Raw genomic sequence first — 115343 nt, 5'->3', positions numbered from 1 at the left:
TGAATTAGATGGTGCTGCTGTTCATAATGTAAAAGCATTAAAACAAATTGTACAAGCGATGTCGCAGTATGGAGTAGGATACGGATCAATCAATCATCCTGTGGACCGTTGTAAGTGCTGTGGTTATCGTGGTGTAATTGAAAATGAGTGTCCAAGTTGTGGGAACGAAAATGAACATGAAATCGAAAGAATTCGTCGTATTACTGGGTATTTAGTAGGAGATATGTCGAAGTGGAATAGCGCAAAGCGTAGGGAAGAAGCGGATCGGGTGAAGCATAAATGAGAGTAATGAACATGATTCATGATAGTGTAGTAGATGGAGAAGGATTGCGGACAGTCGTGTTTTTTGCGGGCTGTCCGCATCGTTGTGTTGGTTGTCATAATCCTCAGTCTTGGAATATTTGTAATGGGACAGAAATGACCGCAGAAGAAATTATAAAAGAGATTGTCAAAAATCCGCTTACTGATGTAACATTTTCAGGTGGAGATCCATTCCTTCAAGCTGCAGAAGTAAAAAAAGTAGCAAAAGGGGTAAAGGATTTAGGGAAAAATTTATGGATTTACACAGGTTATACATTAGAAGAGATACAGAACTCTCAAAATAATGATATGATAGAATTGTTACAGTATGGGGATGTTCTGGTCGATGGGAGGTTTCAACTCGATAAAAGAGATTTAACACTTCCATTTCGCGGAAGCTCCAATCAACGTATTATTCGATTGAAAGAGTAAAAAGGCGGGATAAGTCAGATGAATAAAACGGTATTACTTGTTGAAGATGAAAGAAGACTACGCGAAATTGTGAGCGATTATTTCCGTAATGAAGGCTTTGAAGTAATCGAAGCAGAGGACGGGAAACAAGCGTTAGAATTATTTGCTGAACATACAATTGATTTAATTATGTTAGACATTATGTTGCCAGAAATTGATGGATGGTCCGTTTGTCGTCGTATTCGTAAAGAATCAGCGGTACCGATTATTATGCTAACAGCGCGCTCTGATGAAGATGATACATTGCTAGGATTTGAGTTAGGTGCAGATGAGTATGTAACAAAACCATTCAGTCCGAAAGTGTTAGTAGCGCGTGCAAAAACATTATTAAAACGAGCAGATGGAGCGGTAGGTGTTGCCGAAGATAATGTGCTATCTGCAGCTGGAATTGATGTCAATCGACTTTCGAGAACAGTATTTGTAGATGGAAAGGAAATTATATTAACGCATAAGGAATTTGAACTTCTTGTGTATTTAATGGAAAACAAAGGAATTGTATTATCACGTCAACATTTATTAGATCAGCTGTGGGGATACGATTATTATGGTGATGATCGAACAGTAGATACGCATATTAAAAAATTACGTAATAAACTAGGTGATAAAGCAAAGCATATTGGAACCGTTATCCGAGTTGGGTATAAATTTGAAGAGTAATCTTTTTAACCTATGTAACTTAGCTTGAAAATATAACAAAATGACACTTTCTTTTGCAAATGAATGTACAAATTCTCATTTTTTTGTCTAGAATAATGAATAAGGACATTTTTGAATTGGATTTCACGATGAGTTCACAAGAAGGACACAAAATGTGATTATACTGAAAATACGAATTCAGCAGAGAGGGGAAGTTAACATGGGATATTATGACGGACCAAATATGAACGGAGAATATGACGAAACAAAAGAAATAAGAAAAAACGGTAGTAAAAAAGGGTATTTCTTTACCGGTTTAGTTGGAGCTGTGGTCGGAGCAGTTTCTATTAGTTTTGCAGCACCTTATATGCCATGGGCAAAAAATAACGATGTAGCTGTTTCATCTGTATCTTCTAATTCAAACGTAGAAGGTACGGTTGTACCAGTTGTGAATAAATCGAAAAATGAAACAGATTTACCTGGCATGATTGAAGGGGCAAAAGAAGTTGTTGTCGGTGTTATCAATATGCAAAAAACAATCGATCCATTTGCTATGCAGCCGATTGGTCAAGAGCAAGAAGCTGGCTTAGGATCGGGCGTTATTTATAAAAAAGCTGGGAATAAAGCATATGTTGTTACAAATAATCACGTAGTGGATGGAGCCAATAAACTTGCTGTTAAATTAAGCAATGGTAAAGAGGTTGATGCAAAATTAGTTGGGAAAGATCCTTGGCTAGATTTAGCTGTTGTCGAAATCGATGGTTCCAATATTAATAAAGTTGCTACGCTAGGGGATTCTAGCAAAATTCGTGCAGGCGAACCAGCCATCGCAATCGGGAATCCGCTAGGCTTTGATGGCAGTGTAACAGAAGGAATTATCAGTAGTAAAGAACGTGAAATTCCAGTTGATATCGATGGTGATAAACGTCCCGATTGGAATGCACAAGTGATTCAAACAGATGCAGCGATTAACCCAGGAAATAGCGGCGGTGCTTTATTTAACCAAAATGGCGAAGTAATTGGGATTAACTCTAGCAAAATTGCACAGCAAGAAGTAGAAGGAATCGGGTTCGCCATTCCGATTAATATTGCAAAACCTGTGATTGAATCACTTGAAAAAGATGGAACAGTGAAACGACCAGCTCTTGGCGTTGGAGTTGTTTCATTAGAAGATGTGCAAAGATACGCTTCACAATTGAAATTACCAAAAGATATAACAAGTGGAGTTGTGTTAGGGAAAGTTTATCCAATTTCACCAGCAGAAAAAGCTGGACTAGAGCAATATGACGTTGTTGTTGCATTAGATAACCAAAAAGTGGAGAATGCATTGCAATTCCGTAAATATTTATACGAAAAGAAAAAAGTAGGAGATAAAATTGATGTGACATTTTATCGCAATGGTGAAAAAATGACGAAAACTGCTACTTTAACGGATAACGCTTCGGCTAAGAATTAATAAAGAAAGTCTCTTTCGTATTGAAAGAGGCTTTCTTTATCGGCTATACTAAAAGAATAGGAGGGATTTAATATGACAATTAAAAATCCAACTCGTTCGGAAATTGGTGAAGTGTTAAAAAAAAGTAAAACAATCGCGGTTGTCGGTTTATCTGATAAACCTGAGCGTACATCATATATGGTTTCAAAAGCGATGCAAGACGCTGGATATCGCATTATTCCAGTTAACCCAGCGATTACAGAAGTGTTAGGAGAAAAAGCAGTTTCTTCTTTAAAAGAGATAAAAGAACATATTGATATTGTGAACGTATTTCGTCGCTCCGAATTTTTAATGGATGTTGCCAAAGAATTTGTCGAGGTTGATGCGGATGTTTTTTGGGCACAATTAGGAGTACAAGATGAAGATACTTATCAGTTTCTAACAGAAAAGGGCCATACGGTCATTATGGATCGCTGTATTAAAGTAGAACATGCAATGACAAAGTAGCATTGGCCCTCAAAATGAAAGAGAGGCTTTCACTTTTGTTCTCTGCTTAGAGACTGAGTAGATGGACGAGGTGTTCATCATGAGATTTTTTAAAGGCTGTTTTTGGGGATTGGTACTCGTTATCCCGTTTTGGATCTTTATCATTTGGATAATGATAAAATGGTGGAATGTGTAGTTTTGGAATACATATCCATTTCTCGTTGACAAACGATTATTTTTCTGAAATAGTAGCCTAGAGGAATCCTTGTACAAAAACAAGGATTTTTCTTTTGAAAATGGTATATAAAAGGATAACATACCTTGCCAAACACATGGTTAAGGCGTTATTCTATAATAGAAACATATGTTCTGATTTTGACTAGGAAAGGGGCAAGGAGTTTGGCAAAGCATCAATTTCAATATAATGAAGATGCAATTCAAGTGTTAGAAGGCCTTGAAGCCGTTCGAAAACGCCCGGGTATGTATATCGGGAGCACGGACAGCCGTGGATTGCATCATTTAGTATACGAAATAGTAGATAACTCTGTTGATGAAGCATTAGCAGGGTTTGGCGATGAAATTTCTGTCATCATACATAAAGATAATAGTATTAGTGTTATTGATAAAGGGCGAGGAATGCCGACGGGAATGCATAAACTTGGGAAACCAACACCTGAAGTTATTTTAACTATACTTCATGCAGGTGGTAAGTTTGGACAAGGTGGCTATAAAACAAGCGGTGGTTTACACGGTGTTGGAGCATCGGTTGTAAATGCACTATCAGAATGGCTAGTCGTAACAATTAAGCGCGATGGAAACATTTATGAGCAACGCTTTGAAAATGGCGGTATTCCTGTAACAACGTTAGAGAAAATTGGAAAAACGAAAGAATCTGGTACAACGATGCATTTTAAACCGGATTCATCTATTTTTAGTACAACAAATTATAATTATGAGACGTTATGTGAAAGATTACGTGAATCGGCATTCTTATTAAAAGGGATGAAAATTTCAATCAAAGATGAGCGAAATGATTTAGAAGATGTTTTCCATTATGAAACAGGTATTGAGGCTTTTGTTTCATATTTAAATGAGGAGAAAGATGCGATTCATCCCGTTGTTTATTTCTCCGGAGAACAAAATGGAATTGAAGCAGAGTTAGCATTTCAGTTTAACGATGGCTATTCAGAGAACATTCTTTCATTTGTAAATAATGTACGTACGAAAGATGGCGGGACGCATGAAGCTGGATTTAAAACAGCAATGACTCGTGTCTTCAATGAATATGCTCGCAAAGTTTCTTTATTAAAAGAAAAAGATAAGAATTTAGAAGGTACAGATATTCGTGAAGGGTTAGCAGCGGTTGTTTCTGTTCGTGTACCAGAAGAGTTACTTCAATTTGAAGGACAAACGAAAGGAAAACTCGGCACAAGTGAGGCTCGTTCTTCTATTGATGCGATTGTATCGGAGCACTTAGCTTACTTTTTAGAAGAAACTCCTGATGTAGCTACACTTCTTGTGAAAAAAGCGATTAAAGCAGCACAGGCACGAGAAGCTGCTCGTAAAGCGAGAGAAGAAGCGCGTACTGGCAAGAAGAAAAAGCGTTCAGAAGGGACTTTAAGCGGAAAGTTAACACCTGCACAATCACGTAACCCACAGAAAAATGAATTGTATTTAGTAGAGGGTGATTCTGCTGGTGGATCTGCGAAACAAGGACGTGATCGTCGTTTTCAAGCAGTATTACCTCTTCGTGGTAAAGTAATCAATACGGAAAAGGCAAAACTTGCTGATATTTTCAAAAATGAAGAGATTAATACAATCATTTATGCAATCGGTGGCGGTGTTGGCAATGAGTTTTCTATTGAAGATATCAACTATGATAAAGTGGTGATCATGACCGATGCCGATACAGATGGAGCTCATATTCAAGTGCTGTTACTTACATTTTTCTATCGCTATATGAAGTCGTTAATTGAAGCTGGAAAAGTATTTATTGCCCTTCCACCTTTATATAAAGTAAGTAAAGGAAAAGGAAAAAACGAAGTGATTGAATATGCATGGTCAGATGAAGAGTTGGCTAGCGTAACGAAAAAAGTTGGGAAAGGTTATATCTTACAGCGTTATAAAGGACTTGGTGAAATGAACGCCGATCAATTATGGGAAACAACGATGAATCCAGAGACGCGTACATTAATTCGTGTGAAAATTGATGATGCGGCAAGAGCAGAACGTCGCGTTACAACGTTGATGGGAGATAAAGTAGAACCTCGTCGTAAATGGATTGAGCGCAATGTACAGTTCGGTATGCAAGAAGAAGGCAATATTTTAGAAAATGAAATGATTATGGAGACGGAGGTGGAATAACATGCAAGCAGAGAAGTTTCATGACCTCCCGCTTGAAGATGTGTTAGGTGATCGCTTTGCACGTTACAGTAAATATATTATTCAAGATCGTGCGCTTCCAGATGCGCGTGACGGTTTAAAACCAGTACAAAGACGTATTTTATATTCCATGTATGTAGAAGGAAATGTGAATGATAAGCCATTTCGTAAATCAGCTAAAACAGTTGGTAATGTTATCGGTAACTATCATCCGCATGGTGATTCTTCTGTATATGAAGCCATGGTTCGTTTAAGTCAAGATTGGAAAGTTCGAAATGTTTTAGTTGAAATGCATGGGAATAATGGTAGTGTAGATGGCGACCCAGCAGCGGCTATGCGTTATACAGAAGCGCGCTTATCGCCAATCGCTTCTGAACTTCTCCGTGATATTGATAAAGAAACGGTGGAGTTTGTTCCAAACTTTGATGATACAAGTGAAGAACCGGTTGTCTTACCTGCGATGTTTCCAAACTTATTAGTAAATGGATCAACGGGGATTTCGGCTGGATATGCAACAGAAATTCCTCCGCATCATCTTGGTGAAGTAATCGATGCGACAATGATGCGCATTGATAAGCCGAATTGTACGGTAGATGATTTACTAGCAATTATAAAAGGACCGGATTTTCCAACGGGCGGTATCATTCAAGGAATTGATGGAATAAAAAAAGCATATGAAACTGGAAAAGGAAAAATAATTATTCGCGGAAAAGCAGAGGTAGAAACGATTCGTGGTGGAAAACAACAAATCGTTATTACAGAAATCCCTTACGAAGTAAACAAGGCGAATCTCGTAAAAAAAATGGATGAACTACGTCTTGATAAAAAGTTAGATGGAATTGCAGAAGTTCGTGATGAAACGGATCGTACAGGTCTTCGTATCGTTATAGAGTTGAAAAAAGAAGCAAATGCGGAAGGGATTTTAAATTACTTATATAAAAACACAGATTTACAAATCACATACAACTTTAATATGGTAGCGATTAATAATCGACGTCCAACGCTTATGACATTGCCAAATATTTTAGATGCCTATATCGGACATCAAAAGGAAGTTGTGACAAGGCGTTCGCAGTATGAATTAAGAAAAGCAGAAAATCGTCAACATATTGTAGAAGGCTTAATGAAAGCTTTATCAATTTTAGATCAAGTAATTGAAACCATTCGAGCATCTAAAGATAAACGAAATGCGAAAGATAATTTAATTGCAAAATTTAGCTTTACAGAAGCGCAGGCAGAAGCAATTGTTTCCTTACAGTTATATCGTTTAACAAATACAGATATTACAGCACTAGAGAATGAAGCGGAAGAATTGAATCAAAAAATCACAACGTTACAAGCTATTTTAAACAGTGAAAAGAAACTTCTTCAAGTCATTAAAGCGGATTTAAAACGAGTGAAGAAAACATATAGTGACGAACGCCGTTCTGTAATTGAAGAAGAAATTGAAGAAATTAAAATTGATGTAGAAGTGATGATTCCGCAAGAAGATGTTATCGTTACAGTAACGAAAGAAGGGTATGTGAAGCGAACGGGCTGGCGTTCGCATAATGCATCAAATGGGAAAGACTTCGGTATGAAAGAGGGCGACGTCTTACTCGAACGATTTGATACAAATACGACAGAAACGGTTCTCTTGTTTACGAATAAAGGAAATTACATTTATTTACCTGTATATGAAATGCCGGATATTCGTTGGAAAGATTTAGGACAGCACGTTGCAAATATCGTTTCACTGGATCGCGATGAGACGTTAATATGGGCTACGGTTGTACCGAATTTTGAGGAAGAAAAGCGATTTGTCGTATTTGTTACACGAAATGGTATGATTAAGAAAACAGAACTGAACCAATATAAAGTCCAGCGTTACTCTCGAGCATTTGTGGCGATAAATTTGAAAAAAGATGATGAAGTTGTCGATATCTTTGCGACAGATGGAACAAGTGATATTGTTCTTGCGACACACGGTGCATATGCACTTATTTTTGATGAGGAAGAAGTGAGTCCGGTTGGCGTAAGGGCAGCTGGTGTTAAGGCAATTAATTTAAAAGAAGATGATTATGTTGCTGCTGGTAAACCGTTAAATAGTGAAAAAGATCAATTCATGCTTGTTACACAGCGCGGTGCAGTGAAACGATTAAAAGCTTCTGAAATTGAAAAATCAACAAGGGCGAAACGAGGCCTTGTCATTTTTAAAGAATTAAAACGGAATCCGTACCGTATTGTTGGCATTGAGGTTATTCGAGATGACGAATTAGTATATATGAAAACAGAAAAACAAATTGTAGAAGAAATTGATCCAAAAACTTTCCGGAATAAAGACCGCTACAGTAATGGAAGTCTCGTACTAGATGTGAATGAGACAGGCGAAGTGGTTGAAACGTGGACGCAGAAACGAACTGAATAAATAGAAGAAATCCTTGCTAGTTTCCATATAGCAAGGATTTTTTGACCATGAAGCAAAGTATTAGGCAGATAACAATACCCTTGCTATAATGAAAAATGAAATCGTTCTCATAGATGGAGGGACAAAATGAAAAAAATAGGTGTAGGGATTGTAGGATTTGGATTTTCTAGTACAACATTTCATATCCCATTATTACAAACAATTGAAGAATATGATATTCGAGCGATTGTTTCTTCAAAGGAAGAAGTCGTAAAAGAAACGTTACCAAACGTACAAGTAGAAGCTACAATTGGGGGATTAGTTAAACGAGATGATATTGACCTTGTTGTCATTACGTCACCAAATACAACACATTTTCCATTTGTGAAAGAAGCAATACAACATGGAAAACATGTTGTGGTAGAAAAACCTTTTGTTGTGTCAGTAGAAGAAGGAACGGAGCTTATCTCTTTAGCGAAGAAGCATCATGTCATTCTTAGTGTGTATCATAATCGTCGTTTTGATAATGACTTTTTAACGATAAAGAAGTTAATAGAGGAAAAACGCATTGGAAATATATATGCATATGAAGCGCATTTTGATCGTTTTCGTCCAAATGTACGCGATCGCTGGCGAGAAAAAAATTTACCAGGATCGGGCATTTTATATGACTTAGGATCGCATTTAATTGACCAAGCTTTATTATTATTCGGTAAGCCAGATCGTATTTATGCTGATGTCGTTACGCAGCGACCTGGTGCGGAAATTGATGATTATTTCCATCTTGTACTTCACTATGGAGTAAAGCGTATTAGTTTGCATAGCAGCAGTTATGTGAAACATGCTGGGCCGCATTTCATTGTTCATGGTGACAAAGGATCAATTGTGAAATATGGCATGGATTCACAGGAAAAACAATTAAAATCGGGTATGAAACCAGGTGATATTGGATACGGAGAAGATCAAGAAAATCAGTTTGCCATTTTAGAAACAGAAGAGAAGACAGAAAGAATTCAAACAGAAGTTGGGTGCTACGAGCAATATTACAAAGGAATACGAGATAGTATTATGCATGGTGAACATCCACCTGTAACAGCTGAAGAGGGCTTGGAAGTCATTCGAATAATTGAATCTGCAATGGAAAGTAGTAGAACGGGTAGAGTGATTTCATTATAATCATGAAATAAAATTGACGTAAAATGAAAAAGGATGGGTAAGCAGAAACATGATTTGCTTACCTATCTTTTTTGTTCTATCGTAGTAATAATTGTTTAAAAGATTGAGCTTTTAAAAAATAGAATGATAAATAATAAAGCACTACCAATTACAATAAATAAACTAACCATTATAAATCCATATATAAAGCCTTTACCCATTGAGAATAAATCTAAGAAAGCATTTTTCAAAGTATCAAATAGCTTATTCACAGTTATCTCCTTGATTAAAGTTTTAGTATTTGTTATTTTTTACTATAAACATCTACTTAAAATCTCTTCAGGCAACCCTTCCATCTCACAAATTTTCTCTGATGAAAATCCGTGTTTGATTAAAATCTTCCTACTTACTTTTGTTCTTATTACTAACCGTTTTAAATATTTTTTTTATAAATCTCATTTTCAAGAGTAGAAAGCCCGTAGAAAAACATTATGACGATATTTTCAATATGTTTTTCGCAATTTCCTTCAAGACGTTTTGCCCCCGAGCTCATTTCCTAATGTATTAAACATTTGAATGTATAGCAATATTACTTATTTAGACAAGTTTACCATTGTAAACAATTTAAAGAAGAAAGCTCACTGCGTCAAGTGGGCTTGTTAGTTTGCTCTTTTCATTACGTGATTTTTTCGAGTGAAAATGAAAATAAAAATAGTATATCACCAATGTTTGATTAAGATATACTATTTTCAAAAATGATAGAATGGTGTAACATAATAATGGAGTTGAAACGGGGAAATAAGGGGGATTTTATAAAAAAGATTGAGGGGTTCTTTTCTATAAGCAGAGGAAAAATGAGTAAACAGGGGAGTAGAAACAAATGAGAATTGTAAAAAATTTAACATTTCAAGTGATCGTGGCAATTATTTGCGGGATTGCAGTAGGAGCAATTTGGCCTAGTGTTGGGCAACAAATGAAACCGATTGGTGAAACATTTATTAATATGATTAAAATGGTTATTGCACCGATTATCTTTTTAACAATCGTCCTTGGTATTGCAAGTATGGGAAATATGAAAAAAGTGGGACGCGTTGGAGGAAAGGCACTGTTATATTTTGAAATTGTAACGACACTTGCACTTTTAATAGGGATTATTGTTGCAAATGCTGTACGACCTGGTGATGGATTGGATCCCACAAAGTTAAAGGGGGGCGATGTGTCACAATACGTACAAAGTGGTCAAGAAATGAAGTGGCTCGATTTCTTTTTACATATTGTACCATCTAATATGTTTGAAGCCTTTGTAAAAGGGGATATTTTGCAAGTTCTATTCTTTTCTATTTTATTTGGAGCAGGACTAACAATGCTCGGAAAAAATGGACAGCCGGTTATCGATTTTTTTGAACGATTATCGAAGGTCTTTTTCAACATTTTATCGATTGTTATGAAATTGGCGCCTCTTGGAGCTTTTGGTGGAATGGCGTTTACAATTGGAAAGTACGGTTTAAGCACATTAATTCCGCTTAGTAAGTTAATGGTTTGTGTCTATGCGACGATGGCATTATTCGTTTTTATCGTTTTACATTTTATTTGTCGATTGTATAAATTTAGTTTATGGAAATATTTATCGTATATAAAAGAAGAGTTGCTTATCGTCCTTGGGACATCATCTTCAGAGTCCGTATTGCCACGAATGATGACAAAGATGGAACAGTTCGGCTGCTCTAAACCGGTAGTAGGTTTAGTGATTCCAACAGGATATTCATTTAACTTAGATGGAACAACCATTTATTTATCAATGGCAACGATCTTTTTAGCACAAGTTTTTCATGTTGATCTTTCACTAGGGCAACAATTAACAATTATAGCTATTTTGTTAGTAACATCAAAAGGCGCAGCTGCTGTAACTGGTGGGGGTTTTATCGTACTTGCTTCCACTTTATCTGCGATGAATGTGATTCCTTTAGAAGGACTTGCACTTTTACTTGGCGTTGACCGTTTTATGTCAGAAGCGCGTGCGATTGTCAATTTAATTGGTAATGGCATTGCGACTGTCGTTGTTGCAAAAAGTGAAAATGAATTTAGTGAAGAAAAATATAAACAAGTGTTAACTCGTATGTAGAAAGAGGCTATGTCAAAAGTTACTGGTGATTCAGCAACTTTTGAGAGCCTCTTTTATTTTTGTAATAAAAAAATTATCGTTTATGCATTTTTTATAAGTAGCTATTTATTGGTGGAAAATCTATAAATAGAAAAGGTAAGTTGTAATACTTAACGATTGTAGTAAGAGTAAAGGTTTTAATATTTTTATAGGATTTTTATAAATAGTACTGCAATAAAATAATTTTTATAAAATTTTCAATAATATTACTTTACAAAATGCAGAAAAATAGTAGAATAATAGTTAATAGAAATCTTCTGATAAATATAATATAAAGAAAAAAGGAATTTTCAGAAATTTCTCAATCTAGAAACGTACAGGTAATTGAGGAGGGTATAGAAAGTGACAAAGAGAAAAATAAAAAAACTAACAGCGGTTGTAGCACCGGTCTTAGCGATGAGCATGGCATTATCAGCATGTTCTACAGGTGGGGATAAGCAGGCAAGTACAAATTCTAAGGGAGATAGTAAATCAGGTGAGAAGTTAGCGGCAAAGCAAGTATTTAACCGTACAGAAAGACAAGAAATTCCAACGATGGATACTTCAAAATCAACTGATACAGTTGGTTCTCAAGTATTAGGGAATACAATGGAAGGATTATATCGTCTTGATAAAGATAATAAGCCAATTCCAGCAGCAGCAGAATCTAGCACGAAAAGTGAAGATGGCAAAAAATATACATTTAAACTACGTAAAGAGGCAAAATGGTCAAATGGAGATCCAGTAACAGCGAAAGATTTCGTCTTTGCATGGCAACGATTATTAGATCCAAGTACAGCTTCGGAGTATGCATTTATTGCATATCCAATCAAAAATGCAGAAGCGATTAATAAAGGACAAGCAGAGGTATCTACGCTAGGTGTAAAAGCAGTCGATGACTATACACTTGAGGTAGAATTAGAAAGACCTGTGCCGTACTTTTTAAATTTAACAGCATTTCCATCTTATTATCCGTTAAATGAGAAATTTGTAAAAGAAAAAGGAGATAAATTCGGATTAGAAGCTGACACGGTTTTATATAACGGACCATTCGTTATGTCTGAATGGAAGCATGAACAAGGTTGGAAGTTGAAGAAAAATGAAAATTATTGGGATAAAAAAACAGTGAAGCTTGAAGAAATTAACTACAGTGTAGTGAAAGAACCAGCAACTTTAGTTAATTTATATGATAGTGGTCAAGTAGATTTTGCGATATTAAAGGGAGAATTTGTAGATAAATACCGAAACAAAAAAGGTGAATTTGGTGTATATGAACAACCAAATACATTCTTCTTACGATTAAATGAAAAGCGTAATGGTCAAGATACACCGCTTAAAAATAAAAATTTACGTGAAGCAATCGCGCTTTCTGTCGATAAAAAAGATCTAGCAAACGTTCTTTTAAATGATGGTTCAAAAGCAGTCGATAGCCTTGTTCCAAAGGGATTAGCGAAAGGTCCAGATGGAAAAGATTTTACAGAATCATTTAAAAATGGTTTGAAACACAATACGAAAAAGGCAGCAGCTGCATGGGAAAAAGCGAAAAAAGAGCTTGGCAAAGATGAGGTTACAATTGAATTATTAAGCTACGATGACGGGAATGCAAGAAAAGTTGCTGATTATATAAAAGATCAAATTGAGAAAAATTTAAAAGGTGTAAAAATTAATATTAAAATTCAACCATTTAAACAAAAATTAAAATTAGAATCAGCGCAAGATTATGAAATCTCATATGCAGGCTGGAGCCCAGACTATTCTGATCCAATGACATACTTAGATATGTTTGAAACAAACAGCTCTTACAATCAAATGAGTTATTCAAATCCAAAATATGATGAAATCATTAAACAAGGAAAAACAGAGTTAATGGCAGATGCGAAAAAACGTTGGGCAGAATTAGGGAAAGCTGAAAAGCTATTACTTGAAGAAGATGTTGCTCTTGTTCCGCTATACCAACGTGCTGATGCTTATGTAATGAAGCCAAATATAAAAGGTGTTGTTCATCATAACATTAGTCCAGAATTTAGCTTTAAATGGGCTTATGTAACGGAATAAAATGAAGCAATAATATAAAGTTTAAAAGCATTTTGAAAGTAGTATTGCTACTTCCAAAATGCTTTTTTGAATAGACTTTCGTTAAAAATAGTTTTTTATATTCAAATGATTAATAGTTATTAGATTACTATATGAATATGGAAGAAGAACAAAGAAGGTGTGATAGAAATGAAAGAAATAGAAAAGAATAAGAAGGGTAGTAATCACATATAGTAGGTGATGGAATCACGATGTTGTACAGTTTGCAAAATATAACTAGAAAAATACAAATTTTAATTTTCTAAAAATTTTAAAAATAACTTTACAAACAACAAAAAAGAAGTAGAATATTAATTAATAAGAATTTTCTGATAACAAATAGTTACAGAAGATTTATCAAGGTTAGTATTTTACATATAATAGGGGAGGATATAAAAATGAAGAAAAAGAAGATGAAAAAGTTAACGACAGTTGCAGCGCCGGTGTTGGCAGTAAGTATGGCGCTGGCCGCATGTTCTGGATCAGGGGATAAAGAAAAGGCGAATACAACACCGAAAAGTGATGAAAAATCTGGAGGGAAATTAGCGGCAAAGCAAGTGCTTAATTTAACAGAGCCGCAAGAAATTCCTTCAATGGATTCTTCCAAGGCAACAGACCAAGTATCATTTCTTGTTATGAATAACGTAATGGAAGGATTATATCGTTTAGGAAAAGATAATAAAGTAACTCCTGGTGTAGCAGAATCCTATAAGAAAAGCGATGATGGTAAAAAATATACATTTACATTAAATAAAAATGCGAAATGGTCAAACGGAGACCCTGTTACTGCGAAAGATTTCGTATTTGCTTGGAAGCGTGCTCTAGACCCAAATACAGCTGCTGAATATGCATATATTATGTACGACTTAAAGAATGCAAAAGCAATTAATGAAGGAAAAGCACCACTTGATACGTTAGGGGTCAAAGCTGTAGATGATTATACATTAGAAGTAGAACTGGAAAACCCAATTCCATATTTTGTTGAGTTAACATCATTTGGAACATTCTATCCACTTAACGAAAAATTTGTAAAGGAAAAAGGGGATAAATTTGGTTTAGAAGCAGATACAACGCTTTATAATGGCCCATTTACACTGAGTGAATGGCAACATGAAGAAGGGTGGAAGTTAAAGAAAAATGAGCAATATTGGGATAATAAAACGGTGAAATTAGAAGAAATTAACTTCAATGTCGTCAAAGAGACTGGTACTCGTGTAAATTTATATGAAAGTGGCCAAATTGATCGTGCAGAAATTTCATCTGAATTTGTAGATAAATATAAATCAAGCCCAGATTTCTTTACAGAAGAAACACCATCAACATTTTTCCTACGTTTAAATCAAAAACGTGGCGGAAAAGATACAGTGTTTACAAATAAAGATTTACGTTTAGCAATTGCAATGGCATACGATAAAAAAGGATTGACCAATGTGATTTTAAATGATGGTTCCAAGCCAGCAGACTATTTTGTACCAAAAGAATTTGCGAAAGGCCCAGATGGAAAAGACTTCCGTAAAGAGAACGGAAATATTTTGAAAACAGATGTGAAGAAAGCGAAAGAACATTGGGAGAAAGCGAAAAAAGAGCTTGGAAAAGATAAGGTTACAGTAGAATTACTAAATTATGATACGGAATCGTCAAAAAAAATAGGTGAGTATTTAAAAGGGGAATTAGAGAAGAACTTACCAGGCTTAACAGTAAATTTAAAAAACCAGCCGTTTAAACAAAAACTAAAGCTAGAAACAGACCAAGATTATGAGTTATCATTTGCAGGATGGGGCCCTGACTATTTAGATCCAATGACATTTATTGATATGTTTATAACGAACGGAGCACATAACCAATCAGGATATTCCAATCCAGAATATGATAAACTTGTAGAACAAGGAAAAGGAGAGTTACTAACAAAGACAAAAGAACGCTGGAACGGATTACTGAAAGCTGAGAAAATGTTACTTGAAGATGCGGCAATTGCCCCGTTATTTCAACAGGGTAAAGGAATTATCCAAAAACAAAAAGTAAAAGGAATTGTTCGCCATCCAGTTGGTGGAGATTATAGTTATAAGTGGGCATATATTTCTGATGATAAATAAGAATGAGGGGCACGATGATGTGCCCTTTTTTCTATGCACTTTTTTCTTTTGTTCGAATATATAAAATGAAAAAGGAAGAATCCTATGAAGCGAAACACCTATATTGATTTTTTAGCTTATTACGGAATTGGGAGTGCTCACCCAGGTGGATTTACACTTACGAAACAAGTATTAGCACAAATGCCACTTGGAATGCATGCGAACGTACTAGAGGTCGGATGCGGAACAGGACGGACAGCAGCTTATATGAGCCAAGTGTATGGCTATCAGGTGACGGCGGTAGAAAATAATGAAATGATGATTCAAAAAGCGAGGGATAGATGGTTAGCTCAAGGGCTAAGTATAGACTTAATACAAGGAAAAGTTGAACAGTTACCATGTAAGGATGAGACTTTTGAACTTGTTCTTGGGGAATCCATTCTTGCGTTTACGAATAAAGAGCAGTCTATTCCGGAATGCTATCGCGTACTTCAGAACAATGGAAAGCTTGTTGTGATTGAAATGGTTCTAGAATCTCCTCTAGACAAAGAGGCTGAAACAACTATATTACAATTATATGGAATGGAGGAATTGTTAACGGAGACAGAGTGGATTCATTTGTTTCAAAAAGCAAACTTTCAGCGTATTATCGTTGGCGGAGGTGGTACAATTGCAGAAACGGTTGCGAGTCAAATGGAAGAACCAGAATGGAATGTATCACAATTTATTCCAAAAGAACTCTATCATACGTGGGTGCAGCATGAACAGCTATTGCATAAATATCAACACATGTTAGGACATCGAGTTTTCATTTGTGAAAAATAAATATGTAAAAAGAGTGAATCATCAAATGACGGCACTGAAAAAGTGATTGCTTTGAAAAAATAACACGTATTTTAGCAAAATGTTGAGAGTGAAAAGGAGCCTGTCACCTGCTATATACAGGTGACAGGCTCCTTTTTGTTATGAAGTGAACTTTTTCAGCGGCTTCCTATCAAATGGGCAACTCTTGTATAATTAAATGAAAAATAGTGCTGCTAAAGCGATGCCGAAAATGAATCCAAAAGCAAGCTCGTACCCACCGTATCCGTAGCCCCAGCCACCGTAACCAAACCCACAGTAATTACATTTACTTAATCCACCGCAAAAATCGCAGCCTCCGTATGGATACGCATTGTAATATCCGAACCCTGTATCGAAAGATGGACGATGAATAGGGTCAATCCAAACAGAATCTTGTGTCACATCTACGATTCTTCCTAAATGAATGTAGCCATCACGATCTTCAATTCGTACAACTTTTCCAAAGTAACGTTGACATATATTATAGCATTTTTGTCTATGCATGTTCTTTCCTCCTTCCGTATTACAGTAATACGATATGTGAATAGGACAAGTGTGGCTTGTACGAACGCCTTGTATCTCATAATTGTGAAGGAAATGGGGAATATATGTAGGATCAATCGGTAAGGAGTGAATGAAATGAAAGCGACAGATCAATTTCAAATATATGAGGTACCTTGGGAGCGTTTGGTTATTGCTCTCCGAGAAGAAATGAAGAAACAGGTGGGAGCGGATATTATCGATCAAGTTGTTTGTAATTTGAAAGATGGATTTGAAGTGTATACTTATATACAAGGAGATTTAGAATTTGAATATAAAGAAGCGCTTGAAAGAAAATTTGGTAGTGATGCAAAAACGCCAAATGTGTTAACAGTGTTGCTGTTGGCAAGTATGTATCAGACAGGTGAAGAAAATATTCGCTTACATGCAGACGATAAAGAGAACCCCGTTGTAGAAGTGTATGTGAAAAAATAAAAAACGCTATAAATGATGCACACGTTTCGTTAAAAGGGAATCAAACGTTTGTGATGTTTTTTATAGGAAAAGTGGTCAGATCCTGCTTCTTGAAGCAGGATCTTTATGTGGAAATATCTTTTTTGCGCATGGATGAAAGGGAAAAGTCATCTTTTATTTTGGTAATATTGTTTACATAATGATGTTATGGTGATATCTAGCTTAAAAATACAAGTCATATATCTTGTTTCTTTTCATAAATTTAAACATAGGAATTTGTCTACAAAGGTGGCGAAGCATCCATATGAAGATTCGAATCTGTGCCACATTTATTTGTATTCTACTAGTATGTTTCATTCCTTTTTCAACTTGTGCAAAAGGAGAGGGGGCAAAGGAAAGGGTCGTTTCACTTGTATATGATGATTCTGGCAGCATGAGAAATAACGATCGCTGGAAGTATGCCAATTACGCTTTGCAAAGTTTAGTTGCATTATTAGATGAGAAAGATACATTTTCATATGTGCCTATGAGCCGTCCAGAAGAAGCATTTCAACTCGCGCTCACAAATGAAAAGAGACAAACAGAAATAAATCAAATTGGAGCTTGGAAACATTATTTGAATACACCGTTTCGGGCTGTAGAAACCGCGATGCAATCTATAAAAAAAGAAGCCGAAAGAGATGACAAACGTGAATTTTGGCTCATTGTATTAACGGATGGAGCTTTTAATGAATTAGAAAAAGAAAAGAATGGTGGAAAAGAATACGTGACGCAGCAACTGAGGCAATTTAAAAAAGAAATGGAAACGAAAAAAATATCTTTGCATCCGGTTTTAATCACGATGGAAGAAAACTTAGGACCGCAAGAACAGCAACAAATGAATCTATTTAAAGAAATATGGCAGAAAGAAATAAACGGCATCATCATGCCATCAAGTGGTGAAGATGGGGTGATTCAAAGTGTCAATCAAGCTGCGGCTTTAGTTGCGAATCGGGACCCATTTTCTTCGGTCGAATCAATTGTGAAAACAAAAATAAAAGGGAATACAGTGGAGATTGCTACACCATTTCCATTGAAACGAATGACTTTGGTAAAACAATCTTCTCTTGCCTCACAATACCAGGTGAAAAAGCTTGAAAACCCATTAATCTTGCAAAACTCTTTTTCTATTCATGCACCGGGAGAATCTCGTTTATATGGTGAAATTGCACATATTCAAGCGGAAAATCAAACAGTGATTAAACCGGGAACATATCGGATAGAGGTGGACAGAGAAATTGGAAAAGAAGAGCTAAAAGTGCTTGTAGAGCCAGCGCTCGATTATCAGCTTTCTATTTATGAGAAAGAAGATAAAGAAAAGAAAGATACGGAAACAATGTATGAGGGAACGACCGCTATAATTGAAGCAAAGCCTACAGAATTACCTATTCAATCTTCTTATTTTCAAGCAGAAATAGAAATAGATGGTAAGTTGTATCCGATGAAATGGGATGGGAAAAGAAATGTATTTTATTATGAAACAAAAGTCGAAAAACAATTTATTCGTGGAAAAGTTCATATGAATATAAAAGGATTTTATAGACAAACAAAAGAATTTCGTATTCAGCCTGAAACTAGACCGAAGTTGTCATTACAAACTCTTACAAAAGACTACCAAGAAAAGGTAACAAATTTAACGAATAGCAAACCTTTTGTTATGCAGCCGCTGTTAAATGGAAAACCGATGACGGAAGCAGAAGTAAAAAGGGTATTATCGTCTACTCACATCACATCTAATCAATCGATTCACTATGAATTAACACAGCATCGTAATCAAATCTATGTATATCCTCGTCCGTATTACTCCGATACATTTAATTTTACAGATACAGGTAACGTAAAGGCTACTATCACAATACGCGATTCAAAGCTGCAAAAAGTAGAGAAAACCATTTCCTTTTATATTCAAAATGCACCGTTTTGGGAACGGTACGCAGTCATTTTTCAATTTGTAATACCAGTTACTTTATTCCTTTTCATTGTCGGAATTCTTATTTTAGGCTGGGTTGTCCGGCCAAGATTTCATCGGAAAGCAATGCTCTATTACGAATGGGATCAAGAGGTGGCGAAAGATTGGTTCTATCAATCTGAGCCAGAGCTTTTAAGAAATAAATGGTGGAAACATTATTTTGGCATTCCATTTCGTGCAGAGAGAAAAACCATTCAGTCCATTACATTGATTGCGAAAAAAGGATCGAAATCGATATTTGTAGCGAAGGAATCACAAGTAATTGGCATGATTATTGACGGTATGTTTATTACGGAAGAAGAGATTGGATATGAACATAAGACGCTATATCCAAATGAAATTGTCGTAATTGATAGAGGATATGGGAAGGAGATTTATCGATATGAGTGTGAATAGAGGGATTCACAAAAGTGCGGTGAACGATACTTCGCATATTTCTGGCAGACGTGTCACGCTCTGTTAAGGATCTTACTTTTCTTTTTTAGCTCTAGTAGTAATTTGATTGTATCTTTTCATCTTTTGAGCATGTACAAACAGGAAGGTGGTTTACATGACATTACAAGTTCCAACGATTTTAATTGGTTTAGGCGGAATTGGGAGTGCTGTTACACATCAAATATATGAAAAGTTGCCAGAAAATCGTCGGAAAAGAGTCGCGATGCATGTGTTTGATACGGATGTGAATACGTTAAGTAAGTTTGAACATATTCGAAAATTTAAGACACAAACGAGTTCCAGTAAAACACCAAGAGAATATATTGCAGGAGATCCGACGATTCCAGAATGGTTTCCGATGGATCCGACAATTTTAGATAAACCGCTAACAGAAGGTGCGGGGCAAATGCGCGTGATTTCACGTTTAGCTTTACGTGCTGCGATGAAAGAAGATAAATTAACAGCCTTTTGGCAAGAAATCGAAAAGATTTTTCCTGTGACAAGCGATCAAACAGAATATGGCGTTCGCGTTATTATTGTCACATCACTTGCTGGTGGAACCGGATCAGGGATGTTTTTACAAATTGCATTATACTTACGTGAAATGCTTCGGAAGAAATTGCAACATCATAACATTTTAATTCGAGGTGCCTTTTTAATGCCAGATGTGCTTGTGAAAACACGTACGGTCAGTGCGAAAGAATATGAAACGGTGCAAGCAAATGGATATGCTTCTTTAAAAGAACTTCATGCGATTACACTCGGTTCAACTGGCGAGATATCAAAGCGTGGTGGTGTAACAATTGAACTTGAATATCGTCCTGATCAAGTAGATGAGGATGGAAGAACGAATCATACAATTAAGCAACATCATTTACCTTATAATTATTGTTTCTTATATGATTATGAAAATTTGCACGGGCATCATCTACACAATGTAACAGATTATATGGAGCAAATGACAAATACAATTTATTTACAACTATTTAGTCCCATGTCTACTAGTCACTTTGCACAAGAAGACAATCAAATTCAGCAATTAGCCGAGTCAAATGGTAAAGCTCGTTATTGTGGTGCAGGCACGGCTAAGTTAATTTATCCATATGAACACGTATTGAAATATTGTGCTTTAAAATGGGCTGTGCAAGGTTTAGATGAATCATGGCTTCATTTAGATCAATTGTTTCAGGAGAAAAAGCAGCGTTATGAACAAGATGTGCGCCGCGGTATGCAGCGAGAAAAGCCTGAGCGCGGGAAGAGTTATTTAGAGGATTTAGAGCATTTGGCAACGCGTCCTGAGCAAGCGCATATTTTCTACAGACAAATGTATAATGAAACGCGTGAAGGAGCAGAAGGTGGAAAAGTTGGTGTTGCTAAGTCGAAATTGTTTTTAGAAGCGGTGGAAAGTTATGTGCAGCGTACAGTGCAAAAGGATGAAGAACTCAATCGATTGCAACATGAATGCAAAATTTCAGCAGCGAAGCTGAAAATTCCAGAGCAAATGAAAGGAGAAGTAGCGAGGGTAGATCATGCTGTTCGATTGTATGCATATGCAATACCAAGCCGCGTACATGAACATGTAACAACCCTGCTTTATGAAATAGTTGAATCAGATCGCTATGCACCTAGTGGCTCAGAAGGACAGTCGTATCAATTAAACACATGGTTTTTAAAGAAAACAGAGGCAGTTCATCCTGTGGCTGCTCGTTTTATGTTATATGAAATTCGAAAACAATTAATCGAAAAAATAAATCGCTTACATGAGAATAATGAACAAAAACGAAATTTAATTCAAAATTACGATAAGAAGTTTAATGTGAGCAATATTGATGGGACAGTTACAGCGGTGCGCCGCGTTGAACTTGCACAGCAGCAAAATTGGTTTGGAAAAATGTTTTACAATCAACAGCGTATGTTTCGAAAAGAATTTGAAGATATCGTAACGCAATATGTGCATAAACTAAATGAATATCGCAAGGAAATGTTGCTAGAACTCGTATATCAATCGCTCTACCAAACGATTTATAAGATGATTCAACATTGGGAGCGCTTCTTTGACAACTTACAAGAGACGCGTGAAAATTTATTATTTGAAATTCAAAAGCGGAGTAAAGAATTTGAAGGAAAAACAAACCCGACAAATGTGTATGTATTAGCAGATGAACAGTTACAAGAGAAAATATGGAAAGATATGCAGCAACATTTAAATTTAGGCGTATTACCAAAAGATATATCCGCGGAAATATATATGAGTTTATATGGGGAATATTGTCGCGATATACAAGCCGAGGAAAGTCAATCGCAAAAGGTCGAGGATTTTTATAGAGAGCATATATTAACGTATTGTTATAAGGAACTTCAAGTACGATATCGCGACAAATTAGAACTCAATATTATTGAAGCGCTTCGCAAAGAGGCTGACTTTAAAAAACGAGATCGGAATGAATATGTAAGAGCGAAAATTGAAGATTTGTTCCATTTAGCAAGTCCGTTTATTCCAAAGGTAGCTCATCATCGAGAATTGCAATATTGGGGTGTTCATCCTTCCTTAAAGAAAGAATTACAAGAGGAGCTTTTGCAAGAATTGTTTCAAGAAAAAGATACAGTGAACGAAGCTTTCTCTCCGTTTGAAGTAATCTGTTACAGAGCACATTATGGGTTGTCATTGCAAGATTTTCCAAAGTTATCGTCCGGTCATATCGCGAACGGTCTTCTATATGATAAAGGAGATTACTTTCAATCGTATTACCGACGTGTCAATAAGTTGAATAGTAAAAAATCGAATTTGACACCGCATTTAGATAAATATTGGCACTTACCAGCCTTTATGCCCGACTTAAATGCGACGCAAACGAAGCTAGATTATGATAAATGTAATCGTGCTTTACTGTATGCGTATATATACCGGTGGATTAGCTTAGTTGCTGTGGACGGCCAATTTGTTTATCAATATAACGGTGTAGGGAGAAGTTTTTTAATACAGTCTATGGGGAAAAACATTCCAAGTGAAATTTATAAATTGCATCGCGCTCTGCTTCATAATCCGTTTATTTATGAAAATATTTTATCTCGTTTTGAAGAAGAGCAAGAAAAAGCGATGGTGCAAGGAGGGCACTTGTATACGCAAACATTTGTATTAGGTGCTCAAGATGTTAGATGGCTTCGTAAAGAGCATGTGCATAATATTTTAGATGTAATTTTAATGTATGATCGTGAGGCGAAATATGATCCAACGTTAGAAGAAACATCAGATGAATTATTGCGTTTACTTCTAGATGAAGTACTTTTATATTTTGAGAATTATTATGGAGCAGGAGCAGAAACTATTGCGAAAAAAGAAGCAGAATTATTTATGAAGCAGTTATGGGATCGCTCATATGCGAAAGGGTATGTAGATCCCAATAGTGCCCCTTATAAAAAATGGCAGCATATATTATGTGTGTTAGATGAGGAAGAAGAAACAAAAACGAATGCGTAGAAGGAAGATAGGGAACCCTTAATCATGCCGAGATTATTTTGAAAAGAGGGGTTTAGGTGCCATTTTTAGGAAGTGTGTATCAAATATTTGGGTTATATCCAGAGATTTATTATGGGATGATTTCATCGGATATAAAAGAAGAAGTACAGAAAGATGGCGAACAAGAAGAACAAGAACAGACGTATGAATGACCATGCAGGCTCGCTTGCATGGTTTTTTCATGATACAATAAAGCGAATTTTGAGAAGGAGAAAAAGGAATGAAGTGGATTTATTTTATCGTTATTAATGTGATTGCATTTAGTATGATGGGATTGGATAAACGAAAGGCCAGAAAGAAAAAATGGCGCACGCCAGAAAGGACATTATTTTTAGTAGCAGCGGCTGGAGGGGCACTTGGAGCATGGTTTGGTATGTATGTTTTTCATCATAAAACACATAAGAATCAATTTGTACTTGGGATTCCTCTGCTTGTTTTCATTACAATTGGCCTGTTTTTTGTTGTATAAAAAATGAGAATACAAAGTGTGTCGAAAAAAATGCAGTTTCAATATTGGAAAAATTCATGTAAGGCAACGTATAATGGAGAGAAAAAGAGAAGAGGGGAAAAGGGAAGATGGAGAGTCAAAAAGCACTACAAAGAAAAGGAATTATATATGCGGCTGGTGCTTATACGATGTGGGGGATCCTACCAGTTTATTGGAAATGGGTAGAAGAAGTTCCTGCTGAGGAAATATTGGCACATCGCATCGTTTGGGCTTTTGTTTTTATGTTAATTGTTCTTGGTGTATCAAAGCGATTTGGTCAATTTATGAGTGAACTGATGAAACTTTTTACACAACCTAAATTGTTCATCTCGTTAACAATTGCGTCTATTTTAATTACTGGAAACTGGTTTGTGTACATATGGGCGGTTAATCATGGTCATATTATTGAAGCCAGTCTTGGTTATTATATTAACCCACTAGTAAGTATTGTCCTTGGGACGGTTGTTTTAAAAGAGAAGCTAAATTTTTGGCAATACGTTGCTGTTGGGCTAGCTGGAGTAGGGGTAGTGATTTTAACGGTTCGATACGGCGAAATTCCATGGATTGCTCTTTCGCTTGCATGTACATTTGGTTTATATGGTTTAACGAAAAAATTATTGAATTATGATGCAATGAATGGGTTGACCTTGGAAACAATGATCGTTACACCGGTTGCTGCTATCTATTTATTTATGGTTGGAGCGCATGGATTCGGTTCGTTTGGATCGATTTCTATAGCGGAAACATTACTTTTAATGGGAGCTGGAGCTGTTACAGCGTTGCCACTTTTTTACTTTGCTAAGGGAGCACAAAGGATTCCGCTATATATGATAGGATTTTTGCAATATATTGCACCAACAATCAATCTTATTTTAGGTATTTTTATTTTCCATGAGCATTTTACGTCTGCTCATAGTATGGCATTTTTATTTATTTGGATTGCATTGTTTATATTTTCTATCGCAAAAACAAAGTTTTTACTAAAAAAACAGCCTAAGTTTTTAAAAAATAAATCAGCAAAGTATTATAATGCGTAGTATTTTCTGCGCATTTTTTCTTTATACTTATAGTATAGAGTTTCCATTACAATAAGTGGGGAGATGGAAATGTGGAAACAATTCTACATAATGAACCGTTTATGGCCGCAGTATTATCGTGGTTTTTAGCACAATTTACGAAAGTGATTTTTAAACTCGCTAAGACAAGAGAATTTGATTTTGCTCAATTCTTTGCTTCTGGTGGTATGCCGAGTTCGCATTCTTCAACAGTTACTGCCTTAGCAACAGGTGTTGGAATTGTGGAAGGGATATCGAGTGCCGTGTTTGCTGTGGCAGTGATTTTCGCCATTATTGTTATGTATGACGCTTCTGGAGTCAGGCTTGCCGTAAGTAAACAGGCGAAGATTTTAAATGACTTTTTTCATGGGAGACAAACGAATTATAAAAAATTAAATGAACTTGTCGGTCATACTCCTTATCAAGTTGTTGTCGGAGCTATTTTAGGAGTTGTTGTCGGAATTTGGTACTGTATGTAAGCAGAATGTGTATGTTACATGTTCTGCTTTTTTGTTTTATACATAATTGTTATAAATTGTGAATATCGTGTATGGATTTCGAAAAGGTAGGTGAAGAGGGTGGTATTATACGGAAGAGTGTGTGCAGAAATAGAGCGGACAATCACTGCACTTCATACAATGCAACAGCAAGATGGTGCATGGCGCTTTTGTTTTGAAGGATCGCCATTAACAGATTGTCATATGATTTTTTTACTTCGATTATTAGAAAAGGAAGAAGAAATAGAGCCGTTTGTAGCAAGGTTAACGTCCATACAAACAAATGAAGGAACTTGGAAGCTATACGAAGATGAACGTGCTGGCAACGTATCTACTACGATTCAAGCATATGCGGCGTTACTTGCATCTGGCATGTATACGAAAGAGGATGTCAATATGAAGCGTGCGGAAGCTTTTATTCAAGAAAGAGGAGGAATTGCACGTTCTCATTTTATGACGAAGTTTTTATTAGCACTGCATGGAGGATATGAATATCCTAGAATGTTTTATTTTCCAACTCCTATTTTATTCTTGCCTGAAGATTCTCCACTTAGCATATTTGAACTTAGTAGTTCTGCGCGTATTCATCTTATTCCAATGATGATTTGTATGAACAAAAGATTTACTGTATCAAAAACTATACTTCCGAATTTAGATCATATTTCAGGAAGCAGTAAGTCCGAATGGTTTCGTGAGGACCGCTCCTCATTATTTGAAACGATTCTTGGAGAAGTGAAAAAGTTTGTAACGTATCCTTTATCTCTTCATCATAAAGGGGACAAAGAAGCAGAGCGCTTTATGATAGAGAGGATTGACAGAAATGGTACATTATATAGCTATGCGAGCGCTACATTTTATATGATTTATGCACTTCTGGCGCTAGGGCATCATATTCAATCACCTCTTATTCAACAAGCAGTCGCAGGGCTCCGAACATACAAATGGCATATGGAAGCGGGCATTCATTTACAAAACTCTCCATCTACCGTATGGGATACGGCTTTACTCAGCTATGCATTACAAGAAGCGAATGTAAATGAGAGCACACCTATGATTCAAACAGCAACAGAATATATATGGCAAAGACAACATCATGAAAAGAAAGACTGGAGCTTGCATGCACCTACACTTTCTCCTGGAGGATGGGGGTTCTCAGATGTGAATACAACAATTCCAGACGTTGATGATACAACTGCTGCTTTAAGAGCGTTAGCACGAAGCAGAAAAAGGAATAGAAGAATAGAGGAGGCTTGGAAAAAAGGGGTGAACTGGGTGAAAGGATTACAAAATAAAGACGGAGGATGGGCTGCTTTTGAAAAGGGGGTAACAAATCGGTTTCTGACACATTTACCATTAGAAAATTCTGGTGATATGATGACGGATCCTTCTACTGCAGATATTACAGGACGGGTTTTGGAGTTTTTTGGGACGTATGCTCCTAATGAATTACAAGATCATCAAAAGAATCGCGCGATTACATGGCTAATGGATGTTCAAGAGAACAATGGATCATGGTACGGAAAATGGGGGGTCAGTTATATATATGGTACGTGGGCTGCTCTTACAGGATTGCGAGCTGTTGGAGTTGCGAATACACATCCAGCTTTAAAAAAGGCAGTTATGTGGTTAGAACGTATACAACATCGCGATGGAGGCTGGGGAGAATCTTGCCGAAGTAGTATAGAAAAAAGATTTGTTCCGCTATCCTTTAGTACTCCTTCCCAAACTGCATGGGCGATTGATGCTCTTATTTCTTATTATGATGAAGAAACACCAGTCATTCGAAAAGGAATTTCTTATTTATTAGAGCACGCTGCGAGTCATCAAGAATATCCTACAGGAACAGGATTACCAAATGGATTTTATATTCGTTATCATAGTTATTCTTATATGTATCCATTACTTACATTTGCACATTATATAAACAAATACCGAAAATAAACCGAGAGCATTTCTCGGTTTATTTTTCGTGGGTAGTAGGTCCCAATTGAAAAGAGTGAAAGATAGGATTTATTTTTTTTTCGATTGGCGTTTTTGGCGTGCATCGGCGGCTGCTGCACGCGCGTTTGCTTCTAGGTCATCATGGTCAGCTAGTTCACGAGAGAACTCAACATCAATACCATCAGAAACTGGTTTTTTATTTTCGTTTTGTTTGTTCATTTGACACAATCTCCTTGTGCATTATGCTATGTTTCGAGTTTAGTTTGACACAAACAGACTTTTTTATACAAATATAATTTGGGGTTATTTGTAATGTTATTTTCCCAGGATTTGTAGATACGGATATAACGAAAACTATACTAGATAAAGTGATGCACGGAATTTCAGTTGGTCGGATTGGAACCTTTCAAGATATTATAAATACAGCTGCATATTTAGCGTCAAATTAGGTTCTCTATATTAAATGGGGAATTTTACATGTCATCGGTAGCTTGTATGTGTGAAGTAACTTTTATGTTTCCATAACATGAAAGAGCCTAGCCGTATTTGGCTAGGCTCTTTCATTAGTTTAAGTTCACCCAAACGCTTTTTACTTCTGTATAGTTATCTAGTGCATATGATCCCATTTCGCGGCCTAAGCCAGATTGTTTATATCCACCGAATGGAGATGCTGCATCAAAGACATTATAACAGTTTACCCAAACGGTTCCTGCACGAACTTTACTTGCGATATAGTGTGCATTTTTAATGTTTTCTGTCCAAACGCCAGCAGCTAAACCAAAGGATGATTTATTTGCACGTTCAATTACTTCATCGATATCGTTAAACGGTAATGCTGAAATAACAGGACCAAAAATCTCCTCTTTTGCAATGGTCATTTCATCATTTACGTCGGCAAACACAGTTGGGGCCACGAAATAGCCTTTATCGAATGGTTTATTTCCTCCGCAAAGTACCTCAGCACCTTCTTCGATCCCTTTTTCAATGTAGCCCATAACGCGTTGCTGCTGTTCTTCAGAAACGAGAGGGCCGATTGTTGTTTCCGGATCTAATCCTGCACCTTGTGTTAAATTTTTTGAATAAAGGACAAGGTCAGCCATAACATTATCGTACATTTTTTTCGGGATAAATAAGCGCGATCCAGCGCAGCATACTTGTCCTTGGTTAAACATAACACCCGACAGTGCGGCAGGAATTGCACGAGATAAATCAGCATCTGGCAAAATGATGTTTGGTGATTTTCCACCAAGTTCTAATGTTACACGCTTTAATGTTTCAGAGGCTTGTCTCATAATTTGTTTACCAACAGGGGTTGACCCTGTAAATGCAATCTTATCAACGAAAGGGTGATTTACAAGAGCTTGTCCAGCAATTTCCCCAAATCCTGGAACAATATTGACTACACCTTTTGGAAATCCAGCTTCTTCAAATAATTCGGCTAAATATAGAGCGGATAGCGGAGTCTGTTCAGCGGGTTTCAGTACAATTGTACAGCCTGTTGCCAAAGCAGCTCCCATTTTCCACATGGCCATAAGGAGAGGGAAATTCCATGGGATAATTTGCCCAACAACACCCACTGCTTCATGGCGTGTATAGTTAAAGTATTCGCCGGATACTGGGATGGTTTGTCCGACAATTTTTGTAGCCCAACCGGCATAATAACGCATATGCTCAATAGCAAGCGGAATATCTGCCGCTAATGTTTCACGAATGGGCTTACCGTTATCTAATGTTTCAAGCTGAGCTAATTCATTTTTATGTTCTTCCATTAAGTCTGCCAGTTTGTACATCAAGCGACTGCGCTCTGCACCGCTCATACATGACCAAGGTCCTTCATCAAAAGCTTGTCTTGCGGCCATTACAGCTTTATGAATATCTTCACGACCAGCTTCTGATACGATTGCAAGTGTCTCACCAGTTGCTGGGTTCGGTGTTTTAAATGTTTTTCCGGATACACTTTCAACAAACGTTCCGTTCACGTATAACTTTTTTGTTCCCTGAAGAAACTGTTCAACCTTTTCATGAAGATTTACAGCTAATTGACTCATTGCATAACCCCCTTGAAAATATATTGTAAACGCAGTAAGAGACAGCGTTTATCCCTGTAACAAGGTTGTAAAGAACAAGTTGAAAGACCTCTAATTTTAATCATAAATAATAAAAACTGAAAATTCAAATTTCATTTATGTTACAATTGTAAAAAATACGTAATGATGCATGATTTCTACATCATGATACAAATTCTTGTTTGTTTTTACTTTCTAGTAGGAAAAATGGGAAAAAGAATGGTACAATTATACTTTGTGAGAGGAGGGAGACAATGAAATATGATCATGAAGATTCGCGTTTTCGGTTTGCTCATAAGGAAGCGTTAATCGGACTAGGTCTTGCTTGTATAAATTTTGTTATATGGTATGGGTTTGCTTATGGACTAGGTAGTAAAGATCCGAGTGAATACACATATATATTCGGTTTTCCAGCTTGGTTTTTTTATAGCTGTATCGTTGGATTTCTTATCATGGTTGTCTTGCTAAGTTTAGTTGTACGCTTTGTATTTCAAGATATTCCACTCGATGAGGAAGAAAAAAGTGAGGAATGATAGATGAATTGGTATGTAATAATTCCAATGATAATTTCTTTTATCATTGTATTTTTAATTGGTGTATATGCATCACGGCGCGTACAAGCGACAGCGCATCATAAATTTTTGCAAGAATACTTTCTTGGTGGACGTGAACTTGGTGGATTATTATTAGCAATGACAATGATTGCGACATATGGTAGTGCAAGCAGTTTTATTGGAGGGCCAGGTCTTGCTTACAATATGGGACTTGGATGGGTACTACTATCTGCTATTCAAATCGTCACCGGCTATATTGTATTAACGGTTCTTGGTAAAAAATTTGCCATTATTGCACGCAAAATGGAAGCCATTACACTTATCGATTATTTAAAAGGGCGCTATAATCATAAAGGTGTTGTCATTTTATCGGCATTATGCATTATTATCTTTTTATTTTCTGCAACTGTAGCCCAGTGGGTTGGTGGCGGACGGTTAATAGAATCGTTAACGGGGCTTTCCTATACAACATCTTTATTTTTGTTTACATTTTCTGTTCTTGTGTATGTTTTAATCGGTGGATTTCGAGCAGTTGCATTATCTGATACATTACTAGGAATCATTATGTTAGTGGGCACAACAATTATTTTAATTGCAACAGTAATCGCTGGGGGCGGAATTGAAAATATTATGCATGACCTTGTGCAAATCAATCCGAAGCTAATTACACCATTTGGAGCAGACGGCAGTTTAACGAAAACATATGTGACATCATTTTGGATTTTAATAGGGATTGGAGTAGTTGGATTACCGCAAATTAGCGTGCGTGCCATGTCTTATAAAAATTCAAAAGCGATGCATCAAGCATTAATCATTGGTACTGTTGTCGTAGGAACGATTATGATTGGCATGCATTTAACAGGTGTATTTGCTCGTGTTGTACTTCCAGGCATAGATGTGCCTGATAAGGTGATGCCTCTTTTAGCAATGGAAGTATTGCCACCTTGGCTTGCAGGAATTTTTTTAGCAGCACCGATGGCGGCGATTATGTCTACAGTGAATTCGCTCTTATTGCTTGTGAGTTCGTCTATCATGAAAGATATATACGTAAATTACATAAGTGAAAAAGCTACAGATCAAGCAATTAAAACAGGAAGTTTATGGATTACAGGGATCATTGGCTTACTTGTTTATGCAGCAGCGATTAAGCCACCAGACTTCTTAATTTGGTTAAATTTATTTTCTTTTGGTGGTTTAGAAGCAGCGTTTATTTGGCCGATTGTTTTAGGATTATATTGGAGAAAAGGAAATGCGATTGGTGCTTTTACATCTATAATTGTTGGGGTAGGATCTTATATCATCATTCACCTTTGGTTCCCCAATCCATTTCAAATTCATACGGTAGTATTTCCAATTTGTTTTGCGCTAATAGCTTACATACTTGGCAGCATTATGACAACGAAAAAAGAATCATAAAAAAACGCAGTGTTTACAAAAAACACTGCGTTTTCAGAGTGTTGAAAAACAACTCTGTCAATACGATTTTTTAAAAAAACTTTAAAAATGTCTCCTTTTCTAGAAGAATAAAAAGAAAGAAGGCGTTTTTCATGTTTTATAATCAAAAAAATCTTGAGATTACACAAAACCGTAAATTTTATGAAGCTATGTATGATCAAAATCATCATTTGGTTCGTATTGAAAAAGAAATGAATTGGAATATTGTTTATAAATTAGTAAAACCTTTTTATCAATCTCCTGTGGGGCGTCCTTCTGTAGATCCACTCATTATCGTAAAAATTTTGTTGATTCAATATGTTGAAGGGTTTCGCTCTGTCCGTTTCACATGTAAACAAGTCAAACAAAACGCTACATATAGATGGTTTTTAGGTATTTTTCCTCATGCAAACATACCATGTCATTCTACTATTTCTAAATTCCTTACTCACCGGATACAAGGTTCTTCCATTTGGGAAGATCTTTTTGATCATATCTTACATCAAATTCAAAAGGATGGTTTTTTATCCCGTGATATCTGGATTGCGGATGAAACAGAGCTGAAGGCAAATGCAAATAAGCGAAAACGTGAAGTTTGGATACAAGAAGTAGAAGTCAAAGAAGACTTTTACACATTAGAGAAAAGGAACAAGCGAAGAATCGAAAAGGGAAAGAAACCATTCCTTCCTCGGTCGACCAAAATCGAAACAAAACGCATTCTGAAAAGTCCAACTGATCCAGATGCACGTCTCTCTGTGAAACATGATGCCAGGGGACGGTTTGCTTATTTTGAACACCGAATGGTAGATGGCTTACACAATTTTATCATTGATACACACATTACACCGGCAAATGTCCCAGGACATCGTATTTTACGAAAGCGAATCGAATGTACAAAAGAACGATTGGGATATATTCCGAAAGAAATTGCGTTAGATGCGGGCTATTATAACGCTCGACTAGCGGAAGGATTGTTTCAAAACAATTTGTTTTCCTATATTTCTTATCGTCGTTATGCAAGTAAAGAACATCCAGAGTGCAAAAAGAACCAGTTTAAACAAGTACATGAAGATTTATATGCGTGTCCCTGTGGGATTCCGTTTTCCTATAAAACGACTACAAGAAATGGATATCATGAATACAAGCCTGAAAAAGGAAGTTGTACAGGGTGCCCATTTGCGAAAAAAACGGATCGGGTTTTACGTATCTCTGTCCACGAGGAAATCTATCATAAATTGAGGTAGCAGCGCTTGTCCGATAGAGGGGAAATTTTGCGGTTCGTGAGACCTTCGACTGAGGAACTTAGTTTTGCACAAAGTAAAGAACTCCACGGTTTCCGTTTCGCCCGTTACCGTGGAGTTCAAAAAGTAACAATCCAAGCTTTGTTGACAGCCATCATACAAAACTTGATAAAGTGGACCAAGCTACTCTCACTAAAAGAAGTTGGCCTATGTTTAACTTATCAAATTTCAGATGAAATAGAAAGTGAAACTGTCACATTTTAGGTGACAGTTTCCTTGACAAGATCTTTTTTCAACAACGTGAAACAATTTATTCATAAATTGTTTGGTTTAGCTTCATAAGCTAAAAATGTAGAGGAAATTGCTACTCTATATTTCTAACTAACATTTTTGCACCAGAACCAGATTTTGTACAGTTTTTTAACTAATTTATTAATAAATGCGAAATCTAAAATAGAATTAGATTAGGAATGTGTAAAAAATTGTATAGATTTATAGGATAAAAAGAGTTTTTCTTGTGATTTTTAGAGTCCATAATTTTTATTGATGGTATAATCAAAATTATGGAGGGATATTATGTTAATTTTTTATGTAATCCTATTTTTTCTTATATTTGGTATTTCATTTTTTTTATTTATTATATCTGGTTCATCAAAAATTAAGGCTAAAAACCTATCACGAATAATGGTCTGTTTAGGAATAAACCTACTTATAAGTCCAATATCTTTTCTTATAGGTGGGATAGCAGATTATGCAGGTGTTGTAGCTAATTATGGAGCTTATTTTGCAGGTGAGTCGACAATAGAACCTCCTCTAGTTAGTCGTACACTTTATTTTTTGGGGGGATTCTTCTTTATTCAAGTAATACCGCTTGTTATGCTACTTGTGGCTTTTTTGAGGTTTATTCAGAAGAGGAAAAAAGGATAAAGAGAATTTCAAAATAATTTTCATTAACTAGAATTATTTTAATAAGAAAGTCCTCCAGTTAAACAATTTGGAGGACTTTTAATAGTTTTTAAAATATATTTAATTTCAATAAAAGGATATAACATTTCGATTAGTAATACTTTTATTTTAATGTTACTTGTTCGAAGCGAGCTGCATCATGGAAATATTTAAGTGGTAATTCAATAATATCTTGCGTAAGGCTATAAACATGCAATGTTCCTATTTTAGTTCCGAAAGCACTTATTAAATCTTCTTTAATACGGTGATTAATTATAAGGCTATCATATTTATTTTTCTTATGATTTTCAATTTTTTTCATTACTTTCTTTTGAAATTCACTAGGAAATGCAGGATTTTCGATAGAATTAAAACCTGGTGCATTAAATGTTACTGCGAGTAATGCAGATCCAGGTAAGGCCCCATCAATCATCTCACTTTGTACCCATTGTGCTAAGTATCCACCAAGTGAATGACCTGTAAGATACATATTTCTCATATTTTGATAATCAGTACGTACTAATTGTCCAACATAAGCAGAAGCGTCCTCAGCTTGTAATTTATCAAGATTTAGTAATATTTGTTGATAATCTTGTAGTATCCAGTCTTGCCATTGTTGTGAACCTCTAAATGCAACTGTATAATCATATCTATCTTCTACAGTTGTTTTTCCTTTGATAACTAGTTTTCTATATACATATGCATCAAGCTCAGTTCTTTCATTTTTATATTTTTGGTATAATTTCCAATCTCCTAAAGCGGTTGTTTCACCGATTTCTTTTTCTTCATTATACGTAGATCTTGCCATTTCAAGAAGTTGCATTGTAATAGATAATTTGCTACCATCTTTTTCTATTTTAGAAATACCATTATCTCGACCTGACTTAATATCTTTATCAATTGCGATAGAACCATTCCCGCTGCCAATTGTGTATTCTTTAATTTGATCAAAGGCCCAGTTTTTTGGTAATGGGAATCCTAAGTTTCCACTAAAACCAGTAGACATACCAGAGACAAAACTGTATGTTGCGTATTTTTTGTCTGATACTTGAATACATACGTTTCGTGAACCATACACTCCAATATTGTAATAACCACCTCCTAATTTTTTCATTTGTTCGTTAATTGCTTGGAAGTGCGGTAAAATTTTGTCTTTAATATCGTCACCTGTTGCATCAAAATCTACCGCAAAGTAGATAGTTGTACCTTTTGGAAATCCATGATATAAAGCGGCTTTATAAGCTGCAATTGCATCTTCTTCACCTTTTTTAGCATTAAAATAATCTTTGTCTCCACCATTTGTTTGGTAGATAGGGAAAATACTAAGGCCGGCTGCGAAAATGTTATCTATTTCTCCGTCTTGAATTTTTTTATTTCTAGCATCTTTTCCTTTAGCGTTTGTTAAATAACGTCCTACAGTTTCATAACCAGCTGCGACTAATGTTTTTGCTCGTTCAGGAGTAACTTCCGTACTACAATCACAAGCTTTACCTTGACGTTCTGGATCGCCTGTACTTACTAATAGAGAAGCCCATGTTTGAAAATCTGAAACGCCAGTCGCTTTCAATAAAGCGAAGTTTTGGAATTGCTTTAATTGTGTAGTCATAAATGCTGAAAAATTCCCATCAAACGGTACATCGTAACCATTGAAAATAAGGGCCGCTTGAAATAGATACACAAAAGCACCTGTTGAACCTTCTTTTAATACGACTAGTTTGATTTTTTCTTGTGTTGTTGGACCAAAGTACCCATTAGCTGTACCATCTTTTAGTCCTTCTTCATATTGAATCGCAAACATTAAAGCTTTTTGTACATCACGTGAATAATGACCATCACAAGGCATATAGAAAAAGTCAGTGCGATTGATATATTTGTTGTTTAACCATTGTTGGATACTTCTAATTTTTTCACTTCCGTTATTAACTAATACATACGCATCCATTGTTAATAGTGCTTTGAATAATTTAGGAGTTACTACGCCATCAGCTGATGTAGATCCTAAATTTTTTTGCATAGTAGCAATAGCAGCTTGTGTACCAGATCCATATGTTCCTGTAATGCCACCAGGTCCATAACCTTTGCAATATAAAGCGGCTTGAATAATTTTTACGATATTTGCATTTGTATTAGATGTTGTACTAATTGGACATTTTTTTGTAATTTCTGCTAATGTACCAGGTCCAAAGGTTGTAGATGTTGCTGTAATTCCAAGTTCTAATTGTAATGCTTGTGTTAAGGCACCCATTGTAGACCAACCTGTTTTTCCGGTTACTTCAATTTCTTTATAACCAGCTCTACCTTTATAGGTTCTGTTGACCCATTCTTGTGCTTCTTTTACCATTTGATCCATTTTTATGACCCCTTTTTTAATTATTTTTTAAAAGCTTAATTTAATAATGGGGTTAAAAATAAATATTCATATTTTAAATGAAATTTAATTAAATTAGGCTCTTACTCTATTAAGTGAAAGAAAGTGAGAATAAATAAAAAAAACAAAACAAAAAAATATATGCAACTGATCTGGTAAACTTGAACATCATAATAATATACCCGGTTCTGGTGCAAAAAATCTATAAAACTTGGACATACTGATACTATTACTCTAAAAAGGTGTGTGATTGGTATGGAAAAGAAAAATTTGTTCAAAAGGAAGCATAATCTATTTTTTCCTGTTCATAAATTAATAACAACTGTTAGGATGGAGTTGAAGTTTATGAAGAAAGTACTGTTTTTGGGGGATCCAGGAATTGATGATTCGTTAGCGATTATGTATGGGTTGTTGCATCCTGATATTGATATTGTTGGTATTGTGACAGGATATGGGAATGTATCGCAAGAACAAGCGACAAGTAATGCGGCCTACTTATTACAATTAGCTGGGCGGGAAGATATTCCGGTTATTAAAGGAGCAATGATGCCACTGTCAGGAGAATTTACAACGTACTATCCAGAAATTCATGGTGCAGAAGGAATGGGGCCCATTCGTCCACCAAAAAGCATTTCACCGAATGTAAAACCTTTTTGTGAATTTTTTTCTATTTTGGAAAAGTACAAAGGAGAAATTATTATTGTTGATGCTGGGAGATCAACAACATTAGCAACAGCTTTTATTTTAGAAAAAACACTTATGCAATATGTGAAAGAGTACTATATAATGGGCGGAGCCTTCTTAATACCAGGGAATGTTACGCCAGTTGCTGAGGCAAATTTTTATGGAGACGCAATTGCTTCGCAACTTGTTATGCAAAATGCAAAAAACGTAACATTAATACCGCTTAATGTTACCTCGGAAGCGATTATAACGCCAGAGACAGTAAAATATCTTGCAAAGCATTCAAAAACTGCTTTTCATACATTAATTGAACCGATTTTTACGTATTATTATAAGGCATATAAAAAGTTAAATCCGAAAATAACTGGAAGTCCGGTTCATGATGTTGTAACCATGATGGCGACGGCTAATCCCTCTTTTTTAGACTATGTATACCGCCGCGTTGCGGTGGATACAGATGGAATTGCAAAGGGGGAAAGTATTGCGGACTTTCGACCACAGCCTGATGCGAAAGCGCTAAAAAATTGGATGAGAATTGGCTGGTCGTTGCACTATAAAAAATTTCTTAAGGATTTCGTTAGAATTATGACATAGACATAATAGCGACATACAAGTTAAAATAATAGAGACGACTTATTGATTAGTCGTCTCTATTATTTTGACTATGAATATATAAAATCGAGAAAAGACATACAAGTAGGAGAGGAATTTCACTTGAAGAAAGTTATAGTTTGTGCAGGAATTGTAGCTATGTTGATGTTGTTAGTATCAGGTAACTTTCTAGCGAAAAAAGTTTGGAGCTCCAATAATGATGATGCACAGTATATCGCTTCATTTGTTGAAGAACATAAAGATGAAAAAAACAGCGCTTTACTCATAAAGCGAAATGATAAAGTTGTGTACTCTGTAAATCCAGATGTTGTTTTACCAGTGGCAAGTACAATGAAATTAATTGTTGCTCTTGAATTTACAAAACAAGTAACAGAAGGGAAAATTGATCCAAATAGCTACGTCTCCATCCATGATGTGAACCGTTATTATGTACCAAATACAGATGGTGGTGCCCAGGAACGATGGCAAAAATATTTACAAAGAAAAGGAAAAATAGATGAAAATGCTGTTTCTTTAGAAGAAGTAGCAAGAGGGATGATGAAATTTAGCTCCAATGCGAATGCGGAATACTTGATGGAAAAGCTCGGATTGGACAATGTGAATCAAAATTTGAAAAACCTAGCACTTCCATCGCATGAACCGTTATTTCCAATTGTTTCATCCTTGTATATTCCAGGATATCTGCATAAAGAGTTACACGTTCCTAAATATCAAATCGAGAAAAAGTTAAAAGAAATGTCTCAAGAGCAGTATCGTCAATATGCAATGGTGATTCATGAGCGTTTGAAAAACAAGGGTGCGATGCTACAAAAAGAAATTCCGTTATATTTAGAAGAACGATATGATAAGATATGGTCCGATCGTTTGCCAGCTGCTTCAGCAAATGACTATATGATTTTGTTACAAAAGGTAAATCATAAGGCAGGGTTTGCAAAGGCTGAGGCAAAAGAATGGGCTAGTCTTGTAGAAACAGATATGAGTACGAAAAAGTATCGTAAAATATTCAGACATGCTGGACAAAAAAATGGTTATACACCATGGACATTAGCAAAAGCTGTTTATGCTACAGATAAGTTTGGGAACTGTACGGAAATTGTGTTTTTAGCAAATCATTTAAATGAAGATGATAGTGCTGAATTGCGTAAGCATTTACGAAATTTACATTTTCAAATTTTACAAAATGAGAAATATAATGCGACTGTTATTAAATAAACCGGGTGCAATATGCACCTGGTTTATTTTTGTACAAGCACCTTTTTATATTTATTGGGTATGATGGATAGTAATAGTTCTTAACGAGGGGGGAGAGAATGAAGCAAATGAAAGAAGAATTTATAGAGGAAGAAGGCAGTGATTTCCCTGGAAAGACCTATATGAATTGTGTGTTGAAACATGTGTTTGAGTTTCAAAGAGAGCATTTGTTATATGATATGTTTATGGTTCACAGAGCTCATATCATTATGTTAATAGAAGAAAAAATAATAAGTTTACAAGAGGGAAAAGAGATTTTAACAGCAGTCGAGAAAGTCGCACAAATTCCGAAAGACGAGCTGCATTATAATTCGAAATATGAAGATCTTTTCTTTTTGATTGAACATTTCATCATAAAAGAAGCAAATGACAATACGATTAGTAATATGCATATTGGCAGAAGCCGGAATGATATGGGAGTGACAATGTATCGGCTGAGTTTGCGTCGTTATCTATTACGTTTTATGGAACATTTTATGTTATTACAGGAAAGTATATTACAAGTTGCTCATAATCATATCGATACAATTATGCCTGCTTACACACATACACAACCAGCTCAACCAACAACATTTGGTCATTACATGGTAGCTGTTTATGATGTAATGGGGCGAGACTTGGAGAGAATTTGGAAAACATATCATTTCTTGAATAATTCACCAATGGGAGCTGCGGCTCTTTCTACAACGAGTTTTCTGATTAATAGGAAAAGAGTAGCTGAATTACTTGGTTTTTCAAGTGTTATTGAAAACTCTTATGATGCAGTTGCAGGTGCTGATTATTTGTTAGAAGTGAGTTCTTTACTCATGGTGACAATGACGAATATGGGGAGATGGATACATGATTTTTTACTGCTTGCAACGAAAGAATATAATGGTATCACGGTTGCGAATCCATATGTGCAAATTAGTAGCATCATGCCGCAAAAACGTAATCCGGTATCGATTGAACACGCTCGTGCCCTCACTAGTAGTGCGATAGGAGAAGCTTTTACTGTCTTTCAAATGATCCACAATACTCCGTTTGGTGATATTGTAGATACAGAGGATGATTTACAACCGTATTTATATGAGGGAATGGAAAAAGCAATTCGTGTATTTTGTACGATGAATGCAGTAGTTCGAACAATGAAAGTAGAAGAGAAAGTTTTAAAAGACCGATCATTTCAGCACGCTATTACCATTACGGATTTGGCAGACACATTAACAAAGAAATATCATATTCCTTTTCGTCTTGCTCATCATGCTGCAAGTGAAGTTGCAAAAATGTCTTTGAAACAAAGCAAAGAATTGCATGAATTAGAGCTAGGAGAAATAAACGTATACTTACAAAAGCAATTTAAAATAAAGCTTTCAAAGGAAGAATGGGAAAATAGTATATTGCCAGAAATGTTTGTAAAGAAACGAATTGTATATGGAGGACCAAGTCACCAAGAGATGGAGCGGATGATTTTAAAAAGAAGAGCAGCATTTGAGCAAGCAGAGAAGAATTTTGAAAGAGAAAAACAGCGCATTTCTAAAGTAGAAAAAGAAACAATGCAACTTGTTACAGGCATGATCAGATTGTAAAATGATATTTTTATATATAGACTTAACAATAAATTAAGGCATTGAATATGAACGAATCATGGAATCGATATGACTATTTTTAGAATTGATTAAGTGAGAATAGTAAGAACTACACGAAGATAGCCTGCTAAGAAACGGATGATTATATTGGTGTTCTGAAACGAAGCAAGTGAAGGAACTCAAATCGCAAACAAAAAAGCTCGTTTATAAGCGAGCTTTTTTGTTATGAACGTGTTATTCATCAATACGAATAACGCCGCCTTGTTTGAAGTTTTCAGTTTCTAATAGATTGACAACCGCCTTAGCAGCATATTCAGGTGAAAGTAATTTTCCTTCTTCTTTTAAGGTGATAAAGCGATCTAAATTTGTAAAATCTTCTTTCTTTGTTTGACGAATTTGTTTTTGCATATTTGTATCAACGACACCAGGTGCAAAGGCGATGATTTTGACGGGAAATTCTTTTTCAGCTTCTTCTGTAGCAACGCACTGTGTAAACATATTGATACCGGCTTTTGTCGTACAATAAGCTCCCCAACCAAAATAAGGATTTTTCCCAGCGCCTGAAGAAATGTTAATCACACGTTTATCAACTTTCCAATTTTTTGTATGCTTCATAAAAGTAGAAGTAAGAATCATAGGAGCAATTAAATTAATTTGCACATTGGCGATTAATTGTTCACTTTCCGATTTTTCAATTGGTTTCATCGGTGCAAGTATACCGGCGTTATTAATCAAATGAATGGATGAAACGTCTTCCAATTCAATAGAGGACAAGATTGCTGCAAAATCTGCTTCTAATTGGTGGACATTTTGAAGATCCATCGGATGAAATGATAAAGAACTTCTTGTTTGATTTGCTATTTCAACAAGTTGTTCATTTGGTCTTCTTGAAATACAAATGAGATTTGTATGTTCCTTTAATAATTGTGTAGCAATGGCTTCACCTAAACCTTGTGAAGTACCTGTTATGATTACGTAGCGCATTTTGTATGGAACTCCTCTCTTATGTATAGAATTTTAGGGACAATGTACATTCTATAGTTTGTCTTCATTTTATAGTATAGAGCATTTTTTATCATCGAGGAAAGGAGAGGATACAGTGCCTTTTATCAATCGTTTTACAACAACAGTTTCTGGTGCAGTTACATTTACAGGGAATACACTTGGTTTAAGTCCACTCTCGCCAGCGCCTAACAATAATTTTGGTACGATAGATGTATTTACAACAGTCGATACAACTTTACAGGTTCCTGGTTTTCCGGCAGGAACAACAGATGATTGGAGAGAAAATTCTTCGAGTGCAATTTTAAACATTCCAATTGGTAGTAATATTTTATATGCAGAACTTATTTGGGCAGGGACATATAGAACCGATACTGAAGATGTTTCCGCATTTTTAGATGATGACATTATCTTTGTGACACCTTTTGAGGAAGTGTTGATTACTCCTGATCCAGTAACGGCTCAGCAAGGTTCAGTAGGAAAGCAATTTTATTATGTTCGCTCAGCAGATGTAACCGAATTTGTTACCGAGGGAGGAACATATACTGCGGGAAGTGTTCCGGCAGCAAGGGTATCCGTTGATGCGACGGTTAGCCGTTCAGTGGGATGGACACTTCAAGTCGTCTATCAAAATAGTACTTTACCACTTCGTAATCTCTCTGTTTATACCGGGCAAGAAATTATTGAAGCTGTATCTCCACCAGTCGATGCTACTATTTCAGGGTTTGCAACGCCTGCAACAGGAACTGTTACAGGAAGGGTGCTTGTTACTGCGCAAGAAGGGGATCCTAATATTATTGGAGACCAGCTACGCTTTGGGCCAGATGTTAATAGTACAGTTACATTGTCGGGGCGAAGAAATCCAGCTAATAATTTTTTTCAATCCCAAATTTGTAATGATAGAGGAGAGTTGGATAGAACCGGTACTTTTGGTGATTTAAATCAGCCGTTAGGAAGAGCGGTAGAAATGAGAAGACAAGGATGGGACATTACAAATGTAGATGCATCCGCATCTTTAGTGAATAATCAAACATCGGCAGTGGTTCGTTTTGTTACGAATGGAGATGGATATGCTACTGCTGGTTTTGGTGTTCAAATAGATGCAACAGGTCCTATTATTAATCCAATTAAATCTGTTGATAAAACAAGTGCTAGAGTAGGAGATCTTCTCACATATACGATTACAGTTTTAAATACCGGTACGGGAGATGCAGAAAATGTTATATTGCAAGATGATATACCGAGTGGAACAACATTTGTTCCTGGTAGTGTAACGGTCGGAGGTATAACACAACCAAATGCTAATCCATCGACTGGTATTCAGCTAGGAGAAATACCAGTTGATGGTACGTCGCGAATTGTGACATTTCAAGTAAGAATTACTAATTTTCCAGATTCGCATACGATTTTGAATCATGCGATGGTATCTTATCAATTTCAACCTTTTGTAGGAAGTCCGTTTATTACAAGTACAGCTTCTTCCAATATAGTAGAGACCACGCAAGGGAATTTTGTTGATTTACAGTTACAAAAGTTTGTCGATATACCAATAGCAACAATCAATGACGTATTAACATATACAGTAAATATTACGAATAACGGAAATGTAGTTGCAAACAATGTAATCTTTGTTGATAGTATACCGAGCGGAACGACATTTGTTGAAAATAGTGTAACGATAAATGGGGTAGCACAGCCAGGAGCTAGTCCTGCTAATAGTGTTAATCTTGGAAGTATCAATCCCTTACAAACGATTGTTGTTGGCTTTCAAGTGAGAGTAACATCCACACCTTTTACAAATCCAATTCCCAATCGAGCGAGTGTAATTTTTAATTTTATCGAAACACCTGGTCAGGAACCTATTTCAGAGCAGGCCACAAGTAACACAGTGTTCACGACAATTATGATAGGTGATATAAGAGCGAGAAAAACGGTAGATAAAAGTTTTGCAACAATTAACGATATTCTTACGTATACAGTTACAATTGAAAATATAGGAAATACGACAGCAACCAATATAATGTTTCAAGACTCAATCCCATCTGGAACAATTTTTATCCAAAATAGTGTAACGATCGATGGAATTTCACAGCCAGGAGTACATCCAGAGATCGGTTTTACGATTGCTAATATTTCTGCTGGAGGGAGTAGGAGAATTACTTTTCAAGTCCAAATTGCATCATCTCCATCCGGTGATACGGTCGTAAATACAGGGAATGTAACGGCTCGTTTTATCATTGACCCGAATCGACCGCCAATTACAATTAATAGACAAACGAATACAGTAATAACACAAATTAATGTTGGAGAATTAAATGTAGTGAAAGAAGTAAACACACAGCAAGCGGGAGTAGGAAATACATTAACATACACGATTACGGTTCAAAATACAGGTAATATTCCATTAACAAATGTGTTCTTTCAAGATACGGTGTCTACAGCGGTTTCGTTTATTGAAAACTCTGTCACGATAAATGGAGTCGCACAAAGTGGACTTAATCCAACTGGTGGATTTCCTCTTCCCGACATTCCAGCAGGTCAATCAGTTGTGATTACATTTCAAGTATTCATTGAACAAAATCCCGAAAATGAAGAGGTTTTAAATCAAGCAAATGTAACGGCTCGTTTTCAAGTTATTCCCAATGAACCACCTGTTACAATTTCAGGTGTGAGTAATATTGTGAATACGACAGTGCAGACAGGAAACTTTGAAGTGATAAAGTCTGTGAATACAGATGTAGCAACAGTAGGAGATATTTTAACGTATACGATTGAAGTGATAAATGCTGGCAGTGTGCCGGCGATGAATGTATTCTTTCAAGATTCGATCCCGCAAGGGACGCTATTTATTGAAAATAGTGTATTTGTTGATGATGTATTACAAGAAGGTGCCGATCCAGAAACAGGAATTTCATTAAGTGATTTCCTAGCTGGGGAGAGTGTGGTCATTACATTTGAAGTGTTAATTGTCGAATCACCATTAGGAAATAATGTTATAAATGAGGCAAATGTTACAGGAGACTTTCTTGTAAATCCAACAGAGCCACCTATTACAGTAACTACACCGAGTAATACAGTTGTGACAGCTATAAATTCAGCGGAATTGAGTGTTAGAAAAAGCGTCAATACAAATGAGTCCGGGGTAGGGGATATATTAACATATACGGTTCGTATCCAAAATAATGGTACCGTATTAGCGACGAATGTTTCTTTTCTTGATCCGATTCCAGCTGAAACAACATTTATACCAAATAGTGTCGTAATCAATGAGGTGCCGCAGCCAGGGCTAGATCCAACCATTGGTTTTTCACTTGAAAGTATTTCTCCGGGATCGATGGTAACGGTAACATTCCAAGTGACTGTTACAAGTGTACCTGTTAGTAAAGTTATACCAAATAACGCAAATGTTACAGCGGACTTTCAAGTCAGTCCTTTGCAACCGCCCATTACAATCGTGACGATTAGTAATATCGTTGTGACGCGGGTAAATATTGGTGCAATTCACGTGATAAAGAGTGTAAATACAAGTGAAGCTGGGATAGGAGATACGTTAACATATACAGTTCTTATCCAAAATACAGGAAATGTTCCAGCAACAAACATTATGTTTCAAGATTTGATTCCAGATGGAGCGCTGTTTGTTGCAAATAGCGTTACAATCAATGGAGTGTTGCAGCCGGGACTAGATCCAGCTGTAGGTTTTGCATTGCCCGATATTCCAGTAAGAGAAACAGCAACTGTTACGTTTCAAGTGACTGTAATGAGTATTCCAAGTGGTAGAAATATAACGAATCAATCAAATGTTACGGCGAGCTTTCTTATCAATCCAGATCAACCTCCTATTACGACGACTACGGATAGTAACTTTGTTGTGACGCAAATCAATTTAGCTCAGCTAGATATACAAAAATCTGCATCAGTCCAACAAGCAGCACTTGGAGAAACGTACACTTATACCGTTGTTATACGAAATAATGGTACAGTTCCAGCGACAAATATTTCTTTCGTCGATACAATTGCTCCAGAGACGACATTTGTTGCAAATAGTATCACGATCAATGGAGATTTGCAACCTGGATTCGATCCGAGTATTGGTTTTCCACTTCCTGATATTGCAGCAGAAACATCATTAACGATAACGTTCCAAGTTACAGTTGCCGCACCGTCTACACGTGGGGGCGTTTTAAATACAGCGACTGCTACAGCAACGTTCGTATTAAACCCTTCACAACTACCGGTTTCCACAACAAGTTCTAGTAATACAACAGTAGTGGATATACCTTTACCTTCTCCCGGGGAAGTAATAGCTACTAAAACAGTGAATATGGATGCTAGGACAGTTGGTGATGTATTAACGTATACAATACTCATTACAAATGTAGGAATTACGCCTGTTACCGATGTGTTATTTCAAGATACCATTCCAGAGGGAACAACATTTGTTCCAGGTAGTGTGACAATCGGTGAAAGCGCACAACCGAATCTAAATCCAGAACAAGGATTTCTAGTTATTTCAGCGTTAGAATCTAGTGAAAGTATTTCTGTTACATTCCAAGTTACGATTACATCAGTCCCAAGCGAGGAGGTTGTATTAAATGAAGCTGATGTAACATTTACTTCGCAACCAAATCCGATGGAACCGCCAATTACGCAAACGATATCAACGAATTTAGTTGCAACATTTATGAATATAGCTGATATTTTTGTATTAAAGGTAGTAGATAAAGAGGCTGCAACTGTTGGGGATATATTAACGTATAATGTGCTCATTTTTAATATTGGAACAGTACCGGCAACGAATGTGCAATTTCTGGACTCTAGTTCGAGTGGGGTAGAATTTGTTACGGGAAGTGTAGTTATAAATGATACCCCAGAACCTGGGTTAAATCCATTTACAGGATTTCCACTTCCAGACATCCCAGTAGCTGATGTGATGCTCGTCACATATCAAGAGAGAGTTACAAGTATACCGGAAGGAAGTACAATTGTTAACGTTGTAGATATTACTGCTTCATTTGACGTAAGTGCAACGAATCCACCTATTACAGAAACCGTCTCTAGTAATGCAACCGTAACAGAAATAAATGAAGCCGGTTTAAATGTTATAAAAGATGTGGGTCAATCAATCATTGCTGAAGGGAACACCATCACATATACAACGGTCGTGCAAAATATCGGTACAGTTCCAGCTATGAATATTCAATATCGTGATATATTACCTTCTTCTTTACGTTTTATTCCAAATAGTGTACAGATAAATGGGGTAGGGCAACTAGGGTTAGACCCAAATAATGGATTTTCGCTTCCGAATATAGACTCAGGCGAAGGAATAGAAGTTACATTTCAAGTAATGGTTGTAGAGGTTCCAGAAAGTGGAACGATTGCAAATACTGCAAATGTAACAGGAGAGTTTGTTTTAGTGCCAGGGGAACCACCAATCACAGTGAATCAGCCCAGTAATACGGTTCTTATAATGGGGAATAGAGGAAGTTTCCAAGTTGCAAAACAAGTGAATGAAGCAGTAGCTCTTGTAGGTGATGTATTAACGTATACAGTGCAAATTATAAATACGGGGACAGTTCTTGCTACCGATGTTCAGTTTATTGATACCATTTCTGCTGAGGCCCCATTCATTCCGGGTAGTGTAACAATTAATGGAGTGCAGCAGGTAGATCTAAATCCTATTAGTGGATTTTCTGTTGGAGATATTCCTGATGGAGAAACAGTGGAAATTACGTTTCAAGTAGTCGTTGCAGCTGCTCCAGAAACAGAGAGCATTACAAATGAAGCGAACGTAACGGGAAGCTTTACTTTAGTTCCAGGAGAGCCACCAGTAGTGGTCGAACAACCAAGTAATATGACAATTACAGAAATAAATATTGGTCAATTTAATGTAATAAAAACAGTAAATAAAGAAGCAACGCGATTAGGAGATACGTTAACATATACAGTGCAAGTAATAAATATAGGGACAGTTCCTGCTACCGACGTCCAGTTTATTGATGTACCATCAGCTGGATTGGTATTTATTCCAAATAGCGTACAGATCAATGGTAATTTGGCACCAGGATTGAATCCATTTGAAGGTTTTTTAGTACCGAATCTCGATGTAGGAGAAAGTGTTTTCATAACATTTGATGTTACTATAAATACAATACCATCGTCTAATAGTATAACGAATATTGCGCATATAACAGGTAATTTTGAACTTGTCCCAGAAGAACTTCCAATAGAGATAACAAATACAAGTAATACAACAATAACACCAGTAAATCGTGGCAGTTTAGATTTATTTAAGGAAGTAAATTATGTAAACGTTGGGATAGGAGATGTTGTCACATATCGTGTTCGAGTATTGAACACAGGAACGGTAGATGCAACGAATGTTCAATTTATAGATCGACTATCTCAAGGTGCAACTTTTGTTCCAAATAGTGTCACGATAAATGGTGTATTACAATCAGATCTGAACCCGATAACAGGGTTTGTCATACCGAATATCCCAGTAGGTGAAACGGCCCTTGTAACATATCAGGCTGAAATTACTAGTTTTCCTGATGGGGGAACAATTGAAAATGTTGCTAATGTATCGGCAGAGTATGTTTTAGTTCCAGGAGAGTCACCTATTATAGTAGAAGATACAAGTAATACAGTAGTCATCACAGTAAATACAGCAATATTGTTTATTGTAAAAGGGGCAAACTTTGAAGTGGCGACGATAGGCGATGTAATTACGTATGCAATTGCCGTTATAAACGATGGAACAGTACCGATCGAAAATGTAATTTTAATAGATCGTATTGATTCAAATACGTTATTTATAAATGGAACTGTAACAGTAAATGATGAGCCGTTACTATTTGCAAATCCAAATATCGGTATTCCGTTAGGGAATTTACAGCCAAATGATGCAGCAATTATTAATTTTCAAGTCGTTGTCATAGGAGGACAAACAAATCCAATCATTACAAATGCTGCTACTGTAAATGGACTTGCAACTATAAGTCCAGGTCAACCGCCCGTAGCCGTTGAAGAAGATAGCAATACAGTAGTTATTCCTTTTATTACGCCAAATGTTTCTACAAATGTTGTAAAAATGGCGGATTTGCAAACAGCAACAATAGGAGATGTCGTCACATATACGACAGTCATTACGAATACTGGAGATATAGCGATACAAAATATTCATTTTCAAGATCTCGTTAGTAATCGTGTTTGATTTATTCCAGGAAGTGTAACAGTAGATAGGGAAGTCTTGCCTAATGTAACTCCAGTATCAGGATTTAGTGTTGGGAGCTTGAATCCTGGTGAACAGAGAATCATTGCATTCCAAGTTGCAATAGAAGGGCCGCCACAAGGTTCTAATCATTATATTAACCAAGCGAACATTCGTTATGAATATCAAGTTGGTGACATTCTTCCACCAGTAACAGAAATAATAGAAAGTAATGTGGTAGATATTTTATTTGAACCTACAATAGCACAAATTTGTGAAACAAACAGACATTGTTTTAAGAACATTTCATTTAGTTGTTTTCCGTGTAATAAGAAATATATGGATAAATAAGAAGTGCGGTCTCCTAAAGCGAGGAGACCTTATTTTATATAAATTATAATCATTTTCCTTTAAAAGAATTATTACATATGAACATGAAATCTTATAAAATCGCTCAATACGTTGTTCAACGTGAAGTTTGACAATATAAAATAAAAAAATCTTTACTTTTATACGATCGGTATGATAGTATAAGTTTGAACCATTTTACTTTTAATAATATAGGGATTTAAATGAGCTGTAACTTCAAAGGAGGAAAGCAATGTTAAATCTCCTTTGTGGTTACAGTTTTTTACTGTCTTCGTTATTTTTGTAAAGTGGTTGAAAATCAATATGTACATATAGGTACATTGTAGGAGGATTTTTTCATGCAAAACGGTAAAGTAAAATGGTTTAACGCAGAAAAAGGTTTCGGATTCATCGAAGTTGAAGGCGGAGAAGACGTATTCGTTCATTTCTCAGCAATCCAAGGCGAAGGATTCAAAACATTAGAAGAAGGTCAAGAAGTTACTTTCGAAGTTGAACAAGGTAACCGCGGACCACAAGCTACTAACGTAGTTAAGAAGTAATTGAACTAAAAAGAGAAGGGATTCCCCTTCTCTTTTTTTGCATTTGTTAGCTTATTTTCTCATTTATAACAGAGAAAAGTACGATACTTTAATTGCGAGCTACAAGTTGAGAAATCTGTTTTTTTAGAATATGCAAAATGTATGTAATATCTCTTAGTTGTAACAATATGTACAACATAAAAAAGAACCTGTATACGGAAACAGGTCTATCGAAAAATATGTCTATCTCATTATCTATATTTTAACAATTATTAGGAAGAAACTCTAGGCTTGCATATTGAGAAAATTTTTTAGGAAGCTTTGTTTTCATTTAATGTATTTCCATATTGTACAGCTTTATTTGCGTTCACTCTTCCGTTTTTCCAATAGGTTCCTGTTCCTGGTACTTTATCAGCTGTAGTTTCCATGATTTGGCGAATTTGTACATTCGTATATCCTTGATTTGCTAGTAATCCTGCAACACCTGCTACATGAGGTGTTGCCATAGATGTACCGCTTAATGAGCGATAAGTACTGCCTTTATAGGTAGAATAAATACTTGACCCAGGTGCCGCTACATCTACCCAACTTCCATAATTGGAGAAATAAGATTTTTGATCATTTTGATCCGTAGATGCTACTGCAATTACTTCAGAGTAATAAGCGGGATAATTTGGTCTTGTGTTTCCATCATTTCCTGCTGCAGCAACAATGACAGCACCTTTGTTCCAAGCATATTGTACAGCTTGTTGTAAGGCAGTTCCTCCATTAGTAGCCCCTAGACTTAAGCTAATCACTTTTGCACCAGCATCAGCAGATTCTCTAATGCCTTTTGCCACAGCATCAAGAGTACCACTTCCTTGATTATCTAGTACGCGTACCGCATATAGGGAGGACTGAGGAGCAACACCTGCAATGCCAATATTATTATTTGTAATCGCACCTGCAATACCGGCGCAATGTGTACCATGCCCATTTCCATCATCCGACTGACTATCATTATCAACGTAATCGTAACCGTATATAACTTTGGATGATAAATCAGGATGGTTCCCTTGTACACCAGTATCAATAATTGCTATTTTTACACCAGGGTCACTTCTTTGTGCATCCCATGCTTGAGGTGCTTGAATTTTTAATAATCCATATTGATTATTAAAGTAGGGATCATTAGGAGTCCAAAACGCATAGAAATAATAATTTGGTTCAGCATATTCCACATTAGGGTTATTTTGGTACATTTTTATTTTATCTTTGACAGTGCCTTTAGTGAATTTGACAACTTCAAAGCCCAATACATCATCTTTTGACACCACTTCCGCTCCGACTGACTTATGGAATTCTTGGGATTTAGAAAGGGAAGTATTATCTTTAAATTTTACAATAATCTGGTTTGGGACGTATTCGTTAGATGAAGGTGCTGCATTGGATGAAGAAGGATGAAAAAAGAAGCAACCAAAGACTAGAGATACAGTAAGCAGTAAAAATTTAATTTTCCTTTTCAATAGCTGTTTCCTCCTTGTTGATTTCTCTTTTCAACTATATAGTCCGGTCCTGCGATTTATGATTAATTATTTATTTTTTTTGAAAGTTCTTTCTAACGGTTCTAGCTATCGCTATAGAGTGAATATGCTAAAACGATAAAACTAAGTAATTTATACAAAATATTCCTTATTGGAGCTGTATGAAATTTTAAGTTGATGGGCATGCGTTAGGACTCCAATTAGTTAAAAGAGAGCTTAGTTTCTCTCTTTTTTTATTTAATTCGACAAAATATGACAAAATTTAAATTGATTGTTTGCTATGATGGGCTTGGAAATCTTACATTTTACATAATTGGAGGAACTGAAATGTACAAGAAATTAGGTACGATTATTCTAACTGGAGCACTTGCTTTTGGTCTAGCTGCATGTGGATCTAATGAACAGACTAGCAATGGAGTAGAAACAAAAGAAAAAGAGCAACCAAAACAAGAAGCAAAAAAAGATAATTTAAAAGAAGGGAAAACTGAATCAGCTAAAGGGAATCGTTCTAATCCTATAGCATTTAATGAAACTGCAACAATAGACGATATTATTTTAAATACTGACGGCGGAGAATTTAAGAAGTTCAAAGCGAAAGTTGAAGTTTCTATTTTAGAGGTTGTACGTGGGGAACAAGCTTTTGAAATTCTAAAAAAAGAAAATGAATTCAACGAACCTGCTCCTGAGGGAAAAGAATGGGTATTAGTTAAAGTAAAAGGAAAGGTAGCAGATGCTGAAACACAAGACTTTGACTATTTACTATCTGATATGAACTTTAAATTAGTATCAAAAGAAGGACAAGTATATAATCACGAACTATCTGCTGTAACTCCTAATGAATTGCACCAAAAGTTATACAAAGGTGCTGAAGGAGAAGGTTATATTTCGCAAGTTGTAAATGTCGGTGATGATTTCATGATTCAATTTGAAACAAATGAAGGAAAAAAAGTATTCTTTAAATCTAAATAATTATATAAGGAGTTAACTATGAAACGAACAACTGAATTTGTATTAGGACTGATTGGTGGTATTTTTGGCGTATTAGGGGCTGTCCTAGCTTTGATGATAGGCGGATTAGGAGCTGCATTTGAAGCTGATGGGGCTAATTCTATTATTGGTTCAGGTTGGGCTGCAGTAGGCTTATCTATCCTAGGAATTGTTGGAGCTGTAGTGGTTAAAAATAAAGCTAAAGCTGGCGGCATCATGATGACAATTGCTGCAATAGGTGGATTTATTTGCATTTTTGTATTTTATATCTTACCAGGTATATTATTATTAATCGGCGGGTTAATGGGGATTTTCCGTAAGGATAAGGCTTCGGTATCTGCATAAAATAGAGGCTGGGACAAAACCCATCTCTAAACTAAAAAGCCGGTGAAATTTTACAATCAGTAAAATTTCACCGGCTTTAAATTTTTTTCATAAAAATAAGGACCATTTCTGATAAAGTGACACTTTAATCAGTGGGGAGTTCTTCATCCTCCACTGATTATGAGCCCTCACCAATCGGGCTGTTACGGGCAGTTAATCTCCGACCTATCTTCCTTGCTTCTCTCTGCATCTTGATATGGAAACATAATTGCTATTTTAAACACTTTAGAAGTCATTTTTTATACAAGAGTTTTATTCAACCCCGCTCGGATCGTAAGAATATTGCTGCTTATTCTCAATCCGCTCAATCACATCTTGCAATTCATCTGGCTTTAGAAACTCAATCGGAGAGAAGCCTTTCTCAAACGTAAGTGTATCAGCCTCAATCATTAATACGTATCGGTCATTTACCTTTGCAATATGTATTTGATCCCCGAAATCAGCAAGCAGAGCTTTCACAGAAATGTGATCGGCTTTAACCTTTAATTCTACTTCAGGAGCATGCTCGACGATTTGAGCGGTAGCTTCCATTATTTCTTCGGTTGAAAACTGTTCCATAATTTCGCGTTTCGGACTAGCGGCCCATACTTCCATCGCTTGGTCGAATTGTTCGCGTTCTTCCGTACCTTCTTCAAATATATCTTCAATTTGGTCGTATACCATGTCCATTACTTGTGTTTTCATAATTTCAGGCATGGAGCGTTCATATTCGACAAATTTTAAGAAGTCTTCAAAGTAGCGGGCATGCGATGCTTGGTGTATTTTTAATTCGCCGACTTCGACCATACCTTCTTCAGGCATGTATGGATATTGAATGGACTTCATATTTTTTGTCGTAATAGCCATTTCGACGTTACGAATTAAAGTAGTTTCATCAGAAATTGATGCGACTTTTGGTTCAAAGTCACATTTCATAACGAAGACAAATGGATCATCAAAGTATTTTCGCAATTTTGCCTGTGCAATTAAAAAGACACCGCCTCGAACGGCGCTTGTATCAATATAAGTATAAACGAGTGGTTGGCTCATATCTTTGAAATCCTCTTTCGTTTTTGCAAATCGAATCCGGTTAAATAAATTATAATGAGGATTTGAATCTAATTCATGTCCAGCCTCGACAATAAATCGACCGATTTTTGTTGGAGCTTGTTCTGTTTTTGCATGGCGTTCCACTTTTCGTTTTGATATTTTTAATAATTCTCCATCAAGAAATTCTTTTAGAGAGCTATTTTCATATTCTTCCGCATCTAATGTTTGGAAGTGCTTATATCGCTTATCCGCTTGTTCTCCTTTTCCTTCTACTTGTATAACATAAAAAGAAAGAAAATTTATTTCGAAATCCATATTTATCACCTTATTTCATTTCGTTAACTCTTATCAGTATAGAGATGGAGAAAACATTCGTCAATTTCACAAAAAGAAACGTTAGTTCGTAGAAAAAGGAAGGGGAGTTCCCTTCCTTTTTCTTTCCCCTTGGTTTGTGGATTAAAAGCCATCTTCAACTGCTGAGAATGGTATGTTCAATCTGTTTTCTACAGTGCGCAAACGTTGGTTTAAGCGATTAAGTCTTCGCGTATGACGTTCTAATATGTTTTGAAGGTGGTTTACTTGCCTATTTAATTGATTAACGCGTTGCTCAAGTTCATTTACTCGTCTTTCTAATTGTCGACCGCCGCTACCAGGAAATGAAATTGGAATTTGGAATTGTCTGTTTGGGTCATATGGATCAATTTCTTCTGTTTGCTCTACATATGGCTGATATTGTAGCTGTGGGTCGTATTGCTGTGGATAAGCATAAGGATTATATGGAGCATATGAATTGTAGGGATACATATAACATCCTCCGTTCTTTCAAATTAGGTTAAATTCACCATAATGTATGTGCAAAAGCGGATGGGTGACACGGCAAACACCTATAAAGGAAAATTTGATATGCAAAATGATTATAAAAAAGGATTTTTCATACGAAAGTCTAAAATATAAAAGACAGATATATTACATTTGTTTTTCACATATTACATGGTATATACTGGTTATAAATGATAAAGGTTACAATCGTAACAAACTTATGTTTTTTATGCAAATATGTGTAGACATTTTGTGAAGAAAAGAGTAATTTTAATAGAGTAGAAATGAAAATGTAATATTTTATAATCATATTGTAAAGTAAGGCAATCATACATACATAAGATAGGAAAAAAGAGCAAGAAAAGTTGTTGGGGAAAAGGAGAGAGTATGTTGTTACGTAAAGCAAAAAGTATTGTAATAGGGGCACTATGCATTGGTGTAGTAAGTGGCTGTGGTACAAAAGTTAGTGATGTAGCGTTAGTTAGCGATATTGGAGGCCATACAGTAGAAGCGAAAACAGACGTTAATGATAGTATTAGTTTAGTAGATGGTCGCACAGGAACAGAAGTGAAGAAACTAGATTTATCCAGCTTAGGATACTTTGAAGATGAAAATAAGTTTAAAAAAGAAGTAACAAAAATTGTAAGTGAAGTTGGGAAAAGCGTTGATAAAAAAATGGTTCCTTCGCGTATGACAAGTGATGGAACATGGCAAGAAGGTAAGCCTTCTTATGAGTTAATGGAAAAGGAATTAGTAGAAAAGTTAATGAATGTCGGCATGTGGGATTCTTCATATCAGTTACCGATTGTTGAGAAAAAACCAGTAGCAACACCATCTGATGCAAGCGGATCTGGTACAGTCATCGGCCGATATGAAACAAATTTAGGTGGCTCGACTGGTGGAAGAATCGAAAATATTCGTATATCTGCTAATCATATTAGCGGAGTTGTATTAGGAAAAGGAGATCGCTTTTCTTTTAATGCATTAATTGGAGATACAACACCTGATAAAGGGTATCAATTAGGAAAAGAAATTGTTGATGGGAAATTAGTAGATGGATATGGAGGCGGAGTGTGTCAAACTTCATCCACTTTATATAACGCGGCAGATCAAGCTGGTTTAAAAATGGTAGAGAGAACAACGCATTCTAAAGCAGTTGGATATGTACCAAAGGGAAGAGATGCGACAATAGCCTATCCGTATTTAGACTTAGTATTTGAAAATACAAAAGATGTACCTGTCAAACTGTATATGGGTGTCGAAGGTGGAAAGCTTGTTGCTGAAGTACGTGCAATGAAGTAAGAATTTGACTTTACTTATTGTAAACTTGGCCATTCTTTTTAGTATGATACTAAAAAGGATGGCTTTTTATCTATTTTCCGAAAGGAGACGCCCGCCTTAAGGAATGAGAAGGGCGATAATCCTATGAGTAGGCGTGAGATATGAATGTCAGTTGGCATTAGCCAACATTTTTGTGCTACAATACATGTAGAACGAATTCAAGCGTGGTTGCTTGCTGCGTAAATAAAGTGAAACTTTAATCAGTGGGGTAGTTCAAATAATGAAAATGGTGCGCGACGACCAACTAGAACTGGTTAAGGGCCTTGCTGTTTTTATGATGATTTTTGATCCACTGGTATGAAAGAAATGACGATAGTGACCTGCTTTTCCGCTATATGAATCGGACTAGAAACTTCTAGTAAAGAAGCCTTTAGTCATACATTTTAGGAGGAAGCATGATAGATTTTATTTTAGAAACTATGGCGTTTGCTGGAATTATATGTATCATTTTAATTTTAAGTGTAAGTAAAACATTAAGAGATGCAAAGAAAAAGAGACAGAATAAAAATGATAAATGAAATCAGTTTAGAAGAAGGCCCTTGCGTATGGAAAGGGTCTTTTTTGCTATCGTTCAATCCCTTCGAACAACATTTCTATTTTCTTTAATAAATCCCTCATCACGAAGGCCACCGTTATGTAAAGCAATTGTAGAAGTGATAAAATCAACATCATTGTAAACAAGCTTCTTTTAGATGTAATATATATAATATTAGCATAATTTTAAAAGAGAGGAGGTGTTAGTTGGCTATAAATAAAAAAGAAAGGAGAAATGCAAAATGATATTAGATCTTGATTTTGTTTTAAGAATAGGTGTTGCTGGATTATTAGGTGCTATGGTTGGGATAGAACGAGAAATTCGTTCGAAAGAAGCAGGATTAAAAACGCATTTTCTTGTGGCAGTAGGAAGTGCACTAATTATGGTTGTTTCCAAATACGCCTTTTCTGATATTATGCTGGAGGAACATATATCACTTGATCCAAGCCGTGTGGCAGCTCAAGTTGTTAGTGGGGTTGGCTTTTTAGGAGCAGGTACAATTATTATTCAAAAACACGCAGTTAAGGGATTAACAACTGCTGCTGGCTTATGGGCAACAGCAGGAATTGGCCTGGCAATTGGAGCGGGGATGTATGCAGTTGGGATAGGAGCGACGATTCTTGTATTAATTGGTTTAGAAATTGTCAGTCGTATTTTTCGAATTCAGTTTCTGTTTCCACAACACATTTCAGTAGAAATATGTGTAAATACACAGGAGGCTATACAAAATATTCTTGAGTTATTGAAAGCCAAAGGAATACAAATGGTAACTTATGAGGTAAATATAATCAAGAAAGAGGAAGAAATGGAGTATAAAGTAAATATACAAACGAAGGCGATTTCATCTGATGATAAAAATAAACTTATTCAAGAATTACAAAAACTTCCTAATATTTCATTTATAAAATTAAAGTCTTAAGACTGTAGATGAAGTGAGGAGAAGTTATTACCATAAAAAGGATGGTGCACAATATGTATGTCACTATCCTTTTGTTATTATACATGATTTTTGTATGATTTCATGTCAAAGAAAGAGATACATAGAAAGTATAATTTTAAATATCTTCTAGGTAATGAGCAGGATTATCATCCATTGATAAATTGCATCTATACGAAGATATTCCATTTTGATCGATAAGTATTTCTTGCATTGAAGTAAGTTAAATATAGAGTCCTGTTTCAAGGATCATCAAACTGAGCTTGATATGAGATTTGTTACATGATATGGAAAATAGAAGAAGAGGATGGGAAGTAAAAACTTGAATTATCTCATTTTTCGGATTATTATTTATGGAATAGTTAACTTACTTTAAAATTAAATAATTAATAAAGGAGAGAGGGAGATGGAAGCTACAACAGAGCACTTAGTAGTGAATTTAAAAGAAATACTTTCTGAGGAGCGAGTCGTAGTTAATATGACAGTAAGAGAACTGCATGGTAAAGACGAATCGTATCATGCAAGTAGTTTACCTGATGTTGTGGTGTTTCCGACAACGACAGAAGAGGTGAGTCAAATTATGAAGTTGGCAAGTCAATACGGAAAGCCTGTTGTGCCGTTTGGCGTGGGATCTAGTCTTGAAGGACACGTGATTCCGTATGAAAAAGGGATTACAATCGATTTCTCTTTTATGAATAAAATACTCGAAGTAAGAGAAAAGGATTTTCTCGTAAAAGTACAACCGGGTGTAACACGCTCACAGCTTAATAAAGTATTAAAAAAATATGGTTTGTTTTTTAGCGTTGATCCAGGTGCAGATGCTACGTTAGGCGGGATGGCTGCAACGAATGCGAGCGGAACGACAGCGGTAAAGTACGGAGTTATGCGAGATCAAGTGCGAGATTTAGAAGTCGTTCTTGCGGATGGAACTGTGATGCATACTGGTAATTTAGCTGTAAAGTCATCATCAGGTTATCATTTAAATGGTATTTTTATAGGTTCTGAGGGAACACTAGGATGTTTTACAGAATTAACGTTAAAAGTATACGGTATACCGGAGCATATGGTAGCAGCAAGAGCATCATTTCCGGCGGTAAATGATGCGGTAGAAACGGTTATTCATATTTTACAAGCTGGTATTCCTATTGCGAGAATGGAACTTGTCGATGAGCTTTCAATGAAACAGGTGAATCGATATAGTGAAATGAACTATAGAGAAGAACCGACATTATTTTTAGAGTTTCATGGCAATAAAGCAGGATTACATCAGGATATTGAATTTACGAAAGAGATTGCTGGCGATCATAAATGTAAGGAATTTGTGTTTGAAGTAGAAACGGCAGCGCGCAATAAATTGTGGGATGCAAGACATAATTTAGCTTATGCATACGTTCATAGTTATCCTGGTAAAAAACTGATGAGTACAGATGTTTGTCTTCCGGTTTCAGAATTAGCAGATGCGATACAGTACGCAAGAGAAACATTACATACAACCGGAGTAGTTGGAGGCATTCTCGGACACGTAGGAGATGGGAATTTTCACGTCCTTTTAATGGTGAACCCAAATGATCAAGAAGAAGTGAAAAGTGCAGAAGAAATAAATGAAAAGATTGTTATGTACGCGCTAGAACACGGAGGAACATGTACGGGTGAGCATGGTGTAGGGATTGGGAAGCAAAAATATCAAGAGAAAGAGCATGGACCAGCACTTCTTGTTATGCAAAAAATAAAACAGGTCCTTGATCCGCAAAATATTTTAAACCCAAATAAAATATTCCAAATGAAGCAGTAGGGGATGAGTTGATGAGGGTTTTGGAGTAATGGAAATAATGGGAGAAGAATAAGAACCCCCGAGAATCGTATATGTTCTCCGGAGGTTCTATTTTCTATGCTTAAAGACAACTGTCTCACGTGCCACAAAAAGTACGATAAGGTTGAGTGGAAGGCTCGGGCACTGTAGCGTATTCATATTGTTCAGGTGAATGGGCATAAGGAGAGGAAAGGGCAGCCAGCAGTCGTTCCATTACACGGTAATCCTCTTGTTTTACTGCAGCTTCTAATGCCTCTTCGACACGATGATTACGCGGGATAATCGCAGGGTTGTTATCTCGCATTAGCTGTTGTGAAGATGATTTTGATTCTTCTTGTCTGCTTAACCGTTCTTCCCATTTTTTATGCCAAGATGTAAATGCTTCACTTTTAAAGAAATCAGTATCTTTATTTGTATCGAAAGTTAAAGCAAGGAAAGTATTTGTATAATCTGCACGATATTTTTCCATCGTGTTTAACAGTTCTTCCATTAGCTCTTTATCTGTAGCTTCTTCATTGAATATGCCTAGTTTTGCTCTCATCCCAGCAAGCCAATGCTTCTCGTATAGTGGGCCAAATTTTGAAATGGTGTTTTGAGCAATTTGAGCGGCTTGTTCTATATCTGTATGGAGAAGTGGCAATAGAGATTCAGCTAATCGTGCTAAATTCCATACCCCAATATATGGCTGGTTTCCATACGCATATCGGCCTTGCATGTCAATGGAGCTAAATACGGTTACTGGATTATATGTATCCATAAAGGCACAAGGGCCATAATCAATCGTTTCTCCACTAATGGTCATATTATCAGTATTCATCACACCGTGAATAAAACCAACAAGTTGCCATTTTGCAATTAAGCTAGCCTGTCGCTCTATTACTTCTTGTAGCAGTGCTAGATACGGTGTTTCATGTGCTTCAATATGCGGGAAATGACGTTTTATTGTATAGTCAGCCAAACTTTTTAAGTCTTCAATTGAGCGGGTAGCTGCTGCGTATTGGAATGTACCGACACGTATATGGCTACTAGCTACCCGCGTCAAAATGGCGCCTGGTAATTCTGTTTCGCGAAATATGGATTCGCCCGTTGTCGTCACGGCGAGACTGCGAGTGGTCGGGATCCCAAGTGCATACATTGCTTCGCTAATAATATATTCACGGAGCATTGGCCCGAGTGCAGCGCGTCCATCTCCACGCCGTGAGTATGGTGTTCGTCCAGAACCTTTTAACTGAATATCAAATCGTTGGCCAGAAGGTGTAATTTGTTCACTAATTAGTAGTGCACGTCCATCTCCCAGCATGTTAAAATGCCCGAACTGGTGGCCTGCATATGCCTGTGCAAGAGGAGAAGCACCTTCAGGGACTTTATTACCAGCAAGTACAGCTACGCCTTCTTCACTTTTCAGTGCCTCCGCATCTAATCCTAAAGATGTTGCTAAAGAATCGTTCAGAACCACTAACTTCGGTGCACGTACAGGTGCTGGAAGAAGTTTTGAAAAAAATGATTCCGGCAGACGAGCATAACTATTATCAAAATTCCATCCAGTTTCTTGACGTTTTGTTTTCTTTTCCATTGTATCCCCTTTTCTCATTTTGAATTTGAATTGTTTTTCCAGTTCCTTATAGTTATGTGTAGTATATGTAAAACAATAAGATGAAAAAATGTTTTTTGTTTATCCCGCTATTTTAGGGCAGTAAGGCTCCCATCTCAAGATTCAGAGAGAAGCAAAGAAGATAGATGGGAGATTACCAGCCCGTAACAGTCCGATTGGTGATGGCTTATAATCAGTGGGGATGAAGAAACCCTTACTGATTAAAGTTCCACTTTATGACGCTACCTACGGACAGTGCGACTTCCGCATTAAGATATAGTGAAAAAAGAAGTGAGGTAGGAGCAGATTTGCTTATAAAATCCTTCATTTCATATTGTTCTGATATTTATAGTAACACTTTTAGGCAGGATACTAAAACATAAATTCTTTTTTACTTTTCATTTCTTATAATCCCTGTGACTCTGGTACTTATTCAATTATTTTCTTAAAAATTTCTTTATACTTGTATTCTCTTGTCACTTTTGTGAACTGCTATTTATTCATAACTTACATGAAAATTTACATAATGGATAAAGGAGTATCTTTATACTTGATAATATTTGATCATACACATAATTATATAACTATTTATCTATCTATACAGAAGAAAAACATATGCAATTATTCATATTTGTATGCTTTGTCTAAAAAATAATTGTATATTAAGTTATGCAATTTTATTTTGATATATTACGAATATTGAAAGGAGAAACAAAGATGAAGAAAACGGTTGTTACATTGCTGACTGCTGGTGCAGTTTTAGGTGCACCATTTTCAACTGCTTTTGCAGAAGAACAAGCGTCACAACAAAAAATTATGGATCAAATGGAAGTCGTACAAAAAGATTGGAATGACGAAAAAGGGAACCCGTCTTTCCTAGCGGGAGAATTATCAACTAAAAATGTACAGACTCAAAAGGAAGTCGAGAAATTTTTGGAAGATAATAAAGCTTTATTTAAACTTGACCCAAAAACAGACTTGACACTTAAAGAAGTGAAATCAGATGATTTGGGAATGAAACACTATGTTTACACTCAATCTATCAATAAGGTACCAGTTGATGGTGCAAGATTTATGATTCATACAAATAAAGAGGGTAAAGTAACAACAGTAAATGGAAATATACACCCGGATGCTGCGGAGAATGTAAGAAAGAATACAACTGCTAAAATTTCGAAAGAAGCAGCTCTTTCAAATGCGTGGAAACATATTAATCTTACAAAAAATGACACGTTAGTCGAAGGGAATGGAAATGTATTAGATAAAGTAAAAGACAACTTAGAATCTACAAGTGAAAAAGCTGATTTAGTCGTATATGAAAAAGAAGGAAAATATTATTTAACTTTTAAAGTACAATTGCAATTTGTTAAACCTTATGGAGCTAATTGGCAAATTTATGTTAATGCAGAAGATGGAACAATTGTTGATTCATATAATGCAGTTACAGATGCAGATATTGCTAAAAAAGGCTATGGTTATGGTGTATTAGGTGACCGAAAAGAACTAAACACTACTTATAATAGTACAAAGGGAAAATATTATTTACGTGATATGACAAAGCCTATGAATGGAGGAGTCATTGAAACATTTACAGTCAACCACAGTGATGCAGATTATCCGGTTAACTACTACCTATTAGATGATGATAATGCATGGATCAATAAAAATCAAAGACCTGCGGTTGATGCTCATTATCATGCAGGAAAAGTCTATGATTATTATAAAAATATTCATAACCGAAACAGTATTGATGGAAAAGGTAAAACGATTCGTTCAGCTGTCAATTATGGAACTAATGTCAATAATGCATTTTGGAATGGGCAGCAAATGATTTATGGAGATGGAGACGGTTATGAATTTATTCCACTTTCAGGTTCACTTGATGTTGTTGCCCATGAATTAACACATGCAGTAACTCAATATTCAGCTGATTTGCAATATGTGAATCAATCTGGTGCATTAAATGAATCTTTCTCTGATGTATTTGGATATTTTGTCGATCCAAACAACTGGGATTTAGGGGAAGCTGTATATACACCTAGAGTTGCTGGAGATGCACTTCGTAGTTTATCGGATCCAGAAAAATATGGACAGCCTGCTCATATGAAAGATTATCAATTTTTACCTCCTACTGAAGAAGGAGATAATGGGGGCGTGCATATTAACAGCGGGATTCCAAATAAGGCGGCTTATTTAACAATTAACGCTATTGGTAAAGAAAAAGCGGAAAAAATCTATTACCGTGCTTTAACAACTTATTTAACACCAACAAGTAACTTTAAACAAGCTCGTGCAGCTTTATTACAATCTGCAGCTGATTATGATGGTTATGATAGCGCAACATATAAGGCAGTAGAAAATGCTTGGAATCAAGTTGGTATAAATTAATTTATTATTCTATTCAACTAAGATATTTTATAAAATGCAATAGTAAAAATCAAAAAGGAATCCCTCACGGATTCCTTTTTCTGATTAAGTTTTTAGAAAGGTTTTTCTTTTTAACTTTTTGCACCAAACCCCTTTGGATTCTTTAAGAGTATATTACTTTGTCTCAAGTGGTTTCCATAATGATAAAGCAAATATCCAATTTGGATCTCCATTACCTTGGTAACTTTGAACAGCTTCATATAATTTGCCTTGGTATTCTACTTTATCGCCTTTTGTATATGCTTTGTATGGATCCCATTTTGCAAAAGATGAACTTTGCTCTTTTGTAGTTACAGTCAATTTATTACTTTCCATAGATTCATTTTCGGCTGTATCAATTGCAGTGACTGTATACGTATAGGTTGTATTTGCTTGTAGGTTTTTGTCTATAAAAGATGTAGTGTTGGTTGTCCCAATTTTAATCGGCTTACCTCCAGCTACCTCGCGATAGATTACGTAATGATCAACTTCTACATTATCCTCGGATGCACTCCACATTAAATTTACACTGGAATTTGTTACCTCCATTGCATGAAGGGTAGTTGGTTGCGTCGGTGCTTCTGTATCAGGAACTTCCTCCATGGTCTTTACTGTTATAGGCTGACTTTCTTCGGACATATTTCCAGCTACATCGATTGCTTTTATTGTATATACATATTCTGTATTCGTTTGTAATTTTGTATCTGTAAATGTGGTTCCGAATACGGAACCAATTGATTTTCCGTTACGGAATACTTGATATTCTTTTACGCCTATATTATCTGAGGCAGCATCCCATTTCAGCCCAATACTATGGGGAGTAACTTTTAGCACATGTAATCCTTGTGGTTTAGTTGGCGGTTGTTTATCACTATTGTCATTATTGATTAAATTAACATCGATTACATTATAAAAAGCATTACTAGTGTCCGCTACATCCCAAACCGCTAAAATGACATGATAACCGTTACGATCCGTAGGTACATTAATTGTATGAGATATATTATTTGATGCCGCAGAACCATTATGTTCAACAGTACCAATTGGCTCAAAATCAGCACGAGTTAAAGGTTTATTTGGATTCCATCCTTTTTTAGTAATATAATAGTGCCATTTACTTGTTGCATGTGGCGCTGTATATTTCCATGTAAATGTATTTGGTCCCCCTGTAATCGTGTTTTTAAACCAACGATCTACTGTTTGTTGGTCGAGAATACCGCCAAATAGGCCACCTGCAGAAGCAATTTTACCATCAATTGGTCCGCCTTGAGGAAATCCTTTCGGTGCTTCTAGACTTTGCGGTTCATACATTACGTTTCCACAATTTAAATTGAGTGCATCGTATTTCTGACTGCATAAAGCTGCGCGACTACTAGGTTTTTCAACGAATCCGTGTGCATATACATTTTCGGGAATTGTGAGCATTCCCATAATTCCGGCTACTAATATGGTAGCACTTATTCCTTTTTTTCCTTTACTTAGTTTTTTGAACTTAGATGATAGTTTTGTATTCATTTTTGTAACCTCTTTCCTTTTTTGTGACTAAGAGGGGTTTGATGCAAATAGCTAAGAAGAAAATTCTTAAATTCTTGTAAATGTAATGTAGCATACCACTTTAATGTTGCAAGAATCCTGCATGAACGGGTAGTAAGACTTCCGGCTGATTAAAGTTTCACTTTTTATCGGAAATACAAAGAGAAAGAAAAGTTTTAGAAACCATAGATTTTTATATATCAATTTTATTATATTTCTTTTTGTTTCAAATGAGTTCAATATGTTATGAATTGTAATAAAATGTTCAAATTAAATGTATGATTAGGGGAAAGATATAAACTTAAGTATAGGCTAGCGCCAAAATATATAGATTAATTGTTTCATATTTGTTACATATTGGAATTCAAAAAGGTTTTATGTGTAAGGAAAGATAAATAGCTATGAGGGATAAAATTTTGGCTAAAATTCTCGTTTTAAATATAATGTATAAGGATGTGGGAAGATGAAGAATGTGCAGAAAATTTTCATTCTAGTTGTATTTGTTTTATCTATTTGGAGTTTTTCTAGTATGAATAATGTATTTGCGGACGAAATACAATTTTCAGGTGTGACAGCTCCTATTGGAGTAAATGTACGCGATAATAAAAATTTGGCTGGAAATATAATAGAGCGTCTTCCGGGAAACCAGACTGTTCATTTTAATGGTTGGGAATATGGAGAAGCTGTAAAGGATTATTGGACAGGCAATTTAGATAATCGTTGGTTTTATTTTTATAAAAATGGAAAGAAAGCGTATATTGCTTCAGCCTTTGTGAATGGAAATCCACCTAATTCTGCAGCAAATTATAAATTATATGTTCCTAATATTCGACAACAACAATCAAATTGGTGTTGGGCAGGTACTGCTGTGTCTGTTTTAAACTATTTTGGTCAACCTACCAGCCAACAACAATTTGTTGGGTATGTAAAGGGAGGTTTATATAATGATCCAGCTACTTCTAGAGAAATACAACATGGTCTTGCTTATTTTGGTCTTACTTCAACAATTAGTAGTGGGGCTCTTTCTTATGATTGGTTTAAAAGCCAAATTAATAGTCATAAACCTATGATTACGCTAATTAACTGGAAAAATGGCGGGAATGTTGGACACTTTCTTGTGTTAGATGGTTATTTTAAAGGAGGCGATGGGACCGACTATATTACTTATATGGATCCTTGGTATGGTGATCACTATAATCATAACTTTGAATTATTCAAAAATAATAATAGATTTTGGTGGAATGAAACGGTTCAAAATATTAGTAGAGGGTATTAGATTACAATAAAGGGGAGAATGATTTTATGAAAAAAATATTGAAATTTGTCATTCCGTGTGCGTTGTTAAGTGTTGCAATTCTATGTATAAATAAAGCCTATGCAACAGATCGTCCAAAGGAAGATCCTGAAAAGATGGCATTAAAAGATTATCAACATAGTAAAAATATTTCATCGAAAGATGGAAAGCAACTTTACCAAATGAGTCATTTTACTTCTCATTCATCTGTAGAGACATCTACATTTTTCTTTCGTGTGTATGAACCAAAACAACCACAAGATATGATAAATAGTGCTTCTGAAAAATTGTCAGAACTTTTAATGCCTACAGATGAAAAATTATGGTTTATTCTGAATAGAAATAACCCGGAAGGTTTGATTTTTACAAATGATCAAGCACCTATACGTATGGGGGGAGAGAACCGTAGTAAAGATTTATATAAACTCTATCAGTCTATCCAATCAAATACAGAACAAATGAAAGAAATTGCTTATTTTGAATTTGAAGGACAAGGGTTATTTCTTGTTACGCATGAAAAAGGAGAGGAAGTATATGCTAGTGAGGGGGCTTCCTTTATTTTAGGAGTTCCATCCGGAGAGAAGCTTGCACCTAATGAAGTTATTTTAAAAATGAAAGAAAGAATTCTAGCATTATTAATAAGGTAGCGTATCTCATTGCTAGTGGCGTTACTCAAAATGGTGTAGTCGTGCAAGGGATTGGGGAAGATAAAATGTTTAATATTTTCTATTATGCCAATACAGATGAGTTAAATATGACTTCTAACTTCAAAGAACTAAAGGTAGCCTGTATTCGTGTAGCAACAAACTTATATGGTGAAAATTTAGCAGAAGTACAAGCTGTTCCACAAGCTTTCAAATCGTTCCCTACTAAAAAGGGAGCATATTCATGTAGAAAGATAGACTTTTGTATGGTTGTGCAATTGAAAATAGCTTATCATTTTTTATCCCGCTATTAAGCCCAACACTGATGAAAGTTTCACTGTATTAACAATTGCACAATTTATTTTGTATATTCATATTAACTTGTATTTTAATATTTAAATATAATATAATAGTGAAAAATATGAATAAAAGGGAGTTTTTTCTTGTGGATATTTATTCTAATACAAATGGTAGTACTCAAGTATTAGATCAGTCGCTTGTTTTAGCTGGATTAGAAGCGAATTTAGCGATGATTGAATTTAACCTAGATAAAGAGGTAATTTGGGTAAATGAACATTTTGCACAAGCTTTAGGGTATACAGTTAATGAAATGAAAAATAAAGTTCATCAACAATTTTGTGTTCCTAGTTTTGTAAATAGTAGAGAATATAATCAGCTATGGGATAATTTAAAACAAGGGATTAAGTTTCAAGAAAAAATTCAAAGAGTTACTAAAAAAGGGGAGTTAGTTTGGTTTGAAGCTACATACATTCCAATCTTGAATGAGCAGGGAGCAGTAGAGGCTGTACTAAAAATTGCAACAGATATTACACAACGTGAAAATCAAACAAGAGAAGTTGTTTCTCAGCTGAAAGATTTATCAATAGACTTAGGAAATAGAGTAAATGTTAATTCTAAGGAAAATATGGAAGCGCTCTATTCTTTGAGGGAAAAGGTTACTCTAGTAAGTGATATTGCTCAAATCATTAAAGATATTTCTTCCCAAACAAATATCTTATCTTTAAATGCAGCGATTGAAGCAGCAAGAGTAGGAGAACATGGACGGGGATTTGCAGTAGTAGCGGAGGAAGTAAGAAGATTAGCTAACAATGTTGAGAATGCAATCAAAAAAATCAATTCAAATGTAGAGAGCATTGTAAAGGGAGTAGCTACTGTTAACGATGTGAATAAAAAATTACAAGAAGAAGTGATTGATAATCAAGAGAAAATAAGTAAAACGATGGACGAGTTCGAAAAAATTGTAAATTGATGATTGAAGAATAAACAACATTGTATCAATTAGTAGATGAAAAAGGAGCTTTAATCATAGAATGAGTAGGTAGAATTTTTCTATGAGGATAATGTGCCGAAAACATAAAATAATAAATCACAAGCTAAAATTTTAGTTAAATTAAGTGGAGAACTGTAATTCAATATACTTTTTATCTAAAGAAGCCAGAAACGCTGTTTTCCTCAGCTTTCTGGCTTCTTTTTCTGTCTAATGAGTATTTTCTTATTGATATGGAATAAAGGTGTGATGATAGATAGGAAAAGTTGTGAAATGTTAAATAGGCAACTTTTTATCAATTAATACCAGAATATTTAGAGGATTAATTATTATAAAAAGAAATGTATATTCCGCTGAAAATCTTTCCTTAAGGAAAGATTTTTTCTGTGAAGAAAAATGTAGAAATTAATGAATATACACTTTTTGAAAAAAATGTAGATTGTCGTCTAATTATATTCATTTACAGATAGATAGAAATTGTCTAACAATTGAAGGTGTACAAAATCATTAGAGGAGATGAGAATATGTTTAAAAAAATTGTTATGGGGACTTTATTATTTGGAGGAATGATTGGGATTTATTGTAATCCAGCATCGGCAGCTCCCATACATTCAACATCAGAAGTGAAATCTTTAGATCGCAGCGGTTTATATTCTACTTTTTCACCATGGCAGTATTTAGGTCAAACTTCAAGGGAACTTCACATCAACACCAATGATCCAGAGATCTTAGCTGCTGAATTAGCGAAAGAAGCACCATTTTATGCGGACGAATTGTTTACAGTATGTTCTACCATTTTAAACGCACAAGTGAAAGTTGTATATTGGACAAGTAAGGAATGGGTAAGAATGCAAGATGGGAATTATGTATTCAAACATGAAATTAAATTTTATAGAGATAAAGAACGTACGCAACTCATTACAGAAATGGAGTCTTAGCTTCTTTAATTAATAGAGATTCAAAGAATTGTTATTTTCTATTTTGGAATATAAAAATAAAATGAATTAGCTTAAGGATAAGTTTTGAATCATCGTTTTCAAAACTTACTTTTTTTGTTTGTCATCTATCTCCTTTCTTCTCTCTGAATAATGAGATAGAATCTTACTGATTATAAATAGCAGGATAAACGAAATATAATTATAATACTATAAAAAAGAATGAATGCACATGTTAAGAGAGGAGACCATTATGGAACTTTTCGGAAAAAAAGTATTGCTATCTAAAGTAGCAATTCACGATTTGAATTTTATTTGTAGGATAGAGTGTGATTCGAATTTATGGTATTTTGAAGAATACGTAGAATCAGATGAAAATGTAATATATGAAGAGTATATAAGGAAAATTAAGGATACGGAACAACCAACAAATTATGATTTTATTGTAAGTATAGTTGAGGATAAGCACAAAATTCCAATTGGTTTAGCGCAAATATGGAACAATAGTGAATATAGAAAGAGTTGGGAAATAGGCTTTGCAATACTTCCAAGCTACCAGAGAAAAGGGTATGGAACTGAGGCAATTCAACTTTTATTACAGTTTGCTTTTGAAAAGTTAGATGCACATAAAGTGGTAGGGATGTGCAATGAGCATAATATAAGTTCGGCAATTTTAATGGAGCGTGTTGGTATGAGAAGAGAAGCTATTTTTAAGGAAGAGCTGTTTTGGCAAAAGAAATGGGTTGATCAATATTATTTTTCTATTTTGGAAAGGGAGTATTTTGGTAGAAACTAAAATTCGAAATACATTCAAGTAAACAAACTTGAGGCTTGAGGAAGTAATGTATAAAGCTTTTTTTTTAAGAATAAGGAAATATAGAAAAGCTCTTCACTTATATATAACAAAAAATCTCATGAATTGTTAAAAAATATTCAAAAATTTTCATAGATTTGGTATGATTAAGTATGACAAGTTAATAGAGGCTGGAGATTTTGAGACAAGCCATAAAACAGTTTTTGGGTGCTAGTAGTGTGCTCTAAAGCGTTTTATGGCTTTTTGTTTAGGGAAATAAGCACAATAGGGAATACGATTACGATGAAGAAAGGAGTGACGATAAGAAAATTTTTAGTTACATAGAGTAGTAGATTGAAATGCTTTAGCAAGTGTGCAATGTTAGGATAGGTTTATAAAAACATATATGGGGTATTTCTTCTATTTCGTGTAAATCTCATTAACTTGTTGAAATTTGCAATATGGAAGGAACGAAAACATGAAAAAGATAATAAGTTTTTTAGTTATTTTCTTGTTAATTGGGAGTTTTGTTTACGGAGGAACGGTTGATGCGAACACAAATATGAAAAATAAGGTGCATGCAAATAAATTTTTAAATATTGCTCATCGAGGCGCCAGTGGACATGCTCCTGAACATACTTTTGCTTCATATGATTTAGTCAAAAAAATGAAAGCGGATTATTTAGAGTTAGATATTCAATTAACAAAAGATGGTCAATTGATTGCTATGCATGATACTGCTGTTGATCGTACGACAAATGGAACAGGTGAAGTGAGAGATAAAACATTAAGTGAGATAAAAGGTTTAGATGCGGGTTCTTGGTTTAATGAGGCTTATCCAGAAAAAGCAAAACAAGAATATGTGGGACAAAAAGTGCCTACACTTGAAGAAGTTTTCCAGAAATATGGAAGAAGTATGAAATATTACATTGAAACAAAATCTCCTGATGTGTACCCAGGAATGGAAGAGAAATTATTAGGATTGTTAGAAAAATATAATTTAGTTGGACAAAATATGTCCTCAAGTCGTGTTATGATTCAATCATTTAGTCAAGAAAGTTTAAAAAAGATTCATAATATGAATCAAAACATTCCATTAGTTCAATTGCTTTGGTACTATCCAAATGACAAGAATGAAATTGTTGAAGAGTCAAAAATTACATCTGCTCCACAGCATGTAACAAATAAAGAATTCCAAGAAATTAAAAAATATGCTGTTGGTATTGGACCAAACTTACGTAATGATAATGGAGAGTTAATCATTAATGAACCATATATGAAAATGGCTAGGGAGAATGGACTGCTCATTCATCCTTATACAATTAATGAGAAAGAAGATATGAGACTGTTAATCGGATGGGGAGCAACAGGCATGTTTACAAATTATCCGGATCGATTACATAGTGTTTTAAAAGAAAAATAAAGAGAAACGGAATAAAAGGTATACCATTGATTTAGGTATACCTTTTATTCCATTTTCATTTTTTTAGAACTCTTTAATTCACTACGCCTTTGAATACCTAAGAAAAAATGTCTGACTGTATCTTTCTTTTCGAGAATAAATATGGCGATGAAGAGGGGGACTGTTACTCCTACAATCGTATAAATTATATTCCCATAATCTATAAATTCAAGAAGAATTTTATTAACCCCTATGTGCATATACATAATTGCCATACTTTTGTTATTCATGAAAGAACAAAGTGATAGTACTTTTTTTGATTTTATAAGTTGAAATATTCCGCAATATGCGATCGTCATGATTAGCGGAATTACTATATCTAAACTATAATGATTATATGATACATATTTCATACTTAAATGATAATCCAGCAAATTTAGCTCTTGAATCGTAATCAGTCCCATTATCAATAGGGTGCAGAGTCCTGTAAGAACAGGGGGAATTTGTTTTAAATATGGTTTTATATAATATCCGATACTATAATATACGAGGGCAAGCATAGATACATCTATATTCCAGGGAATCCACACATGTAGAGAAGGCTCTAAGCCGCCCAAGGTGCTAATATACCTTCCTTCAATATGTGATATTATATATAAGAAAGCAATGAATAATAAGCGAGTGTGTGTTCTTTTAAAAATAAGAAATATAATGAGGAATAATACTTGTGTAAAGAACAGACAAGTTATAAACCAAAAGACCCCGTAATAGCTTGAAATAAATCTTCCACCGAATAGTACTTTTCCGATATCCTCTATATACCAATGAAAAGAACTATTTCCTTGCATTAGCTCCTCTGCATAACGAATCATTGTAAAAAGACCTAAATACGTTATATAAGGGATGAGTAGACTATGTGCTCTTTTCTTTAAATAAGGTCCGACTTGTGACCATTGTTTTACTGGTTTAGACACATAACCACTAAACAGAAAAAAGGCGGGCATATGAAACCAATAGATATAAGTTATAAGGTTATTATGATTATAAGCATGCCCAGCAACAACAAGGATTAGCGCAAACCCTTTTGCTGAATCAAGCCACAATTCATGTTTTTTATCTATCATGTTTTCACTCCCTAATGGTATTTACAACATCTATTTTAGAGGGAATGAAAGCGAATTTTCCAACATGTTATTGGAGCTTAAAGCGCTGGTAAGCAAATAGAAATATTAGTAATAAAATAATGATTTTGTAACGAAAGAGAAAGATACATTTACTGTTAGGTAATTTTCTAATGAAATGATACATTTTCATTTATTCTATCAATAAATTTACGTAAAGCATTTGAATAAAAGGTATCTTTGCGAACGATAAACATAGTAGGGACCTTTGAAACACGTTTTGGCAAAAGTGTAAGTTCAAAAGGGTGTTCATTATTTTGAATGAGGGATTTAATCATGATTGCAACTCCCATACCTGATTTGACACAAGCGAGAATTGCCTCAATTGTTCCAAATTCTAATACTCGTTTTGGAATAATTCCCTTTTCATAAGCCCATGTCTCAAATAAATTTCGATAATAACATCCTTGACTAAAAGCGAGTAGATTCATTTGCCCAAGTTCTTTTAGAGAAGATAAAGGCGATTTACTAATGATAACGAGCTCTTCTTCTTGAAAGAAAAAGGAATCAAGGTCAGCATGATGAACTTGACCAGCAATACATGCTCCGTCTAGTTTTCTTTCAAGAACAAGCTGAATTAATTGCTCTGTTGAGTGAGTTTCTAAAATAAGATCAACTTCGGGATACATGTCATAATAGGATGACAATATAGAGGGAAAACGCACTGCCATTGTAGATTCTGTAGCGCCAATTTTTAATGTCCCTGTTGGATGCAATACATTATTTTGGATGGCTTGTATAGATTGATCCATTAAGGAAAGGATTTGCTGTGCGTAAGACAATAAAATTTCCCCATTTGAAGTTAAGGAAACACCTTTCCCGTTACGGTAAAATAGCGGTACCCCAAGTTTTTTTTCTAATTGTTTAATGCGCATCGTTACATTTGACTGTACATAATTTAAGTTTTGAGCAGCGTGAGATATATTTTGTTCTTTTGCAACTTCGTAAAAAATAGTAAGATCTTTTATATCCATGGAAGACCTCCTAAAAGATATCAATTTTTTTGATGATTTTTATCATTAATACTTATTTTACATGATATCTGAACATTCATACAATAAAGTGTGTGGGGGAGGGATGAATTTGTTAAAACAAGAAAAAGTGACGGAGAGTGCTCATTTTTATAAATGGCTTGTATTGATATTAGCAACAGGAGTGCAAGCTAGTGCAACGCTTGTTACATATGGTGTAGGACCGCTATCTTTCTTTTGGAAAAAACTGTACAATCTAAGCGATATGCAGATGGGATTGTTGTTAACTGCTGTTAATATTGGACCGCTTTTTTGTATGCTTGTTGCAGGAAGGTTACTTGATCAATATAATGAGAAATTATTAATGGGAATGGGATCTATCTTGCTTGGCGGATCTTTACTACTTGTTCATCTAGCGGATGGCTTTATGGGACTATTCATTGTTCTTTGTTTTGTAGGAGTGTTCTATAGTACAGCGCAACCTGGAGGGAGTAAGGTCATTTTAAAATGGTTTCCAAAAGAAAATAGAGGGTTCGCTATGGGCATCAGGCAGGCGGGGATACCAATCGGAGGAGCAATTGCAGGGGGTATCATTCCGTTTCTCTCTGTAAAATTTAGTCTATCGCTTGCTATATATGTACTTTCAAGTATATGCATAATTGGAGGGATTTTGTTTTTCCTGTTTTACAAAGAACCTTTTCATTCTTCTAGTGAGCGTGTATGTAATAAGAAAAGCATTTCGTTTTTGCAACAGTTAAAGATGATTGCAAGTAATAAAAAATTATATCCTGTTTTGTTTACTGGAATTTGTATGATTTCGTTACAACTGATTGTAGTGGGACACTTTATGAAATTTTTAACTGCTACCACTTTTATATCACCTATTTTGGCAGGAAAGATATTTTCCATTATGTTATTTTGCGGGATGATTGGCCGCGTTGCTCTAGCGACGATTAGTGATCGTCTTTATGGAGGAAATCGAACTAAGCCGTTAATGATTTCTGTATTTGTTGCATGTTTCTGTGCCATTGCTATATTAAATATAAAGATAATGTCAATTGGATATATATGTATGGTAAGCGGGCTATTAGGCTTCTTTAGTCTCGGGTGGTTTAGTCTTTTTATCGTTGAAGTTACAGAAAATGCTAACGAAAATGAGGTTTCTTTCACTGTTAGTTTTGCTTTAACATTAAATCAAGTCGCAATTCTATTGGCCCCGCCTATCTTTGGTTTTGTAGTAGATAAGTGTGGATATACAGCGGCCTGGATTGGCATCGCTTTATGTATACTAGCATCAGGAATCAGTCTATTGATTCACTTGAAAAAAGAGCATAAATAGAACATTTTTTGCGATATACTACATAATCCGTTTTAGTAGGAAAGGTATATTATTTAATTTATTTTTATGTAATATTCTATTAATATGTACGTTTTTAGTGAGAAGGTTATATGAAAAATTATGAATTATATAGAAAGATAAACAAATAACGGGTACCTATGTATGACAGGCACCCGTTATTTGGATTATAACGTTGAAAATTCTTCAACAAGTTTCTTAAAACGCTCTAATGCACTTTCAATTGGTTTTGGTGTTGTTAAATCGACACCCGTTTTTTGTAAAAGTTGAAGCGGATAATCGGAACTTCCACTTTTTAAAAATGCAATATAGTTTTGCTGGGAAAGAGGGTCGCCACTTAATAATTGCTCGGCAATTTGGATGGCAGAAGCAAATCCTGTTGCATATTTATAAACATAAAATGGACGATAAAAATGCGGGATTCTTGCCCAACCATATTTTACTTCTTCGTCAAATATAACTGCTTCTCCGTTATATTCTCTAAACAATGTTTCGTATACTTCGTTAAAGCTTTGAGCATTAAGTGGTTTTCCTTCTTGTGCCATTTCATGTGTGATTTTCTCAAATTCTGCAAACATAACTTGTGTAAAGAAAGTGCCTTTAAACTTTTCGATAAAGTGATTGATTAAATGGTTGCGCACATCTATATCTTTCGCTTCTTTTAGTAAATGATGAATAAGTAATACTTCATTTACGGTTGAAGCAACTTCTGCAACAAAAATGGAGTAATGGGCAGAAATTCTCGGTTGGAAACTGTGTGAATAATGAGTGTGCATGCCATGTCCACATTCATGCGTCAATGTAAAGAGACTATTTAAGTCATTGTTATGATTTAAGAGAATAAAAGGGTGAACATCGTATAAACCAAAATTATAAGCACCCGAACGTTTACCAGGTAGTTCTCTCACATCAATATAGCGTTTATCTTTAAAACTTCGAAGTGTTTGAATGTATTCTTCGCCGAGTGGAGATAGAGATGCAAGCATGGTTTCAAATGCTTCCTCATAAGAGATGTCTTGTTTCACACCTTCCACTAAATCGACATGTAAATCGTATTGTCGCAATTCATCGAGTTGTAATTTTTCTTTTCGTAAATTGTTATATGTATGAAGCGATGCAATATTTTGTTTCGTTGTCTGAATTAAATTATCATATACTTCCTTTGGAACATTATCATCGAATAAAGACTTTTCTAAGGCTGAAGGATAATTTCTAATTTTTGAAATGGTGATATTATTCTTTATTGCTGCTGATAAAGTGGAAGCAATAGAGTTTTTCAGTTGTATATAAGGTTGATAGTACGCTTTATATGCTTCTTTTCTTTTGTCACGATCTTCATCTTTTATTAATTTCGCATACATACCGCGTGTTAAAGGTACTTTTTTTTCATCATCTGCTGTAACAGTTCCAAATACAATATCTGCATTGTTAAGCATACCGTATGTATGCTGAGGGGAAGAGAGAGCTTCACCCATTTGGGACAAAATTTCTTCTTTATCTTTATTTAACACATGTTTTTTATAACGATATAATTCTAATAAATCTTCTTTATAATATTGTAGACCTTCGTTTTCTTCTATGTAAGAATGTAACGTTTTTTCTTCTATACTAAGTAAAAATGGAGAGAAAAAGGAGCTTGCTGCACTTATTTTCACATGTAATTGCGATGCTTTATCTAGAAGAGACTGTGCCTTTGTATCGCGTGTGTCAAGGTCTGACTGAAGGCGTGCATATGCATAAATGAGACTGAATAAGCGGGATATTTCTTCACGTTTCGTTAAGTAGGAAAGAAGACTATAGCTATCATGAATATTCCCGTTGAATGTTTTTAAGTCGTCTACGAATGTTTCCACCTTTTGATAGTCATTTTGCCAGTCTTGGATTGTTTGATAAATATCCGTTAAATCCCATTTTTCTTGATCGGGTACGTCTACTCTACTTTTGAATGTTGTCATAATCATGTCCTTTCTAATGATATAGTTTATCTACTCTCTATATAACTATGAAATACAACAAATTGCAAAAAAATACCTGCTATATATAAAAAGTCTTGTCAAAAGCGATAAAACTTTTTAAGGATAAACTATAATCGGATGTCAAATATTGCATGTAGTAGGTTTAAATATTGCTGCTTTGTGATCTTTTCTTTTCTCTTTTCGCCTTGTTTCGTTACAGTTAAGCTATCTTTTGTTAAAGAAACATGCCCATCAGAAGTTAGTTTTGTGATAAGAGGTACTTTATTAAAAGGAGAGTCTTTATGTTCGACAATTGTTTTTTTGTGCTTCATTTACGATATTTTCATCCGCTTTTTCTATATAAAATGCATAACCTAAAGTCCACTCTTGAGAGGAAGCAGCATTTAGCAATTCATTATTTATTCTCATTTCTAAAACGTAGTTTCCTTTTGTAGTCGTTTCTTTTCGGATACGATAGTCGCCTGTAACAGAATGGACGATTTCACCAGAGAAAGGAACAGGTGCCAGCGGAAGGTATGAGCCAAAACCGACTTCAATTAAATAGGATTGTTTGTTGTGCTTTAGAACAGTTGCTACATGTCCAGAATCGACAGCCCAAGTAGCCGAAGCAGCATTATAAACGGTCCCAGATACGAGATGAACATCAAACCCGCAATCTTTAAGGAAATAATACATTATCGGGCCCAGTTCATAACATAGACCACCTCGGTTGTTTGCTAAAATTTTTTCTTGAAGATGTTCTTTTGATATTTCTTTCACTTTACCTTGAATAATATCCAAATTTTCAAATGGAACGGTTTGCGCCATCGCGTAAAGAATTTCATTTAAATCTTCAAATGAAATTGATTCTTTTTCTTTTATATGCAGTCTAGAGAAGAATTGTTTTTGGAGATCTGTCATGGGAATCACTCCTTATATTTGTTATATACTCATTGTACTGAAGGTAAGGAAAGAAAGCATCTGTCATGTATGAAGTGAAATATACTTATGGTGAAAGCGTGACAAAATGACACCTTTACATGGATTGGAACATATAGTATGATAGTTGCAATAAATTAGATTTTAATGAGTGGACATAAATGAATGAGAGGTGCTTTTTGTGAGTGTGGTAGGTTCTAAATAGGAACAATTGAATGAAATAAAACTGGTAATAACAAGGGGAATTTTCTATTAAGTATACCCCTTAGTTTGCCATGGATTTATTTCAAAACCCTATGAAGATACCTACTATACTTTATAAAGCGTGTAATGATGATGGGATTGCCGTGTTTTTTTACGGTTTCTTTCATGATATTTTACACATGCCTTGTAAATGTAACGAAAGCTGCGGTATCTCCGCAGCTTTTTTTGTACCCATTTGAATAAACCAAAATATATGACCAGCTCATTAAAATGTAATGAGTAGGTATCTTCGTTTATGATGTAAATCAATCATAGTGAGGAGAAAAGACAGTGAATCAAATGACTTTTGAAAAGTTGCAGTACAATGAATTGAAGGACATTGTTAAATCTTACTGTGTAAGTGGGTTAGGAAAGCGATTATTGGATCAATTAGAGCCAAGTACAAATATAAAGGTAGTACGAAATCGATTGAATGAAACGACGGAAGCGCGAGCGATATTAGATGCAGAAGGACATGTACCTTTTTTAGGTATTTCTAATATTGATAACATCATGCAAAAACTAGAAAAAGGAATGATTCTAGAGCCAAGCGAGTTCGTGAGTGTTTCAGATTTTTTACGGGGCTGTCGCAAGATTAAAAAGTTTATGTTAGATAAGGAATTTTTTGCACCAATGCTCGCAGCGTATGCAAATTCTATGTCCGAGTTTAAAAGCATAGAGGAAGAAATACAATTTTGTATAAAAGGAAACCGTGTTGATTCTGCTGCAAGTAAAGAATTAAAACGAATTCGAAATCAAATGGATTCGGTAGAGGGAAAAATAAAGGAACGGTTAAATAAATTTTTAAACAGTAGTGCAAATAAGAAGTATATACAAGAATTCTTCATTAGTAAAAAGGACGACCGATATACGATTCCGGTGAAAGCGTCTTATAAAAATCAAGTTGCAGGAACAATTGTTGCAGTTTCTTCTAAAGGTTCTACTGTTTTTATAGAACCAAATACTGTTACAACATTAAACGTGGAACTGGCAAGCTTACGAGCGGAAGAAGCGATGGAAGAATATCAAATATTAGCAACTCTCTCAGGAATGATATTAGAAAACATATATCAAATCAAAATAAATATAGAGCTAGTGAGTCAATATGATTTAGTATTTGCCAAAGCAAAATTTAGTAAGCAAATTGGCGGAATAGAACCAAAGTTAAATGATTACGGGTATATAAAGCTCGTTCATTGCAAGCATCCGCTTTTATCAGGAAAAGTGATACCGCTAAATTTTGAAATTGGTCAAAAGTATCGAAGTTTAATTATTACAGGACCAAATGCTGGGGGGAAAACGATTGTTCTGAAAACAATCGGATTATTAACATTAGCGGCAATGTCGGGGTTTCATATTGCAGGAGAGCGAGAAACGGAGATTGCTGTTTTTGAACATATCTTTGTAGATATCGGTGATAATCAAAGTATCGAAAATGCACTAAGTACATTTTCATCTCATATGAAAAATCTTTCAGAAATTATGGAAGTATCAAATAATAATACGCTGTTATTATTTGATGAAATAGGCAGCGGTACGGAACCGAATGAGGGAGCTGCGCTAGCGATTTCTATTTTAGAAGAGTTTTATCACATGGGCTGTATCACTGTCGCGACGACGCATTATGGTGAGATTAAGCGATTCTCAGAAATGCATAGTGACTTTATGAATGCAGCGATGCAATTTCATAGTGAAACATTGGAACCGATGTATCAATTATTAATTGGAAAATCGGGAGAAAGTAATGCACTTTGGATTTCTCGAAAAATGAATGTACGAGAACATGTATTGCAAAGAGCAAAAGAGTACATGGAAAACAAAGAATATCGTTTAGAAAAGCTACATGAAGGAAAAGTAAGAAAGCCTAAAATTGTAAAGCAAGCGGTAGAAGAGGCATATGCATATAAAAAAGGAGATCGCGTGAGATTATTAGATGATGATGAATTTGGAATTATATACCGAGAGAAAGATAACTTCTCCAACGTTGTCGTGTTTTCCAAAGAGCGGTTTATAGAAGTAAATAGTAAACGGATTGCTTTAGAGGTCGAGGCGAAGGAATTATATCCAGAAGGTTACGATTTAGATACGTTGTTTGTAGATTATAAAGAACGAAAAATGCAGCATGATATAGAGCGTGGATCAAAAAAAGCACTGCGTAACATTCAAAAAGAAATAAGAAAGAATAAAGGATAAGAGGTTATGCCAATAATTGTTAGACAAGAACGTGAAGAAGAGCATAAAAAAACAGAAGAAGTTGTACAACAGGCATTTTTACATGAAGAGTTTAGCGATAAGAGAGAGCATGAACTTGTAAGTCGTATTAGAAAATGTGATGCGTTTATTCCAGAATTATCATTAGTGGCGGTGGATCAAGAAATTATTGGTCATATCCTTTTATCTAAAATTCAAATAGTAGATGGTGATAAATGTATAGATTCGCTAGCACTTGCTCCAGTATCTGTTGCACCAGGGTATCAGAAAAAAGGAATTGGAAGTTTGTTGATTTCAAATGTATTAAGAAAAGCAAAAGAGCTTGGATACCATTCTGTCATTGTTTTAGGGCATAAAGAGTATTACACGAAATTTGGTTTTAAACCGACTCACCTATGGGATATACGTGCACCATTTGATGTGCCAGGCGAAGTGTTTATGGCAATGGAGTTAACGGAACATGCTCTTCAAAATGTGCAAGGTGTTGTTCAATATTCGGAAGCTTTTTCTGGATAGTACAAAAAAGGTAGCTAGAGAATTTCTTCTAGCTACCTTTTTGATATGTAAATTGAAATGATTAAGGAATGAATCAAATCTTTCTTGTATTTTTTCGACTTTTTAATAATCGGTGACTTAGCACCAATTTCTAAAGAGAACGTAGTTGGGTTTTAGACATGTCATCAGTAAATGAAGAGGCAGCAGAGTTAAAAGAATTGCACGGTAGTGTGCATCAACTGCAAAGTGAAGTTCAACAGCTTAGACATGAAAGACTGGTTGTAGAAATTAAAAAAGGTGTTCAATGATTGGGGGATTGTGGTAACAAACAAGGTTTGCAGCACATCGCTGCAAACCTTGTTATATTAAATAACGTAAATATATATAAGCATGTGATAATAATAATGCAATGATGGTTAACGGTAAGCCAATTTTTAAGAAATCAAGGTAAGAAAATCTATGTCCTTCACGGTTCGCAATACCTGCTACGACCACGTTTGCGGATGCTCCGATTAAAGTTCCGTTTCCGCCTAGGCAAGCGCCGAGTGATAGTGCCCACCAAAGTACTTCGATTTGTGGCGAATCAACAGATAAGCCAAGCCCTGCTGCCAAGTCTTGAATAAGCGGAATCATCGTTGCGACAAATGGAATGTTATCAATGGTTGCGGATGCAGCTCCTGATACCCATAAAATAAGCATAGCTGCAAAGCCAATATCACCATTTGTTACATCAATTACGTCTTTAGCAAGAGATGAAATGAGCCCAATATCGATTAATCCACCAACAAGAACAAATAATCCGGCGAAGAAGAAAATCGTTACCCATTCAACGTGAGCGAATACATCTTCTAATTTGTGCTGCTTCACGCCAATTAGCATAAGGAGCGTCGCACCAGTCATTGCGATAACCGCTGCATCCACATGAATAATAGAGTGAAGAATAAAGCCGAGAATCGTTAAACCTAATATAGAAAGAGATTTGACGAGTAAGCTTTGATCACGAATATAGTCTTTTTCATTTAAAGCCATAAGTTTTGCAATTTGTTCAGGTGTTGTTTTCAATTTTTTCCTATACATAAAGTAAATAATAGTTAACGTAACGATAGAAATAATAAGAACAATGGGTGCTAAATTAAGTAAGAAAGCATTAAAATCTAGATGCTTATTCGCTGATCCAATCATAATATTTGGTGGGTCACCAATTAATGTCGCTGTACCACCAATATTTGAAAATAATACTTCTGAAATGAAGTAAGGAACAGGTTGTACTTTTAACATGCGTGTAATGGATAACGTAACAGGGACGATTAATAAAACGGTTGTAACGTTATCTAAAAATGCGGAACCGACGGCAGTTAATAGGGATAAAAATAATAAAATGCGAATGGGCTTTCCGCCTGCTGCTTTTGCTGCTTTAATCGCTACATACTCAAATACGCCTGATTGACTTGTAATATGAACAAGAATCATCATGCCGATGAGAAGGGTAATTGTTTCCCATTGAATATGAGATGTAAAAGCAGTATGTAAGTCTACAATGCTAAAAATAATCATAATAGCAGCACCGAACAGTGCAATAACAGCACGGTTCAATTTTTCCGAAATAATAAATCCGTATGTAATTAAAAATACGGCAATTGCAAAATAATATTGCAGGTTTGTTACTTCATGTGCTGAATGTTCCAATATGTCACCTTCTTTAAAATATGTATTCAATTGTCGAATTTATCCCTCCGTATAAAATATATTGTAGCAAATTAAAAAAGGAAAGAAAACGTTTTGCAATTGTAAGCGAAAACAAAATTTCACATACTATAAATTTGTAAAATAAAGTGCAAATTATTAGGAAAAGTAAGCATTCTGCTCTAATATAGAGATAGCAATTTACATTATTTTTGCGTAAAATGTTTTAAAGAGGTGAAATCCGATGGAAATAGTAAAAGATAAAACAGTTGTTCAACATGAAATTGAACGTTTTGTAAATAAAGATGTATATATTCATTTAGAAACAACAAATGGAGCATACGCTTCACATTTTAATGAAAAGATGATGACAGTTGGGGCATTCATTCGTAATGCTATCATTCGTTTTGAACGTGGTAAAATTGTTGGAACGAATCCGTACCGAGTTGGTCTGAAAATGGATCACGGCTGGGTATACGCTGAAGGTATTACACATTGGGAAGTGGACGAGCAAGGTCGTTTGTTACTTTCAGGTCATGATAATAAAGGGCGTCTGGCTGTAGCTCTTGAATTAAGCTTAACACCATTTAAATAAGAAGGAGGGGAAAATATGGAGAAACATGTATTAGTTGTATTTCCACATCCCGATGATGAATCCTATGCAGCAGGAGGAACAATTAGTTTATTAACAAGACAAGGAGTACCTGTAACATATGCGTGCGGAACGCTTGGTCAAATGGGAAGGAATATGGGGAAACATGTATTTGCAAACCGTGAGACAATCTCAAGTATTCGCGAAAAAGAATTAAAAGATGCATGTGAAGCAATGGGGATTACTGATTTAAGATTGCTCGGATTTCATGATAAAACATTAGAATTTGAAGATGTAGATTTTGTAGCTGATAAAATTGAAGCTGTCATTCGTGATGTGCAACCATCAAGAATTATTACATTCTATCCAGAACATGGTGTTCATCCAGACCATGACGCATTCGGACGTGCTACAGTTCGCGCTGTATCTCGCATGCCAAAAGAAACGCGTCCAGTGATACATGCTGTTGCGATTACAAAAAATCGTGAAGAAGTATTAGGAGAGCCGGATATTGTAAATAATATTAGTGAAGTCTTTGATCAAAAACTAGCAGCTTTGCGTGCGCATCGTTCGCAAACAGAAGCAATGCTAGAAGAAACAGAAGTGAAAATTCAAAATAAAGATGCTGCAGCATTAAAATGGTTGCAGATTGAAGAATTTTGGATTTATAAATGGGAATAGACAAGAAAATCGTTTCTTCTCATATTCCTTACGTATGAAAGAGATACCATTATGCGGTATCTCTTTTCTATTAGATAGGCACATTTTAAATGAATAGAACATACACTTACAGAACATCTTGAAAAGAGGGGGCTAAAGTATGTACTATTCATATGAGGATGTATACGGCTATTTTCGAGATGGTTATGAGTTAAGTGGAGAAATCGTTGCATTAGTTGATCCGTACGTTGTACAAACATTACAATCTATTGTAGGAAGAAGAATTACAGTTGAAACGATTCGAGGAAGTGTGAGTGGAACGTTAAGAAGTGTAAAACCAGATCATATTACATTAGAAGAAAAAGAAATACTTACATTTGTTCGCATGCAACAAATTGTATGGTTCACTCCTGAAAAATAAGAATACTCACAAAGAAAGATAAGAACCTACTATCTGTATGTATGGGAATTTACAATATATGTTATCTTAATGTTTATGAAGAGAAATAGTAAAAATGATAGCTTCACTCATACCCTCCTATAGATATTGATATGAGGAAAATGAGGTGCTTATTTTGTTGTTGTATAATCACATTTCTATCATGGTCCCTCCCATTCCGTAGCAAAAGAACGTTTTAATAATCTGAGATTTTCTAAGTTATAGGAGGGGATTAGAAATGAAAAAAGTCTCAGTGCCATCGCTATTGTTAATGATTATTCTTGTAGCATTTCCACAAATTGGTGAAACAATTTACACGCCATTTTTGCAAAGTACCTGAAGATGAAGAATCTTTTTCTTACTCTCTTGATGCAAATTTAATTGTAAAGGAGACAAAAGGGACATGGAGTTATTATGATTTGAATGATGAAGAAGTCAATCATTTATTGTCGGAAGAGCTTTGTTGTGTATTTTGAAAAACTGGAAGCGGTAGTTGCTGCTCAGTTTTTGTATTTCATAAATCAAAAAAAGTGGAGGTTTTCTTCATCCCCCACTGATTATGAGCCCTCACCAATCGGGCTGTTACGGGCAGCCCTACTCCCAGCTATCTTCCTTGCTTCTTTCTGAATCTTGAGGCGGGAGTCTTACTGCCCTAAAATAGCGGGATGAATGAAGTTGGGGAGGAATGAGTATGCAATATGTACATGTCGGAATTCATGTAAAGCATTTGGAGTAATGACTGGGAAGATAAGAATGAATGGGATGTATTCCAAAGAGTACGGAGTGAGATTGGAGAGCGAATTAAAACATTTGCTGAAACAGGAGAATGATTTAACCTAAAAAAGAGGCTTCCTACCTATAGGAGAGCCTCTTTTTTACATTATATTTTGAATGATTTTTTTAATAAAATCATAAACCAAACAAGACTTAGACCAATAAGAGAATGAGAAACTGCTACGATATACGTTAAGCCTTTAAAATCTGCCCCATTTAGTTGAAGGAGTCCTCGTGTTGCCATGGAAGCAAGGGTTAATATTAACCCAATATTATGAACGATAAACCACATATCAAAACCTTTTATTTTATGGAATGCAAATGATTTTGCTAATGCTAGAGTGATTAAAAAGAATAAAAATCCTAGTACGAGCGTATGCGTATGTAAAAGATTTAGTAGAGTAGAGCCGAGAATGCCTTTTGCTTTTGCGTATTCTCTCGCAAATACACCAGCTAATAACCCGATAATCAAATATACAAACGATGCATAATATAATTTTTTCATGATTATGTTCCCCCTTGAAGTAGTCATGTTGTATTTGAAAGTAATAATCGTTACATATTTCTATGTTTTTAAACACTTCCTCTCATTTAACAAAGAGACTGCAATGAAATAGATATTCGGTAGTATCCTTATAATCTCACTTTTTGATTTTCCAAGGAGAAGCGAATAGATACAGCAACTTAACATCATGTCATGCATTAAGTTCTAGACTTGTTCTCTGTTCTAGTAACAAGTGTCAGAGTCTGAGTGATAAAAATGATAAAACTCCCAGATTTCTAGGAGTCATGGTACAACAACGAAAAGTTGCAATCATTGTAATTATAGGATATCTGTCTATACAAAACAATTGAACGTTATGTGAAAACTTATTTTATAGCGAAGAAATCCCCTTGATTTGTAAAAAGAAAATTTATATGATGGAAGAAAACGCATGAACATATGAACATATATTCATGCGTTTTAGGACGAAAAGAGGGATGCACATGTTAGATGTGATTATAGTGGGAGCAGGTCAGGCAGGTTTAGTTATGGGGTATTACTTGCAAAGAGAAAACAATCACTTTGTCTTATTAGATGGAGAAGAGCGAATTGGTGATGTATGGAGAAAGCGATATGACTCTTTGCAGTTGTTTACACCGAGAGCTTATAGTGCATTGCCAGGTATGAGTTTAGCTGGAAAGCAAGATGGGTATCCAACGAAAGACGAAATTGCCAATTATTTAGAAGCATATGCAAAACATTTTTCTATACCAGTAAGGTTACAGATGAATGTTTCAAAGATAAGAAAAAAGGGGGATACATTTGAAGTCTATACTTCAGACAAGGTGCTACAAGCGAAACAAGTGATTGTTGCAGCAGGTGCCTTTCAAAAACCGTTCATTCCCTCTGTTTCCAAAAATCTTTCCAATGATATTTTTCAAATTCATTCTTCTCAATATCAATCACCAAAACAAATTCCTAATGGGCCAGTTCTTGTAGTTGGCGGTGGAAACTCCGGGACACAAATTGCGGTAGAGCTTGCGCAGTATCGCGATATTACGATTGCTGTTAGCCATCCGCTTTCTTTTTTACCATTAAAAATAATGGGAAAGAGCATTTTTGCTTGGCTTGAGAAAATCGGACTACTATATGCCGGAACCGATACGAGACGGGGAAGATGGTTTCAGAAACAGAAAGATCCCATATTTGGTTTTGAATGTAAGAGATTGATTCATAATGGGAAAATAACAGTAAAATCAAAGGTAGTAAGTGCATTGCAAAACAAAGTAATCTTTTCAGATGATAGCACATATGAAGTGCAAAATATAATTTGGTCCACAGGATTTATACCGAATTATCAATGGATTGAAATAGAAGGTGCAGTGAATCAAGCAGGTATGCCAATTCATACAAGAGGAGTTAGTGTAGTGTCAGGATTATACTATATAGGTTTACCTTGGCAACATCAAAGAGGTTCGGCGCTTCTATGTGGTGTAGCGCGAGATGCAGAGTTTATATTGTCAATCATAGAAGGACAAAAAAAGGATCGGTAACAAATCGTACCGATCAACTATATGTACATGAATTAGGAGAGGCCAATCTTTTATTACATTCATTATAAGTCATTTTAAGCAATGCGAAAATAGGAAGGGGAGCTTGAAATGTTGAGAAAGTTTTTTGTGATGAAACATAAAGAGAATGAAGAGTGCTCTATAGGAATAGGAACGGATTAGATGTATTTTTTTGAAATGATTTATGATAGATTGATAGCAAGAAGGGAAATTCTGTAAAAATGTTTTTTGATAAGTAAAGAGAGGGATGTAAGATGAAATTTGATGATCAACGCTTACTTGAAATTCGATTAGGTTCTCTACTAATAACAGAAGAAAATCAGTATTTAGTTATAAAGAAAAAGGATCATTATTCAGTATTAAACATTAAAACATTAGAATGTACACCGCTTGAAGTATCATTAGAACACATAGAAGAGATGCTTCAGGAAGACTTGCAGGAACATATACAAGAAATTATTGCACCAGAGCATTTAAAAATTGTTGCGAAAAATATTCTATAATGTAATAAATACACACTGTTTGTAAGGCTGATGTGATAAGACATCAGCCTTATGATTATGCGCTATATACACCATTTCAAAATAAGTCCCGCATGTACAAGGCCACCGCCAAATCCATATAAAAGTAATGTATTACCAGTAGTGATTTTTCCGTCTTTCAACCCAATATCAAGTGCTAGTGGAATAGAAGCAGCAGAAGTATTTCCGCAATATTGTAGACTCATAAGCGTGTTATCAAGAGAAATACCTGTTCGTTCACAAATGGATTCGATCATTCTTAAATTCACGCTATGTGGAATGAACCAATCAATATCGGTTACATGTAAATGATTTTTCTGTAGTAATTTTTGTACACCTTGAGGAACAGTATTTACAGCCCATTTGTAGACGGCTCTTCCGTTTTGAACGAGATAAGGTGTGTCTTGTAATTGTGCTCCATTCATCGTTTTAGATAAAGCTGTTTGATATAAATGAATTCCCCCAGAACCATTAGATCCCATATAAGTTCCTAAAAAACTAGGATTATGTTCGTCATATTCTACAAGAGCTGCACCAGCGCCGTCCCCGAAAAGGATGCAAGTAGTACGATCGCTATAATCTGTAATTTTTGACAGTGTTTCAGCGCCAATTACGAGTATCTTTTTGTTAGTCCTTGAAGTAATAAGGCCATTGGCAACAATTAATCCATAAACAAAACCTGCGCATGCTGCACTTAAATCAATTGCTCCTGTATGAGGGATGTCAAAATGAGTCTGAACTTGACTTGCGGTATTGGGGAACATGTAATCTGGTGTAGCAGTCGCAACAATAATTAAATCGACATCATCAATTGAAACATGGAATCGATCGATTAAGTTTTGGACAGCTCGAATGCATAAAGTTGTAGAGAATTCATTAGAGGAAGCGATTCTTCGTTCATGCATACCAGTTCGCTGAACAATCCATTCATCTGTCGTTTCTACAAGGTTTGATATATCTTCATTTGACAATACTTTCTCAGGCACATAAGTCCCAACAGCTGTAATTCGCGCTTTTGAATACATAATGACACCTACCTTTATTACTAGGTTATAAAACTTAATATAAATTGTATTATAATTTTTATGTTAATTCAATCATTTGTGAAATTCTAATTATTATTAAAAGAAAAAACAATCTTATTTATCTCCAAAAATATGTAGTAATATTTGAATGTAGAGGTTTTTATTACATGTTATTAACTGTTTAGATAATAAAAAAATAGTGTGGAAATTCAAAACAATAACGCTAAATTTAGAATAATAAAAATTATTTCAAGTATCCTTATTTTTGTATTCAATATATAGCTTTGTTTTTCTTTCATTTACATTAAAGGGGATAGAAATGTCCATTGCATATGCAATTTGGTCAGAAATGGGAAGTGTTACAATTACAATCGTTGATTTCTTTTATTTGGGGGAAAATATCAATTTGATTAAGGGATTGGCGATTTTTTATTAAGGTATGAGCCATTACATTTTTCAAATAATGAAATTGCATTATTTGGCTTTGTTGCAATTAATCACTATTATTTCTTATCTTTATTCGTTTTGCCTATGACAAAAATAAAACTATGCAATAAGGCATAGGATGCTGTTCAATTATAGGGCCCGTTTCTTCAGTAAGCGCAGTTTAACATATACAATTATATATTGAGTGAACAAAAGGGGGAAAAGTAAAGTAATGCAAAATCTAGAAATAAAAGAGAGTAAACTACTTGATGAAGATATTGAAGAGATTTCTGAACTTTTGAAAACTTTAGTAGATGATGGAGCGTCAATAGGTTTTTTACCTCCACTGGAACAAGAAGAAGCGATAAAGTATTGGCAAACTGTTTTAGCACCGGAGGTAATATTGTTTATTGCCAAAATCAACAATAAAGTGGCGGGCAGTGTTCAATTGCATTTAATTACAAAGCCAAATTTAGTTCAATAACATAGCAAAAAGTGATCAAACTTTATTTTAAACCTACATTAAAATGACTCAAAAACTCTTAGCGTGGTTATTTTCCAAAATGCTGACGATACCTTATGTTCATCAACCTAAGATTTTTTCATTCCCCCATAACGAAAATTTTATGCATCGTTGACTACTGATAACGAGAATTATGTAAATGGAGCTGCCCATGTGGACAGCTTATTTACATAATTCTCGTTATAGGAATCATACCCGCGGAACCGCCTAGTTCAAGTGTTCATGAATAAATATTTATTTTATATTTTTAAGACATTAAAAGGGTCTAGCCTCTCGCTTCACTTACCCCAGCCAACCACCAAGTTATGTCGTGAAATTACTGGTAAATGGGCTTACATACTCTTTGACAGGTGTAGAAATCACCTCCTGTTATTTGCATGCAACGCGCAAAACAACTTGGTTCAGATGAATATCACATGATTGCAGGAGAATTTGAGGACATTTCTACCGGTCCTAATGGTTCTGAACCGGGTATTGGTATCGGAATCTCTGGTATAGTTGGACAAGTCTTTATGGTACATTGTTGTTTATAATAGCAAATCGGTCTATTTCCAAAATAAACACAGTCAAGTACTGGAAAACAGTTTATACAGTACATAGTTTTTTCTCTCTCTTTAATTCATATATTAATCTAAGTGTAAATTAAGGTTTTATAAGGTATTTTAAGAGTTTTACATAGTCATTCAAATTATAGATTATGAGTAATTTATCTAATGTGATTGGGTAGTTTTAAGTTTTTACTTGTCTAGGGGGAAAGTACTAAATAGACAAGATATTTATTAGATTTTTTAATTTAGATATTTATTTAAAAAAGTTAAATATTGATTGGTTAATCGCCCATACATAAATTGTAAATGGGCATATGTTTTATAGGAAATGGAGTGTATTGGAGGGATTTTTATGTTTTATGACCAATATAGTTATAATTTAAACTTTCGTGGTCCTGTTAACACTTTTTATGAACATATTAATGGGGCAGGTTCTTCTTTCACAATGAACTCAGGAGAATTTAAAGAAGTTTTGGAAGACTGGTGGAGTGATAGAATTTCTTCTGTGCTTGTTGCACCTCTTACTTTAGTGGTTTTATATCAACATAGAGGTTTCGGGGGGAGAGTTAGGTATCTTGTAAATACAGGGAATTCTCCTCAACTTTTTAATCTTGTAGAAGGTGGTTGGGGGGACAATACTTCATCAATTAAAACATATAGACTTTGTTATTAGGTGGAATATGGACATTTTAACATTTGTATTTTAGTTAGGTATTTTTTTTATTAATCCAAAGCATAGCTTTGGATTAATAAGGCATTCATCCAATTTTATATGGACAATTATCTAAAAACTTTACAGTTAAATATAATGTCATTGACTGCGAAGTTGTATCAATAATTAATATTAAGATGATTAATATAGCCTAGAAAAAGAGTATTGGAGAGATGTTTATGTATTATAATCCAAATAATTACAATCCAAATAACTATGATCCAAGTAATTACAATCCAAGTAATTACAATCCTGATTCTTATGAAAATATAGATGTTAGACAAAGTACAGTCGAATTCTTTGAACATATAAACGCAACTGGTTCGTCATTTAATGTAAATCTAGGAAATGATGTAGAATATGTCGGAGATGTGTGGAATGATAAAATTTCTTCTGTAAGATGCCCACCTAGATCTTTAGTAGCTTTGTATGAGCATAGAGGCTTCAAAGGTAGGATTATTTTACTAATAACTAGAGGTAACAATTCACGTGTGGTTAATCTTCATACGCATTTAGATTTTAATGATCAACTTTCATCGATTCGAACTTTTCGAATTTGCTAAAAGAGCTTCAGATTAACCCTCACTTAAATATGTCAAATAACTAGAATTATTAATTGTGGGATAGCTTAACATTAAAGATGTAATTTAGTTTTCTTTTAATTGTAAAGATTAATCTTGATGAATACTATATGTATGTAAGGTTAATATAACGTCCTATTATAGGTAGCGAATTTTTCATAGAATCCTTGTCAATACAAGGATTCTTATTTTTAGTGCGCCCAGCATGTGCATATTCTCTAGGGTTCAAGTCCCGAATTGTGAAGGCAGTAGTAACGATTAGCTTAAGACAAGGGTGTCCGTGGTGACGCGGAATCTGAAGGAAGTCGGCGGCAAATCTCCGGTCTGAGGAACACGAACTTCATATAAGGCTAGGTATCATTGGATGAGATTGCTAAACAAATCAAAGTCCTTACTGCCAAAGGTGATACAGAGTAAATGAAGCAGATAGGTGGAGAGGAAGAATATGTGCTTACCTGGGGAGGTCTGATTGATACGTCAAGTGAACTTGATAACCTTACTTATGAAAGTAAGCTGAACAATCGGAAGTTAGCAGAGGTCATAGTACCTATCTCGGCGAAAAGATAGGGAAGGACTGAACAATTAGGAAGAACATTACACTGGGCGTTCACTCTTTATGTAGAAGCAGACAATCCAAACGGACTTACTTGAGGGAGGAAATGGTGAATACATGGGGGACTACTTCAAGAGGGCTGAGTAAAGAGTGGCACAAACAGAAAGTAACGTTCACGAAGAAAGGAATATCAAAATGTTGATGAAACAACTATTGTCACGGGAAACCTTAATCATGGCTCTGAAAAGAGTCGAACAAAGGGAGTCATGGAATCGACAACATGCCCGTAACATTCCTACGAAGGCATGTGTACGAGAATTGGCAAATCATTCGCGAGCAAAATTGAGGAAGGAACATATATACCTTCTCCTGTCCGTCGTATCGAAATCCCGAAACCAAACGGAGGAGTAAGGGTATTAGGTATCCCAACCGTGACAGACCGCTTCATCCAACAAGCAATCTCTCAAATCTTAACTCCCATATTTGATCCTACGTTTTCACCAAATAGCTATGGCTTTCGCCCGAATAAAAGAGGACATGATGCCGTAAGGAAAGCGAGAACGTATATAAAGGAAGGGTACAAATAGGTAATAGACATGGATTTAGAGAAATTCTTTAACAAAGTAAACCATGATAAATTGATGGCAATTATCGCAAAGAAAGTGAAGGACAAATGAATACTTCGACTGACTCGAAGATACTTACAATCGGGTGTAATGATAAGTGGAGTAGTAAGAGACACTTACGAAGGAACACCACAAGGTGGACCGTTAAGCCCCCTATTATCGAATATCCTCTTGAATGAACGAGATAAAGAACTAGAAGCTAGAGGTCTCCGATTTGTAAGATATGCGGATGACTGTAATATTTACGTGAAATCAAGAAAAGCTGGAATCCGTGTGAAAGAATCGGTTACAACCTTCATTGAAAAGAAATTAAAGTTAAAGGTAAACCAAGAGAAGTCAGCAATTGACCGACCTTGGAAGAGAAATTTTCTTGGGTTTAGCTTCACGTTAGGGAAAGAAGTAAAGATTAGAATCTCCAACGAAAGTAAGAAACGAGTGAAGAAGAAAATTCGAGAACTTACAGCGAGGTCAAAATCTATATCAATGGAACAAAGAATGGAGAAACTCAATCAATATCTAATTGGATGGTGTGGATATTATGCATGAAGTGACACACCAACCATATTTCAAGAATTGGACAAATGGACTCGGAGAAGACTTCGGATGATTGTGTGGAAACAATGGAAGTTACCAAGAACAAGAAGGAAGAAGCTTCAATCTTTCGGTATTTCCAAACAGATAGCATACGAATGGGGGAACTCTAGAAAACAATATTGGAGAATCTCAAAAAGTCCAATTCTACAAAGAACCCTAGACAATTCGTATTGGGAAAGTCTAGGGCTCAGAAGTTTGAGTAATAGATATTCAATGATTCGTCAGACTTAATTGAACCGCCGTATACGGAACCGTACGTACGGTGGTGTGAGAGGTCGAGGGTTAATCACCCTCTCCTACTCGATTAGTCTTTATTTTCTGATTGGGAAATATTTTCAAAAATGGTGAATAATTTGCTGAAAAATAGTATAATTGTCGAAGGGAGAAGTGAAAAAAGGAAGGATTATGGTTTTTTGTTAAATTATAGGAAGGTTTTAAGTAGTTTAGTAGCAGCTGGAATTTTATTTTCTGGTTTCACAAGTGCTGAAGCTTCTTCAGAAGGAGTAAATAATTTAAGTAATCAAGATAAGGAATTGTTAGAAAAAGCTTGGAAAGTCTCAGAGGAAACAGCCTTTAAACAAGAAAAAGAAGTTTTATCACAAATGAAAAAAGATGGTTATTCAATTAAAAACTCTCCAATGTTAAATCAAGAAGTAGAGAGATTAAAAGAAGAAAATCCAGAAAAACATGAATATCTTTCAAATCTTACTAAATCAAATAAAATTAATAATAAAGGATTAAAACAACAATCTTCTATTGCCAATACGAGTCCTTATTATGGTGATGCTTTAGGGTCAGCTGGAGATATTTTATTCAAATACTTGGGGATTTCAGCATGGTCATACAGCTATTGTAGATTGGGATAGAAGTTATATGATTGATGCTACTCCTACATATGGTGTTAAGAGAAGACCAAATAAATGGAGAAACTATAAAACTGAAGTAGCTTTAATTGTAAATGGTGCTAAAGGTGGCCAAACTACAAATACTGTGGATTTTGCACTTAGTAAAGAAGGATCACCATACACAATATGGACAACTAAATGGTCTGAAAGTGAATATTATTGTTCTAAGTTAGTTTGGCAAGCATGGAAAAAACAAGGATTTGATTTAGATTCTAATATTGGTGGTACTCGTGTTACAGATAAAGTGTTGCTAAATCAGTTTGTTTTAGCCAGTAGAAATACATATGTCTAATAAAACTACTGCTTATTATAGTACTTCGAATTAAAAAGAAATCGTTTACATGTTTATAAAAGGATTGCTTAATTTCTAATTAAGTAGTTGTAAACGCCAGAATAAATTTTACAGTTTTCGCTAATATGAACTTTACATTTTTATCCACATTTGTCGCCCACTTTATTTGGAGAAGCAGGTATGATAGCCTTGTAGAATCAGCCATGGTTCTTTTATTACTAAGGCTTCAAGGCTGTTTATCATACCTGTAGAGGCTCCATATCAAGTGGGCTATGCGTAATCTAATGTGTAAAAGGAAACTTAGCAGAAATTGTAAAATTCTCCTTGGCGTTTACAGTTATATCTAAGTAATATAGGGGGTTTTTATGGGAATTATAGAAGTTAAAAATTTAGAGAAATCATTTACTATTGAAAGGAAAATGATAAATATCTTGAAAGGGATAAACCTTGAAATAAAGCAAGGTGAATTCTTATGTATAATGGGTGCAAGTGGATCAGGTAAAACTACATTATTACAATTATTGGGAGGAATAGATGTACCAACTGCAGGGGTAATTCACATAGGGGATACAGAAATTTCAATGCTAAATGAAAAGGAATTGGCGTTATTCCGAAGAAGAAAGATTGGGTTTATTTTTCAGCAATTCAATCTTATACCGATATTTAATGCAGAAGAAAATGTTGCGCTTCCATTATTATTAGATGGTGTTAAACAACAAAAAGCAAATGAACAAGCAAAGAAGCTTTTAAAAATTGTTGGCTTAGAAGGGAAAGAAAGAAATCTACCCTCCCAACTTTCTGGAGGTCAACAACAACGAGTTGCAATTGCTAGGGCTTTTGCAAATAATCCAGAAATTATATTAGCGGATGAACCGACTGGTGCTTTAGATTCGGAAAATAGTAAAAATATAATTACCGTACTTAGGGATGCTTGTGATGATTTAAATCAAACAGCTGTGGTAGTAACACATGATCCTTTTGTAGCAGCTCATGCAGATAGAGTAGTTTTCTTATTAGATGGTGCAATAATTCATGAATATAGAGAGACTAAAGAAAATATTCATGAAAAAGTTAAACGTATTCAAGAAATTATGAACAAATATTTTCAGTAGGATAGGAGGTTCTGTAAATGTGGACTTTTAAATATGCGTTAAAGTCAATAAAAGAAAATCATTTAAGAACAATACTCATTATCCTTGGTACGGCTTTAGGTGTAATGTTGGCCACCATGTTGTTACTTGGAAATAAATCTGTAGAAGAAACTGTAAAGCAGCAAGTTATTAATAACTATGGTGACTATAACTTTCAATTTGGTTATCTAAAGAATGATAAGTATTTGGATGATGAAGAAGTAAATAAAATAAAAAAACTTGTAAGTTTGAAAACTGTATCGAAGGTATTGATCCCATATGTAATACCTAATAACCCAGAAATCTCAAATCAGCCATCATATTGGGGAGTTGAGCAAAATTCACCTGAAATTCGTTCTTATAAGATTGTTCAAGGTAGGTACCCAGAAAAAGGAGCTGAAGTTGCACTTACAAAGTCTTATATAGAAAAAAACAACCTTAAACTAGGTGAAGAAATCAAAATGCCCTTCCCACCTTTTAATGAAAAAACAGTGAAAATAGTTGGAATTCTTAATCCACCTACAATGGCTGCAATGAAGCAAACTGCATTTTTTCCTATTAAATGGCTACAAGATGAATTAAATTTGAAAAAAAAATATAATTTAGTGCAAGTTAAAACAGTCAATGCTAGTGAAGAAAAATCTTTAGTTTCTGAAATCAAAAGTGTGCTGGGCGATGTGAAAATTGATCAGCGTGTATATGTAGAGAAAGCCTTTGATCGTTTAAATGTAATGAAACCTTTAATCTGGGGGTTAGGTGGTGTTGCATTATTTGTAGTAGCTCTTTTAGTCATGGGAAGCTTTTTCTTGTCTGTACGTGATCGATTTAAACAATGGGCTTTATTACGTGCTCTTGGTAGTGGATCTACACAAATCATTGGTGTAGTAATAATTGAATCGTTAATAATCGGAAGTATAGGTTCTTTAGTAGGAGTTTTATCTGGAACTTTATTTTACCGTTTGGCTGCTGGACTTATTAATAGATGGATAGGTGTGGGAAGTGTTGATAACGAAATTTTTATAATCCCATGGAATCTATTAATTTTGACTTTAATTTTGGGGATTATTATGTCTATAGTAGGATCAATTATTCCAGCGATGTCAATAAGAAAAGTTCCTCCTGTACAAGCTTTTAGACCTGGATTTCTTTCTGCCGAAGAAAAAGAGAAAAAAATAAGTATAATTAGCTTCTTTATAGCGATATTGGGTATTGCTATTGGAGTAAGTGCAAGTTTCACAGAGAAGTTTTTCAAAATAAATATTAGTCCTATAGGTACATTTTTATTTGTGGTAGGTTTATTATTTTCCATACCATTTATTATTCGAGTTATGGCACCTATAATCACGAAACCGTTCCAAATTTTCTTTCGTATAGAAACCTCTATAAGTAGCCGAAATGTAATTCGTAATCGACAAAAAGTAGCAATATCGGTTGCAATAATATCATTTGGATTTATGTTAGCCTTAGTAGGGAGTATGTATATGAATTCAATGAAGGAAGGTATGAAACAAGGGATAAAGGAAAGTATGCCTTCAGACTTAGTTATTCGTATTCCAATGTTAATGCGTGGGAATGAATATATTCCTTTTGAATGGTTAGAAAAAGTTAAGCAGATAGAAGGTGTGAAAGATGTTGTTGCTATAGCGACGGATACTCAATCTCAATTAGTTGATTACGATTTTAAAAAGTCTGATCCTGAATGGTATGACTATATGCGTAAACAAAATATTGATTTTAAAAATATAGAGGTTTCTGGGGTAGATCTGGTTGAATTTAGTAAGATTAAAAAAATAAAAGTAGTATCAGGGAAAAGTTTACAGGAACCTTTAAAAAATGGTGAGGGAATTATTTCAAAGAAAACAGCTGATTATTTAGGAATAAAATTGAATGATAAAATTAAAATCCAATCGCAAAATCATAAGCCACAATTTATTAAGATTACGTCAATATTAGAAAAAAATTTACAAATGAATACAAGGGCAGTATTAGTTAATGAAGAATGGGGAAAAAAGAATTTTCATATAAAAGGTTATGAATCTATAGAAATAATGATAGATCCTCATAAAAATATTAATAGTATAGAACAGAAGATTAATCGAGTTATAAAAAATGGAGCCAATATAGAACTTATTAATAGTACAGATTTATTAAGAGAGCAACAAACGTTGTTAAATCAAATGTTACTATTAATTCAGCTATTGGTTGGTATTATTTTTATAATTTCCGGGATTGGTTTGATGAATGCAATTATAGCAAGTATATACGAACGTCGTGCTGAAATTAGTATGATTCGAGCAGTTGGTGCAATTCCAGGACAAATGAAAAAAATTATTTGGTTAGAAGGGACTTTTTTAGGGCTAATAGCGAGTGTTATTGGGGTGCTAGGAGGAATAATATTTAGCTATATTGTCTTGCCTAGTTTGGATTTAAGTGTGATAGATATTCCTTATGTACAAATAGTATTTTTAGTCGTAATTAGTATATTATTGGGGACATGTGCAGGATTAATTGCTTCTTATCAACTTAAAAAATTTAAATTACAGGATACATTAAAGGAGCTATCCTCTTAATTTAAAAGTATAGTATACATTTATAATACAGTTTATTCAATTGGTATGATGATTGGGCCAATAGCTAGCAGTACTATAGCAGATGCATTTGGATTAACAATATCCTACATGACAATAGCCGCTATTGTTCTACTATACATGATATTTTTAACTACAACTTCGCGATCTCAATCTTGATATAATTGTATATGAGTTCTCTAGTGAATAAAAAATTTAATCTAATCTATTAAGCTTGTATATGCTAAACATTAATAGCCCAAAAAGTTTTGGATAAGTAATAATTTATGAGATTAAATAAATATAAAACTAAGATTCTAATCTTACAGAATGAATTAAGAGGAGAATGGGAAGGCCGTGCTTTTGAAGGTTTTGACCAACAGTTTAATCAATTAAAACCAAAAGTACAGAATTTCGCACAGTTATTACAAGACATTAATATGCAGCTTAATAAAACTGCAGAAGCTGTTGCTTCTCATGATGAAGAATTATCACGTAATTTTGGTTTGAAATAAAAAACGTTCTACTCTATATAACAAGAACTTAGAATGAGCCATACAACTTATATTGTATGGCTCATTTGATTGCGTGCTTAGTTTTTAGATTGGATAGGTATTTAAAAAAGGTGATATTGATAAGTAAAGTTCATTTATTTTATTGAAATTCCCTGAATATGTTTGGAGAAATTATAGGAAGGGTTTGAAAGAATGGGACAATTTCAAAGTAATTTACAAACAATAACTCAAATTGCTACGAAAATGAGATCAGCTTCTGACAGGATTCAAGGTGTAACAAGTCGTTCTATAACAAAGGCGACACGTACAACATTATCTGTTAATTTCAAAGCACAAGAAGCGAATCAACAAGTTTTAGATTTGACGAGACAATTTCTTGCTGCCTTTCAACAATCGATTAATAATATTCACTCGGTAGCTAACGAGTTTGAGAGAATAGATAATGAACTTCATAATACTGTTCGCTAATGTGACCATCTGATAAAAGTAAAAGGGTAGGTGGAAAAAGATGAGTCAAGATATTGAAAAACAAATTAATCAATTGAATCAAAAATTACAAAGTGTATTCGAAGAACAGGATCGAAATCAATTTGCAATTCAAACTCAGGAACATGTGGAACGAGATTTTTATGAATGGAAAAATAGAAGTAATCGTTTATTTAATCGAATTTTAGAAGCTTGGCATCGTGATAAAGAATTATCTTATTTTTTTATGAATATGCGTCAAGAAGCACAACACATTGAGCGAAAACTTACATTTGAATTGGAAAAACAAAAAGAAACATTGTTTAAAGAGAAACGAGATCTTAGGGATTTAGAAAATGATTTTTCTTATCAGAAACAAAAATTAGTAAAGGAGACCAATTCATGAGTTTAAATATGTATTTGGGAGAAGTACAAAACCAAACTCAAAGTATGAATGCTGTATGTACTGCTACCATTCAAGGTATGGAACAAGCGATCCAGTCGATTGACGCTTTTGCAATCGATACGGTTTTACAAGGACAAACATATAGTAGTGCAAAATCATTTTTTGTACAAACCTTTCGTCCTTTAGCGCAAGGTATTATTTAATTATGTGAAGAACTAATCCGCCAAAATAATACCTTTCCAAGTCAATTTCAATCAAAGGTAGCTTCAACTGATGTCATCGAACAAGAGTTACGAGAACAAATTCAAGAAATTGATCGAATGAAAGTAAATATGGAGGCCATGAGTCAAGCTATGCCAATCTCGGGTATGGAAGCTATGGCGAATCTTTTTATTGCTATGAGGCAAAAACTGCAAGAAAAGCTAGATCATCTATATGAATTTAATCAAACATCTAGCAATAACTATAGTACAGCAATTCAATTAGCAACTAGTATTGCGCAAGGCCTTGCGGAAGTTCAAAGTGGAAAAGGTTTTAATGCCGTTAGCGGCATATTTGATACGCAAGTGTTGAACATGGGATGCGCAATATCTATTCAAAAAATTACAGAAACGAAAACTCGTGAAGCTAATAAAATAGCACAGGCAGGAATTAAAAAAGATGATAAGGATAACATTAAATATTTTACAGGTGAAGCAGAATGGAAAGATGGAGATCGTGTTGGAGGAGTTTTAGAAGGTTCTGTGATTGATGGTAAGGAGCCTCTTGGTAATAACAGCGAGTGGAACATGAAAGCTTTATCTGGAAAAATAGATGTAAATGTACCTTTTTCTGTTGATGCTGCTAAAGATGATTTAGTGGCTGGAAATATTATTGGAGCAAAAATAGAGGGATCTGCTTTAGAAAACTCCTTTAAAATAACAAAAATAAAGGTTCCAATTACTACTTTTATTGGGCCCATTGGACCTATTAGGTTTACTCCGCAAGAGTTAACCCTTACTCAAAAGTTTGGCGAAGCAAACTTTACAACAGGTGTGGATCAATATACATTAAAAATTGCATCGGAACTTACTGCTAACAAATATGAAACAGAGTTAAATCTTTTTCATATCCCAGATTTCGTTCCATTTATAGGAGACTATGATGTAATAGCAAAAGGGGAATTAGGATTAGGTACATTCGGTTATAAAGTAAAGCTTGGAGCTGAAACCGGGGGATACTTTGGGGAAGAGTTTGGCCTTGGAGGATTTATCAAATTTGAAAAAACAAAGAAAGAGGAAAGCTGATATGCAAGCATTTAAAGTTGGAAAATTAGTCACATTCGTTGCAATTATAATACTTCTTGTAGTTGCTATTTTATCTCCTTACAGTGTATTTAAAAAGATTTATTTTATTATTGGGGTTCTTATTATTGGTGCAATTTCACTTGGTGCAAATAAGTTTTTTGAATTGGTACATAGTAAATTTAACAGGAAATGATATTACCTATGTGATAGGGGAATTCAAAATATGAATAAATTGTTAAGGATTATTCCCATTGTTGGGGTACTTATTCCCCTTGTAGTAATATGGAATTTACCTGAAGCTTCTTCAAAAGAAAAAATCCTTTTTACAGTCATTCAATTATCTATTGGATTTGCTTTTATAATTATTTTAGAATTTATATTCAGATATAAAAAGAAAAAGGAGAGCAAATAAATGAAACTATTACCTATTGGCTCAGTTGTTAAACTAGAAGGTGTAGAACCAATCATTATGATTATCGGAAGAATGGTTATTTCAGCAGATAAACGTGATTTTGACTATGTAGGTGTTCCTTATCCAGTTGGTTATTTAGGTGATGAAAAAGTATTATGCTTTAATTGCGATAAGATTGTAGAAGAATTACACAGAGGTTACATGACTGAAAATGAATTGATATTACGTGAGAAATTGTTGGAAATATAGTTTCTTTATTACAAATTGAATTAAATACAAAATGTATCTAGTACACTATCTTTCGCTTCTTTATTGATTCCGATATAAGTCAATGTGATTTGTGGTGTACTGTGATTAAGTATTTTTTGCAACATAGCAACATCTCCGGCTTTTTGCAATTGTCGATAAGCCTGGATCTTACTAATGGGTTTGTCTCCTTTTCGAGAAGGAAATAACCAGGTATTATCTAGAGTTTGAGCATAAGAGTATACTTCATCAAAAATGGAAGTAAGGTTAATCATGCGTTCTTTCTTTGTTTTTCCTTCTTTGATTTTGAATTCTTTTCTCTTTTTCCGTTTTAATTTTATTATGGTTTGTGTTTCGAGTTGGAGTAGATCACTCACGCGTAATGTTTAGTGCAAAATGTATACACCGAAAATTGTTGCAGATTGTTTAGGGGTGGCTCCCGATTTATTAAAAGTATGGTCAAATGAATTTAATATACAAACAGAGCGAAGTCAGGGAGGGCACCGCAGGTATTCTAAGAAAAATATAGAGGAATTAAAAGCAATTAAAGAAAAAATACAGGGACAAAAATGATCTTATGATTAAGTTCGATCATAGCGAAATGGAGAACTTGATTTATTTGTTTCAAAAGAAGAAAAGTCGGAATTAGAAAAGAAATTGGATAAAGTATTAGAAAATCAGGAATTGCAAAATCAATTCAATCAAGCACTCGTTCAAAACTACACGAAATTACGAATGAATTGGTTACCACAAAAGAGCATTTAGCTAATAAGGAGAAAAAGTTAACGGAAGTAGAAGGTAAAAACAGCGCATTAGAAATTTTTATAGAGGTTTCCCTAAAAATGTAAGGGTTTCCTTTTCTTTTTAGTTATATTATAATTATTTACAAATTATTACAAAATTTAAAATTATGAAGTTCTAAACGTATTATATGGATTTTTTGTTGTTTATTATATGAATTTACAAATTTAATTTTATTTTAATCTATCACTCCATAAAAGTAAAATATTGACTTTTATTGTAATATATGTTAATTTTATTTTTGTGCTAGTTAAAACTAGTAAAATATTTTATGAATGGAGAGATTTTATGTCACGTAAGGGGTTTTTAGGTAAGGGGATTTTATCTTTAGGATTATGTGGTGCTGTGTTAGTTTCACCTGCAACAAGTTTTGCAGCGGAGGAAAACACATCAACTGAACCACAAATGATTTATACTGAACATGGTTTTACAAATGTTGAATTTGGAACACAGCCTGTTCTTAATGGAGCTCAAAAAGCACAAACACAGCGTGCAAGTTTTGGGGCAGGTACATGTCTTAATGTAGATGGTGGAAAGTGGTGTAAAGGTCAAAAAATGGGTTGGAGATTAGATTTAGCTCAATTTTCTGATTATGAACATAGCTCTCGAGTACATAAAGCAACAGCTATGGCAAATGGGGAATATGATTATAGTGGATGGAAAAATCCAGGGAAACCAGCTAATGCTCTAACATCATATTATAAGGAATTGAATACTTATAGATCATATTATGATGTTCAATAGTTTATTTGTAATTTAATTAGATAGCAGATAAAGGGAGTAAAAAAGTCTTGGTTTATAATGTCTTTTTGCTCCCTTTTTTATTGATTTAGTAATTATCATTAATTTAAAGAAAGAGAGTATATATGAAAAGATTTTTATTTCTTTTATACATAGTTGTTTTTTCTTTTTCATCTTTTATATATTTTGATTTGATTTCTAGTAAACAAGAAGACTTAATGAAAAAAGCAGGAAAAGAAGATAGTTTTGTTGTGACTATTAATGAAAATTCTTTAAAAATTGATTCAGAGAAGTTTTTATCATTATTATTTAAGGTTTCTGATGATTATAATGCAAATGTATTCAAATCTGTTTATTCGGAAAAAAAATCAGTGGAATATGTTTATTTTGCACATGATACAGATTCTTATTTTGAAAATTTCTTACTGTTAGATGGAGTATTTCCAGATAATAAATCTGATGAATTTAATATTTCTACATCAAAAGGTAAGGGTGTAACAGGAGAAATATTTTCTTATAAGGAAGACAATAATTTTAGTATTAAACCATTAAAAATGTTTCCAAAAGATAAGTCAGTGGCTGGAGATTATATAGTTTCTTTAAACGATAATAGTAAAATTGATCTTTTTATAGATAGATTACAGAGAGATTTAGGCATGAAAATTAATTATTTTAGTTATGAGTATAATTCTGTTATTGATACATCATCTTGGTTAAAAATCATTCCTATTATCTTGTTGTATGTTTTATCGTTATTTATGATTATTTATTATTATTTTTTAGAGTATAAAAACTCTGCTATTAGATTGTTAAATGGTTATGGATCTTTAGATATTTGGAAAAGATATTTTCTACAAATATTTAAATTGTATTTTTTAGCTTTAATTATTTCTACTACAGTTGTTATGATTTTTATAACAATGAAAAATTCATTATTTAGTTTGTATTGGTTTAAGATAATTATTGATTACTTGTTTTATCAATTTATAATCGGAATGATAGTTTGTTTTATTATGTCACTTCTTTTTATAAGAGTTGGAAAAATTTCAATTTCTGCAAGTATAAAAAACAAAAAGCCTTTAAAACAAATACAAATTGTAAATAGTTTGGTAAAAGTGATTTTTTCAGTGATTATATTATATTTACTTTTTATTTCTTATAGTGCTTTTTCGGATTCCTATCGATATTATTATAAAAACGCAAACGAATGGGAACAAATGAAATCATATGGAGTTATGCCAACTAAAGCTCCTTTACCAAGTGGTGATGATCCTAAAGCTATTCTTGAAATGTTTGATAAAAAATATAAATTATTTAAGTATACAAATGACAGAGGTGCAATCTTAGCTCGATTTTCTGATGCTTACAGGGCAAAACAGATGGGAATGGAAGTTGAAGGTGTTTCTGTTTATGAAGAAAAAACAATACTTATTAATAATAATTATTTGAAATTAAATCCAATATATGGGTTAGATGATAAGTTAATTGATATTAAAGAAGATGATGATAGACTTACGGTTTTAGTTCCAGAGAAGTATAAAAAAGATGAGCAAGAATTAAGAAGATATTTTGAAGAAGAATATTATCTTCAAAAATATAAAGTCAAAAATACTTTTTTAAAAGATGCCGGTAAAAAGCTTCCTGATAAAGAGGATATAGTAATAAATATAATTTGGATAAAGAATAATCAATCGTATTTTTCTTTTTCTAATGATATCGCGTCAGATACCAATAATCGTTTTTATGATGGTATTGCGATGATATTAACTAATGCAAATGGTAATGAAGCTGCATGGTATGATACAGTTGTTGGAAATAATGGCTATTTTATAAAGTTATTAGATAAAGAAATACCATATAATAATATTAAGGATCAGATTGAAAATTTAGGATTACAAGAATTTTATCCAGTATTATATAATGCCTACGATCGTATTGAAGGTATAATTCAAATACATGTAGAAAGAGCATATCAGTTTTTAGTTGTTTTATTTGTTGCTTTGTTGGGTTATTTGTTTATAAGTATGTTTACAACATTAAATTATTTAGAACAGTATAAATTGAAACATACTATTAAGATAATACATGGTTATTCTTATTTTAAAAGACATAAATTATATTTGATGTTTACTAATTTCGTTTGGTTTGTTTCAATGTTGATTTTATGTATATTAGAGAAGTTTGATTTTATATATCTTGTTTTCTGTATCCTTCTTTTAGAAAATTTATTTATCTATTTATTGATTAAGAAAAGTGAACAAAAGAAAATGGTACAAGTTATAAAAGAGGGGTGAGTACATGAAAAAAGAAATAGAAATTAAATTAGAGAACATCATGAAAAAGTATGGGGATCAATATATTTTTAAAGATTTTAATGTTAGTATTTATAATAATGAGTTCGTTGGGATTATGGGGAAAAGTGGTACAGGGAAATCTACATTACTTAATATAATTGGGTTATTAGATGAACCGGATAATGGTAAAGTTATTATTCAAGGAGATAATAATCCTTATAAGAATAGAAAAAAATTTTTTAGAGATAATTTAGGTTATATATTTCAAAATTATGCTTTAATGGATACTGAAACAGTTGATGTGAATTTAGAAGTTGCACTTGAATTTCAGAAGATCTCTAAAAAAGAGAAAAAGATTTTAATGGAAGATGCATTAAAACAAGTTGGGTTATCTTGTTCTTTAAAAACTAAAGTTTATACTTTAAGTGGTGGTGAACAACAAAGACTTGCATTAGCTAGAATTTTATTGAAAAAATGTGATGTTATTTTGGCTGATGAGCCTACAGGATCTCTTGATAGAGAGAATCGTGATCAAGTAATTGAAGTGTTAAAGAAGCTTCATAATGAAGGAAAAACTATTATTGTTGTTACTCATGATATTGATTTGCAAAATTCATTTTCTAGAATAATTAATTTGGGATAGTATTAGTTTTTTTAATAAATAGTTAAAAAATCGATATATTTTTAGCTGTTTACTTTTTGTTTAGAGGTAGCATCGGGATTTTTCGAATTTATAACGTTAAGGTGAAAATCTTTGTATCAATGGGGGTTATTCTATTCGTTGTAAATCAGCTTTTTGGGGAGGATACCCCATCGCTATCAAGCTAAGCCCATACAACGTCAAATAGAGTAGTGGTTGTTTCTTTTTTCTCTAGGAAACCTAAGTTAGCGAGTTCTCGTACATAGGTATCATTAATAGAAGGTTGAAAGGCGAAATCAAATTCTTCTAATGTAGAGATGCGCGGGAACTTTGCTAACGATATTTTCCGATTTATGGATCGATCTGTTTTGGATAGTGTTTCAGCTTCTATCAGCCTTGCGAGAAATCTAATATAGCTCATTTTTGTTTTTGTTGCTTTCTCAGCTTCTTCTTCAAAGATGGTACCAATTTCCCTCAAATGTAGCTCTTTTAATTGTTTTGTTAATCGCTCCAACTGTTCGTTGATATGTAACAGCTTGTTGAAGTACCACATCAATGATTGTATCTTCATAGTAATATCTTAATTCCCAAATCTTTTGAAAACGATAAGCGTGATTTGTCTTTACTTCTTGTTGTAGAAGCTCTACATAATCGTTACCTGACGGAAATGTTTCGAGAAATAATTCACGTAATTTTGGTAATGATTTTGGAAGTTTATTATTCATCCCTTCATAGTGTTCTTGCTTATAAATTGTACTCCCTTTTTGATTCGATATCGTGTGTTCGTCAATCCATTTACCATTTTCGTTATACAGTTTAAGAATGTGACCATGGCTAGGAAGAATCCAAATCTGTTTTCCGGCGTATAGATGTGGCACACTGTATTTCACTCCTTTATATGAAAGAAGGAAATTCCAGCTCTGAACTGTACCCTATAAAATGGACAGTTTCATAAAAAGACCTTTAAAAATCAAGCACTTAAAAGATGGTTCCGGTATTGTACCGGAGCCATTTTTTTGAGTGTCCATTGATAACGATCATGATTATACTCTTGCATATACTTGTCTATTACTTCTTGAAGAGATTGGAATGTTTGACAACACTTATCATTTCATTCATCCTTCATATGACCGAAAAAAGATTCCATTGGAGCGTTATCTAAGCAGGTTCCTCTACGTGACATAGATTGTCTGAGTCCCATTTCTTTTACTCGCTTTTGGTATTCCGGATGAGTGTAATGAACACCTTGATCAAAATGAAGCAGGGCTTCTGGATGAATGGTGCCTCCTAATCTCACTTTCCATTTTTCGAGGGTGTGATAGACGATCTCCATTTGTAAAGAGGGAGAGACGTGATAAGCTAAAATCTCTCGCGTCTTACAATCTTTTACACACGATAAATATGCTTTTTTCCCTTTCCCATAAAATAAATACGTAATATCGGTTACCATCTTTTGTTCCGGTTCTCCCTGATGAAATTGGCGGTTCAACAGGTTTGGACAGGTCTTATGTTCTTGTGTCGCTTTTGCGATTTGTTTATAAGGATTCGCCCGACGAACCTTCGTTACGAGATGATCCTTGTGCATCATACGGTAAATACGCTTGAGATTCATACAAATCCCCTTTGTATTTTCTAATTCCATTTTGATAAAACGAGCACCGCATTTTTTCTCTTTTCGGTAAAAAATTTCTTGAATCAGTTCGTAATCTTTTTCGTCATTCCGTTCTCTCTCCATATGCTGATTTGTTTGGCGAAGCCAAGCGTAATATCCATTACGACTCACGCCCGCGAGTTCACAAAAATAACGCACCATACGAGGAAACCGGAAGCGACGAATCGTTTGTTCAATGAGTGTATAGGCTTCATGAGGTGTTAAAATCGCTTCTTCTGTAACGCCTGCCTTTCGAGTTCGTCTAACTTTTTTAAGAATTCCAGTTCTGCCTCCAGAAACGCAATACTCTCTTCTGCTTTCTTTAGCTTGTCAGCAGAAGAGAGTAGTTTGGAAGAAGGGCGCCCCGTACTTCCTTTTCCGCGACGCTCTGTATAACATCCTTCCTCCCCAAATTGTTCATATGTTTTTCTCCAACGCTTTAAACATTGGTTTGGTTTCTTTTCACCGATCATCTCTAAATCGAACCCATTTTCTAAGAAAATTTGATTGGGTCCTTTTCCTTGTTGATTTTCTTTCACAGCTCTTACTTTAAAATCTGGGCAATAGCGAATCGAACGTTCTGATACTTTTACCACATTTTTATTCTTTTCTAGTTGTTTCCTTTGTCGTTCATTAAAAATCATTTTACTCATGTTCCGTACCTCACTTCTATCGTTGTATCCATTATAACGAGATTTGCTTATAAAGATACACAAAAACCCCGAATCATGGGTTTTTTTAGTGTCCATGATTCGGGGTACAGTTCAAATATAGAAAAGAATCGTCTTTTTTATGGGGAAATATTCCTTAACGTACAATTTTCTGTTTTCGGTCGTGTGACCCCTTATACAGGTGATAAAGATATAGGTATTGTAAAGATATATCAATTAAATGAAGATGAAAAAGAAGTAGTAAATATGTAAAGATATAAAACAATTTATGATTCTGGTACGGATCATAATTATGATAGATTTGTAACGCCTATTACATCAATTTATAAGCCAGGATCACATATAGCTGTTATGAAACTTGGGGAGAATTATTATTATGGTGGTAGCTTTAGAATTAAAAAATAAGTAACTACTCAGCCTCCCTTGCATTTTTTGAAAATAAATCTCTATACCACGTTTGATTCTTTGATTACTAGTTAACACTTTAAATATCAAATCAAGGGAGGTGAAGTGTATGAACTACAAACAATTTTTAGAAGTTTACAATCAAGGACCTGAAGAATTATACCGTCTATTCAAAGCACATAAAAAAACAATTGAATCCCTTCAGGCGCAACTTCAAGTTGTTTCGAATCGCGTTTTGGCTCTTGAATTTCACGCTAAAAAAACTCTATAAATAGCCATAAACCACCTTCATCTGATGGACTACGTAAACCGAAAGTGAAAAGTTTACGTGAAACAACAGATCGTAAGACAGGTGGTCAAGCTGGTCATAAAGGTCATACACTTCATTATTCTTCAAATCCGGATTACGTAATCAGACATTATGTGACGACTTGTGAATGTTGTGGGAAATCGTTAGAACATGCGCTTGTTATTCAAGTGAAAACACGCCAAGTTTTTGATATTCCACCTATTCAACTAGAAGTGACGCAACATGAAACGGAAGTAAAAAAGTGTAGAAAGTGCGGTACGAAAACGAAATCTGTATTTCCTGAAGAAGTGCAACACCATGTACAATACGGTGTAAATGTACAAAGTATGGTCATGTATATGATGTACTATCAACTTGTTCCTTTTGCTCGAACAAAAGAGTTTTTTCATCACTTTTTTAATCTGTCTATTAGCGAAGGAACGCTTTGGAATATGAATCGAAAATTTGGAACGTATTTAACGAAAACCTTTGAGCCGCAAGCTAGAAACGTGCTGATCCAAGCACCTGTTATCCATTTTGATGAAACAGGGTTACGAAGTAACAGAAAAACACAATGGTTACATACATTGAGCACGGATCACGTTACGTTACAGTATGTTCATGAAAAACGTGGCACAGATGCGATAAACGAAATCGATGTCTTACCGAAATTCCAAGGCATTGCCGTTCATGATTGCTTGGTATCGTATTTTGTGTATGAACATTGTGAACACGCTGTATGCAATGCCCATTTACTTCGTGATTTAAAAGCGATTCACGAACAAACAAAGCAAACATGGACACAGGAGATGACAGAAATACTCATCTTGGCAAAACAAGAAAGAGAACGTCAAAACACATCTCTGAATCCCATGGCTGTCGCGTGGATGGAGGATACCTATACTGCTATTCTTGAGAAAGGGTATAGGGAAAATGCTACAATGGCGAATCATGATGCAGAAAAATGATTAAATCGACTCTCAAAGCGTCAAGATTCCATATTACTATTTGTAGAAAATCCAAACGTTCCATTCGACAATAATTTAGCTGAGCGGGACTTACGAATGGTAAAGGTTAAACAAAAAGTCTCGGGTACGTTCCGGAGTGAGACAGGTGCACAAAATTTCGCACTGGCACGAAGCTTTTTAAGTACACTAAAGAAGCAAAAAAAGAACTTGTTTGCATCCATAAAACAAGTAATGAAAACAGGAAAAATAGAATTATTCGAAACATAGCTTGAGAGGTAATTTTTGATATAATTACCTCTCTTTGTATTGATTTTGGGTAGGGGCTGAGTAGTTACAAATTTTAAGTGATAAATTATTAATAGAGAGAGTGAAAAAATTGTTTGTTTACGATGTTAACAGATTTGAAAGCATGGATAAGCCCTAGAAAAATATTATTAGATGAACCTAGTTTTAGAAAATAGTCAGATTAAAATCCAGAAATATCTAATATATCAATAAGTTCAAACAGGAATCATGTGCAAATGCAATGGTTTTAATTATTAATTTGCTAATAATTATTAAAGTGGCAATAAAATACAAAAAAATAAAAATATTGAAATTTTTTGTATTAAGTGTATTATTGGCGGTGTTATAATTAATAATAAATTGAATATTTATATGATTCGAAAAATCAGCGGTAAAAAATTCTGTATATACATTGGGATCGAGCTATATAATGTTAAAGCGTATCTTCTTCACAGAGTAAAGCTACTGATAAATCAAATCTACGGAATTCGCAATGAATTGGAAAGTAATTTAATACGTAACCTTTTTTATAATTCAAAACTAATCCATTAAACATTTGGAAATCATATACTAAATTAGTTTGAAAACATATATAGCTGATTAAGACTCTCACAGAGTATCTTTGTCTACCATTCTTTATATAGCATTAAAGGTATAATCGACTAGTTAATTTTTATTTAATGATAGGTTGTTAAAACTATGTAGTAATGGAGGTTACCATATGGGTCTAATCAAGGACTTCAAATATATAAAAGATTTATCTACTTATTTTATGTACATGATTTTTTCAAATTTAAGATTTACTAGACCGATATTTTTAATATTTATCCTAGATAAGGGGATTAGTTTATTTGAATTCAGTATATTACAAATCATCTACTTTTCGAGCAGGATTTTAAGCAATGTGCCAAGTGGCATTTTAGCGGATTTACTAAGGAAAAGGAATGTAATCAGTATGGGCTTACTGATGAGTAGTTGTTCATTCCTACTCTTATTTATAAGTACATACTTGGATATGTCTAATTATTTCTATTTTTTCATCATTGCATTCATTCTTGATGGTATAGGCTCAGCTTTTTGCAGTGGTGCAGATCAGGCTATGGTGTATGAACATTTAAAAGAAAAAGGCGTGGAAAAACATTATGTAAAAATATTTGGAATTAAAGAAGCGTTAGTGGCTACTGCGTTAGGTTTATCAGCTTTTATTGGTGGATTTGCAGCTGCATCTTATTTAAGTTTACCTTTTTTAATGCAATCAATTGCAGGTATTGTAGCTACTTTGGCCGTTTTGAGATTTAAAGAAAGTGTACAAGAAGTCAAAGTTACAAAAAATCCTTCTATGATAAATAAATTGCAATCAGGATATAGAGTAGTAAAGAAACTTCCATATATACAATTTTTAATTTTATTTATGGCGATTATCTCTTCGAGTACAAATTCTGTCATCATGTTTACGCAAAGTCGTTTTGCAGAATTAGAATTATCTAACTCGACTATAGGAACTATTTATCTAGGTAGTACAATTATTAGTGTAATTATTTCTCTAAATGTTAATTTAGTCATGAAATTCAAATTAAATACCATTGCAACATTGGTTATGGGAATGTTTTTTGTCGGAGGAATATTCATCATATCCTCTAATATCATTTTGGCAATCATAGGGTATTATCTGATCTATGTCACAATTGATATTTTAGAGCCCCCTTTATTTTTTACGATAAATGAATTGGTACAAGAAAATGTTAGAGCAACTGTACTCTCTTTCTTTTCAACAGTTTTAAGTATCATTTCGTTAATTATGTTTTTAATTTATGGCTTAACAGGAGACATAGGTGGTTATGAAAACTTAATCATCTTAATGCTTGTTATTCATATCCCATTATTTGCTTTTGTTTTCTATTATTATAAAAAAGAGCTACTAACTACTAATAAAGTAGATAAGTATATATAAAAGGAGAGTATTTATGAAAAGTACTGATTTATTTAAAGAAACAGTAACAAGCAGAATTGAAATTGGATTTTCAAATCTAGAGGAAAATTGGAGTTCTGCAGAAGCAATATATACTCCAGAGGGAAATCTAGAAATCTTGGGTCATTCCAGTCATGCAGCCTTGGGAGTCTGATTACATGGGAATGTTAGCAAAGATAGTCACTAAAAATGCAGGGAATATACTAGAGGTAGGATTTGGATTAGGAATATCGGCCTCAAAAATACAATCGTATGATATAAATAGTCATAAGATGCATATGTTGTGCAAAACTATTTTGATATTGATCAGAAAGTTAATGTATTAAAAAAAGATATAAACAATTTAATTGTTTGTGATCCAATCACTAGTTTATTGACTAAAGATATAAATACTGAATTAAACCAAATAATTTTTAATTTTTCGGGGCTAGAAACGCCGTTTATGAAAAATATGGATGATTTGTTATTATATCCGAAAACGATTTTCGAAAATGCTTATGAAGCTTTGAATGAATCGAAGTTTGATAGGATAATTGTTACAGGTAATGATAAAGTCATGACATACTTAAAAAAAGAATATGGAAACAAATTTAGAGGAGAGTTTAAACATTTAAGTCATGAAGAATTTTTGATAGAGTTACAAAATTCGAAAATGTTAGTTTCAAGTCCAGGATTAACTGCTACATATGAAGCGATGGCATATAATGTACCAGTAAGATTTCTACCACCACAAAATTATAGTCAAGCTCTCATGAAATCTCGGAAATATTTTGATAGTTTCAAAGGATTAAATGTAGCAATACTGGGATTAACCTTCAAACCTGATACTGACGATTTAAGAGAAGCACCTTCCCTAGAAAATATTCCAATAATGCTTAAAGAGGGTGCAAATGTTAATGTATGGGATCCTGTTGGTATTGAGAATTTTAAGAAAATATATCCTGATGAAATAACCTATAGTACCTCCATTGAAGATACTATCAAGAATGCAGATATATGTTTTATCTTCACAGAATGGTATGAAATTAAAGAGTTTGATATTTCGAAATATAGTGAATTAATGAAAACTCCAATCGTTCTCGACGGGAGAAACTGCTATGATTTGAAGGGTGTGAGAAAAACAAAAATAATTTATGATTCAATAGGAAGAGAAACAGTTTCTAATTTAAATTTGCTAGGAGTATAGTATAAATTATATAATTTGCAAAAAAAATTTTATTGTCGCTTTTAAATAAAGTCACAATGCTTTGAAAAAAGATGCGATAAAATATTAAAAGGAAATTGATCTTTTGTTAAAAAAGTCAATTTCCTTTTTACGATTTAAAAATATTTTAACTTTATTATAAAACAACCTACATCATAGCTAATAGGTATTTAGTATATGGATTGTTGAGGAATTCCATTATATTTTTCATATTGTAAACCTCCATTGCATTGATAGTCTTAGTTTATATAGTATCGCAAATGTAATGAGTAACGGTCATTATAATGTGAAGAAAGGTACTTAATTGACTGATAACTAAACAAAATAATAGATTGTTTAGTGCAAAATGAAAGTGGTTCTTACGCAGATTTGGTGAAATCTCATATAACGTTGTTACCGTATAAAATTTTATTCTTTCAAAATAATAAATCCGAGTTTATATAACATGCGCTTTTGCAATATAGCTAAACCAGCTCGTCCATACAACATTCGTTTGATTTCAAGCGATTTACCTGTCCTTCTAACACGCCATTACTATAGGGAAGAAGAAAGGCATGCTTAACGACTTGTAAATCGTTGCGTAAATGACGGTATATGGATAAAAGGGTTGTTCTTTATGGGAAAGTTGTTTTCTTAGCCATTGCAAAAATCCTTCATAATCAGATTGTTTTACCATTTCACGATACTCTTGTATGACTTCATAAACAGTTTGGAGATTAGGATATTTTTCGAAGCAACGCTCTAAATCTCTTCTTTCTGAGGTGTTCAGATGATTGGGATGAATCCAAAACCATCTGGCAAGACGTTTTCTAGCTATTTGATAGGTAGGAGATGGGTGATTAGCACGTTTCTGTTTGCACCTTATCCCTTCAACAAGTGTGCGCACAGCCGAAAAGGTACCGTTATACCCCTTCTTACGGATAAGTGGATCAATCGTTTTAAGTGTTTTTCCCTCTTTTTCAAGACGCATAATAGATTCATGACACCCTTGGGCTGGACTGATGCGCCAACGATTGGTAGTAGGTGGAGTCATCATTTTCATGTATTTTTTAATCATTCTTCAATTTAAATGATATTCTTTCGTTAGGGAATTGATAGATTTCCCGGAGCGATGGGCTTTCTTTATTTCTTGAATCAAGTCCCACTTTCGTTTCTGGCGTATGAGTTTTATTTTTCTGTTTTTGTTAACGCTGTTTCAATGGAAATAGATGAAGTTTCATTCCAAGTAATAGTAGAAGGAACGGCTGACAAGAGGAACGTATCTAAATGTTTCCTAGCATTTTTAATAAAATACCAGCGATCATATACTTGAAGAATAGAAGAACTTGCGTCAGAAATTCCTTGACGAAAACTTGTAAAACCATCGCAACTCACGACTTGAATGTGAGGAGGTTGTTTCAACCATTCCGCTAGTGTTTCAGGTGAACGATTCGGTAATAGCGCTAATGGTCTATGATGACGTAGATCACAAATAAGTGTCCCATACTGGACTTAACCAAGAGATAGGGTACATCATGGTTTACTCCTTTTCTTTTATTATATCAATGTAGTACACAAAAGAGCAATTCACCAAAAGTCCGTAAGAACCACTTTGGTATTGCAAAAAACATCGGATTGATTATTAAAACTAAAACCAATATTACTAAAAATAAACTTATTGTGTTCATGTTAATAACTATACTATTAAGTAACATTTCACTGATAATGTTACTTTTTATTATTTCATCTTCCTATTATAATAAAATCTTCCCCACCAAAATATTGCATTCCCAATAATTAAAATTCCAAATGCTATACTCAATTTTCCATGTTTAATAAAATCATATAAAGACCAAATAAGTAAAGATAAAGAATAAAAAATAAGAGTAGGTCTCGATGATTTCATATTTTGATACATTTCCATTTCATCAGGTTTTTTTAACATGTATATTCAAACCTTTCTATACTATAATTTTTTATTTATTAAAAACAAATAACTCATCCACTTTTACATTAAGATAATTAGCTATTGAAAAAGCTAAAACTAAAGAAGGATCATACTTATTATTTTCAATAGCATTAATTGTTTGTCTAGAAACATTACACAAATTAGCTAATTCATCTTGAGATATTTTTTGTACCTTTCTTAATGACTTAATATTATTCTCCACATTTTCACTCCTCCTACTATATAAATGTAAAAAACATTTTACATTTATATAGTATAATATAAAACCTAAAATGTAAAATATTTTTTACATTTCTTCTTAATATTGGATAAACAGTTCCTTCAGATATGACAATTTTACTCGATATTTTTTGACTAATGCATATCCATATTCATCCCTTTTATTTATTATCAATAAGACTATTAACTCAAGTATCCTTTTTTTAAACTGAGCATTCATACTTTATCACCAGTATTTTTAATTAAGAATAATCGGAATATTCTAATTATATCTTATAGTTAAACGGGGAATTATAAGGAACATATAACAAATCTTTGAACATTAGACATGCTAATACTCGTACTGAAAAAAAGAGCGTGAGGGGTATGGAAGATCAAAACTTATTCACGTAAAAACACTATCAGTCTGATGCTGTTTCTATTTAAATACATATTGGTTTTCCATACTAGAACTACTTATTACATTACTGTAGATATAAACTCTTTATATCTTTTATTTATTTCACTAACTCTTTCATGTGAGCCTTTGCATACAATCTCTTCATCTTCAAGGAATAATATATTATCATCCGGGTTTTTTAGAATAACCTAGCTATATTCAACCTTTGTTTTTCGTTCCCTGATAATTTATCACCACTCTTGCTTATATTCGTATCAAGTTTATCTTTTTGCTTTTCAACAAATTCTTCTAAATTTTCATATCTTAAAGTTTCTCTTATATTAGATTCATCAATATGCTTTTCATCAAGGCCATACAGGGGTACAGCCACACATCCATCAACTTAAGATATATTTTTATATAAAATGCGGTCTTTCCATATAGTTTTTATTATCTTTTATAGATTTTATAAAAGTAGGCATATCAAATAAACCCTGACGGGTTTCAAATTTTTTACTATGCTACCTGATGAGTAGAAGTGGTATACTCATAAACAACACCCAAAATATCAAAGACTGTCTTTTTCTCGTATCGATGAGATTTTCGTCCGTTGTGCTGTAGGAGGTTAAATAGACGAAG

91 protein-coding genes and 19 pseudogenes (1 of these 110 running past the window's edge) are annotated in these 115343 nt (G+C 34.5%); 83 read left to right on the top strand and 27 right to left on the bottom strand.

The features are described from left to right. The 8 genes from MR059_RS16615 to MR059_RS16580 all read left to right on the top strand — a co-directional run. Window positions 1-283: the final stretch of an anaerobic ribonucleoside triphosphate reductase gene (locus MR059_RS16615; protein ID WP_048723955.1), read on the top strand. The gene continues 1574 nt to the left of window position 1, outside the view; only the last 283 of its 1857 coding nucleotides appear in the window; its start codon lies off the left edge, out of view; the stop codon is at window positions 281-283. Next, entirely contained in the window at window positions 280-732 is a 453-nt protein-coding gene (nrdG, locus tag MR059_RS16610; RefSeq protein WP_012094694.1) for an anaerobic ribonucleoside-triphosphate reductase activating protein, read from the top strand. Before MR059_RS16615 ends, nrdG begins: the two co-directional genes overlap by 4 nt. A gap of 18 nt (window positions 733-750) precedes the next feature. Then, window positions 751-1428 carry a response regulator transcription factor gene (locus MR059_RS16605; protein ID WP_012094693.1) on the top strand — a complete coding sequence of 226 codons (678 nt, stop codon included), beginning with the start codon at window positions 751-753 and terminating at the stop codon, window positions 1426-1428. Window positions 1429-1627: 199 nt separating this feature from the next. Continuing rightward, window positions 1628-2863 carry a S1C family serine protease gene (locus MR059_RS16600; protein ID WP_012094692.1) on the top strand — a complete coding sequence of 412 codons (1236 nt, stop codon included), beginning with the start codon at window positions 1628-1630 and terminating at the stop codon, window positions 2861-2863. Between the two features lie 72 nt (window positions 2864-2935). Then, window positions 2936-3349, top strand: coding sequence for a CoA-binding protein (locus tag MR059_RS16595; RefSeq protein ID WP_012094691.1), 414 nt, complete (start codon window positions 2936-2938; stop codon window positions 3347-3349). 378 nt (window positions 3350-3727) lie between these two features. Next, window positions 3728-5692 carry a DNA topoisomerase IV subunit B gene (gene parE, locus MR059_RS16590; protein WP_012094690.1) on the top strand — a complete coding sequence of 655 codons (1965 nt, stop codon included), beginning with the start codon at window positions 3728-3730 and terminating at the stop codon, window positions 5690-5692. Between the two features lies 1 nt (window position 5693). After that, window positions 5694-8117, top strand: a complete 2424-nt coding sequence (parC, locus tag MR059_RS16585; protein WP_012094689.1) for a DNA topoisomerase IV subunit A — start codon at window positions 5694-5696, stop codon at window positions 8115-8117. A 126-nt stretch (window positions 8118-8243) separates the two neighbouring features. Next, window positions 8244-9272 (top strand): oxidoreductase, encoded by a 1029-nt coding sequence (locus MR059_RS16580; RefSeq protein WP_048723953.1) that lies wholly within the window; start codon window positions 8244-8246, stop codon window positions 9270-9272. 412 nt (window positions 9273-9684) lie between these two features. On the opposite strand, the pseudogene MR059_RS16575 reads toward MR059_RS16580, so the two are convergent. Beyond that, window positions 9685-9844 (bottom strand): annotated as a pseudogene (locus MR059_RS16575) (TetR/AcrR family transcriptional regulator); the annotation flags it as partial. A gap of 287 nt (window positions 9845-10131) precedes the next feature. On the opposite strand from MR059_RS16575, the gene MR059_RS16570 reads away from it, so the two are divergent. From MR059_RS16570 to MR059_RS16555, 4 genes are all read left to right on the top strand, one after another. Next, window positions 10132-11373 (top strand): dicarboxylate/amino acid:cation symporter, encoded by a 1242-nt coding sequence (locus tag MR059_RS16570; RefSeq protein ID WP_210351697.1) that lies wholly within the window; start codon window positions 10132-10134, stop codon window positions 11371-11373. Window positions 11374-11754: 381 nt separating this feature from the next. After that, the gene (locus tag MR059_RS16565; protein WP_048723950.1) at window positions 11755-13446 is read left to right on the top strand and encodes a peptide ABC transporter substrate-binding protein; all 1692 of its coding nucleotides are present in this window, start codon (window positions 11755-11757) and stop codon (window positions 13444-13446) included. A gap of 416 nt (window positions 13447-13862) precedes the next feature. After that, the gene (locus tag MR059_RS16560; protein WP_012094685.1) at window positions 13863-15557 is read left to right on the top strand and encodes a peptide ABC transporter substrate-binding protein; all 1695 of its coding nucleotides are present in this window, start codon (window positions 13863-13865) and stop codon (window positions 15555-15557) included. Window positions 15558-15641: 84 nt separating this feature from the next. Further along, window positions 15642-16361 (top strand): class I SAM-dependent methyltransferase, encoded by a 720-nt coding sequence (locus MR059_RS16555; protein ID WP_048723949.1) that lies wholly within the window; start codon window positions 15642-15644, stop codon window positions 16359-16361. Window positions 16362-16553: 192 nt separating this feature from the next. Here MR059_RS16555 and MR059_RS16550 read toward each other — a convergent pair whose 3' ends face one another. Continuing rightward, entirely contained in the window at window positions 16554-16883 is a 330-nt protein-coding gene (locus MR059_RS16550) for a hypothetical protein (protein WP_012094683.1), read from the bottom strand. Window positions 16884-17018: 135 nt separating this feature from the next. Between MR059_RS16550 and MR059_RS16545 the strand changes: the two genes are divergently transcribed. The 8 genes from MR059_RS16545 (at window position 17019) to shc (ending at window position 27273) form a co-directional block, all read left to right on the top strand. Beyond that, window positions 17019-17354, top strand: coding sequence for a hypothetical protein (locus tag MR059_RS16545; protein WP_012094682.1), 336 nt, complete (start codon window positions 17019-17021; stop codon window positions 17352-17354). Window positions 17355-17637: 283 nt separating this feature from the next. After that, the gene (locus MR059_RS16540) at window positions 17638-19737 is read left to right on the top strand and encodes a vWA domain-containing protein (RefSeq protein WP_012094681.1); all 2100 of its coding nucleotides are present in this window, start codon (window positions 17638-17640) and stop codon (window positions 19735-19737) included. A 154-nt stretch (window positions 19738-19891) separates the two neighbouring features. After that, window positions 19892-23254, top strand: coding sequence for a tubulin-like doman-containing protein (locus MR059_RS16535; RefSeq protein WP_012094680.1), 3363 nt, complete (start codon window positions 19892-19894; stop codon window positions 23252-23254). 56 nt (window positions 23255-23310) lie between these two features. Then, the gene (locus MR059_RS16530; protein ID WP_012094678.1) at window positions 23311-23445 is read left to right on the top strand and encodes a hypothetical protein; all 135 of its coding nucleotides are present in this window, start codon (window positions 23311-23313) and stop codon (window positions 23443-23445) included. Between the two features lie 68 nt (window positions 23446-23513). Further along, a complete protein-coding gene (locus tag MR059_RS16525; RefSeq protein WP_048723946.1) occupies window positions 23514-23762 on the top strand; it encodes a DUF1294 domain-containing protein in 249 nt (82 codons plus the stop codon). A 107-nt stretch (window positions 23763-23869) separates the two neighbouring features. Beyond that, window positions 23870-24817: an EamA family transporter RarD gene (gene rarD / locus MR059_RS16520; protein WP_087098939.1), complete on the top strand. Its 948-nt coding sequence runs from the start codon at window positions 23870-23872 to the stop codon at window positions 24815-24817. Window positions 24818-24888: 71 nt separating this feature from the next. Further along, complete coding sequence (locus tag MR059_RS16515; RefSeq protein WP_012094675.1) at window positions 24889-25314, top strand: divergent PAP2 family protein; 426 nt, start codon at window positions 24889-24891, stop codon at window positions 25312-25314. Between the two features lie 99 nt (window positions 25315-25413). Continuing rightward, window positions 25414-27273, top strand: coding sequence for a squalene--hopene cyclase (shc, locus tag MR059_RS16510; protein ID WP_012094674.1), 1860 nt, complete (start codon window positions 25414-25416; stop codon window positions 27271-27273). A gap of 69 nt (window positions 27274-27342) precedes the next feature. Here shc and MR059_RS16505 read toward each other — a convergent pair whose 3' ends face one another. Both MR059_RS16505 and MR059_RS16495 read right to left on the bottom strand, forming a co-directional pair. Then, window positions 27343-27492, bottom strand: coding sequence for a YfhD family protein (locus tag MR059_RS16505; protein WP_012094673.1), 150 nt, complete (start codon window positions 27490-27492; stop codon window positions 27343-27345). A gap of 344 nt (window positions 27493-27836) precedes the next feature. Continuing rightward, window positions 27837-29321 carry an aldehyde dehydrogenase family protein gene (locus MR059_RS16495; RefSeq protein WP_242161909.1) on the bottom strand — a complete coding sequence of 495 codons (1485 nt, stop codon included), beginning with the start codon at window positions 29319-29321 and terminating at the stop codon, window positions 27837-27839. A gap of 272 nt (window positions 29322-29593) precedes the next feature. Between MR059_RS16495 and MR059_RS16490 the strand changes: the two genes are divergently transcribed. The 5 genes from MR059_RS16490 (at window position 29594) to MR059_RS16470 (ending at window position 33495) form a co-directional block, all read left to right on the top strand. After that, window positions 29594-29872 carry a YhdT family protein gene (locus tag MR059_RS16490; RefSeq protein ID WP_012094671.1) on the top strand — a complete coding sequence of 93 codons (279 nt, stop codon included), beginning with the start codon at window positions 29594-29596 and terminating at the stop codon, window positions 29870-29872. Window positions 29873-29875: 3 nt separating this feature from the next. Beyond that, window positions 29876-31309 carry a sodium/pantothenate symporter gene (panF, locus tag MR059_RS16485; RefSeq protein ID WP_210351296.1) on the top strand — a complete coding sequence of 478 codons (1434 nt, stop codon included), beginning with the start codon at window positions 29876-29878 and terminating at the stop codon, window positions 31307-31309. Between the two features lie 131 nt (window positions 31310-31440). Beyond that, on the top strand, window positions 31441-32571 hold the full coding sequence (locus MR059_RS16480; protein WP_242161908.1) for a transposase: 1131 nt from the start codon (window positions 31441-31443) through the stop codon (window positions 32569-32571). 36 nt (window positions 32572-32607) lie between these two features. Further along, a complete protein-coding gene (locus MR059_RS16475; RefSeq protein WP_242161912.1) occupies window positions 32608-32832 on the top strand; it encodes a transposase in 225 nt (74 codons plus the stop codon). 312 nt (window positions 32833-33144) lie between these two features. Then, window positions 33145-33495, top strand: coding sequence for a hypothetical protein (locus tag MR059_RS16470; protein WP_048723711.1), 351 nt, complete (start codon window positions 33145-33147; stop codon window positions 33493-33495). 142 nt (window positions 33496-33637) lie between these two features. Here MR059_RS16470 and MR059_RS16465 read toward each other — a convergent pair whose 3' ends face one another. Beyond that, on the bottom strand, window positions 33638-35863 hold the full coding sequence (locus MR059_RS16465; protein ID WP_087098935.1) for a glycoside hydrolase domain-containing protein: 2226 nt from the start codon (window positions 35861-35863) through the stop codon (window positions 33638-33640). A gap of 363 nt (window positions 35864-36226) precedes the next feature. Here MR059_RS16465 and MR059_RS16460 point away from each other — a divergent pair, with 363 nt between their 5' ends. The 3 genes from MR059_RS16460 to argH all read left to right on the top strand — a co-directional run bounded on the left by MR059_RS16460 (window position 36227) and on the right by argH (window position 39996). Continuing rightward, entirely contained in the window at window positions 36227-37159 is a 933-nt protein-coding gene (locus tag MR059_RS16460; RefSeq protein WP_235436456.1) for a nucleoside hydrolase, read from the top strand. A 120-nt stretch (window positions 37160-37279) separates the two neighbouring features. Further along, window positions 37280-38389 carry a serine hydrolase gene (locus MR059_RS16455; protein WP_048723709.1) on the top strand — a complete coding sequence of 370 codons (1110 nt, stop codon included), beginning with the start codon at window positions 37280-37282 and terminating at the stop codon, window positions 38387-38389. Between the two features lie 98 nt (window positions 38390-38487). Next, window positions 38488-39996 (top strand): argininosuccinate lyase, encoded by a 1509-nt coding sequence (argH, locus tag MR059_RS16450; protein WP_048723708.1) that lies wholly within the window; start codon window positions 38488-38490, stop codon window positions 39994-39996. A gap of 234 nt (window positions 39997-40230) precedes the next feature. On the opposite strand, the gene MR059_RS16445 is transcribed toward argH, so the two are convergent. After that, window positions 40231-40980 carry a (S)-benzoin forming benzil reductase gene (locus tag MR059_RS16445; RefSeq protein WP_012094666.1) on the bottom strand — a complete coding sequence of 250 codons (750 nt, stop codon included), beginning with the start codon at window positions 40978-40980 and terminating at the stop codon, window positions 40231-40233. Between the two features lie 115 nt (window positions 40981-41095). Here MR059_RS16445 and MR059_RS16440 point away from each other — a divergent pair. Both MR059_RS16440 and cspB read left to right on the top strand, forming a co-directional pair. Next, window positions 41096-48565: pseudogene (locus MR059_RS16440) on the top strand (DUF7507 domain-containing protein). Window positions 48566-48921: 356 nt separating this feature from the next. After that, complete coding sequence (cspB, locus tag MR059_RS16435) at window positions 48922-49122, top strand: cold shock-like protein CspB (RefSeq protein ID WP_012094664.1); 201 nt, start codon at window positions 48922-48924, stop codon at window positions 49120-49122. 290 nt (window positions 49123-49412) lie between these two features. Here cspB and MR059_RS16430 read toward each other — a convergent pair whose 3' ends face one another. After that, the gene (locus tag MR059_RS16430) at window positions 49413-50606 is read right to left on the bottom strand and encodes a S8 family peptidase (protein ID WP_048723706.1); all 1194 of its coding nucleotides are present in this window, start codon (window positions 50604-50606) and stop codon (window positions 49413-49415) included. 345 nt (window positions 50607-50951) lie between these two features. On the opposite strand from MR059_RS16430, the gene MR059_RS16425 reads away from it, so the two are divergent. Both MR059_RS16425 and MR059_RS16420 read left to right on the top strand, forming a co-directional pair. Beyond that, window positions 50952-51593 carry a hypothetical protein gene (locus MR059_RS16425; RefSeq protein WP_087095143.1) on the top strand — a complete coding sequence of 214 codons (642 nt, stop codon included), beginning with the start codon at window positions 50952-50954 and terminating at the stop codon, window positions 51591-51593. Window positions 51594-51611: 18 nt separating this feature from the next. Then, window positions 51612-51956, top strand: a complete 345-nt coding sequence (locus tag MR059_RS16420) for a DUF4064 domain-containing protein (protein WP_048723704.1) — start codon at window positions 51612-51614, stop codon at window positions 51954-51956. 291 nt (window positions 51957-52247) lie between these two features. Here MR059_RS16420 and MR059_RS16415 read toward each other — a convergent pair whose 3' ends face one another. Both MR059_RS16415 and MR059_RS16410 read right to left on the bottom strand, forming a co-directional pair. Then, a complete protein-coding gene (locus MR059_RS16415) occupies window positions 52248-53339 on the bottom strand; it encodes a DUF3900 domain-containing protein (RefSeq protein ID WP_242161907.1) in 1092 nt (363 codons plus the stop codon). Window positions 53340-53480: 141 nt separating this feature from the next. After that, window positions 53481-53828, bottom strand: coding sequence for a hypothetical protein (locus MR059_RS16410; protein WP_242161906.1), 348 nt, complete (start codon window positions 53826-53828; stop codon window positions 53481-53483). A 405-nt stretch (window positions 53829-54233) separates the two neighbouring features. On the opposite strand from MR059_RS16410, the gene MR059_RS16405 reads away from it, so the two are divergent. The 4 genes from MR059_RS16405 to MR059_RS16395 all read left to right on the top strand — a co-directional run bounded on the left by MR059_RS16405 (window position 54234) and on the right by MR059_RS16395 (window position 58448). Then, complete coding sequence (locus MR059_RS16405) at window positions 54234-55145, top strand: VanW family protein (RefSeq protein WP_041809852.1); 912 nt, start codon at window positions 54234-54236, stop codon at window positions 55143-55145. Between the two features lie 434 nt (window positions 55146-55579). Beyond that, window positions 55580-55702: a hypothetical protein gene (locus MR059_RS21860; protein ID WP_255816365.1), complete on the top strand. Its 123-nt coding sequence runs from the start codon at window positions 55580-55582 to the stop codon at window positions 55700-55702. A 258-nt stretch (window positions 55703-55960) separates the two neighbouring features. Continuing rightward, window positions 55961-56638, top strand: coding sequence for an MgtC/SapB family protein (locus tag MR059_RS16400; RefSeq protein WP_242161905.1), 678 nt, complete (start codon window positions 55961-55963; stop codon window positions 56636-56638). Between the two features lie 424 nt (window positions 56639-57062). Then, window positions 57063-58448: an FAD-binding oxidoreductase gene (locus tag MR059_RS16395; RefSeq protein WP_012094658.1), complete on the top strand. Its 1386-nt coding sequence runs from the start codon at window positions 57063-57065 to the stop codon at window positions 58446-58448. 115 nt (window positions 58449-58563) lie between these two features. On the opposite strand, the gene MR059_RS16390 is transcribed toward MR059_RS16395, so the two are convergent. Further along, complete coding sequence (locus tag MR059_RS16390; RefSeq protein WP_012094657.1) at window positions 58564-60039, bottom strand: protein adenylyltransferase SelO; 1476 nt, start codon at window positions 60037-60039, stop codon at window positions 58564-58566. A 735-nt stretch (window positions 60040-60774) separates the two neighbouring features. On the opposite strand from MR059_RS16390, the gene MR059_RS16385 reads away from it, so the two are divergent. Then, complete coding sequence (locus MR059_RS16385) at window positions 60775-62445, top strand: M4 family metallopeptidase (RefSeq protein WP_012094656.1); 1671 nt, start codon at window positions 60775-60777, stop codon at window positions 62443-62445. Window positions 62446-62598: 153 nt separating this feature from the next. Here MR059_RS16385 and MR059_RS16380 read toward each other — a convergent pair whose 3' ends face one another. Next, window positions 62599-63978, bottom strand: a complete 1380-nt coding sequence (locus tag MR059_RS16380; RefSeq protein WP_012094655.1) for a lytic polysaccharide monooxygenase — start codon at window positions 63976-63978, stop codon at window positions 62599-62601. A gap of 481 nt (window positions 63979-64459) precedes the next feature. Here MR059_RS16380 and MR059_RS16375 point away from each other — a divergent pair, with 481 nt between their 5' ends. The 8 genes and pseudogenes from MR059_RS16375 to MR059_RS16345 all read left to right on the top strand — a co-directional run bounded on the left by MR059_RS16375 (window position 64460) and on the right by MR059_RS16345 (window position 70373). Further along, the gene (locus MR059_RS16375; RefSeq protein ID WP_041809849.1) at window positions 64460-65272 is read left to right on the top strand and encodes a papain-like cysteine protease family protein; all 813 of its coding nucleotides are present in this window, start codon (window positions 64460-64462) and stop codon (window positions 65270-65272) included. 26 nt (window positions 65273-65298) lie between these two features. Next, window positions 65299-65937: a hypothetical protein gene (locus MR059_RS16370; RefSeq protein ID WP_087095089.1), complete on the top strand. Its 639-nt coding sequence runs from the start codon at window positions 65299-65301 to the stop codon at window positions 65935-65937. After that, window positions 65913-66164, top strand: a pseudogene (locus MR059_RS16365) (M4 family metallopeptidase); the annotation flags it as partial. The gene MR059_RS16370 and the pseudogene MR059_RS16365, both read left to right, overlap by 25 nt. A gap of 191 nt (window positions 66165-66355) precedes the next feature. Next, window positions 66356-66778 (top strand): annotated as a pseudogene (locus MR059_RS22335) (PAS domain-containing protein); the annotation flags it as partial. 99 nt (window positions 66779-66877) lie between these two features. Beyond that, window positions 66878-67204, top strand: a complete 327-nt coding sequence (locus MR059_RS22330; protein WP_370684832.1) for a methyl-accepting chemotaxis protein — start codon at window positions 66878-66880, stop codon at window positions 67202-67204. Window positions 67205-67746: 542 nt separating this feature from the next. Then, window positions 67747-68160 carry a hypothetical protein gene (locus tag MR059_RS16355; RefSeq protein ID WP_012094650.1) on the top strand — a complete coding sequence of 138 codons (414 nt, stop codon included), beginning with the start codon at window positions 67747-67749 and terminating at the stop codon, window positions 68158-68160. 250 nt (window positions 68161-68410) lie between these two features. After that, a complete protein-coding gene (locus MR059_RS16350) occupies window positions 68411-68953 on the top strand; it encodes a GNAT family N-acetyltransferase (protein ID WP_012094649.1) in 543 nt (180 codons plus the stop codon). Between the two features lie 475 nt (window positions 68954-69428). Next, entirely contained in the window at window positions 69429-70373 is a 945-nt protein-coding gene (locus tag MR059_RS16345) for a glycerophosphodiester phosphodiesterase (RefSeq protein WP_012094648.1), read from the top strand. Window positions 70374-70417: 44 nt separating this feature from the next. Here the strand turns inward: MR059_RS16345 and MR059_RS16340 are convergent, their stop codons facing one another. Next, entirely contained in the window at window positions 70418-71476 is a 1059-nt protein-coding gene (locus MR059_RS16340; protein WP_012094647.1) for an acyltransferase family protein, read from the bottom strand. Window positions 71477-71643: 167 nt separating this feature from the next. Beyond that, window positions 71644-72507 carry a LysR family transcriptional regulator gene (locus MR059_RS16335; protein ID WP_012094646.1) on the bottom strand — a complete coding sequence of 288 codons (864 nt, stop codon included), beginning with the start codon at window positions 72505-72507 and terminating at the stop codon, window positions 71644-71646. 109 nt (window positions 72508-72616) lie between these two features. Here MR059_RS16335 and MR059_RS16330 point away from each other — a divergent pair, with 109 nt between their 5' ends. Beyond that, a complete protein-coding gene (locus tag MR059_RS16330) occupies window positions 72617-73843 on the top strand; it encodes an MFS transporter (RefSeq protein ID WP_048723767.1) in 1227 nt (408 codons plus the stop codon). 185 nt (window positions 73844-74028) lie between these two features. Here the strand turns inward: MR059_RS16330 and pepF are convergent, their stop codons facing one another. Next, the gene (gene pepF, locus MR059_RS16325) at window positions 74029-75816 is read right to left on the bottom strand and encodes an oligoendopeptidase F (RefSeq protein ID WP_242161904.1); all 1788 of its coding nucleotides are present in this window, start codon (window positions 75814-75816) and stop codon (window positions 74029-74031) included. A gap of 128 nt (window positions 75817-75944) precedes the next feature. Next, a pseudogene (locus MR059_RS16320) lies at window positions 75945-76737 on the bottom strand (arylamine N-acetyltransferase family protein). A gap of 552 nt (window positions 76738-77289) precedes the next feature. Here MR059_RS16320 and MR059_RS16315 point away from each other — a divergent pair. The 3 genes from MR059_RS16315 (at window position 77290) to MR059_RS21855 (ending at window position 80012) form a co-directional block, all read left to right on the top strand. Continuing rightward, on the top strand, window positions 77290-79191 hold the full coding sequence (locus MR059_RS16315) for an endonuclease MutS2 (RefSeq protein WP_048723772.1): 1902 nt from the start codon (window positions 77290-77292) through the stop codon (window positions 79189-79191). Between the two features lie 6 nt (window positions 79192-79197). After that, on the top strand, window positions 79198-79725 hold the full coding sequence (locus MR059_RS16310) for a GNAT family N-acetyltransferase (RefSeq protein WP_048723774.1): 528 nt from the start codon (window positions 79198-79200) through the stop codon (window positions 79723-79725). Window positions 79726-79883: 158 nt separating this feature from the next. Continuing rightward, the gene (locus MR059_RS21855) at window positions 79884-80012 is read left to right on the top strand and encodes a hypothetical protein (RefSeq protein WP_012094640.1); all 129 of its coding nucleotides are present in this window, start codon (window positions 79884-79886) and stop codon (window positions 80010-80012) included. Between the two features lie 52 nt (window positions 80013-80064). Here the strand turns inward: MR059_RS21855 and MR059_RS16305 are convergent, their stop codons facing one another. After that, window positions 80065-81390, bottom strand: a complete 1326-nt coding sequence (locus tag MR059_RS16305; protein WP_041809844.1) for an ArsB/NhaD family transporter — start codon at window positions 81388-81390, stop codon at window positions 80065-80067. A 241-nt stretch (window positions 81391-81631) separates the two neighbouring features. Between MR059_RS16305 and MR059_RS16300 the strand changes: the two genes are divergently transcribed. From MR059_RS16300 to MR059_RS16280, 5 genes and pseudogenes are all read left to right on the top strand, one after another. Beyond that, entirely contained in the window at window positions 81632-81982 is a 351-nt protein-coding gene (locus tag MR059_RS16300) for a YojF family protein (protein WP_012094638.1), read from the top strand. A 15-nt stretch (window positions 81983-81997) separates the two neighbouring features. After that, entirely contained in the window at window positions 81998-82660 is a 663-nt protein-coding gene (gene bshB2 / locus MR059_RS16295) for a bacillithiol biosynthesis deacetylase BshB2 (protein ID WP_012094637.1), read from the top strand. 139 nt (window positions 82661-82799) lie between these two features. Further along, the gene (locus MR059_RS16290; RefSeq protein ID WP_048723780.1) at window positions 82800-83060 is read left to right on the top strand and encodes a YuzF family protein; all 261 of its coding nucleotides are present in this window, start codon (window positions 82800-82802) and stop codon (window positions 83058-83060) included. 383 nt (window positions 83061-83443) lie between these two features. Then, window positions 83444-83554: pseudogene (gene arsR, locus MR059_RS16285) on the top strand (arsenical resistance operon transcriptional regulator ArsR); the annotation flags it as partial. A gap of 279 nt (window positions 83555-83833) precedes the next feature. Next, window positions 83834-83908 (top strand): annotated as a pseudogene (locus tag MR059_RS16280) (arsenate reductase); the annotation flags it as partial. 50 nt (window positions 83909-83958) lie between these two features. Here the strand turns inward: MR059_RS16280 and MR059_RS16275 are convergent. After that, a complete protein-coding gene (locus tag MR059_RS16275) occupies window positions 83959-84357 on the bottom strand; it encodes a DUF2871 family protein (protein WP_012094634.1) in 399 nt (132 codons plus the stop codon). A 482-nt stretch (window positions 84358-84839) separates the two neighbouring features. On the opposite strand from MR059_RS16275, the gene MR059_RS16270 reads away from it, so the two are divergent. After that, entirely contained in the window at window positions 84840-85889 is a 1050-nt protein-coding gene (locus MR059_RS16270; protein WP_048723783.1) for a flavin-containing monooxygenase, read from the top strand. A gap of 272 nt (window positions 85890-86161) precedes the next feature. Continuing rightward, complete coding sequence (locus tag MR059_RS16265) at window positions 86162-86410, top strand: hypothetical protein (RefSeq protein ID WP_048723785.1); 249 nt, start codon at window positions 86162-86164, stop codon at window positions 86408-86410. 62 nt (window positions 86411-86472) lie between these two features. Here the strand turns inward: MR059_RS16265 and MR059_RS16260 are convergent, their stop codons facing one another. Then, window positions 86473-87453, bottom strand: coding sequence for a ketoacyl-ACP synthase III (locus MR059_RS16260; RefSeq protein ID WP_048723787.1), 981 nt, complete (start codon window positions 87451-87453; stop codon window positions 86473-86475). Window positions 87454-87699: 246 nt separating this feature from the next. On the opposite strand from MR059_RS16260, the pseudogene MR059_RS16255 reads away from it, so the two are divergent. The 17 genes and pseudogenes from MR059_RS16255 to MR059_RS16175 all read left to right on the top strand — a co-directional run. Further along, window positions 87700-87886 (top strand): annotated as a pseudogene (locus MR059_RS16255) (DMT family transporter); the annotation flags it as partial. A 225-nt stretch (window positions 87887-88111) separates the two neighbouring features. Beyond that, a pseudogene (locus tag MR059_RS16250) lies at window positions 88112-88351 on the top strand (GNAT family N-acetyltransferase); the annotation flags it as partial. Window positions 88352-88779: 428 nt separating this feature from the next. Beyond that, window positions 88780-88935, top strand: a complete 156-nt coding sequence (locus MR059_RS16245; protein ID WP_157671226.1) for a hypothetical protein — start codon at window positions 88780-88782, stop codon at window positions 88933-88935. Window positions 88936-89302: 367 nt separating this feature from the next. Beyond that, window positions 89303-89623: a hypothetical protein gene (locus MR059_RS16240; RefSeq protein WP_048723789.1), complete on the top strand. Its 321-nt coding sequence runs from the start codon at window positions 89303-89305 to the stop codon at window positions 89621-89623. 218 nt (window positions 89624-89841) lie between these two features. Next, the gene (locus MR059_RS16235; protein ID WP_041809842.1) at window positions 89842-90225 is read left to right on the top strand and encodes a beta/gamma crystallin domain-containing protein; all 384 of its coding nucleotides are present in this window, start codon (window positions 89842-89844) and stop codon (window positions 90223-90225) included. Between the two features lie 766 nt (window positions 90226-90991). Continuing rightward, a pseudogene (gene ltrA, locus MR059_RS16230) lies at window positions 90992-92247 on the top strand (group II intron reverse transcriptase/maturase). A 110-nt stretch (window positions 92248-92357) separates the two neighbouring features. Then, window positions 92358-92882 (top strand): hypothetical protein, encoded by a 525-nt coding sequence (locus MR059_RS16225; protein ID WP_048723791.1) that lies wholly within the window; start codon window positions 92358-92360, stop codon window positions 92880-92882. Between the two features lie 7 nt (window positions 92883-92889). Next, window positions 92890-93213 (top strand): YiiX/YebB-like N1pC/P60 family cysteine hydrolase, encoded by a 324-nt coding sequence (locus tag MR059_RS16220; protein ID WP_012094624.1) that lies wholly within the window; start codon window positions 92890-92892, stop codon window positions 93211-93213. Between the two features lie 365 nt (window positions 93214-93578). Further along, a complete protein-coding gene (locus tag MR059_RS16215) occupies window positions 93579-94325 on the top strand; it encodes an ABC transporter ATP-binding protein (RefSeq protein ID WP_012094623.1) in 747 nt (248 codons plus the stop codon). 17 nt (window positions 94326-94342) lie between these two features. Continuing rightward, the gene (locus tag MR059_RS16210) at window positions 94343-96913 is read left to right on the top strand and encodes an FtsX-like permease family protein (RefSeq protein WP_242161903.1); all 2571 of its coding nucleotides are present in this window, start codon (window positions 94343-94345) and stop codon (window positions 96911-96913) included. Window positions 96914-97233: 320 nt separating this feature from the next. Next, window positions 97234-97425 (top strand): annotated as a pseudogene (locus MR059_RS16205) (WXG100 family type VII secretion target); the annotation flags it as partial. A 192-nt stretch (window positions 97426-97617) separates the two neighbouring features. Continuing rightward, window positions 97618-97893 carry a TIGR04197 family type VII secretion effector gene (locus MR059_RS16200; protein ID WP_242161902.1) on the top strand — a complete coding sequence of 92 codons (276 nt, stop codon included), beginning with the start codon at window positions 97618-97620 and terminating at the stop codon, window positions 97891-97893. A gap of 40 nt (window positions 97894-97933) precedes the next feature. Further along, window positions 97934-98296 carry a DUF3958 family protein gene (locus tag MR059_RS16195; RefSeq protein WP_242161901.1) on the top strand — a complete coding sequence of 121 codons (363 nt, stop codon included), beginning with the start codon at window positions 97934-97936 and terminating at the stop codon, window positions 98294-98296. Beyond that, a pseudogene (locus tag MR059_RS22030) lies at window positions 98293-98914 on the top strand (T7SS effector LXG polymorphic toxin); the annotation flags it as partial. The gene MR059_RS16195 and the pseudogene MR059_RS22030, both read left to right, overlap by 4 nt. 669 nt (window positions 98915-99583) lie before the next feature. After that, complete coding sequence (locus MR059_RS16185) at window positions 99584-99775, top strand: hypothetical protein (RefSeq protein WP_242161900.1); 192 nt, start codon at window positions 99584-99586, stop codon at window positions 99773-99775. 30 nt (window positions 99776-99805) lie between these two features. After that, complete coding sequence (locus MR059_RS16180; protein WP_087098906.1) at window positions 99806-99994, top strand: hypothetical protein; 189 nt, start codon at window positions 99806-99808, stop codon at window positions 99992-99994. Next, entirely contained in the window at window positions 99995-100243 is a 249-nt protein-coding gene (locus MR059_RS16175) for a DUF4176 domain-containing protein (RefSeq protein WP_000771612.1), read from the top strand. 20 nt (window positions 100244-100263) lie between these two features. Here the strand turns inward: MR059_RS16175 and MR059_RS16170 are convergent. Beyond that, a pseudogene (locus MR059_RS16170) lies at window positions 100264-100623 on the bottom strand (site-specific integrase); the annotation flags it as partial. Window positions 100624-100636: 13 nt separating this feature from the next. Between MR059_RS16170 and MR059_RS16165 the strand changes: the two are divergent. From MR059_RS16165 to MR059_RS16150, 4 genes and pseudogenes are all read left to right on the top strand, one after another. Further along, window positions 100637-101082: pseudogene (locus tag MR059_RS16165) on the top strand (MerR family transcriptional regulator); the annotation flags it as partial. Window positions 101083-101329: 247 nt separating this feature from the next. Continuing rightward, window positions 101330-101785, top strand: a complete 456-nt coding sequence (locus MR059_RS16160) for a lactococcin 972 family bacteriocin (protein ID WP_242161899.1) — start codon at window positions 101330-101332, stop codon at window positions 101783-101785. Between the two features lie 122 nt (window positions 101786-101907). Further along, window positions 101908-104076 (top strand): DUF1430 domain-containing protein, encoded by a 2169-nt coding sequence (locus MR059_RS16155; protein ID WP_242161898.1) that lies wholly within the window; start codon window positions 101908-101910, stop codon window positions 104074-104076. Between the two features lie 4 nt (window positions 104077-104080). Continuing rightward, entirely contained in the window at window positions 104081-104719 is a 639-nt protein-coding gene (locus MR059_RS16150) for a putative bacteriocin export ABC transporter (RefSeq protein WP_210351679.1), read from the top strand. A 181-nt stretch (window positions 104720-104900) separates the two neighbouring features. On the opposite strand, the gene MR059_RS16145 is transcribed toward MR059_RS16150, so the two are convergent. From MR059_RS16145 to MR059_RS16135, 3 genes and pseudogenes are all read right to left on the bottom strand, one after another. Beyond that, window positions 104901-105194, bottom strand: a complete 294-nt coding sequence (locus MR059_RS16145) for an ATP-binding protein (RefSeq protein ID WP_242161897.1) — start codon at window positions 105192-105194, stop codon at window positions 104901-104903. Further along, window positions 105169-105621, bottom strand: a pseudogene (locus MR059_RS16140) (hypothetical protein); the annotation flags it as partial. The gene MR059_RS16145 and the pseudogene MR059_RS16140, both read right to left, overlap by 26 nt. A 65-nt stretch (window positions 105622-105686) precedes the next feature. Then, a pseudogene (locus tag MR059_RS16135) lies at window positions 105687-107020 on the bottom strand (IS3 family transposase). Window positions 107021-107203: 183 nt separating this feature from the next. Here MR059_RS16135 and MR059_RS16130 point away from each other — a divergent pair. From MR059_RS16130 to MR059_RS22025, 6 genes and pseudogenes are all read left to right on the top strand, one after another. Further along, window positions 107204-107443: pseudogene (locus MR059_RS16130) on the top strand (DUF5065 family protein); the annotation flags it as partial. 109 nt (window positions 107444-107552) lie between these two features. Next, complete coding sequence (locus MR059_RS16125) at window positions 107553-107714, top strand: hypothetical protein (RefSeq protein ID WP_157671236.1); 162 nt, start codon at window positions 107553-107555, stop codon at window positions 107712-107714. A 44-nt stretch (window positions 107715-107758) separates the two neighbouring features. After that, a pseudogene (gene tnpC / locus MR059_RS16120) lies at window positions 107759-108967 on the top strand (IS66 family transposase). A gap of 739 nt (window positions 108968-109706) precedes the next feature. Beyond that, on the top strand, window positions 109707-110936 hold the full coding sequence (locus tag MR059_RS16115) for an MFS transporter (RefSeq protein WP_242161896.1): 1230 nt from the start codon (window positions 109707-109709) through the stop codon (window positions 110934-110936). Between the two features lie 13 nt (window positions 110937-110949). Then, window positions 110950-111108 (top strand): hypothetical protein, encoded by a 159-nt coding sequence (locus tag MR059_RS16110; RefSeq protein WP_157671235.1) that lies wholly within the window; start codon window positions 110950-110952, stop codon window positions 111106-111108. Window positions 111109-111237: 129 nt separating this feature from the next. Then, complete coding sequence (locus MR059_RS22025; protein WP_242161895.1) at window positions 111238-112140, top strand: UDP binding domain-containing protein; 903 nt, start codon at window positions 111238-111240, stop codon at window positions 112138-112140. A 538-nt stretch (window positions 112141-112678) separates the two neighbouring features. On the opposite strand, the gene MR059_RS16100 is transcribed toward MR059_RS22025, so the two are convergent. The 5 genes and pseudogenes from MR059_RS16100 to MR059_RS16080 form a co-directional block, all read right to left on the bottom strand. Then, window positions 112679-113200, bottom strand: a complete 522-nt coding sequence (locus MR059_RS16100) for a transposase (RefSeq protein ID WP_242161894.1) — start codon at window positions 113198-113200, stop codon at window positions 112679-112681. Between the two features lie 125 nt (window positions 113201-113325). Continuing rightward, window positions 113326-113631: a transposase gene (locus MR059_RS16095; protein ID WP_081428383.1), complete on the bottom strand. Its 306-nt coding sequence runs from the start codon at window positions 113629-113631 to the stop codon at window positions 113326-113328. A gap of 482 nt (window positions 113632-114113) precedes the next feature. After that, window positions 114114-114308 carry a helix-turn-helix transcriptional regulator gene (locus tag MR059_RS16090; protein WP_012094602.1) on the bottom strand — a complete coding sequence of 65 codons (195 nt, stop codon included), beginning with the start codon at window positions 114306-114308 and terminating at the stop codon, window positions 114114-114116. Window positions 114309-114387: 79 nt separating this feature from the next. After that, a pseudogene (locus MR059_RS16085) lies at window positions 114388-114545 on the bottom strand (helix-turn-helix transcriptional regulator); the annotation flags it as partial. A 358-nt stretch (window positions 114546-114903) separates the two neighbouring features. Continuing rightward, window positions 114904-115095: a hypothetical protein gene (locus MR059_RS16080; protein WP_242161893.1), complete on the bottom strand. Its 192-nt coding sequence runs from the start codon at window positions 115093-115095 to the stop codon at window positions 114904-114906. Window positions 115096-115343 lie beyond the last annotated feature (248 nt).

The organism is Bacillus cereus group sp. BfR-BA-01522 (assembly GCF_022662635.1).
GTDB classification, from domain to species: domain Bacteria; phylum Bacillota; class Bacilli; order Bacillales; family Bacillaceae_G; genus Bacillus_A; species Bacillus_A cytotoxicus.
This window is presented reverse-complemented; position numbering and strand designations above follow the sequence as displayed.

Coding starts and splice junctions, on each gene's coding strand:
- nrdG (WP_012094694.1), top strand. CDS start 280: ATGAGAGTAATGAACATGATTCATGATAGTGTAGTAGATGGAGAAGGA.
- MR059_RS16605 (WP_012094693.1), top strand. CDS start 751: ATGAATAAAACGGTATTACTTGTTGAAGATGAAAGAAGACTACGCGAA.
- MR059_RS16600 (WP_012094692.1), top strand. CDS start 1,628: ATGGGATATTATGACGGACCAAATATGAACGGAGAATATGACGAAACA.
- MR059_RS16595 (WP_012094691.1), top strand. CDS start 2,936: ATGACAATTAAAAATCCAACTCGTTCGGAAATTGGTGAAGTGTTAAAA.
- parC (WP_012094689.1), top strand. CDS start 5,694: ATGCAAGCAGAGAAGTTTCATGACCTCCCGCTTGAAGATGTGTTAGGT.
- MR059_RS16580 (WP_048723953.1), top strand. CDS start 8,244: ATGAAAAAAATAGGTGTAGGGATTGTAGGATTTGGATTTTCTAGTACA.
- MR059_RS16570 (WP_210351697.1), top strand. CDS start 10,132: ATGAGAATTGTAAAAAATTTAACATTTCAAGTGATCGTGGCAATTATT.
- MR059_RS16560 (WP_012094685.1), top strand. CDS start 13,863: ATGAAGAAAAAGAAGATGAAAAAGTTAACGACAGTTGCAGCGCCGGTG.
- MR059_RS16555 (WP_048723949.1), top strand. CDS start 15,642: ATGAAGCGAAACACCTATATTGATTTTTTAGCTTATTACGGAATTGGG.
- MR059_RS16550 (WP_012094683.1), bottom strand. CDS start 16,883: ATGCATAGACAAAAATGCTATAATATATGTCAACGTTACTTTGGAAAA.
- MR059_RS16545 (WP_012094682.1), top strand. CDS start 17,019: ATGAAAGCGACAGATCAATTTCAAATATATGAGGTACCTTGGGAGCGT.
- MR059_RS16540 (WP_012094681.1), top strand. CDS start 17,638: ATGAAGATTCGAATCTGTGCCACATTTATTTGTATTCTACTAGTATGT.
- MR059_RS16535 (WP_012094680.1), top strand. CDS start 19,892: ATGACATTACAAGTTCCAACGATTTTAATTGGTTTAGGCGGAATTGGG.
- MR059_RS16525 (WP_048723946.1), top strand. CDS start 23,514: ATGAAGTGGATTTATTTTATCGTTATTAATGTGATTGCATTTAGTATG.
- rarD (WP_087098939.1), top strand. CDS start 23,870: ATGGAGAGTCAAAAAGCACTACAAAGAAAAGGAATTATATATGCGGCT.
- MR059_RS16505 (WP_012094673.1), bottom strand. CDS start 27,492: ATGAACAAACAAAACGAAAATAAAAAACCAGTTTCTGATGGTATTGAT.
- MR059_RS16495 (WP_242161909.1), bottom strand. CDS start 29,321: ATGAGTCAATTAGCTGTAAATCTTCATGAAAAGGTTGAACAGTTTCTT.
- MR059_RS16490 (WP_012094671.1), top strand. CDS start 29,594: ATGAAATATGATCATGAAGATTCGCGTTTTCGGTTTGCTCATAAGGAA.
- panF (WP_210351296.1), top strand. CDS start 29,876: ATGAATTGGTATGTAATAATTCCAATGATAATTTCTTTTATCATTGTA.
- MR059_RS16480 (WP_242161908.1), top strand. CDS start 31,441: ATGTTTTATAATCAAAAAAATCTTGAGATTACACAAAACCGTAAATTT.
- MR059_RS16470 (WP_048723711.1), top strand. CDS start 33,145: ATGTTAATTTTTTATGTAATCCTATTTTTTCTTATATTTGGTATTTCA.
- MR059_RS16465 (WP_087098935.1), bottom strand. CDS start 35,863: ATGGATCAAATGGTAAAAGAAGCACAAGAATGGGTCAACAGAACCTAT.
- MR059_RS16460 (WP_235436456.1), top strand. CDS start 36,227: ATGAAGAAAGTACTGTTTTTGGGGGATCCAGGAATTGATGATTCGTTA.
- argH (WP_048723708.1), top strand. CDS start 38,488: ATGAAGCAAATGAAAGAAGAATTTATAGAGGAAGAAGGCAGTGATTTC.
- MR059_RS16445 (WP_012094666.1), bottom strand. CDS start 40,980: ATGCGCTACGTAATCATAACAGGTACTTCACAAGGTTTAGGTGAAGCC.
- cspB (WP_012094664.1), top strand. CDS start 48,922: ATGCAAAACGGTAAAGTAAAATGGTTTAACGCAGAAAAAGGTTTCGGA.
- MR059_RS16425 (WP_087095143.1), top strand. CDS start 50,952: ATGTACAAGAAATTAGGTACGATTATTCTAACTGGAGCACTTGCTTTT.
- MR059_RS16420 (WP_048723704.1), top strand. CDS start 51,612: ATGAAACGAACAACTGAATTTGTATTAGGACTGATTGGTGGTATTTTT.
- MR059_RS16415 (WP_242161907.1), bottom strand. CDS start 53,339: ATGGATTTCGAAATAAATTTTCTTTCTTTTTATGTTATACAAGTAGAA.
- MR059_RS16410 (WP_242161906.1), bottom strand. CDS start 53,828: ATGTATCCCTACAATTCATATGCTCCATATAATCCTTATGCTTATCCA.
- MR059_RS21860 (WP_255816365.1), top strand. CDS start 55,580: ATGATAGATTTTATTTTAGAAACTATGGCGTTTGCTGGAATTATATGT.
- MR059_RS16400 (WP_242161905.1), top strand. CDS start 55,961: ATGATATTAGATCTTGATTTTGTTTTAAGAATAGGTGTTGCTGGATTA.
- MR059_RS16395 (WP_012094658.1), top strand. CDS start 57,063: ATGGAAGCTACAACAGAGCACTTAGTAGTGAATTTAAAAGAAATACTT.
- MR059_RS16390 (WP_012094657.1), bottom strand. CDS start 60,039: ATGGAAAAGAAAACAAAACGTCAAGAAACTGGATGGAATTTTGATAAT.
- MR059_RS16385 (WP_012094656.1), top strand. CDS start 60,775: ATGAAGAAAACGGTTGTTACATTGCTGACTGCTGGTGCAGTTTTAGGT.
- MR059_RS16380 (WP_012094655.1), bottom strand. CDS start 63,978: ATGAATACAAAACTATCATCTAAGTTCAAAAAACTAAGTAAAGGAAAA.
- MR059_RS16375 (WP_041809849.1), top strand. CDS start 64,460: ATGAAGAATGTGCAGAAAATTTTCATTCTAGTTGTATTTGTTTTATCT.
- MR059_RS16370 (WP_087095089.1), top strand. CDS start 65,299: ATGAAAAAAATATTGAAATTTGTCATTCCGTGTGCGTTGTTAAGTGTT.
- MR059_RS16355 (WP_012094650.1), top strand. CDS start 67,747: ATGTTTAAAAAAATTGTTATGGGGACTTTATTATTTGGAGGAATGATT.
- MR059_RS16350 (WP_012094649.1), top strand. CDS start 68,411: ATGGAACTTTTCGGAAAAAAAGTATTGCTATCTAAAGTAGCAATTCAC.
- MR059_RS16345 (WP_012094648.1), top strand. CDS start 69,429: ATGAAAAAGATAATAAGTTTTTTAGTTATTTTCTTGTTAATTGGGAGT.
- MR059_RS16340 (WP_012094647.1), bottom strand. CDS start 71,476: ATGATAGATAAAAAACATGAATTGTGGCTTGATTCAGCAAAAGGGTTT.
- MR059_RS16335 (WP_012094646.1), bottom strand. CDS start 72,507: ATGGATATAAAAGATCTTACTATTTTTTACGAAGTTGCAAAAGAACAA.
- pepF (WP_242161904.1), bottom strand. CDS start 75,816: ATGACAACATTCAAAAGTAGAGTAGACGTACCCGATCAAGAAAAATGG.
- MR059_RS16310 (WP_048723774.1), top strand. CDS start 79,198: ATGCCAATAATTGTTAGACAAGAACGTGAAGAAGAGCATAAAAAAACA.
- MR059_RS21855 (WP_012094640.1), top strand. CDS start 79,884: ATGTCATCAGTAAATGAAGAGGCAGCAGAGTTAAAAGAATTGCACGGT.
- MR059_RS16300 (WP_012094638.1), top strand. CDS start 81,632: ATGGAAATAGTAAAAGATAAAACAGTTGTTCAACATGAAATTGAACGT.
- bshB2 (WP_012094637.1), top strand. CDS start 81,998: ATGGAGAAACATGTATTAGTTGTATTTCCACATCCCGATGATGAATCC.
- MR059_RS16290 (WP_048723780.1), top strand. CDS start 82,800: ATGTACTATTCATATGAGGATGTATACGGCTATTTTCGAGATGGTTAT.
- MR059_RS16275 (WP_012094634.1), bottom strand. CDS start 84,357: ATGAAAAAATTATATTATGCATCGTTTGTATATTTGATTATCGGGTTA.
- MR059_RS16270 (WP_048723783.1), top strand. CDS start 84,840: ATGTTAGATGTGATTATAGTGGGAGCAGGTCAGGCAGGTTTAGTTATG.
- MR059_RS16265 (WP_048723785.1), top strand. CDS start 86,162: ATGAAATTTGATGATCAACGCTTACTTGAAATTCGATTAGGTTCTCTA.
- MR059_RS16260 (WP_048723787.1), bottom strand. CDS start 87,453: ATGTATTCAAAAGCGCGAATTACAGCTGTTGGGACTTATGTGCCTGAG.
- MR059_RS16245 (WP_157671226.1), top strand. CDS start 88,780: ATGCAACGCGCAAAACAACTTGGTTCAGATGAATATCACATGATTGCA.
- MR059_RS16240 (WP_048723789.1), top strand. CDS start 89,303: ATGTTTTATGACCAATATAGTTATAATTTAAACTTTCGTGGTCCTGTT.
- MR059_RS16235 (WP_041809842.1), top strand. CDS start 89,842: ATGTATTATAATCCAAATAATTACAATCCAAATAACTATGATCCAAGT.
- MR059_RS16225 (WP_048723791.1), top strand. CDS start 92,358: ATGGTGAATAATTTGCTGAAAAATAGTATAATTGTCGAAGGGAGAAGT.
- MR059_RS16220 (WP_012094624.1), top strand. CDS start 92,890: ATGATTGATGCTACTCCTACATATGGTGTTAAGAGAAGACCAAATAAA.
- MR059_RS16215 (WP_012094623.1), top strand. CDS start 93,579: ATGGGAATTATAGAAGTTAAAAATTTAGAGAAATCATTTACTATTGAA.
- MR059_RS16210 (WP_242161903.1), top strand. CDS start 94,343: ATGTGGACTTTTAAATATGCGTTAAAGTCAATAAAAGAAAATCATTTA.
- MR059_RS16200 (WP_242161902.1), top strand. CDS start 97,618: ATGGGACAATTTCAAAGTAATTTACAAACAATAACTCAAATTGCTACG.
- MR059_RS16195 (WP_242161901.1), top strand. CDS start 97,934: ATGAGTCAAGATATTGAAAAACAAATTAATCAATTGAATCAAAAATTA.
- MR059_RS16185 (WP_242161900.1), top strand. CDS start 99,584: ATGCAAGCATTTAAAGTTGGAAAATTAGTCACATTCGTTGCAATTATA.
- MR059_RS16180 (WP_087098906.1), top strand. CDS start 99,806: ATGAATAAATTGTTAAGGATTATTCCCATTGTTGGGGTACTTATTCCC.
- MR059_RS16175 (WP_000771612.1), top strand. CDS start 99,995: ATGAAACTATTACCTATTGGCTCAGTTGTTAAACTAGAAGGTGTAGAA.
- MR059_RS16160 (WP_242161899.1), top strand. CDS start 101,330: ATGTCACGTAAGGGGTTTTTAGGTAAGGGGATTTTATCTTTAGGATTA.
- MR059_RS16155 (WP_242161898.1), top strand. CDS start 101,908: ATGAAAAGATTTTTATTTCTTTTATACATAGTTGTTTTTTCTTTTTCA.
- MR059_RS16150 (WP_210351679.1), top strand. CDS start 104,081: ATGAAAAAAGAAATAGAAATTAAATTAGAGAACATCATGAAAAAGTAT.
- MR059_RS16125 (WP_157671236.1), top strand. CDS start 107,553: ATGAACTACAAACAATTTTTAGAAGTTTACAATCAAGGACCTGAAGAA.
- MR059_RS16115 (WP_242161896.1), top strand. CDS start 109,707: ATGGGTCTAATCAAGGACTTCAAATATATAAAAGATTTATCTACTTAT.
- MR059_RS16110 (WP_157671235.1), top strand. CDS start 110,950: ATGAAAAGTACTGATTTATTTAAAGAAACAGTAACAAGCAGAATTGAA.
- MR059_RS16100 (WP_242161894.1), bottom strand. CDS start 113,200: ATGAAAATGATGACTCCACCTACTACCAATCGTTGGCGCATCAGTCCA.